We start from the raw sequence: 115,343 nt of genomic DNA on the forward strand, positions 1-115,343 counted from the left end.
TTAGGGTTTCGCCCTTTCGGCAGTCAAATTAATACGGATGCTATATTTCAACATTCGGATTTATGGCTTGAGGTCGACCGTGGCGATGCGTTATTTCCAGCTCAGGGCGTTCGATGCGGTCGCCCGCGAGGGCAGTTTCACGAAGGCTGCGAGCCTTCTGGGACTGACACAGCCCGCCATCACGACGCAGATCCGCAATCTGGAAGAGGACTGCAAACAGGCGCTTTTCGTGCGCACGAACGAGGGCGTCCACCTCACCGACGCCGCCAGGCCGCTCTTCGAATTGACCCGGCAGATGTTCTCGACGGAGGAGCAGATCGAGGACATGGTGAGCCAGGCGACGATGTTCCGCCACGGCAGCCTCAAGCTCGCCGCCGATGGGCCGCAGGTCGTCCTTGAGGTAGCGGCCGCTTTTCGCGAGCGCTACCCCGCAATCGAGCTGTCCGTGTCGTTCGGCAGCCAGCGCGAGGTCTGGGACGACCTGCTGGAATATCGCGTCGACGTGGCCGTGATCGGCAATGCCAAAAGCGACGCACGTATAGCGTCGATTCCCGTCGCGCGGCAGGACATGCGCGTGCTCGTCGCGCGGGGCCATCCCCTCGCGGCGCGCAAAAGCGTGTCGCTGGCCGATCTCGACACGTATCCCGTGCTTCGGCGTGAAGCGGGTTCCAATACCCAGCGGCTTGTCGATGACGCGGCACGCCACGCGAAGGTGTCGCTTTCGACGGCCATGAAACTGGGCAGCCGCGAGGCCGTTGTCGAAGCCGTCAGGCAAGGCCTTGGGATCGGCTTCGTGCTTGAGCGGGAGACACCCGACGGCAAGCGCACCGTCGCCATTCCAGTCGATGAACTGCGCGGCTGCAATATCGATTCGGTGGTCTGCCTTCACAGCCAGCGCAAGCGCGCCATCGTGCAGACCTTTCTCGACATTGCGGCCACATGTGCCAGCGTCTAGCGCGGTTCAGCGCTCAGGCGAGCGTAGGGCCGCGGCGGCAACGGCCGCTCCGGCAAATGCGCAGATAGCGCACACGAGGGCGACGGCGCGCATCGCGTCGATAATGGCATCGGCGTCCATGCGGGCCGCCAGCGTGGGCGCCGCGCCCTGCTCACCCGGCTCCAGCAACGGCTCGGCCTGAAGCGTGGCGTGCGGCAGGTTCAGCTCGTCGAGACGCGCCGACAACGCCGCTTGATGCGACCACACGAACACGATGCCGAGCACTGCAATGGCCAGCAGGCTCGCCACGCGCGCGACCGCGTTGTTGATGCCCGACGCGACGCCCGTACGGTCGCTTGACACCGATCCCATGACCACCGTTGTCAGCGGCGCGACCGTAATCGTCATGCCCAGCCCGAGCACGAGCAGCGCGGGGAAGAATCCGGCCCAATAACCACCGCGAATTAACGGCAGCGCCAGCAATGCAAAGCCAAGGCCCGCGACGCCCGGCCCGGCAGTCAACAACACACGCGAGCCGAATCGCGTCGTCAAGCTGCCCGTGAAGCGCGACAGCAAGCCGATAGCAACGGGCACCGGCAGCAGCGCCGCGCCCGCTTCGGTTGCGCTGTAACCGTGCGCGCGGATCAGCGTGAAAGGCAGGAAGAAGAACGCGCCGCCGAGCCCGAAATACAGCAGCAGCGTCACGAGATTGGCCGCGGTGAAATCGCGCGAGCGAAACACGTCGAGCGGCATCATGGGGTTCCTGCTGCGCGCTTCGATCGCGACGAAGCCCGCGAGCACGAGCACGCCCGCGCCTATCGGGCCATAGACGAGCGCGTGCGCAAAGCCCCGCGCCGATGCCTCGGTCAACCCGAACGTGAGCGCCGCGAGCCCCAGCGCCGCAGTGAGCGCGCCGAACCAGTCGAGTTCGTGCGGCGCGTCGAGCTTGTGGCTGTCCGGCACCGACGCGAGCGCAAGCGCAATCGTCAGCACCGCAAGCGGAACGTTGAGAAAGAAGATCGCGCGCCAGGAAAACGCATCGACGAGCCAGCCGCCCGCCACCGGCCCCACCGCCGAGGTAATCGCGCCGACACCGGCCCAGGTGCCGATTGCGCGGCCGCGCGACGCCTCGTCGAATACCGCGCCGATGATGGACAGGCTGCTGGGCACGAGCAGCGCCGCGCCGATGCCTTGCACCGCGCGTGCGGCGATCAGCGCCGACGCATTCGGCGCAAACCCGCACGCCGCCGATGCCAGCGTGAACAGCGCAATGCCTGCGATAAACACGCTGCGCCGCCCGAGCCGGTCGCCCATCGACCCGCCGACCAGCACCAGCGAGCCGAGAAACAGCAGATAGGCGTTGACGACCCACTGCATCGCCGCGACGCTCGCGCCCAGTTCGCGCTGAATGGACGGCAGCGCGACGTTGACGACGGAGCCGTCGATGAAGGCCATGCTCGAACCGAGGATCGTCGCGGCGAGCGCGAGCCGCTTGTAGCGGCATGGGCGATCGACGAGCGTGGGCTGCGCGTGAATGACGAGCTTGTCGCAAGGGCTTGCCTGCGCCGCGATGACGCGCGCGGCCCTGGGCTCGCTATCGAGAAGATCCGGGTTGGCCAAGTCCGCTCCCGTGCCAGGCGATGATGAGCAGAGTCTGTGCGCGCCCGCGAGGCAAGTCAACCCGCCGGACGGGCCCTAAATCCGGCGGGGCGCGATCAAATCAGAATCAGGCCAGAGTCAGGCTAGAATCAGGCCAAAATCAGGCCAGATTCAGTTCTTATACGCAGGCAAAAACTGCGCAAGGCGCGCGCCCATTTCCGCGCCCAGGACTTGCAGCGCGTTGAACGGGCGAATCATCACTTCGAATTCGACGATGCGCCCTTCTTCGTCGAAGCGGATCATGTCGATGCCCTTGAGCTGCTTGCCCTGCACGCTCGCGCTGAATTCGAGCACGATGTCCAGGCCATCGGCGCTGCTGAACTGGCGATGGTAAGTAAAGTCCCCGAAAATCGTGATGACCGTGCGCAGCGCCATCAGCAAGGCGGGCGCGGGGCCATACGGCTTGAAGGCCATCGGCGAGCGGAATACAGCGTCGGGATGAACGATGGATTCCAGCCTGCCGAGATCCTTGCTGTCCACCATCTCATGCCAGATTGCGAGCGACTGCGCAACCGCGGGCGGCAGGTTGAGTTCGGCCTGATTCATACGGACTCCGTAGCTAAGTTAGAGCAAGAGAATTACGCGCTCATAGCGCGGCGGCAAGCGTGGTGCCTTCGTGGATGGCGCGCTTGGCATCGAGTTCGGCCGCTTCGGCAGCGCCGCCGATCACGTAGGGCGTGAGACCCGCGGCCTGCAACTGATCGGCCAGCTCGCGCAGTGGCTCCTGCCCCGCGCACACCACCACGTTGTCCACGGCGAGGGTCTGCGGCGCTCCATCGATGCTCACATGCAGCCCAGCGTCGTCGATGCGTTGATACTCCACCGACGACGACATGCCAACGCCACGCACCTTCAACGCCGTGCGGTGAATCCAGCCGGTCGTCTTGCCGAGGTTCTCGCCGACCTTCGTGCTACGTCGTTGCAGCAGATGCACGCGTCGCGCAGCCGGGCTCACGGCGGGCTGACGCAAGCCGCCACGTTCGGCATAAGTGGTATCGACGCCCCATTCGGCGAAGAATTTCTTCGGGTCGAGGCTCGCGGATTCGCCCTCGTGCACGAGGTATTCGGCCACGTCGAAGCCAATGCCGCCCGCGCCCACGATCGCGACGTTGGCGCCGACCGGCTTGCCGTCGCGCAGCACGTCCAGATAGCCGAGCACCTTCGCGTGATGCGCGCCTTCGATGCGCAGTTCGCGCGGCAGCACGCCGGTCGCAATGACGATTTCATCGAAGCCTTCCTGCATGAGCGCTTGAGCGCTCGCGCGCGTGCCAAGGCGAAGCTCCACGCCCGTCAACTCGATCTGGCGGCGGAAGTAGCGCAGCGTTTCGTTGAACTCCTCCTTGCCGGGCACCTTTTTGGCGATGTTGAACTGCCCGCCGATCTCGCTGCCTGCTTCGAAAAGCGTCACGGCATGGCCGCGCTGCGCCGCCGTCACTGCGCACGCAAGGCCCGCCGGCCCCGCGCCCACGACCGCCACACGCTTGCGCTTCGCGGCGGGCCGGATGACGATTTCCGTCTCGTGGCAGGCACGCGGATTGACGAGGCACGACGTGACCTTGCCCGCGAACGTATGGTCGAGACAGGCCTGGTTGCAGCCGATGCAGGTGTTGATTTCATCGGCGCGATTCTCGCTGGCCTTGCGCACGAAATCGGCATCGGCGAGGAACGGCCGCGCCATCGACACCATGTCGCACACGCCATCGGCGAGCAGCTGCTCGGCAAGCTCGGGGGTATTGATGCGATTGGTGGCGACGAGCGGCACCGAGACCTTCCCCATCAGCTGTTGCGTGACCCACGCCCACGCGCCGCGCGGCACCTTGGTGGCGATGGTCGGAATGCGCGCCTCGTGCCAGCCAATGCCGGTATTGATGATGGTCGCGCCTGCCTGCTCGACGGCCTGGGCGAGCTGGACGACTTCGTCCAGCGTCGAGCCGCCTTCGACCAGATCGAGCATCGACAGGCGGTAAATGATGATGAATTCGCGGCCGACCCGCTCGCGCACGCGACGCACGATCTCCAGCGCGAAACGCACGCGGTTCTCGTAGCTGCCGCCCCAGCGGTCGGTGCGATGGTTGGTGCGCATCGCAATGAACTCGTTGATGAGGTAGCCCTCGGAACCCATGATTTCCACGCCGTCGTAGCCCGCATGCTGCGCGAGCGCCGCGCAGCGCACGAAATCGCCAATGGTCTCCTCGACTTCGTCGTCGCTCAGTTCGTGCGGCTTGAACGGATTGATCGGCGCCTGCAGCGCGCTGGGCGCAACCAGCATCGGCTGATACGAATAGCGGCCGAAGTGCAGGATCTGCATGGCGATCTTGCCGCCTTCCGCATGCACGGCGTGCGTGATGACGCGGTGCCGCTCGGCTTCTTCCTCGGTCGTCAGCATCGCGCCGCCATGCATGGGGCGGGCGCGTTCGTTCGGCGCAATGCCGCCCGTCACGATCAGGCCGACATCGCCGCGCGCGCGCTCGGCATAGAACGCGGCCATGCGCTCGAAGCCATGGGGCGCCTCCTCCAGGCCAACGTGCATCGACCCCATCAGCACGCGGTTTTTCAGGGTCGTAAAGCCGAGGTCGAGCGGGCGCAACAAGTGGGGATAGGGATGGGTCATGTTTATGCAACTGGTTGCATGAAGGTGCGCTCGATAATGCAACCAGTTGCATAGAGAGTCAAGCCAATGCGAGAATTTCGACAAGCTCCTCTACTTCTTCTTTCATTCGTCTATCAACGGGCCGATGTCACTTCCGCACGCCTTGCTCACCGCGCTGGTCGAACGATCCTGTTCGGGATCGGAACTGGCCGCCCGCTTCGATCGCTCGATCGGCTACTTCTGGCACGCAACGCATCAACAGATCTATCGCGAGCTCGCGCGCCTGGAAGAAGCGGGCCTGATCGAATCGCTGCCGGAAGCCTCCACACGCGGACGCAAACGCGCGTACCGGGTTCTACCCGCCGGGCGCAACGAGTTGAAGGCTTGGGTCGCCCAGGAGGACGAACCGGCGGCGCTGCGCGATGAATTCATGGTGCGCCTGCGCGCGGAGGCAGCGGTCGGCCCCACGCAGCTAGACGCAGAGATCCGCCGTCGCATTGGGCTGCACGAGGCGAAGCTCGCGCTCTATCGGGACATCGAGCAAAAAGACTTTCCCGCCGAGCCGCAGGATCGCGAAACCGCGCTGCATCATCTGGTGCTGCGGGCGGGGGTTCGTTATGAAGAAAACTGGCTGGAATTGCTGAATGAGGCGTTGATCGCGCTACAGAAGCCCGTTGGCGCAACGCGGTCGCGGCGCGGGAAACCAACGGGTGCTACCGCCCGGATAAAGCAGATGTGAATCCTGCTGCGGATAATGCTGCGGCTAATTGGACTGACGCGACCTGCTAAACTGACAGGTCGCCAGTCTTGACGCCATTAAGTCCCTCCATGAATAGCAGTTCAAAAAGCCGGCTCGTTTATTCCACGGACAGTGGAAGGATGTGTCCCGAATGCCAGCGCCCCATTGCCGATTGCATATGCAAGGCGACGGCCAAAGCACGGCCGGCAGGCGATGGCATGGTGCGGGTCTCCCGCGAGACCAAAGGCCGGGGTGGCAAAAGCGTCACGGTTGTCAAAGGCGTTGCGCTTGACCCCATTGCCCTTGCCATGCTGGGCAAACAGTTGCGTACCGCGTGCGGTTCGGGCGGAACGGTCAAGGACGGCACCATCGAAATTCAGGGCGACCATTGCGAACGGGTCGTCGAAGCACTCAAGCAAGCCGGCCATAGCGTCAAGCGGGCCGGCGGCTAACGCCTTCAACGCGCGGCAATAGACAGACCGCGCCAGGCGCAATCATGCACAAGAGAAACAGATGAAGAAAGGAAAGCCGAAACTCACGCGGCTCGATGCCGAACGGCTATTTGAAGGCCTGCCCGCTACGAGCGTGAAGACGTCGAGCAAGCCCGCGAACCCGTTCGATGCCTCGCCATTCGCGGCATCGCCGTCCAATGCCTCGCCGTTCCAGGAGGTCAAGCGCGCCGACGACGAATCCAGGCTCTGGAAAGACAATCTCGTCACGCTCCCGGTGGGGATCGAACTCCCCGCTGGCTACAAAACGGTAGCGGCTCTGCGCGAAGCCATCGCGCGCGCGTGGGGCATGAAATGGGTGCGCGAAGGCAACCACGAGGTGGTCGCCGAATTCCCCGAGGGATGGGCAGCCGTGCGCCCGAAGAGCGGCCCCATCGAGTTGCGCGACGCCACCGGCGTGGTGCGTGCGCTTTACGGCTGGGCCGAGGACGCCGAAGTCCGAATCCTGCCGCGCTACCTGGTCGAAGCGCAGTCGAACAGCACGAGCGGGCTGGGCAGCCTGCTCGTGCGCGATCGCGAAAGCAACCGCATTCTCGAAAGATCAGCGACGTGGTCGGCCAGAACCGGCACGAACCATCCGGACTGGCACAAGTTGTCGGTTTGGCTCGATACCCAGTTCCCGCATCATCTCGATCCGCTGCGCTACTGGAAAGACTGCGAAGAAAATCTCCAGCGCTAGGCGAGCGCGCGCCCGCCGCTTAGTCCTTGCCCTTACGCGTCTTTCAGCCAGGGCATGTCCACGGGCGACACCACCAGTTGTCGCCCCTCGCGCGCCAGTTCGAAAATGAATCCGACCAGGATCATCGAGTCTGCATAGGGAATCGGGAAGACGTGCGGATTTTCCGCGCCAACCAGCGGCCGCGCGGGCGTGGCCGCCGTCGTGGCGGCGTTCTCGCGAACGCTCTCCAGTTCGTCGGCCATGGCCTGCCCGCTGAGCTTGACGACGCGGCTACGCAGATCGCTGAACGGCTCGATGCGTGCAGCGTCTTCGTTGTACTCGGGCACTTCATAGATAAACCAGGACATTTGCTTCCCCCCTGAAAAAAGGGAGCCATTCTAACAGCGGGCCGGATGCGCGCTCCCCGGCTATTTTTTCAGCCACGCATCGATCTGTGCAATCACGTAATTCGCGATGATTTTTTGCAGATGCGTGGTCGGGTGATAAGCGTCTGCGAACATATAGATATCGTCGGCCTGCGGCGACACATAGGTCGCGCGCGAGCAGAACAGCGCACTGCCGTCATCGGCTTGATACGCCGTGGGCAGATTCGCCGGAGCGCAGGCTACGTTGGTGCCGACGCTACCATCGAAGCGAAATCCCAACTGTCGATAATCCTTTGATACGTCATCGATAAACGCGAACGCGTCGATGCGCAGCACGGCGGGCGACGACGGCAGCGCGTCGTCGAGCGCGGCATTGAATGCCTGCGCCATTCGACGCAGTACTTTGGTCGAGCCAGGCAATTGCTGATCGAGCAGATTGGCGATCGGCGCCTTGCTGATGTCCGGCACGTTCTGCACGATGATATGCGTCGCGCCGTGTTGTTGCACGTTGTGCACCAGCTCGCCCAGTTGTTGCGCCGCCTGTCTCAGCGAAGGCAACACGGCCTGCAAGGAAGCCGCCGGATCGCCGCCGTTGGCGACCATTGCCGCCCACGCTCCATAGGCGTCCTGCACGTCGTTCGCCCCGCCCTGCATCAGCACGAGTTGCTGGGCGTTGAAACGCGCATGCGCCTGCAGATAGGCGGCCACCTGCGAGGTCAGCGGCGTCTGCAACTCGCCGGTGTCGCCGGTTGCGTCACCGGGGTTGGGCGGCGCAGCGACTCGCGCGCCGCCCTGCGCGTACCCGAAGCCTTCCGGATGTATCACCGACTGCTGGCCGAATCCCCCGGTCAACGCGGGCGTGAGGCTCGACCCATAGTGGGCCGCGACGACCGCCACGGAGATCGCGCCTGGATTGGTGGTGTACGTGCCGCCGCCGAATTGCCGCGCATACGCGTAGGTGCCGACGTCCGAAAGACTGTCGCCGAACGAAACGACCTGCATGCCGCCGCGCTGCGAATCGGGCGAGTTCGTCGCTGCGTTCGAGGTAGGGGGCAAGCCGATGACACAGGCTGCCAGCGCAAGAAACGCGAAACGACGGACTGTCGGCATGGGGCGCTCCAGGAAAGTGTGGTGCCTCGAAGCATAGCGGTCTCGGGCGCTTCGCACTACTGGCGTGGCCGATTTTGCAGTGAGCATCGGCATGGATATAGCGCATTCGCATCGCCGTTCTATGCGTGCCTGAAAATGCCGATAATTCGCCCCGTCAATTCATTACCCTCACTTACCCATCCAGTCGCTCTGCGATTTTTTCGTAATATTTATCAATCCGATCCGCATTCAAATAATCCAGAAAAATGGCCATTGGGACTACCATTGTTTCTGTGTGGATATTGGCAATGCTATTATCAATGGCGTCAGAACGGAACCAATAAGCCGGACACCGGGACTCACTCGCTGCGTGGCACGGGGCTGCCTCGCACATGCACTGCCTGAATCGGTGGAGAAGCGCCCTATGGAGACCTGACTTTAAATGAATGTTGAATACAGACATTCATCAGATGAATTCGTGCCGCAAGTCTCGCAGGCGGCACGATAACCGCGCTTCCAATACAAAAGACCCGCCTTCGCCATGGCATCGAAAACCGTCGAAACCCAGAATGTCGTCTCCGTCGGCAGCAAGATCCGCTCGCTGCGCCAGCGCCAGGGCCGTACGCTCGACGACATTGCATCTGTCTCGCAGCTTTCCAAACCTTTTCTCTCGCAGGTCGAACGCGATCACGCCAGTCCCTCCATCACCTCGCTCGTGAGCATCGCCAAGGCGCTCGGCGTGCCCGTCAGCTATTTCGTCGATACGCCGACCGAAGAAGGCTGCGTGCGGCGCCAAAAGGATTTGCAGTACTTCGCTTTCGCCGATTCGACGGATCTGTTCGCGCGTCTTTCCAACCAGTCCGGCGGCCGCCAGCTCGAAGCGATTCTCGTGCGCATGCCGCCGCGCCAGCAGGCCAGTGAAGTCACCACCCATGCGGGCGAGGAATTCGTCCACGTGCTAAGCGGCGAAGTGACGATTACGCTGGAAGGCAAGCCGTTCGTGCTTGGCGCGGGCGACAGCGCGCACTACGAATCGACGGTGCCGCATAGCTGGACGAATACCCGCGACGAGGAAGCGGTGCTCGTCTGGGTCGGCACGCCGCGGCTTTTCTGAGGGCCTTCGTCGCGTGGGGCGCGACGAAACTCGATATGACTCAATGAGGCTCGATGAGGCGCAACACAGTGCGCGCTCATCTGCCCCAGGCCTATTGCGCATTTTCCTCGAATACGGGCTCGCCGCGCGCGGGCCCGCGTCTTTTGCGCGAGCGCATCGCGACGGCCTTGGGAGGCCGCAGCGCCACCGCGCAATAGAGCACAGGCGCGAACACGAGGCCCAGCACCGTCGCCGCCAGCACGCCGCCCAGCACGCCCGTGCCGATCGAATGGCGGCTCTCCGCGCCCGCGCTGTGCGAGAGCGCCAGCGGCACGACGCCCAGCACGAACGCCGCCGACGTCATCACGATCGGCCGCAGCCGTTCCGCGCACGCGGCCACGACCGCGGGCCCCGCGCGCAGGCCACGCAGGCGCCGCGCGTTCGCGGCCTGCACAATCAGGATCGCGTTCTTGGCCGTCAGCCCGACGACGGTGACGAGTCCCACCTTGAAGTAGATATCGTTGGGCAGGCCGCGCAACAGCATCGCCGCGACCGCGCCGAGTGTGCCGAGCGGCACGACCAGCAGCACCGCGGCGGGCGTGATCCAGCTCTCGTACAGCGCCGCCAGCACCATGAAAACTGCCAGCACCGACAACCCCAGCAGCAAGGGCGTATCGCGCGCGGCTTCGATCTGCTCGAAGGCCGTATCCGTCCATTCGTAGGCGACGCCCGATGGCAACGCCGCCGCGAGGCGCTCCATCTCGGCCATGGCGTCGCCCGAGCTATGGCCCGTCGATTCGCGCCCGCTTACGTCGAGCGACGGATAGCCGTTGTAGCGCGCCAGCATCACCGGGCCGCGCGTCCAGCGCGTGGTCGCCAGCGCGGATAGCGCCACGGTCGAGCCGCTGCTCGTCTGCACCGGCAGGTCGAGCAGTTGCCGGTCGGCCATGCGCGCACCGGCATCGGCGGACACGATCACGCGGCGCATGCGCCCGCCCGCCGGGAAGTCGTCCACATAGGTCGAGCCAAAGGTCGTACTCAGCAGGTCGGCGATATTGCCGAACGGCACGCCAAACGCGTAGGCCTTCGCGCGGTCGATGTCGAGCGCGACGCGCGGCGCATCCGGCAGGTCTTCCGAATGCACGCCCGTCAGCACCGGACTCTTTGCCGCCGCGTCGATCAACTGGCCGCGCGCCGCTTTCAGCGCCTCCATGCCGACGCCGCCGCGATCCTCCAGCCGGAACGTGAAGCCTTCCGCATGGCCGATGCCGGGCACCGGCGAAGGCAGCATGGCTTCCACGTCGCCGTCCAGGATCGCACTGAACTTGTCGTTGAGGCGGTCGCGCAAGGCCTGTGCGCTGATCGAGCGATGCTCCCAGTCCTTGAGGTCGATGAACGCCATGCCCACGTTCTGCCCGCTGCCCGCAAAGCTCCAGCCCACCACGCTCGTCACGTTGTCGACCGCGCTTTCATCGCGCAGGATCTTTTCCACGCGCTGCACGACCGCCAGCGTGCGGGCCTGGGTCGCGCCCGCGGGCAACTGGATCATCGCCTGAAGCTGGCCTTCGTCCTCGGCGGGCAGGAAGCCTTGCGGCATCTGCCAGTAGAGCCACGCGCCCGCGCCGATCAGCAGCACGTAGATCGCCAGCACGCGGCGGCTGCGCCGCAGCAGCTTGAGCACGAGCCCGCGATAGCCGCGCGATACACGCGCGGCGCGCGACGTGCCATGGGCCTCGATATGCTTCGGCTTCCTTAGCATGCTCGCGCACAGTGCGGGCGTGAGCGAAAGCGCCATGAACGACGAGACCAGCATCGACGCGATCATCGCCACCGCGAACTGCCGATAGATGCCGCCGACGTTGCCGGTGAAGAACGCCATCGGCACGAACACGGCGGTGAGCACCGCCGTCACGCCGACGATCGCGCCGCCAATGCGCGTCATGGCGCGCCGCGTGGCCTCGCGCGGCGCGAGCCCTTCTTCGTGCATCGCGCGGTGCACGCTCTCCACCACCACGATGGCGTCGTCCACCAGAATGCCGATCGCCAGCACGAGCCCGAACAGCGTGAACACGTTGATCGACATGCCGCCCATGTAGAGCGCAAGAAACGCCCCCATCAGCGTGACCGGAATCACCACGGTCGGCACCAGCGTCGCACGCAGGTCGCGCAGGAACAGCCACATCACGCAGAACACCAGCACGATGGCTTCGAGCAGCGTAATCACCACTTCGCGGATCGCCACGCGCACGAAATGCGCGCTATCGAACGGGATTTCCACGGCCACGCCCGGCGGCAGGTGCTTCGACAATTCGGCCAGGCGCGCATGAATCGCATCCGACGTTTCGAGCGCATTGCCGCGCGGCCCGAGCTGGATGCCCACCGTCGCGGCAGGCCGCCCGTTCAGGCGCGAGAAGAACGAATAGTCGCTGCGGCCCACCTCCACGCGCGCGATGTCGCGCATGTGCACGATCGAGCCGTCGGGCTTGGCCTTGAGCACGATATCGCCGAACTGCGCGGGCGTATCGAGCTGCCCCGTCACGTCGACCGAGGCGCTGGTCTGCTGCCCGGGCGCGAACGGCGCGTCGCCGATCGTGCCGGCCGTGACGGGCGCGTTCTGCGCCGTGATCGCGCTCGTCACGTCGCCCGCCGTGAGGCCGTATTCGCGCAGGCGCCACGGATCGACCCAGATGCGCATGGCCTCGTCCGAGTCCCACAGTTCCGCTTCGCCCACGCCGGGCGCGCGCTTGAGTTCGCGCAGCAGGTAGCGGTTCAGATAGTCGGCAAGCTGCGCGGAGTCGCGCGAGCCGTCCGTCGAGGTGAGCGCCACCAGCATCAGGAACGTATTGGACGCCTTCACGACGTTCACGCCCTGCTGTACGACCGCTTGCGGCAAACGGGCTTCGACCTGCTTGATGCGGTTCTGCACGTCGACCAGCGCGATATCGGGATTGGTCGCCGGCGCGAACGTCACGTCGATTTCCAGGTTGCCCAGGCCGTCACTCGTGGTCTCGTAATAGAGCATGCCGTCCGCGCCGTCGAGACTCTCCTCGATGATGCTCGCGACGTTGTCGTCCACGGTTTGCGCCGACGCGCCAGGATAGGACGCGACCACCACGATGCGCGGCGGCGAGAGGCGCGGGTACTGCGCGACCGGCAACTGCGTGATGGCGAACGCACCCGCCACCATGACCGCGAGCGCGATCACCCACGCGAACACCGGTCTGTCGATAAAGAAAAAAGGCACGCGCGGCGTCCTGAATCAGAGGTCTGGCGGAGAGTCCATGATCGGCTGAATGAGCGGCTGCATGAGCGGCTGAGGGTCGCTGAACGCAGGCGCGGGCGCGAGTCGCGCCATGTGGAACACGTCGTGCAATGCCCCCTCGCGGATCGCTTCGGCACGCGCACACGCCTCCACTTCGAAACCGAAGCGGCGATACAGCGCAATCGCGGGCACATTGTCCGTAAAGACCTGAAGCTCGATGCGGCGCAAGCCGAACGCGGTATCGGCGGCATCGACGAGCGCGCCGAGCAGCAGCGCCCCCACGCCTCGCCCCTGAAACGCATCGTGCACGCCAATGCCGAGCGAGGCGCAATGCGCGCGCCGCCCGTCATGCGCCATCAGCTCGGCCTGGCCGATCACGCGTCCCTCGTGCTCGGCGATCACGCGCATTCTGTCGACCGCGCTGTTGCCGAGCCACGCGCGGACACTTTCGGTGGTGCGATAGCCGTTCGACAGCGTGCCGCGCCGCACGCCCGGAAGATTCATCAGGTCGGCAATCGCCTGACTGTCGTCGAGTTCGGCGGCGCGCAGGCGCACGGTTCGCGCGAAGGCGGTGCGGGGCGCCAGGACATCGGTGCGGCGGTTCATGATGCGTCGCTCCCTGCATACGGCAGCGGCGCGCGCAGACGCGCCATCAGGTACGAGTCCACATACGCGCCATCGCGCAGCATATGGCCGCGCAACCGGCCTTCGATTTCAAAACCGCTTTTGCGGTACAGCGCAATGGCCGCGTCGTTATCGACAAACACCTTGAGCTGGAGCCGGCGCAAGCCGAGCCAGTTGTCGGCCAGGTCGAGCATTTCGTCGATAAGGCGCGTGCCCACGCCGCGCCGCCGCCAGTCGCCGTGCACGCCAACACCGATTTCCGCCACATGCGCGCGGCGCATCTTGCCAATCTCCACCTGGCCTTCGCCCACCAGCCGCTCGCCCGCCCACGCGCCGATCATCACCAGATGCGGCGGGCATTTTTCGATCCACTCGCGCGTGGACTCCAGGGTGCGAAACGGCGCCTGCGGGTCGCCGCGCGCCATCGACGGCGCGTAGATCAGCTCATGCAGCTGCGCGGCGTCGGCCGTGCGAATGCTGCGCAGCGTGAGCCCGTCTCCCGGCTCCGGAATTGCGTTGTTCGACATCGGTGCATCCTTGTTGTTGTTCGTTTTTGCTGCACTTGCTGACTGCTATTCCTGCACTCGACTTCACTCGACTTCACTCGATCGCCGCGCGGGCGCGCGCCCTCTCCTGACACGCGCCGCGCACTTTCGCGCGCTACAGCACCAGCTCGAACGACTTCACGAGTGCGCCAGGCAATTGCTGGCCACCCGTCGCGCGCTGCCCCCAGGTGGAATCGGAGAGCATCAGCTCGGGCTGCGCGCCAAGCGCTTCCAGCCGCTCGCCCAGCAAGCCATAAAGATTGTCGTCGAAGCGCATGGCGTCCACGGGCGCGACGATCTCGCCGTCCTCGACCCAGAAGGTCGCAAAGCGCGTCATGCCGGTCAGGCGGCAATTCATGCGATCCGAGAAGTTCACGTACCACAGGTTGCCGATATACAGCCCGGTGCCGATGCGCGCGAGCACGTCGTCCTGCGCAAGATCGCCGCCCGCCATCGCCAGCGAGGTGGGCATTTCCTGCGGCAGCGCGCCGTTCGGTTCGAGGCCGTATTCTCGCGCCGAACGCGCGCTCACGAGCCGTCCCACGCCACGCCCCGCATCGATCAGGGGCACGCTCGCGCGCAGATAGCCGTCGTCGTTGAACGCAGGCGCAACGCCCAGTTCGAGCGATTCCGCCAGCGACACGCGCGCATCAAACGCAACCGCGCCGGTATTGAGCTTGTAGAGCGGGCTGGTGGAGGACGCCTGTGCGCGCGCCGAAAAGCCGTTCCACGACGCCGTTCCCACCAGTTCCGCCAGCGCTGCGGGCGCGAGCCACGCGCGATAGCCACCGGGCGTGAGCACGCGCGGCGCACGCAGCAGAACCGGCAGACGCTGGGCCGCCGTGCGCACCTTGTCGACGAACACCGCGTCGTCCCAGGCGTCGCCCGCGTAGCTCGTCTTGATCGCGCGCCCGTTGGGCTGATAGAGCGACCAGCTGAAATTGAAGTTCTCGACTTCGTACCAGCCACGGCTGCCCGTAGTCGAGGCAAAGCCGCGCGAGAGTGTGCCGCCTGCATAAAAGCCCACGAAATCGAGCCCTTGAGCCGCGCGCGCGACGAGTTCCACCAGCGCCTGCGGATCGGGCAAACGACCATCGCGGCGCGTGCTGCGCGTCCAGCTACTCGTATCGAACAGCACATGCGGATCGTCGGGCGCATCGAGCAGGCTTTCGCGCAGCGACGCGAGCGCATCGGACACGTCGCTCACATCGGCATGCGCGTCACCGCCCAGGTCGAAGGTCGAGTACGCCTGACGCGCGCCGTGCACGAGCCGCAGCGTGAGACGCCCCTGCTCCACCTGGCCGCTCTGGCGCACCTTGCCCGCGTTGAAGCGGATGAAATCGGACTGCTCGCCCGCGAAGGCGCTCAGCACCGTTTCGCCGGGGCGGCACATGCGCTCGATCGCCTCGGCGAGCATGCTGAAGTGCGCGTGCCAGTCGATCGCCTCGACGCCGCGTGCTACGAGTATTTCGGCCATCAGGCACCTCCAAACACTTCGACATCGGAAAACACGCAGGCCGGCGACGCGTGGCCCACGCGGATCACCTGGGCCGGTTCGCCCTTGCCGCACATCGGCGTGCCGTAGACCTCGCGCGTCGAGGCGTCGCCCACCGCCGACAGCCCGCGCCAGAAGCTGGCCGAAATGCCGCGGTAGCCGGGCCGCTTGACGACCTGGGTGAGCTTGCCGTCTTCGATCAACTGCCCGAACTCGCAGCCGAACTGGAACTTGTTGCGATGGTCGTCGATCGACCACGAGGTATTCGTCTTCATCAGGATGCCGCGCTCGATCCCCGCGATCATCGCGTCGAGCGACTGGTCGCCCGGCTCGATGTTGAGGTTCGCCATGCGGTCGATGGGCGGGCGGTTCCAGTTGGCCGCACGCGAATTCGCCACGCCCGGCAGGCCCGCGCGCTGCTGCGAGAGCGCGCCGCCCAGCGGAAGTTCGAGCACGCCCGCGCGGATCAGGTATTGCTTGCTGGCCGCGCTGCCGTCGTCGTCGAAGGCGTAAGCGGCGGCTTCCTCGCGCAGGTCGGGGTCGAAGGTCACGTTGAGCAATTCCGAACCGTACTGGTAGCTGCCGAACATCTCGGGCTTCACGAAGCTCCAGCCCGCGAAATTGCGCTCATCGCCCAGGATGCGGTCGAGTTCGAGCGGATGGCCGATCGACTCGTGAATCTGCAACATCATCTGGTCGGGCATGAGCAGCAGGTCGCGCCGCCCGCTCGGGCAATTGGGCGCGGCGAGCAGTTGCAGCGCTTCGTCGGCGACGCGCGCGCCCGAGCCGTCGAAACCATAGCGCGCCAGGATCTCCAGGCCGCCCTGGGCGAGCGTGCCGTAGTGGCCGCCCAGCGTGCGCTCCTGGGTATCGCCGTCCGCGTGCGCGACAGCGGAAAAACCCGGCATCAGGAAGCGGAACTGCTGGTCGATGCGCACGCCGTCGCTGGTCAGGTAGAGCTGGTCGCTTTGCGTGACCTGCATGCCCGCGACGCGCTCGACGATACGCGCATCGACGTTGGCCGACGCGCATTCGTGCGTGAGCCGTTCGAGCCATTCGCGCCGCGACGGCAGCGCGCCTTGCGCATTCGGCGACACATAGCTGCCGCTTTGCGCGGGCCGCGCGATCTCGCGATGGTCGATCAGCGCGTGCGCCGCGCCCGCCTGGGCGCGTGCCGTGGCGATCTCCAGCGCGCGCTGCAAGCCGCCTGCGGACAGATCCGCCGTGGCCGCGTAACCCGCGCCCGCACCGGCCCATGCCGTGACCATCGCGCCGCGTTCGCGCACCTGGCGCGACGGCAGGGCCACATCGTTGCGCACGGTGTGATAGTCGATGCGTTCGTCGACGAATCGCACCGACCAGAAGTCGGCCGCGCTGCGCAGTCCGCGCGCGGCCAGAGTCCAGCGTTCTTCGATCATGCAATGTTCTCCTTGAGCGCAGCCGGGCGCTGCAACAGCGAGGCCGCGAGCAACGATTGCGTATAGGGGTGGGCCGGCGCATCGAGCACGGCCAGCGTGTCGCCCTGCTCGACGATGCGCCCGCCCTTCATCACGATCACGCGGTGCGCCATGGCGCGCATCACCGCCAGATCGTGCGTAATGAACAGATAACTCAGACGATACCGCTTCTGCAGGTCGGTGAGCAACGCCAGCACCTGCTTCTGGATCGACACGTCGAGCGCGCTGGTGGGCTCGTCGAGCACGATCATCTCGGGTTCGACCGCGAGCGCGCGCGCAATCGCGATGCGCTGGCGCTGGCCGCCCGAAAACTCATGCGGATAGCGGATCATCGCGTCCGCGGGCAGGCCGACCTCTTCGAGCAGCCCGCCGATGCGGCGGCGTTTCGCATCGCCCTGCATGGTCGGCTGATGCACCGTGAGTCCTTCGCCGACGATCTGCTCGATGGTCATGCGCGGCGACAGCGAGCCGAACGGATCCTGAAACACCACCTGCATGCGCCGATACAGCGCCTGGCGCGCGCGCGCGCCGCTGAGCGACGCGAGCGGCTGGCCGTCGATGCGCACTTCGCCCGCCGCCGCGCCCTGCAAGCCTAGCACTGTCGAGGCAAGCGTCGACTTGCCCGAGCCCGATTCGCCGACCACGCCCAGCGTCTCGCCACGACGCAGCGTGAGATTGGCCTCGTGTACGGCGCGAAACGCCGAGCTGCCGAATACCGACCGCCAGCCCTTGCCCGCCGTGCGATAGTCGACGGCCAGGTTCTTGACGTCGAGGATCACGGGCGCGTCCGGCGCGACCGGCTGCACCGCGCGCGACGGCTCGCTGTCGAGCAGACGCCGCGTGTACGGATGCTGCGGATCGGAAAACAGCGCATCGGTCGTATTGGTCTCCACCAGCACGCCCTTTTCCATCACCGCCACGCGCTGCGCGAAACGGCGCACGAGGTTCAGGTCGTGGGTGATGAGCAGCACGGCCATGCCGCGCGCCGCCGCTTCCTGCTCCTGCAGTTCCAGCAGCAAATCGACGATCTGCTGGCGCACGGTGACGTCGAGCGCCGTGGTCGGCTCGTCGGCGAGCAGCAGGCGCGGACGGCACGCCAGCGCCATCGCGATCATCGCGCGCTGGCGCTGGCCGCCGGAAAGCTGGTGCGGAAAGCTGTCGATGCGCCGCTCAGGCTCGGGAATGCCGGTGCGCCGCAACAGCTCGATTCCGCGCGCACGCGCCGCGTTGGGCCGCAAGCCCTCATGCAGCCGCAGGCTTTCGGCAATCTGCTTGCCGATCGTGAAGAGCGGATTGAGCGCGGTCATCGGCTCCTGAAACACCATCGCGATGTCGCCGCCGCGAATGCCGCGCATCTGCCGCTCGTTCTGCTGCAACAGATCCACGCCGTCCAGCAGCATGCGCCCGCCCAGCTGCGCATGGGCCACGAGACCCAGAATCGACAGCGCCGTCACGCTCTTGCCCGATCCCGATTCGCCCACCAGCGCGACGCGTTCGCCGCGCCCGATCGCAAGGCTCAGGTCGCGCACGGCGACCTTGTCGCCAAAGCGCACGGAAAAATCCTGAATATCCAGCAACGGTGCGCTCATCATTTTCCTCCGCCGAATGCCGAGCCGCGTGCGCGCGTGTCGAGCGCATTGCGCAACGCATCGCCCATGAACGTCAGCAGCAACAGCGTGATGACGAGTGCCGCGAACGCCGAAATCGAGATCCACCAGGCGTCGAGGTTGTTCTTGCCCTCCTGCAGCAGTTCGCCCAGGCTCGGCATCGGCGGCGGCACGCCCAGGCCCAGAAAATCGAGGCTGGTGAGCGAGAGAATCGCCGCACTCATGCGAAACGGCAGGAACGTGATGACGGGCGTGAGGCTGTTGGGCAGCACGTGACGCCACATGATCTGCCAGTTCGACAGGCCCATCGTGCGCGCCGCCTTCACGTAATCGAGCGAGCGGTTGCGCAGGAACTCGGCGCGCACGTAATCGGACAGCACGAGCCAGCCGAACATCGACAGCAGGATGAACAGCAGCCACAGCGTCGGCTCGAAGATCGACGCGAAGATGATCAGCAGATAGAGGTCAGGCATCGAACTCCATATCTCGATCAGGCGCTGGCCGATCAGGTCGGTGCGCCCGCCATAGAAGCCCTGCACCGCGCCCGTGAGCACGCCGAGCACCACGCCCGACACCGTGAGCGCGAACGCCATCAGCACCGACAGGCGGAACCCGTACAGCAGGCGCGAAAGCACGTCGCGGCCGAACTGATCGGTGCCGAGCCAGTTGCTGGACGACGGCGGCGCCGGATACGGGCGCGCCGCGAAATAGTCGATCGTGTCGTAACGGAAGTGATTGGGCGGATACACGGCGAAATTGCCGTGCGTCGTGAGGCGCGAACGGATATACGGATCGAGATAATTGGTCTGCGCCGGGAAGTCGCCGCCAAACAGCGTTTCCGGGTAGTCCTTCACGATCGGAAAATAGTAGTGCCCGTCATAGCGCACCACGAGCGGCCGGTCGTTCGAGAGCACTTCGCCAAACAGGCTGACGACGAACAGCGCCATGAAGATCACGAGGCTCCAGTAGCCGAGCCGCTGGGCGCGAAAACGCAGCCACGTCCGGCGCCACGGCGAAACCGGCTTCGCGTGCGTGATCGCGGCGGAATCAGCGGTCCAGCCGGTGGAACTGGATGCGGGGGTCGACGAGGACATAGCAGACATCGGCAATGAGTTTGGTGACGAGGGCGATCAGCGTGAAGAGAAAGAGCGAGCCGAGGACGACGGGGTAATCGCGGCGGATCACCGAGTCGTACGAAAGCTGCCCCATGCCGTCGAGCGAAAAGAGCGTTTCGATCAGGAGGTTGCCGTTCAGGAACGCGCCCACGAATGCAGCGGGCAGGCCCGTGACGAGCGGAATCGCCGCGTTGCGCAGCACGTGCTTCCACAGCACGTCGCGCTCGGGCGCGCCTTTCGCACGCGCCGTGAGCACATACTGGCGGCCAATCTCCTCCAGGAAGGTGTTCTTCGTGAGGATCGTGACGATCGCGAAGTTGCCCACCACCGAAGCCGTCACCGGCAGCACGATGTGCCACAAGTAGTCCAGCAGCTTGCCGATGGCGCTCAGGTCTTCGAAGTTATCGGAGGTCAGGCCGCGCATCGGGAACACCTGCCAGAAGGTGCCGCCGCCGAACAGCATCAGCAGCAGCACGCCCAGCACGAAGCCCGGAATCGCGTAGCCCGCCAGCACGAGCACGCTCGTTACCGTGTCGAAGCGCGACCCGTTGCGCACGGCTTTCGCAATCCCCAGCGGCACCGATATCAGGTACGTGAGAATCACCGTCCATAAGCCCAGCGTGATCGACACCGGCAGCTTGTTGCGAATCACCTGCCAGACGCTCGCGTGCTGATAATAGGACTGGCCGAGATCGAACGTCGCGTAGTCCTTGAGCATCATGAAATAGCGCGTGAGCGGCGGCTTGTCGAAGCCGAACTGCTGCTTGATCTGCTCAAGCTGCTGCGGATCCACGCCCTGGCTGCCGTGATAGCCGCCGCCGCCCGTGCCCACTTCGCCGCCGCGCGCGCCATGGCCGTGGCGCAGTTGCGTGAGCACCTGCTCGACCGGGCCGCCCGGCACGAATTGCGTCACGATGAACGTGACCGTGACGACGCCGATGAGCGTCGGCACCATCAGCAAAAGACGTCTGAGAATGTACGCGTACATGCTGCTCCTTACTGCGCGGCAACGGCCGCTTGCGTATTTTTCGTATCCTGCCCGTCGTGGACATTGCCGCGCGCGGGATCGGGTGCGCCCGGCTTGCGGTACCAGTAGTCGATCGCCCACTCTTCCGGCACGTAGGTCGTCGGCGAATTCTTTGGCCGTCCTATCGATGTCTTGAAGGCGAAGCGCTCGTTGGGCGCGTAGTACTCGGGCACGAGGAAATACTCGTTCATCAGCACGCGGTCGAGCGCATGCGTGGCCGTTTCCAGCTCAGCCAGCGTGCTGGCTTTTTGCACGGCCTCCACCAGCTTGTCGACGACCGGCATGCGCACGCCCGAATAGTTTTCCGAGCCCACCTGCGAAGCCGCCGCGCTGCCGAAGCGACGCACCAGCTCCGCGCCCGGAATGGTCGTGGGCGGATAGATATAGGTGGTCATGTCGTAATCGAAATTGTCCAGGCGCTTCTGGTACAGCGCGCTGTCGATTTCGTGCAGGTGCGCCTGGATGCCGAGCATGCCCAGCGCCTGCGTGTACGGCAGGATCAGACGATCCATGCCGGGCTCGTCGTCCATGATTTCGATGGTCATGGCCTCGCCTGCCGCGTTGCGCAGCGCGCCGTCGCGGTAGTGCCAGCCCGCCTGCGCAAGCAGGTCGCGCGCTTCGCGCAGGTTGCCGCGCAATGAGTTGGGCGGCAGCGTATTCGGCAACTGCAGCATCGGGCCGAACACTTCGGGCGGCAGGCTCGCGCGGTACGGTTCGAGCAGCGCGAGCTCCTGCGGCGAAGGCATGCCGGTCGCCGCGAACGGGCTCACGTCGAAATAGCTTTTCAGGCGCGTGTACTGACCGTAGAACATCATGCGGTTCATCCAGTCGTAGTCGAACGCCAGCGACAGCGCATGGCGCACGCGCACGTCCTGGAAGCGCGCCTTGCGGGTGTTGATGAGCATGCCCTGGAACTGCGCGGGGCTGGTCGGCAACGCTTCCTTCGTCAGCATGCCGTTGCGGAAGTTCTTGCCCACGTATTTGCGCGCCCATTGCGTCGCGCTGTATTCGACGTGCACGTCGGCATCGCCGGCCTTGAAGGCTTCGAGCTGCGTGTAGAGATCGAGATACAGATTGAAGACGATGCGCTCGAAGCGGAACATGCCGCGCCGCGTGGGCAAATCGACGGCCCAGTACTGGGGATTGCGGCGGTAGACGATCTGCTTGTCGTTCTTGCGCGACTCGATCAGGTACGCGCCGCTCGCAATCGGCGGCACGTTCGAGAGCTGGTCGAAGGGAATCGTGGTGCCGTCGGCCTTCTGCGCCCACTTGGGCGAGAAGATCGGCAGGTCGCCCGCGATCAGCGGCGCATCGCGCTCGGCGCGGCTGAATTCGAAGCGCACGGTATGGGCATCGACCACCACGGCGCGCTTGATCACCGCAAACTGCGCGTTGAAGAGCGGCGACGCCTTCGGACTCGTTAGCATATCGAACGAGTACTTGACGTCCGTCGCCGTGATGGGGTCGCCATTGGAAAAGCGCGCGCGCGGATCGATATGGAACGTCGCCGAAGCGAGATCGGGCGCGACGTCCACGCTTTGCGCGATCAGCGGATATTCAGAGGCCAGCTCGTCCCAGCTGCGCTGCATCAGCGTGTCGAACATCAGGCTCTGGATGTCCGGCGCAGGCGAGCCGCGCACGAGGAACGGATTGAGCGAATCGTAACTCTGCGCTTCGTTGAAGTTCTGGAAGCTCAGGCTGCCGTCGGCGGGGGCGCTCGGGTCGGCGTAATCGAAATGCGTGAAGTCGGGCGGATACCTGGGCGCGTCGTACTGCGCGATGGCCGTGGCCGCCTGCGCGGCGGGCACCAGCACGGGCACGAATGCCGCTGCCAGCGCGCACGCTGCAAACGCCGCGCCGCTTGCTGCCAGGGCGCGTGCACAGTTCGTGAGTCTCATCTTCGGTCTTTCTGTCCGCAGGGTTTGCGTGGCAGGCGCGCGGCGCGAGTACGACCTTCGCGCCGCGGCCTTCGGTGCGTCCTTTGTGAGGACAGGGCCGGTTGCCCGGCCCGTTCTTGCTTTCACTTCAACTCGTGCTGCGTTTAGAACTTGTACGTCGCGCCGATCTGGATATAACGGCCGATGTAGTTGTAGAGCGACTGGTCGTAACCGGTCTGGTCGATCGCACCGAGCCAGAGCGGATCGTACGGCGGCGCCTTGTTGAAGATGTTGTTGATGCCGCCGTAGATCGTCCAGTGCTTGAAGCCCGAGTACGCGACGTTCAGGTTGAACTGGCTATACGACGCCGTCGAATAGTTCAGGCCAAGCGCGTCCGAGTACGGCCCGATGTACTGCCATTCGAGCGTGCCGTTCCACTTGTGCCAGTTCCACGACAGGTCGGTCGTGCCCTTCCAGCGCGGGAACGAGCCGCCGAACGGCTGTGCGAGCGTCGAGTCGTTGCCCGCGCCGTCGACCGTGCCGGTCTCCGAGCCGATGCCGTCCATCTTGAAGTGCCACACGTAGGCCCAGTCCGCCGACAGCGTGAAGCGGCCGATCTGCGTGTTGACCGACTGGCTGAACGTCGTTTCGAAGCCCGACGTATCGAACGAACCCAGGTTCTGGTACGGCTCGACCATGTAGGCGATCGAACCATCCGGGTTGTAGACCGTCTTGGAGTTATCCACCACTGCGCCAATCGCGTGATCGACGTGGATCTTGTAGAAGTCGAAGCCGATATCGGTGCCGCGCGCCGGCGACAGCTGGAAGCCGATGTTGTAGTTCTTCGTGCGTTCCGGCTGGAGCTTCGTGTTGCCGGTCGTCACGACGGTTTCGTCCGCGCCGTTCGGGCCGACCGGCGAGATGCCGGTGCTCGTCGAGTCGGTGTTCTCGACGAAGGTCGGCGCACGGAAGCCGCGGTTGTACGAGCCGTACATCGTCAACTGCTGGATCGGCTGGAAGCGCAGCGCGAAGCGCGGCGAGAACGCACCGCCGAAGTCGCTGTAGTGGTCATAGCGACCCGACTGGCTGAACGTCAGCATCTTTTGCCAGAGCGGAATGTCGACCTGGTAATACACGGCCGCCACGTTGCGCTCGCCATCGACGGTCTGCAGGGCCGGGCTCAGCACCGAGCCATCCATCGTGTTGGCGCCCTGGTTGATGCGCTCGCTCTGGTGCGTGAACTGGCTGCCGAGACCGAGGCCCACGTCGCCGGTCGGGATGTGGAACAGGTTAGGCGTGGACAGCGTCGCGTCGACAACGTCCAGCTTCGACACCGCGATGTTGTTGGTGTCCGTGAACACGCCGTTCAGGCCATTGGGCGTCGCCGACGGATTGGCGAAATCGTAGGTGCCGTTCGCGAGCATGTTCTCCACGCCCGACACACTAAGCTGGCCGGTCGTGGTGTTGGTCACGGTGCTCTGCGAGTGGCCGTACGACAGCGCCCAGTCCCAGTCCTGCTTCGAGAGCGAGAAGTTGCCCTTGATCCCCATGGCCGCGCGATAGAAGTTCGCTTCGGTCGTATCGGAGACGGTGTTCGGCAGCCACGTGAAGAGCGTGGCGTCCGTGCCGAACGGGTTGTACGGGTTGCTCGCCGGGACGATGGCCTGCCACGCGGAGAGCGTGCCCGTCGCCGGGTTGTAGACCGTCTTGTTGCCAAGGTACGAAGCAAAGTCGTTCGTGACCGTCTTGATGTTGCTTTCCCAGAGGTCGGCCCAGGCGGTCGTGTTGTCGTTGACCTTGAAGTCGGCGTGAACCTTGGCGTTCCAGCGCTCCGTCCACGGATCGATCGAGCCGGATTCGGCGGTGTTGTGACCGCATACCGTGCCGCCCGAGGCCGCGCCCGTGCTCGTCGCGATGACGTTGCCGCTGAACGGCTGGACGGTGCCCTGGCAGGGGCTCAGCGCCTGCGCGAGACCCGTGGTCGGGTTGAGCCAGTACGACGGCGACATGACCGAGCCGCCGTAGCCCTTGTTGCTGAAGTCCTGGTTCTCGGTGGTGTCGCGATCCGCGAGCGTGAAGCCGTTCGACTTGTAGTAGCTCGCCGTCGCGGTCACGTTGAAGCGGTCGCTCGTGAGGTTGCCGAAGCCGCCAAGGATGCCGAACTTGGTCGTGCCCGCGCCGCCTTGCGTCGCGCCGCCGTAGCTGCCGTCAAGCTGCAGGCCCTGGAAATCGTGCTTCGTGATGATGTTCACGACGCCTGCGATGGCGTCCGAACCATACTGCGAAACCGCGCCCGTCTTCACCACTTCGATGCGCTCGACGGCGTTCAGGGGAATGGCGTTAAGGTCGAAGAACGTATCGGTGCCGTTCACGGCGAACGCATACGGCGCGACGCGCTGGCCGTCGATCAGCACGAGCGTGTATTTCTCGCTCAGGCCGCGCAGTGCGATGCCCGCGCCGCCCGCCGCGAAGCTGTCGTCGTTCGACTCGCCCCAGCTATTGGCCGAGTTCGCCGAGATCGTGCGCATATAGTCCGATACGCTGTTCGCGCCGGAATCCTGGATCTGCTGCGGCGTGATCGTCTGCACCTGCTGGAAGCCGGTCTTGTCGGACTGGCGGATCAGCGAGCCGGTCACCTCGAACTTCTTGAGCTGCGCGACGTTCTCGCCGTTCGACTTGGTCGACTTGGTCGCCGTAGCCGACGTTGCGCCCGATGTCGCGGCGGCGTCCGAAGCGCCCGCCGGAGCGGCCGCCGTTGCGCCGCCCGATGCGGCTGGCTGGCTCTGTGCGAACACAGGCGCCGCGATGGCCGCCGATAGTGCGAGTTCAGCCCAGATTATCCTTTTAATGGCTAGCGCCAAAACCCTCTGTTTCACGTTTTCCCCTTCTCACTCGTCAGTCACGCCCACTTGCGCCATGCGGAGCGAGGTCTTTTGAACCTCGCCATCGATTGACGACGCTGTCGCGTCGCGCCCCATTGCGTGAATCGTCCCTGGCGTGCGGTCAGGCACGCCAGGACGATCCGCTCACACACTTCAATTTAAAATTGGACTACTAACGGCTTTCACAGCGTATGCGCCATGCAATCGAAGCATCGAACATTCATGACGTCCATGACGTTCATTGCGGGCGCCTTCGTTCCACGCGGCTCCCCTGTTGCACCTTTTTGTGCCGCGTGGAGGAAGTCTTTTTTATTTCTGCACTGCTAATGTTCTTCGTTCGCTTGAGGTGCGACTTGTCTGCGCCAGCGGCCCTGCTAGATCAGCTTTGGCGTTCCCACCCACACGAATACGCTTTCCGTATCCGATGGATTGGCCCATCCATGCGGCACGGCCGATTCGAAGTGCGCGGTATCGCCGGCGCGCAGCACGAACGTGGCGTCTTCCACCGTGAGCGACACCTCGCCGCTCAATACATACATGAACTCTTCCGCCGACTGTGCGGCGACCTGGAAATGCTTCGCGCCCGCCGGGACTTTCACGAGCTGCGCTGCGAGACCGAGATTGCCGTCCGGCTTCGTCAGGTACCCGTACTGATTGTCCGAACCTTTGAAATCCGAGAACGTCATCCGCTCGGCGCGACGTACGACCTGTGCCTCGCCCTGCGTACCGACGAAGTACTGCAAGCTCACGCCCAGCGCCCGCGCAATGCCGATCAGCGCGCGCAGCGAAGGCGTAGCGTGTCCGCGTTCCACCTGCGAGAGATAAGGCTTGGAAATACCTGCCTGCGCCGCCGTTTCATCCAGGGTGAGCCTGAGCCGCTGGCGCAGGGTGCGAATACGGCGGCCAGTTATTGCTGCAACATATGCCTTGTCGTTCAGTGATGAAACCATAGCAAGACAAAATAGCGAATCAAAAATTGTTTGATTAGATAGAACAACTTTTTATTGGCGCAACACCTCCCAGTAGCGTCATTAAAGATGACGCGCCTCCCTTTCGATCCGGTTGAATGCCCCGCAGAAAACAACCAACAACAGTGAATCAGGATTTCGTGGCGATCAGCAGCCAGAGCTGCGCCAGATCTGCTGCGCCGTCGTTGCCCTTGACCGCCTTGAACGTCGTGACCGCACGCGCTTTCTGGCCCGCGAAGTAATACGCTTCGCCCAGCCGCAGGCGCGCCATGTCCGGATGATCGACGCCCTTCGCCAGCGCCGCTTCCATTGCCGCGAAGCCCGCCTGCTGCTGGCCCGCGAACACCTGGTTAAAGCCCGCGTCGAACGGTGCGACCGGATTTTGCGGATCGGGCGGCGAGCTTGCGCGCTTTGCCGCCAGCGCCTGAAGACGGCGCTCGCGATCGGCCTGTGCATCATGCCCCAGCGCGCCGCTGGAAAAGCCCTGATCGACGATCTGTTTGCCTTCGGCCGTCGACCCGGACATGATCGCGAGCTGCGTCATTTCCATGTAGTCGTCCGCGCTCGCCAGCGACCCGGCAGCGCGACGCAGACGATAGACGTCGACATCCAGTGCGGACAGGTAACCGGGCTTGCTGCGGATCGCGTGAATCAGGTCAGTCCAGTATTCAGGCTTCGAATGGAACGCCACGAGCTTTTCGAGCGCGCCGCGATACGCCGCCGCATCGTTGGCGCGCTGCGCCACGGTGCCCAGCAATTGCAGTTGCGCTTCGTCCGGTGCGTGGCCCGCGCGCGTCTGCGCATCGACGCTCGACTTGAGCAGCGTGAGCGCGCCCGCATTGTCGCCGCTGAGGTAATACGATTCGATCAGCAGCGTCTGCATCTGCGGATCGCCGCCGCCCAGCTTCTGGTAGCGCTGCGCGGCGCTGATCGCCTTGCCATATTCCTTTTGCTGGAAGTACAGGCCGGCTAGCGCGGCAGCCGTGCGCTGGCCGTCTTCGCCCTTCACCTGGCCGCTCGCGAGCAGCGTTTCGTAAGCGTGTTCCGCCGTGGCGTTGTCGCCTGCGGCGGCCGCCGTCGCGCCACGCATTTCCTCGATCGTGACGGTTTCGTAGTCGCTGCGATTGGGCACGGCAGCGGCTTGCGAGATCTTCGCGAGCGCCTCGGAATAGCGATGCGCCCGGTAAAGCGTCTGGGCGTCGTTGAGCGGCTTCGCCACTTCGGGGCGCATCGTTTGCGCCTGCGCCGCCGGAATCGCCAGCGGCGTCACGCCGAGCGCGCCCGCCAGCAGCGCCAGTCTGAATCGATGTGCAATACGCGTCACGTCATCCCTCACTGCATGTACTGTTCATTGCCGATCAAGCCGATCTTCGTCGCGCCCACGCGCTGCGCCGCCGCCATCACGGCTGCCACGTCGCGGTACGGCACGAGCCGGTTCGGGCGCAGATGGATCTCGGGCTGGTCGGCCTGCGCCGCCGCCTGGGAAAGCCGCGATTCGAGATCCGCCTCGTTGGGAACGGGCTGCCCGTTCCACGTCGTCGTGCCGTCGAAGTCAATGTCGATCTGCACGATCTGCGGCTGCGTGATCGGCGGCGGCGGATTGCCCACCGGCAGATTCATCTTGATCGAATGCATCTGGATCGGGATGGTGATGATCAGCATGATCAGCAGCACCAGCATCACGTCGATGAGCGGCGTGGTGTTGATGTCGACCATCACTTCCGGCTCGCCACCACCGCCCGAAGACACGTTCATACCCATGACTTCCCCCTGCCCCGCAAGCGGGCATATTGCTGCTTCATTGACTCAGTGAACTGCACCCGGCCGGGTGCGGGCCTGCCCTTTCACCGCCTGGCGGCTTAACCGCCGCGCGGCGGCGGCTCGGTGATGAACGACACCTTGGCGATGCCTGCACGCTCGCACGCGGTGAGCACGCGACCGATGAATTCGTAGCGCGTGCCCTGGTCGCCGCGCACGTGCACTTCCGGCTGCGGGGTCTGCTGCGAGACCGACTTCAGCCGCGCGAGCATCGTCGGCGCATCGACCAGCGCCTCGTTCCAGAAGAAGTTGCCGTCGCGGTTGATGGCGATTTCGACGCTCTTTGGCGTGGTCTGCAGCGGCTGCACCGTTTCCTTGGGCAGCTGCACGGGCACGGTATGCGTCACCACCGGAATCGTGATCAGGAAAATGATCAGCAAGACCAGCATCACGTCGACGAGCGGCGTCGTGTTGATGGCGGAGATGACTTCGTCGTCGCCGCCCTCCTGTCCCACGCTCATGGCCATGGCGTACCTCTCGCTAAGTTAGTCGGCCATCGCGACGGCGCGCGATGCGACACGCCCGTTGCGCTTGCCACCGGCGAGCAGCACCGCATGCAGCTGGGCGCCAAAGGCGCGCACGCGCTCCATCACGGCCTTGTTGCGACGCACGAGGAAGTTGTAGCCCAGCACCGCCGGCACTGCCACCGCAAGGCCGATGGCCGTCATGATGAGCGCTTCGCCAACCGGGCCCGCCACCTTGTCGATCGAGGCCTGACCGGCGATGCCGATGGCCGTCAGTGCGTGATAGATGCCCCAGACCGTGCCGAAGAGGCCGACGAACGGCGCGGTCGAGCCCACGGTGCCGAGGAAGGCCAGGCCGTCCTGGAGGCGGTTCGACACGCTGGTGATCGAGCGCTCGACCGACACGTCGATCCACGTATTGCGATCGACGGCTTCGAGCAGCGCGTCGTCGTGATGCTCGCCCGCTTCGATGGCGGTCTCGGCGATGAAGCGGAACGGCGACGATTCTTCAAGCTGCTTCGCGCCATCGGCGAGCGTCGGCGCATTCCAGATCTGCTCGTCCGCCGACTTGGCGCGGCGATTCGCACGGGCCTGTTCGATGAACTTGGTGACCATGATGTACCAGCTGCCCATCGACATGATCACGAGCAGCACCAGCACGAAACGCGCGACGAAGTCGCCGTTCTTCCACAGCGCGCCCAGGCCGTAGGGGTTGCTCACCGTCTCGGACGTAGCCGGTGCGGGCGGCGGCTGGTCGGCCGCCGTGGCTGCGGGTGCAGGCGCGGGCGCCGCCGAGGTCGTCGCCGTATCGCTGGCCGAAGCCGCGGCGCTGCTCGCGCTGGTGTCGCTGGCCTGTGCATGGGCGAGCGTGGGAAGGACTAGGGTGTCAACCGTGGCTACGGCGAACACCATGCTGGCCGCCAGTGCGGCGAAAGAACGCTTCTTCATGCCTGCTCCAGTTCATTTGTACAACTTACGAATCGTGACTGATAAATCGCCACCCGAATGCTGCCGTCCTGCGTGTGCGCCTCAAGTCAATTGAGGTTGAACGAGAACGGCACCTGCACGCGGACCGGCTGCCCCTGCGAAATGCAATTGAACTGCTTGACTGCGTTGAAGGCTGCGCGATCGAGGCTTTCGTCGTCGGCGGACTTCGCAATGCGTTCGTTCGTGACGTGGCCTTGCGGATCGACGACAAACTCGACGAGCACGTCGCCAGTCACATTGTTTTCCTGCGCTTCCTGCGGATACTTGATGCTGGAACGGATCTGGTCGGAGTTCGGGCACACCACGCCAACTTCATGGCTCACCGGCTTGGCCGGCGCGGCGGGTGCCGGCGGCGCGGGCGGCGCCGTGACGGGCGCACTCTGCACCGGCGTGGCCGCATGCGTGATGGTGGCCTGCGGCGGCGTCTGCACCGGCACCTCGGGCGGCGGCACGAACGGCGGCGGCGGCGGCGTGAACTTCGGCGGCGGCAGCTGCACCGTCGGCAACGGCGGCGGAGGCGGCGGCGTCACCGGCTTGATGATCTTCGTTTCGATGGGATGCTGGATCACCTGCACGACCTTGGTCGCAAGGCCATTGATCAGCGCGTAAATCAACACGATATGCAGCAGCAGGACAACCGCGATGCCGCCGAAGCGGCGCACCGGATTCTGCTGCTTGCGGCCGAACTCGCGCGGCCGGGCGGGCCGCACGCCGCCCGCCGGGTGTGCCGCTTGTACCGATTGCAGACTGACTTCCCCTTTCATCACCACCGTCGCTCCCTTGGGTGCGATGCACCCATTCTCTGCGGTGCCGCGCCGCGACGCCCGAGCGTGCGCGGCCCGTCACACCGGGCAATCTGTTTCGTTTGCAGTCCGAATCTAATGTCTTGCGTCCAACAGGCCAAAGCAACGGCAACCCGCGCTATTGCAGCGGCCTGATTGCAACGTTGGAGCTTCAAAAACGGCGCTCGCGCTACACGGCACAGCGCGGTGTCAATTGTGTGGCGAAGCGCACATTTCGTTTAGTGGACGGAAAGATAGCAAGTAAAAAACTTGTGAGCAAACTTTTTTTGATGCGGGAATACGACGTTTATAAAACCACTCTAATTCGCCTGAAATCCAGCTGGAACGGGCCTCCGGGCATTGACCCGGATTTATTTTAGGTGCAGCATTGGATAAATCTTACAAATAGAAAGCTGAAACTTTTCAAATTCAATTCAATTCCGCTTTATTAAACAAATTGGTGCATCGCACATTAAATGCTGCATAATGGTGCATGCGATTTAGATTAAATGCCGTTTAAATCGATGTCCAGGGATAACACCAGGATTGCCCGGATTCGCTCCCGCCATTTAATTCGCATCCCGATAAATATTAAAAGCTTGTCGTCCTCATCAAATGTGTGCAGACTGCATATGTGTGCAATGCATATATTTGGGTGCCACATGACGCAACGTACGGAAAACCTGCTTGGCGCGCTCGCCGTGCTCGTCACGGACGAGCTGTACGCGCTCGACACCGTTCCCGCCCTTTCCGGCGCCACCACCCGCGCGATGCTCAACGCCATCGGCCAGTATCCGGGCGCGTCCATCGAACTGTTGCGCGAGTCCGTCGCGCTGTCGCATCCAGCGGCGGTACGCGCGGTCGCCGGACTGGTCGAAGCGGGCCTGGTCGAGAAACTGGCCGGAGTCGACAAGCGATCCGTTTCATTGGCGCTTAGCGCTGCCGGCCGGCGGGAGGCCAAGCGCCTGCAGCGCGCACGGGACGCCATGTTGACGCGCATCGTCGGCCACCTGAGCAATAAGGAACGCGAAGTTTTCGAGGACTTGCTGATCAAGATGCTCTGGCACGAGACCCGTGACCCTGCGCATGCCATGCAGCTCTGCCGCTTTTGCGACGAGGGGCCATGTCTCCAGGCAGGCTGCCCCATCGAATGCCGCGACGAAGGTCTCCCCATGCCGTCCCGGAGCGCGCAGTGAAACCGGCAGCGGCGGTGCGCTGGCCCGCCATCGCGGCGCTCACCGCTGTATCGACGCTCGCGCAGATTGGACAGTTCGGCATTGGTTTCATCGTGCTGCCGGTCTGGCTCGCGCACCAGGGTCTCGACGCACAGCGCGCGGGCGTGTTCGCCGCGGCGCAATGGGCGGGTATGTTCGTCGGACTCCTGATGGCCCCGGCGACCGTGGTGCGAATAGGTGCGAAGTGCACCGTGACGCTTGGCCTCGCGGCCAGTGTCGTGGCGTTCCTGGCGGCAGGCTGGTTGTCATGGCCGCTCTGGATTGCCGCTGGCGTGCTGACCGGCCTGGGGATCGGTTTGCGTTGGATCGCTAATGAATCGTGGCTTTATGGTCTTGTACCCGAGCACCTCAGCGGCCGCGTGGTGGGCGTGCATGAGACGCTGATCGCGACCGCGGGCGTGATTGCCCCCGCACTGGCCGCAGCGTGCGGCGCGGACGGCTCCATCACGATGATCGCAGGCTTGTCATTCACGTGCGCGGCGGCGCTCCCGCTGTGGCTGACCGCATCGGCGCCTGCGGTGCATCCCGTCGCGCGTAAAGCGGTGATCCAGCACGATGTGCGGACGCCGACGCCGACGCTCGGCGCACGGATTTATCTCGGCATGATCGTGGTGGCCGTGGGCGGCGTGATCGACGGCGCGCTGTATGGACTCTTTCCGCTCTACGCCAGCGCGCGCGGGATGAGCGTTACGCAGGCCGCCCTGCTGCTTTCGTGCCTGGGTCTGGGCGGCATGACGCTGCAATATCCGGTCGGCTGGATGGCTGACCGGATCGGCCTGGGATTCACTGTGCTCACGTGCGCGACACTCAGTACGCTCGGGCTCATAGCCTTCGCACTCGTCCAGCCGACGACATGGGTGCTTCCGGCGTGCGGGCTGCTGGTCGGCGGCATGAATAGCGCGTTCATCACGCTGGGCATGTACGCAGCCGCGTGCAGCGAGAAAACCGCAATCGTGCGCAACATGCGGCTGGTGTCCCTGACGTTCACCGCAAGCTCGATCATCGGGCCGCTTGTCGCGAGTTCCGCAATGAGGGCGTTCGGCAACGACGCGCTGATGTGGCCTCTCGCCATTGCCAGTGCAGCGCTGGCCTTCTTTACGCTGGGCATCTGCGAAGGACGGCGTCTGCGCAGCGCTCCTGCGCCGGCGAACTGAAGCATCGCGCCGCAGCACGCAAATCATTCGCCGACGTATTTGCTACGCACTACCAACCGTCCCGCGCAGACGGCGCGATCCTGCTATCTACACCGATCAGCTCGCGCGCATTCTGGCAGCGTGACTTTGCGCAAGAAACTGCCGAATGCGCGCCAGGTGCAGGTCGCCGACTGCCGTGTGAGTGGACTTGCCCGCACCAACCTGGCGCTGGACTGGCGGCCACGCTCCCAGATAGCGGCACAGCGCGGAAACGAATGGCCGCCGCCCTCCGCTGGCGAGGCGCTGCACCGCTGCCTCGACGCGCTGCTCGCCTACGTTCGCCACCAGCCACGCCATGGCCTGACGGTCTTCGTCATTCAGAATGCGGATCGACGATTTCATGTAACCCTCCGTACTGGACGTATACACATACTGTTAATTTATACAGTATTTCGCCAATCCGCAAGGACGAATCGATTCGTGGCGTGGGCGAACGCGACCAGCTTCGCGCCCAGGCATTCAGGATTGAGCCGGAAACCGGCCAAGCTGCTGGAACAGGCCGAACCAGTCTTCCATGTGCCAGGTCGTCGTTACGCGCTGTCCGTCCAGTGCATGGAACTCATGCAGACGGAAGCTGACACGCTTGCCGGTGGGCGCAATGCCAAACAGTTCGCCCCGATGCGTGCCGGTGATTTCGGCGCGCACTGCGATCTGGCCGGGCACCTGGATCAAGTCGTGAATGACGATCTGAACGTCGGGAAAGGCCTCGCCGAAACTACGGATGATCGGCTTGATACCGTCCGGCCCAGGGCCTTGTTCCGGCCCCAGCGGTATGTCCTCCCAATCTGGCGCCAGCACACTGTCGACCAGATCGGGGGCTTTTTCGTTGAAGGCGCGGTATAGCGTTTCCACGGCCGTACGTTCGGCGCGAAGGCGCTCGCTTAATTGGGGAATGATTTGTTTCATAGGTCTACTCCGGGTGACGATCGTGATACGACGAGAGTGTGAGACCCCGAGTAAAATCCCTCCAACAAATAACCGATATAGATGATTATTTGATTCATGGATTTTCATGGCATCGACTTGAACCTGCTGGTGGCCTTCGACGCGTTGATGCGCGAGCGCAACGTGACGCGCGCTGCCGCGCAGATCGGCGTCAGCCAGCCGGCCATGAGTGCGGCGTTGTCGCGGCTGCGCACGCTGCTCGGCGACCCGCTGTTTATACGGAGTGCCAACGGACTCCTGCCGACAGCGCGCGCCCGCGACCTGGCCGATCCGATCGCGCAGGCGCTACGCCAGATCGAAACGACGCTTGTCGGCACGCGCGCATTCGCACCTGGCGAAGCGGCGCTCACGGTCAACGTGGGGTTGTCGGACTATCCGGCCTTCGTGCTGTTGCCTGCGTTGCTGGAAGCGGTTGCGCAGGAAGCGCCGGGCATGGCGATCAACGTGCAGGCCTTCAATGACCGCGACGATGCGGTGGATCTGCTCGATGCCGGCGCCATCGACGTGGCCGTCGGCGTGCCGCCCACCCACCCGGAAAGCCGGATCCTGACGCGCCCGATCCTGCGCGATGAGTTCGTCACGATTGTCGCCAGCACTCAACCTGCGGCACGACGCGGGATGAACATGGCGACGTATCTGTCCTTGTCCCACGCACTGGTGTCGCCCGAGGGGCAGCGGCATGGCCTGGTCGACCAGGCATTGGCGCAACAAGGCAAACAGCGCAAGCTCGCGCTTACGCTGCCGCAAATGTTCGCCGTTCCGGCTGTCGTTGCGCGCACAACCATGACGGCCACGCTCATGAAACGGGTCGCGCTCAATTCGCCCGCCATCGACAAACTGGCTCTGTTCCCACCGCCCATCGCCCTGCCGGAGATCGTCTTCCACCTCATCTGGCATCGACGCACCGACGGTGATTCCGCACAACAGTGGCTGCGGGCGCAAATCGAATCCGTCGCCGCTGCGCTATGACGCGCCGCCACGCGACTGGCGCGGCCATCAGCGGCATTTGACGACTTCATGGCGGGCGCGCGCCCGATGCCAGGCAACAGCCTGACTTTCGAACGCGCGATGCTGCCTGCCAGCCTTTATCGACGTGGCACGCCGTCACGCCATTCACCCCAGTGCGTCACGATATCCTGCACCAGCGGATTGCCCGCAAGGTACAGGTTGTCGATCGCGATGGCGAAACCGCCCTGGGATGCGTAGTTCAGCAGATTGTCCGCGCTCGATTGCCCTGCATACGGACGGTCGAAGTCCGATCCCGCACGCAGCACCGCGACTCGATTGAGGTCGACGCGATGCGTCGCCGCCGCGCGCGACAGCGCCTCGTAAGTGGCGTTGTCTTCCTGCTGCGTCGTGCAATAGGTGCCCTTGCCGTCGGTCAGGATCTTCGTCCATTGCCGCGCGCGTTCGCCGATGTCGGTACCCGACCACCAGGTGTCGCCCGCCAGCGTATCGCACTGGATCACGGTTGGCGGGCGGTTCGCCGGCGCATAGGTGTATTTGGCTCGCGCCGCCTGTGCCTGCGCGCCGTCGCTTAGCGTCACGTTGCGCGACAGCGCGAACGCTGCGTTCGAGAGCGCCGGATTGAGCTGAAAGACTTCGGTGCGATAGTCGAGCGGCGGCTTCTGCGTCGGCCCGGTAGTGTTGATGCCGAGATAACCGGTGTTCCAGCCGGACGGAATTTCGCGCCCGTCGATTTCCCATTGAACGCCGAAGTCGACCAGCCAGTTCGCCCAGGCAGCGGAGCCCACCGTCCCTTGCGCCGGATCGATACCGGCAATGCCCGCGACCATGAAATACGTATGCCGCAAATCGAAACGCGGCGAGAACGCCAGCGCCATGATCGACGCTGCTGCATTCGCATGCCCCATGCCGGTCGTCATTACACAGATGTCCTGACGATTGCAGTGCACAGCCGGATAGTCGGGGGACAGCCCCGCGACGGTGATGTCCTGCCACGGGCCGAGATGATCGAGCCAGACCTGGCCTTCCGGGCCGAACATCGACACGATCATCACCTTGACCTGGCGGCCATGCGATGCACCGCCCTCGCTAAAACTGTCGTCGGCGTGCGCCATGACTGGTGCAACGGCACCCGCCACGAGCAGCGACGAAATCACTGCACCAAAAACACGATCGAGCATAAGAGACCCCACCTGTCAGGTAAGAACTGCGGTTGCGAAACGTGAATCGCGTGCCGTGTTGTCGACGGAACCCGTCTATTTTTATCGGCGTGCAGCGTGGGGCCTGGGCGTGAGCCATTCAGGCGACGCCAGTATAAGCGGAGAAAAAATTCCATTGGCAAGCGGTGAACGCGCGCCAAATAGACGTGAATGGAATATCCCGTGGACGCCGGGTGTTATCTGTGAAAAAGGAGATTCTCATGCACATCGACACGGCGATCCGGCGAACCACCGTCACGACCTCGCACGGTTCCATTGCCATCCAGGAAAACGGTGCAGGCGCAACGACCGTCCTGTTCATTCACGGCAATTCGTCCTGTGGCGACGTTTTTCAACATCAACTGCGGGGATCACTCGCGCGCAGTCACAGGCTGATTGCACTCGACCTGCCTGGACACGGCCAATCGGACAATGCACTTGATCCGTCGCGTACCTATTCACGCAGCGGTTTCGCCGATGCGGCCGTGGAACTGCTTCACGAATTGGGCATCAGCGAAGCGGTGGTTGTGGGCTGGTCGCTCGGTGGGCATATCGGCATCGACATGCTGACGCGTTTTCAGGGCATGCGAGGGCTGATGATCGTGGGCGCGCCGCCGGTCGGCCGCGACACTATGCGTGAAGGTTTCATGGGTTTGCCGCAGACAGGCGCGGCTGGCCGAAAAACTCTCTCCGACGCCGACATCGACGGCTTCATGCAGGCGACATTCGGCGAGCGTCCGGCGTTCCTGCGGTATGCGATCCTGCGCTCGGATGGACGCTTTCGCGAGCATCTTTTCCAGGCAATGCGCGCCGACGATTACGCCGACGATTACACCGATCAACGCACGACCGTCAAAAACAGCGCCGTGTCGATTGCCGTGCTAAACGGCGCCGACGACCAGGTGATCAATCTCGACTACGTGGATCGCGTGGCGTACGGCAATCTCTGGGAGGGCCGTTGCCATCGCATTGCAGGATCGGGACATGCGCCGTTCTGGCAGCAAGCGCAGCGATTCGATCGCCTCCTCGCGCGCTTTCTCGATGACGTGACGCCGAAGCTCGACTAGAAGTTGACGCGCGACGACGCTTCCAGATGCGCCTCGCCCTCGGCGATCATTTCAGCGGCTATTTCCAGCACTTCCGCGAGCCGGCCAAGAATTTCGTCGTGCCACTCCATGCCGTCGTCGAGCAATGGCGGCTTCGCCAGGTGCTCGATGAGCGAGTTGGCCGTTTCGAGGAACGGCACGGCACCGTGGTAGCAACGCGCCGCCAGCATGGCCTCGTTGACGGCATCTTTGAGCGCATCCTCGTAGGCGGCGGTGTGTCCCGTCGACTGTTCGTGCAGCGCTTCGTGAAGCGCATCGATACGCGACGGCGCATGCGATTCCAGGTCGCGCGTCCTGTGTTGCAGGCTCGCGTAACGGGCGCGCAGCGCGGTTTCGCTCGGGTTCAGGTTTGACGACTCTTCCATGGATTGCAGATCGGTGATTCGCGTTGATTCGCGGTAATTCGGTGTTGGCGCGCTATCTTACTGCGGACTGCACGCCGACCGGTCGTTCTGTTTGTATCGGCGTCGCTATGCCACCGGTTCGACGCACACCCAGCGCAAGTCGACCCACACCCAACGGGGCACGCACATCAGGCCCCGATCTTACAAAGATTCGCGACGGAAGACTCCGGTAAGGCGACTGGAATGGAGTTGTCATGCCCGCTCCTCGATATCGTCTGCGCATTGGTGGCTCATTGAGGCCTTCGCGACGCCTTACTCACTGGGCATTCTCCACACGGTTGCGCACGCCGTCGCACGTCCATGACAGGAAAACTTTAAGGGGCCCAGTTTATTTTGTACGCTGTTGGAAACAGGCGGGCAATAGCGAATAGCGCCGCGTGCGGCGCAACACCCGCCACTGGGAAGGAGCCACTCATGGAACCGTCTTCAGCCCCGCAATCGAGCGCCCACGGCGGCACCATCGACGCCTCGATGGCCAAGCTCGCGCTGGCCGCCATCGGCATCGTATTCGGCGATATCGGCACCAGTCCGCTCTACACGATGAGCACCGTTTTCGACTCGGGGCACGGCCTCGTGCTCAACCGCGCCAATGTGCTGGGCGTGGTGTCGCTCATCATCTGGTCGTTGATGATCGTGGTGACGCTCAAGTACGTGACGCTCATCATGCGCGCCCACAACCACGGCGAGGGCGGCATCATGGCGCTGCTGGCGCTGGCGTCCAGTTCGGTGATGGATCGCCCGCGCCTGCGCAACGGGCTGCTGCTCGCGGGCGTGTTCGGCGCGGCGCTGTTCTATGGCGACGGCGTCATTACGCCGGCCATTTCGGTGCTCAGCGCAGTCGAGGGCCTGGAAGTGGCGGAGCCGCTCCTCAAGCCCTATGTCGTGCCGATTGCACTGGGCGTGCTGGTGGCCCTGTTCCTCGTGCAGCGGCGCGGCACGGCGGGGATCGGCGCGGTATTCGGGCCGGTGATGGTGCTGTGGTTTGGCGTGATTGCGGTGTCGGGCGTGCTCAATATCGGCCAGGCACCGGCGATCCTCGACGCATTCAACCCGTTCGTGGGCCTCGCATTCCTGATCCGCAACGGCTGGGTAGCGTTCGTTTCGCTGGGCGCGGTCGTGCTGGCGCTGACCGGCGCGGAGGCGCTGTACGCCGACATGGGCCACTTCGGCGCGCCGCCGATCCGCCTGTCGTGGTTCGCGCTGGTGCTGCCCGCGCTGGCGCTCAATTACCTCGGCCAGGGTGCGTTGCTGCTGTCCAGCCCCAAGGCGGTCGACAACCCCTTCTTCCACCTGTTCCCGTCGATGGCGTTGTTCCCGATGGTGCTGCTAGCCACGATGGCGACGGTGATCGCTTCGCAGGCCGTGATCAGCGGCGCGTTTTCGATGACGCGGCAAGCGATGCAACTGGGCTTCATGCCGCGCATGGGCATCGTGCACACTTCCGAGCGCGAAGTCGGCCAGATCTACGTACCCGCCATCAACTGGCTGCTCTTGATCGCGGTCGTGGCGGCGGTGCTGGGCTTCGGCTCGTCCACCGCGCTGGGTTCGGCGTACGGAATCGCCGTAACGGGCACCATGATGATCACCACCTTCCTCACGTTTTACGTGGTGCGCTACGCATGGCGCTATAACTGGGCGCTGTGCGTATTCGCCACTGGATTTTTCTTCGCCATCGACGTCACGTTTTTCGCGGCCAACCTGCTCAAGTTCGTCGATGGCGGCTGGTTCCCGCTGCTGCTCGGCGCCATCATGTTTATCATCATGTCCACCTGGTACCGTGGCCGCGCGCTGATGGTCGAAGAGGCTCGCGGCCATGCGGGCACGCAGCCGCTGGCGCGCTACCTCGACGGCCTGTTTGCGGGCAAGACGATCCGCGTGCCGGGCACCGCGGTGTTCCTCAACATCGACGCCAACGCCGTGCCGCACGCGCTCGTCAACAACCTGGAGCACAACCATGTGCTGCACGAACGCGCGCTGTTCGTCCATGTGAAGAACCTGGACGTGCCCTATGTGCCGCAAGACCAGCGTGTGACGATCACGCCGCTGGGCCACAACTGCCACTGCGTCGTGGTGGCCTACGGCTTCAAGGACGAGGCGAACCTGCCCCAGGCGCTGCGCGACTGCGAGCCTAAGGGCCTCGTGATCGATCCGGCGCAGGTGTCCTGGTTCCTCAGTCATGCGACCGTGGTGGCGACCGGCGGCAAAGGCATGCCGGTGTGGCGCGAACAGCTGTTCAGCGTGATGGTGCACAACATCGGCAATATCGCGGCCTATTTCAAGCTGACCGCGAACCGCGTGATCGAACTGGGTTCGCGGGTGGAGATTTAAGCTGGCATTCTCATGCGAGCCCAGCTAGCCGGTTCCTTGCGGTAGAATACTGTAGATATATACAGTACCCGTAGTGGTGCCGCCCCAATAGCAAAACGGGGGCGCACTGCCGGGCCGGCTTCCCGATCAGCTGACTCAAGCGTGACCAGTCACTCACCGCGCCGCATTGCTCACCTCGACATGGACGCCTTTTACGCGTCCGTGGAGCTTTTGCGCTATCCCGAACTGCGCGGCAAGCCCGTGGTGATCGGCGGCGGACGCAACGCCGTGCCGGAAACCCTGCCCGACGGCACACGCCGCTTTGCGCGCCTGCGCGACTATGTGGGACGCGGCGTGGTCACGACTTCGACCTATGAGGCGCGCGCCTTCGGCGTGTTCTCCGCGATGGGCATGATGAAGGCCGCGCAACTCGCGCCCGACGCCATTCTTTTGCCCACCGACTTCGACTCGTACCGGCGCTATTCGCGCCTGTTCAAGGACGCCGTCCACACCTTCACGGATCAGATCGAAGATCGCGGCATCGACGAAATCTATATCGATCTCACCCACATCGAAGGCGAATCGAGCGAGCTGGGACGCCGGATCAAGGAGGCCGTGCATCAGGCGACCGGCCTCACGTGCTCAATCGCCATCGCGCCCAACAAGCTGCTCGCGAAAATCGGCTCGGAACTGGACAAGCCGAACGGGCTCACGATCCTCACGATGGAGCATCTACAGACGCGTATCTGGCCGTTGCCCGCGAAAAAGGTCAATGGTATCGGGCCGCGCGCGAACGACCGGCTGGCGAGCATCGGCATCGGCACGATTGGCGAGTTGGCCGCAGCGGATCCCGGGCTATTGCAGGAGCATTTCGGGCGGACTTACGCCGCGTGGCTGGCGCGGATCGCGCAAGGTCTCGACGAACGCGACGTCGTCGTGTCGTCGGAGCCAAAGTCCATGAGCCGCGAAACCACCTTCGAGCGCGATATGCACGTGGTGCGCGACCGCGCCACGCTCACGCCTGCACTGACGCGTCTTTGCGAGCGCGTCACCGAGGATCTTCAGCGCAAGGGTTATCGCGGCCGCACGGTGGGCCTGAAAATCAAGTTCGCCGACTTCAAGATCGTCACGCGCGATCTCTCGCTGCCGGAGCCGGTGGCCGATGCCGCGTCCATCCGGCGCGCGGTTGGCGAGTGCCTGAAACGGGTCTCGCTGGATCGACGCATTCGCCTGATTGGCGTGCGCATCGGTTCGCTCGAAGCCGCCGGGGAGACTGCGCCGGCAAAAGTGCCGACGCAGTGCGAGCTGCCGTTCGACGGCTAGCACGCTGCCGCTCAAACCACCAGCGTGGTTTAACTCAGGCTGTCCAGCGCTTTGGCGAATTTCGCGACCGTGCCTTCGACATTGTGCAGTTTGTCCAGACCGAAAAGCCCGATACGGAAGGTCTTGAAGTCCGCCGGTTCGTCGACCTGCAAAGGCACGCCCGCCGCGATCTGCAAACCGGCATCGGCGAACTTCTTGCCCGAGCGAATGCCATCGTCGTCGGTGTAGCTGACCACGACGCCCGGCGCCTGAAAGCCTTCGGCGGCCACGCTGCGGAAGCCCTTGCCGGCTAGCAGCGCACGAATGCGCTCGCCGAGTTCGAGCTGCGCCGCTCTCACTTTTTCGAAGCCGTAGGCCTCGGTTTCCTTCATCACGTCGCGCAGCGTCGCGAGGCTGTCGGTCGGCATCGTGGCGTGATACGCGAAGCCGCCATCTTCGTAGGCTTCCATGATTTGCAGCCACTTGCGCAGGTCGCAGGCAAAGCTGGTGCTGGTCGTCGAATCGATTCTTTCGCGGGCAAGCGCGCCTAGCATCACGAGCCCGCAGCACGGCGACGCGCTCCAGCCCTTTTGCGGCGCGCTAATGAGGATGTCGACGCCAGTGGCTTCCATGTCCACCCAGATCGTGCCGGAGGCGATGCAATCGAGCACGAACATGCCGCCGACGGCGTGCACGGCGTCCGCGACCGCGCGCAGATACGCATCGGGCAACATCATGCCGGACGCGGTTTCGACGTGCGGTGCAAACACCAGGTCGGGTTTGTTTTGCTGGATCGCCGCGACGACTTCTTCGACGGGCGGCGGCGCATAGGCCGCCTGCCTGCCTTCTTCGACCGGACGCGCCTTCAGCACGATCGATTCGGACGGGATGCTGCCCATGTCGAATATCTGCGTCCAGCGAAAGCTGAACCAGCCATTGCGGATCACCAGGCACTTCTTGCCGGTCGCGAACTGGCGCGCCACGGCTTCCATGCCGAACGTCCCGCTGCCCGGCACGATGGCGACGGCCTTCGCGTTGTACACCTTCTTCAGCGATGCGGACAGGTCGCGCATGACGCCCTGAAAGCGCTGCGACATGTGATTGATCGAGCGGTCGGTGTAGACCACTGAATATTCGAGGAGCCCATCGGGATCGACATTGGGAAGTAAACCTGGCACGCTCGCCTCCAATACGGATTGAATGTTGTGAGCCGCAGTACAGACCGGCCTTTTTTGCAGCGACGAAAACCGATTCTAACGAAAGGCCGCCTGCACGTGGCAATGATGCGTTGCAGCAGCCGGATTAGCCGCGACCTAGCCGTGACGCGCGGGCGGCTGCGGATTATTGGCCGGGTTCGTATCGAAGCGGCTCACGCTCTCGACGCCTGTGCCACCCTCGCCTGCCAGCGCCAGAAGGCGCGCGTACAGCCAGTCGGCGGGTTCGCGGTCGTAGACCTCCTGGCCGCTCACATACACCGTAAATGACTTCAGATACTTCGCTTTTTTCGCGGGATTCTCGATCGTATCTTTAGTCCACTGATAAAGCGGATAGTGCTGCGGGCCTGCGCGTTCCGCCTCTTGCACATAGTCGGCGAAAGCATGGTACTGGCACTTCAGCGAAGCGTCGCGCTCACGCAGAATCTCGTCGATCATGTCGCTTTGCGCACACTTTTCACGCGAACGCAATGCGTCAGCCAGTTCGGGCGTGACCGTCATGCGAACCTGGAATTGCCATGTTTCTGCCATCGTTGTCTCCTGAGCCAACCCGCAGCATAGCCTTTCAGGGCGGCAAAGCCATGATTTGCGGCGAGCTTGTGCCAGCACGCGCGAGGACGATAGAATCTTCCCCGCCGAAAATAGAGTGGCAGGTTGGTATCTCCTGCGCCCACTTGCTGGGTTCTTACTACGCCGCGGCGTCAACCTTACTTTGAACAAGTCGAGGGGGCGCGCTGTGGACAAGACGCTGCGCCCTCTCACGATGAGGAGTCTGTACCGATGCGCAGCCATACCCAGGAACCCGCCCCCGCAGAAGGCACGCTATTCAGCGAATCGACCTTCGATCGCGACGATCTCGTGCGCCTGCTTCGCGAATGCGGCGACACGCCGACCTTCGAGCAATGTGATTTCAGCGGTGAAGATCTTTCGCATCTCGACTTTCGGGGCGCGCGATTCACGCGCTGCAATTTCGGGCAAGCCGTGCTGGAGCACAGCGAACTCGCCAGGACGCGCTGGCTGGCGTGCAAAGGCGCCGGAGCGCGGTTTCGCTATGCCAACGCGAGCGACGCGCGCTTCTGCCAGAGCGACCTGAACAATACCGACTGGACTGGATCGAAACTCGCTTCGGCGACATTCACCGGCGTGAAACTGACGGGCGCGCGTTTTGTCGACGCGCGCACGCTCGGGCTGGTCTTTCACGATTCCCTGCTGGTCGGCGCAGACCTGCGCGGACTCTCGTTTCGCAAACAGACGCTCGAAGGACTGAACTTCTCCGATGCGGATCTATCCGACTGCGACTTTCGCGATGCGGTTTTCGAAGGCGGCAGCCTGAGAAATGCATTGCTGCGAAACAGCAAATTCGATGGCGCCGATCTACGCTCGGTAGACCTAAGTGGTTTGCGGCTGGCCGACGTGCTGCAGCATCTCAAAGGCACGATTCTGTCCGTCGATCAGGCCGTGATGCTGGTGGGCGATTGCGGCGTGCGGGTGATGTAAGCCGTCGGCTTGCGTCAGCTTATGGCGCCGTTTATGGCGCCTTGCTCGCACCGTCGGCGGTAAGTGTCAGTGTATGCACTGCCGGGCCTGGCAGAAACGGAGTCGCGTCGCCGTGCACCCATGCTTCGTGGCCTGCAATAAAGTACGGCGACAACGGATTGCCGGACTGCCCGCCCGGCATTTCGAAGATCCCGTCCTTTTCACGTCCCGGCGAGACGACGAAACGCTCGGACGCACCAAAGGCGGGCAACTGCACGCGCGGCATATTGATGTCGCCTGGCAACGGGTCAGGCGGCGTGCTGAGCCAGCCACGCACCCACGGCAGCCACGTCGGCACCATCCGCGCAAACGGATGCGCGATGGCCGAGCGATTGCGCTCGCCCCAGCGCGCATCGGCGAGCTTCGTGCCAGGCGGCAGCTGCGCGATCGAGTGGTCGATGCGCTCCAGCATGAACGCCTGCCAGTCCTTGAAGCCGTTGGGTATCCATGCGTGATGATCGGCAAGCGTCTCCATCGTCGCGCCATTGCGCGTGTTCGCCGCGCGATAGCCAAGTTCAGGCGCAAGCGCGCCCAGTTCCTTGTCGAGCGGGCCGAACCACGCATCGTATAGCGAGAAATAGAACGCGCGCAGCAGCCGGTAACCAACGGCATCCACATCGGCGCGGCCATTCCAGCTCTCCACCAGCCGACGAAATTCCGCGCGCTCGGGATGGCCCTCCAATGCGCGCGGATCGAGTGCGTCGAGCGCGACCCGCCGCCAGTACTCGATCCAGAAAGCGCGGTCGTCCGTCTGCACCGCCAGCATGTCGTGAGCGCTTGCGTGCGGCAGCGCGAGCAGATCGTTGCGGATCTGCGTCGCACGCGCGCCGAGATCGGTACCCGCGTCGCCAATGCGCGCGACATCGGCCAGCGGCAGCGTGCGGTTATTCGCAGTCCAGAGGCGGCCCGCTGCTGGATCGACGCGCACTGGATAGTCGCCGCTCGACCGATACCCTTGCCAGCCGGTATACGTGTCCGAACTAAACGGCATTGCGGCGAGCGCCGTCCCGGCCGCGCCTGCATCCGCGAAGCGCGGCAGCGGCCCGGCAAGCGTCCAGCCGATATGGCCCTGCGCATCGGCCACCGTGAAGTTCTGCGTGGGCACGCCGAAGGTCGAAGCGGCGTGCAAGGCATCCGCGACATGGGTGATGGCTTCGAGCTTCGCGAGATTCAGGTTGACCGCCTGCGGATCCTGCGCGACCCAATGCAACGCATAGGCACGCGTACCCACGTCAAGCTGCGGCCCCCAGCGCGTCTGCATCACCGGCAGATCGACGCTCGCACCGCCTTTGACGCCAAGACGCTCATGGAGCACCTGCGCCTTCTCCCACGCGCCGCCAGGCACACGGTAACGCGATGGATCAGCGGGATCGCGCTGCAATTCGATCAGGTCGACGAAGCGTCCATAGCTGTTCGTGAACGCCCACGCGATATGGCCATTGCTGCCCGCCACCACCAGCGGCGTTCCCGGCAAGCTGACGCCCGTGATGCGGCGCATGCTGCCATCGGGGGCGGGATAGACCATGGAGATCCGGTACCAGATATTCGGCAACGACAGGCCAAGGTGCATGTCGCTCGCGACCAGCGCACCACCATCCGTGGCGTGCGCGCCATCGACAGCAAAGCTGTTGCTGCCGATCATCCCCCCAACCGCACTAACCGCGCCCACGCTGCCGACGAAACCCGGCACGCTGGCCAGCCATCGCGAGGCTTGCGGCTCGCTGTCCGCAGCCCGATGCAGCGTTTGCAGCCACGGTGGCGATGCGGGCACGGCGAGCGACGATGCCGCTAACGCGTCCTCGGCATCGAGCGGTGCATCCCAATGACTCGTCGCGGGCAACAGGAATGCGAGCAGGTCGGCGGGCAAGCGCTCGCGCAACGCCGCGCGCGACAGCACATGCCTAACCTGGTCGTACTGAAGATCGAAGTACATCGCATATACGGCAAGCAACGTGTCCTCGGCGCGCCATGACACTGGTTGCGTACGCAACAGCCAGTACTCGAACGGCCGCGCACGCAGCGAGCGCAGGCCATCATTGACGCCTGCCGTGTAGCGCTCGATCAGTTGCCGCTGATCCGCGGGCAACGCGGCCAGCGCAGCCTGGGCGTGGGCGCGAAAGCGCAAAGGCCGGTCGCGCCGATCCAAAGGCAGCGCGGCTGGCCCGATGAGCGCGCTCATTTCGCCAGCAGCCACGCGACGCAGCAGATCCATCTGGAAGTAGCGATCCTGTGCGTGCAGAAACCCGCTCGCATACGCGACGTCGTCACGCGTGCGCCCCTGCACCGTCGGCACGCCGAACGCGTCGCGTTCGATCGTCACCGCTGCCGATAGCGGCGCCGCCCGCGTGCCATCCAGTTGCGGCAGGCTCGCGCGCAAAGTCAGCCAGGCGGCGAGCACGCCAGCAGCCACAACGACGATGACAACCCCTGGCAGAACGCGCCGCCAGGCGCGCCGCCGCTTGCGAGGAAAAGGCCCAGCAGGATCTTGATGGAATGTGCGCGACACGGTTCACGGATGGCAGGACGAGGTGGACTGGCGGCGTGGCCCTTCGCTTGCCCTTCGGCCCAGCGCGCAACCGCATCATGCCATGCAGCGTGTTGAACTATCGTGTCACATGCCGCGACGCCATCATGCGCTCAAGTCTCTGCCATCAGCGCGCGCACAGCCGCACGCGCCTCGCGACCGAGCGCCTCCATATCGAGTCCCGGAATCGCATCGTCGGCCACGACGCGGCTGCCCGCGGCAAACAGCGCTTTCAAAGCAGGCCGGCCGCCGCTCGCCACCGGGCCGATGGCCGGATCGTGCAAACCAAAGTAACGCGGATCGTCGAGCCGGTAGATCGCCAGGTCGGCGGGCGCGCCAGGCGCGATGCGTCCCAGCTCGTTCAAGCCCAGCACGTCCGCGCCACCCGCGGTGCCCCAGTGGATCACGTCCTCCACGCTCGCCGCGTGCGCCCCGCCCTCGAAGGTGCCACCCGCATAGGCGGGTCGCGCCGCCATGCCCGCACGCGCGCGCTGGGCGAGCCACGTCATGTGCACTTCGGAGATCATGTCGGCAGCTTCGTTGGAAGCCGCGCCATCCACGCCTATCGACACCGGCACGCCCGCCGCGGCAAGATCGTTCAGTGGACAGATGCCGCTGCCCAGGCGTCCGTTGCTTTGCGGACAGTGCGCCACGCCCGTGCGCGTCTGGCCGAGCAGCGCGATTTCGTCGGCGTCGAGCTTGACGAGATGCGCGAACCAGACGTCGCTGCCGAGCCAGTCATGTTCGCCGCAGAACGCAACAGGCGAGCAGCCATGCATCGTTTGCGCGCTGTCCTGGTACGACACGGTCTCCGACAGGTGGCTATGCAGACGCAAGCCGAGCCGCCGCGCAAACGCCGCGCTCTCGCGCATCTGCGCTGGCGAGATCGAATAGAGCACGGTGGTCGGCGCCATCGCGACACGCTGCATCGCGCGCGGCGACGGATCGTGATAGCGCGCGGCCAGGCGTTCGATATCGGCGAGATAGTCGTCGAAGGATTCAGGGCGCAACGCCGTAGGCAATTCGGCTTCCAGTTGGCGCGTGCGCGTCGCGCCGCCACGCAGCAGCACGAAACGCAGGCCCAATCGTTCGGCCTCCTCAAAGAGAATGGCGGAGCTGTCGAACGGCATCTGCGGGTAATAAAGATAATTGTGATCCGCGACCGTGGCGCAGCCCGAGCGCGCCAGCTCGATCAAGCCGATGCGCGCCGCCAGACGAAAGCGCGCTTCGTCGAATCCCGCGCGAAAGCGATACGGTGTGGCGGCAAGCCACGGCGTGAGGCTCGCGTCGAGACCCGCGCGATCACCCTTGAGCAGCGACTGGAACAGATGATGATGCGTGTTCACCCATGCCGGGTAGATCACGCAATCGGTTGCGTCCACAACCTGTTCGCCTGGCAGCGGCGCGAGTGCGCCGATCGCTTCGATACTGTCGCCGCGCAGGCGGATATCTGGGCCTTCGAGCCGCGTCGCTTCGCCCGCGCGCGGGTTGCCGCCCGTCATGATCGCGGCCGCGTTGCGGATCAGCGTGGAAGCGTTGTTCGATGCTGTCGATGTAGTCGATGTCATAGGCTGTGCCTCGCCATAAAGGGATATACGCGCGTCACAGTTCGCTCTCGTGCCAGCCGCGCAGGCAGACACGCGACAGCCACACCGTGAGGCCAAACAGCACCACGCCCGTCACGGTGATGAGCAGGAGCGCCGCAAAAAGCCGTGGAATATTGAGCTGGAAGCCCGCTTGCAGGATCTGGTACGCAAGCCCTGCGCCGCTGCCACCCGTGCCCGCCACAAACTCGGCCACCACCGCGCCGATCAGCGACAGTCCGCTGGAGATCCGCAGGCCGCCGAAAAAATACGGCAGCGCGCTCGGGATGCGCAAACGCACCAGCGTATCCCAGCGCGATGCGCGATGGATGCGAAAGAGATTGATGAGTCCGGGATTCACGCTGCGCAATCCTAGCGCCGTATTGGAAATGACCGGAAACAGCGCGACGAGCATGGCGCACACCACCAGCGCCATCGTCGTGTCTTTCACCCAGATGATGATGAGCGGCGCAATGGCGACGACGGGCGTGACCTGCAACAGAATCGCATACGGGAAGAGACTCGCCTCCAGCAACGGACTCTGCACGAACAGCACCGCAATCGCAACGCCCAGCACGGTCGCCACCGCGAAAGCCAGCAAGGTGATCTTGAGCGTCGCGAGCAGGCTCGCAAACAGCAGCGGCCAGTCGATCACGAGCTGCTGCACGATCGCCAGCGGCGAAGGCACGAGATACGCGGGCACCGCGCCGAGCGTGCACCACGCCTGCCACACCACGAGCATCACCAGCCCGACGCACCACGGCGCCAATGCACGCGCAACACCGGGGCGACGCAGCAACGGCACGCGCGTGGGCTTAGCGGTGACTTCAACCTTGCTTGCGCCATCGATACTCATTGATTGCCCGCTCATGATTGCACCTCGCTGTGCGCCGGACTATCGGCGATGTTATGGGCTTCGAAATCCGATGCGCTATGTGCCTGCGAAATCAGCTTCGACAGCGCAACGCTATGCTCGACGAACGGCGCGCTGATACGCCACGCGTCGTCGCGCGCCGCTGGCCCTGCAATCGGCACGTCGGCGATCACCCGGCCTGGCCGCGCCTGCATCACGACCACGCGGCTCGACAGGAACACAGCCTCGTGAATGCTGTGCGTCACGAACACCACGGTCATGGCGCGCCGCTGCCACAGCGCGCGCAAATCGCTGTCCAGACGATTGCGCGTGAATTCGTCGAGTGCGCCAAAGGGTTCATCGAGCAGCAGCAGATCCGGCTCGGTCACGAGCGCGCGAGCCAGCGACGCACGCATCTGCATGCCGCCGGACAATTCGCGCGGCCGCGCGCCGCCGAACTTGCCCAGCCCCACGCCTTCGAGCGCCTCGCGCGAACGCGCGCCCGCTTCGCGGCGCGGCACGCCCGCGAGATCGAGCGGCAGCCGCACATTCTCGGCGACGGTGGCCCACGGCATCAGCGTGGCTTCCTGGAATACGAAGGAAAGCCGCCGCCCCGGCGACCCCACGCCTGCGAACGGGCCGCCCCACCAGCGCAGGTGGCCGTGCGTCGGCGCTTCTATGCCCGCGAACATCTTGAGCAACGTGCTCTTGCCGCAACCCGAAGGCCCGAGCAGCGAGACGAACTCGCCCGCCTCGATATCGAGCCGCACATCGTCGAGCGCAACAGTGCCGTTCGGATAGCGCTTGTCCACGCGCTGCACGGCCAGCAGAGGAATCGACATAGTCACTCCTGAGGTTCGATGCGGAACACTTCGCGTTCGCCATGCGCTTCGAGCAATTGCAGCAGCATGCGACGCATCAGCAGGCCGGGTTGATCGGATTCCATGTGACATTCCTGCTGACGCCGCACGTCGATGCACGCGTCGTAATCGGTCGCCTCCAGGATGTCACGGTCTTCGTCCGTGATCGGGCGATCCCAGTCGATCAACTCCTGCGTCGAGCACGCCTGCTCGGTATCGTTGCGATAGAGCCATTGCGACAGCATGATCGAGCGGTCGTCGATCGGCGTCGCGCAGTTGTAGATGATGTGATGAATGCCGCTTGCCGGATACACGCAACCAAAGCGCCGCGCAAACGGCATGAACCAGCGATTGAGCAGATGGCGCTCGGTGATTTCCTCGGTCGTGCCGGTGATGCGATGGCTCGCGACGGGATTGCGCACGGGCACGTGCGTCTGCGCCTCGAATCCCCATTCGTGCGGCCGGAACTCGTATTTCGACGGCTTCGGACTGTCGAACAAGCCAAAATTCGCCTTGTGCACGAAGCTGAAATGCGAGTTGTCGAAGGAGTTCTCCATCATGCGCAGCGGGCTCGTTTCCCAGCGCTCATAGAACTGCAGGATGCGCCGATAACCGGGAGCCGTTTCTTCGGGAAACTCGGGAATCGGCTGAAGCGGTTCGTCTAGCGCGACCCACGCATAGCCGTAGCGTTCTTCGCAACGATACGCGTCGACCACGGCGCGTGACGGAATCGCCGTGCCGTTGCTTTGCGGAATCTTCACGCAACGTCCGCTGCAGTCGTATGTCCAGCCGTGATAGCCGCAGGCGATATTGCCGTCCGCGTCGACAAAGCCCTTCGAGAGTTTCGCCGTGCGATGGCAGCAGCGATCGCGCAGCGCATGCGGTTTGCCGTCGGCGCCGCGCCAGAGCACGATCGGCACACCCAGCAGCGTGAATGGCTGGGGCCCCGCGTCGAGCTGCGACACCGGCATGATGGCGTACCAGAAGCGGCGCAGTACCTTCTGTTGCGTAACAAGCATCCTGTTTCTCCTCTTGCGAATTCATTCACGCGCGACGCTCAGGGCATGACCTTGAGGTTGTCGACGAATTTAAGTGTGTAGGCGCTGCGATAGTCGGTGTCGGACTTGAGCAGCCCGGCTTGCACCATGTAGTCGTAAGTGCGTTTCCAGCGCGCGTCGGTCATCGCGCCGATGCCGAGCGTGGACGCATCGCCGCCCGTGATGAGGCGCAGTTTCTTCATTTGCGCCACGCCGTAAGCCAGTTGCGCGTCGCTCATCTGCGGGTTGTCTTTCTTGATGAGCGCGTTAGCCGGAGCGGGATCGTTGAGATAGCTCTTCCAGCCTTCCATCGACGCCTTCACGAACCGCGACACGAGATCGGGCTTGTTTTGCAGGGTGTTGCGCATCGTCACGATGGTGGTGTTGTACGGCGGATAGCCCGCATCGGCGAACAGGAAGAAGTGCGTCTTCATGTGCGCCTGATCGGCCTGGAATGTTTCGGAGGTGGGATAGGCCTGCATGGCGACATCGCGATCCGCAAAGAACGGTTGCAGGTTGAAGGTATAGGGACGCGCCTGCGCGTCGTTGTAGCCGTACTTCGCCCGCAGCCAGGGCCACCAGCTCGTGCGGCCCGAACCGGCGACGAGAATCGTCTTGCCCTTGAGGTCGGCAAGCGTTTTCACATCGTCGTGCGTCAGCATGCCTTGCGGATCGAACTGAAACGATGCGGCCACGGTCGTCACGGGAATCTTCGACTCCACCGCGGAGAGCACCTGAAAGTCGTAACCGAGAATGAAATCGGCCTGGCCGCCCGCCAGCAGTTGCAGCCCATTGACCTGCGGGCCGCCCATGCGGATCGTCACATCGAGACCGTACTTCTTGTAGATCCCGGTAGCGACGGCCTGATAGAAACCGCCATGTTCGGCCTGCGCGTACCAGCTCGTTAGCAGCGTGACGTGATCGTCGGCGCGGGCGAGGCCCGGCAACGCCGCAACAAGGATCGTTGCGCACGCACTGAAAGAACGCGCGAGCCGAAGCCAGCGCGAAACGCGAAGCAGATTGCTCATGGAGAGACTCCGGGTGCTGTGGGGAATGACTGGACGAAGAATGACTGGACGAAGCCGGGCCGCGATGCGCAAGGGCACCGCTTCGATGTCGACAACGGGGGAATTCGTGTGGGGCCACTGCATCGCTCGCTCCTTGTTGGCGGAACCGGACGGTTCCGTTCAAACGCCGATCGACGATCGACGTGGGCGCACGATGCGCCCCAAGAGCAATGCCCCACGTTACCGGCTGCCTCAATGGCCGTGCCGGTCGCTAGCCGCTTCTACTCTGTGCCCTGCTTTAAGCGAGCTTCGTGCCAGTTGTGCGCGAAGCCCGTCTTTTGCGGTGTTTTTGCAGTACCGCCCGTGCTTTGCGGCAACGCGTTCACGCCGCTTGCTTCCACGTCCGCACCGCGACGCGGCAACCTCGCACCACGAGCGTGCGCGCATGCCCTCTTAAAGCAACGCCCGGGACAACGACCACGCGTGCACGGAGGAACATGCAACTATGGCAACTTCGCGACCCACAGCGCGAGTTGCGCTTCGCCATCTTTATCGAGCTTGCCTTTGAGTTGGCCATACCAGTTCGCGACGGACTCGGCCGACTGGCTGCCACGCAGGATCGTCAGGCTCTTTTCGAGGAACATGCCGAACGGCGGCACGCCGCGCATATAGAGGAACGTGGCATCGGTAATGCTCAACTGCGCATAGACATCGCGCATCCACGTGACATGCGGCAGCGCCTCGGCCAGATAACCGCCCTGAACCAGTGCCGACAGGAAATTCGTGCGCGCCGAAACATCGGATTGCTCGCGCGTCTCGTGATTGATCTGCGCGAACTTGATTAACCACGCTTCGCCTCGTTCGACTTCGCCGCACATCACCGACGTGCTGGCAAGCTGCAATGCGTTATGCGCCGACGGCTCCTGCTCGAACAGCGCGAGCCAGTATTTGAACGCCTCGGGATATCGGTCTGACTGCGAGCAGCTCAACGCGCACAACCGGTTCGCATCCGCAAAGCGATCCGTATAAGGCGTGGCAGCCGCGATCGCCTTGTCGTACTGACCGGCCTTGAATGCCGCCAATGCGTGCTTGAGTTCAGGCGCGATTTCGTCACCCGCCTCTTGCCGGGACGACGCATTCGTTGCCGATGCTGGCCCGGCTGCGCCGCTTTTTTCATCCCCGGTGCGCGATTTTCGGAACAGGCGGCTAAGCAGGCTCATCGTTGTCCTTGTCGTGTTGTGATGCTTCTGGCGGGCACACTATAGCCGAAAGATGCGGCGAGTTTAAATCGCTATCCATCGCGCATTTTCTGGCCTGTTCCAGCGTATTCCCCTTCGACATCGCCTTCCAGTTCGACGACAATCGCGGCAGAAATGCGCTGCCCATGCCGTGTCAATTTAGAGCCATAGGCAAGCATTCGCGCGGTTCAAAGAACAACTATCAGGAGTGTCAAGCCATGACGCTACAACAGGAACTGGACGACTTCTATCGACGCTGTGGTTTTGCGCCTTCAAAAGGCCCTCATCCACGCACTGTGCCGGTATTCACGGGCTGCCTGCTCGTGCCGATGCCCAATATCGAAACGCGGCATCGCTACCTCAAGTATCACGACATGCATCACATGATCACGGGCTTTAGCGTGGGCCGCATTGGCGAAGGCGAAGTCAGTGCGTGGGAACTGGGCACGGGTTCCATGCTCGCGTCGCCGCTGCTCGGCATCATGAACCTGATTGCCTTGTCCACCGGATGGGTCTTGCAGCCTCGCAGAATGTGGCGTGCATTTTCACTGGGGTGCCGCAGCCGCAATCTCTACAGCCCCAGGACGCGCCAAGCCATCGATACCGCGCAATGGGCCAATGTGGCCGCATTGCGCGCCGATTTCCTGGGCGCCAGGGACGGTCGCGGGCCTGGCTTATTGCGACGCGTGGAGTTCGCGGCTTATATCGCAGTGGCGATGATCATTCATGCAATCATCGCCGTGCCCGCCGTCATCTTGCGGATAGGCAGCGAAATGGCGACCGGCAAGCCCTTCATCGAGGCCATCAAACCCACCAAGCCAGAGCGTATTTTCTAGCAGCGTGGCGACACGCACGCACAATTCGCCATTGCCCGCCACCGCAATTTCGTCACGAGCTTATTGCGGAAAGTGAATTTATGCGCCGATTTCCTTGCCATACAATGCACTCAACTGTTTTTGTTTCAGACAGTTATCCACGCTTTATAGCCCCGCTCATGTAGCGGGGCTTTTTTCATTGCGCGCATTCGTCGCACTTTGCCTTATTTTCAGGCACTTTCCGCCTCGTCATCACGATCCGCGCCGCTGCAATTGCAGATCCGTCCGGCCGCGAACGGCCTCATGTCTTGCACGACATTCTTAAATCTTCCCGGCATGTAATAGATCCGGTTCGCGCGTGCAATTCAGGCCGCCAAGTCATTGATTCAATAAAATTAATTGCGCACACAACATACTGATCGGCAGCGAACCGATTATCAACGGGTGTCACAATTTTGCTACGGATTATTTATTGGGTCTTGCGCAGGGGGCGATGCGCAATATAGCCTTCGGGCCTTGAATCAAAAGCAGTTCCACAACAAAACGGAGTTACAGATGAAATCACGCGCCCTTACTCTCGCAGCGTTTGCCGCGTTCGGCATCGCTGGTGCAGCACACGCACAATCGAGCGTCACGCTCTATGGTGTCATCGATACGTCGCTCACCTACGTCAACCACTCGGCCGCGAACAAGAGCCTCTGGGCGCTCGGCAACAGCAGCAACGGCAACCTGGCCGGCACGCGCTGGGGCGTGAAGGGTTCGGAAGACCTGGGCGGCGGCCTCAAGGCAATCTTCCAGCTCGAAAATGGTTTCAACCCGTCCACGGGTGGCACGAGCTCGGGCGTGATGTTCGGCCGCCAGGCATTCGTCGGCCTCGCAAGCGACCAGTACGGCACGCTGACGCTGGGCCGCCAGTATGACCCGCTGGTCGACCTGATCCAGGGCATCACCGCCGACAACTACTTCGGCTCGGTGTTCGCAACGGCTGGCGACGTCGACAACTACGACAACAGCTTCCGCGTGAACAGCGCAGTCAAGTACACCTCGCCGGTCTACCGCGGCCTGCAGACCGAAGTCATGTACTCGTTCGGCGGCGTCGCTGGCTCGACGGGCGCGAAGCAGTCGTACTCGGCAGCACTCGCCTACAACAACGGCCCGCTGGCTGTTGCCGCTGGCTACTACTACGCCGCCAACAGCGCTGGCGACCGCGACGGCTGGTCGAGCACCTCGGACGGCACGTTCGACGGCCCGATCAACAACGGCTACGCAACGGCTCACTCGCTGCAGATCGCACGCGTGGCAGCACAGTACACGGCTGGCTCGTTCATCTTCGGCCTTGGCTACAGCAACGCACAATACGCGGCTGACGCAAACTCGGCATTCGACAACAAGCAGAAGTACAACACCGGACAAGGCTTCCTGGCATACCAGGCAACCCCGGCACTGCTGGTCGGCGCTGGCTACAGCTACACGCACGCAAGCGGCGATACGTCGGCGAACTACCACCAGTTCTCGCTGGGCGGCGACTACAACCTGTCCAAGCGCACCGATGTCTACGTGACGGCGGCTTACCAGCACGCAAGCGGCACGACGCGTGACGCGGACACGGGTGCAGTGACCTCGGCGCAAGCGTCGATCGGCTCGTATGGCTACGCCGGCACGGGCTCGCAGACCCTCGTGAACCTGGGCCTGCGTCACCGCTTCTAAGCACCGCCTCGAACGTGCGGCCGGTGCAATCCGGCTGCAACGTGCAAAAACGCCCGCAACGCTTTCGTGTTGCGGGCGTTTTTACATCCTCCGTCAGGGTCTTTTCGTGACGCGTGCGACTGCGTGAAATGAATTGCGTCCCTATTTCGTGGCGCGCACAACGAATTTATTCGGCGAATTCTTTCGGCGACTTTTTTCATCGTTTGCGGCATGCGTGGCACAACACATGCGCTATAGAGCGCACCCTTTGCCACTTCATGGGAGAACGATGATGAAGACGATCAAGCATGTTGCCGCCGTCGCAGCGCTCCTTGCCGTTCCGCTCACGGCTCTAGCGCAGGCCCAGACGCCGATCGTGGAGCCCGGTCTCGCGGGCAACGATGCTTTGACGCGCGCACAGGTCAAGCAGGATCAGACGCGTCTGGAGCACTCCGGCTACGACACGTCGGTGGGCGATCAGGCCTCGTATCCGCGTCAGGTTCAAGCCGCCGAGGCACGTGTGGGCCGTGAACAGGTGCGCGAAGTTTCAAGCGGCGAATACACGCCACAAGCGGCGCCGCAAGCAGGCAGCGGCTACGGCGGCGTGATGCAGGGTTCTAACGCATCGGGCGGGCCCGCTCGACCGGCGCAACCCGCGCATACTGGCGCGCCGGGCATGAAGCCGATCTATTTCGGCAATTAAGTGCGCTCGACGTGTAAGCATTTACGCCTGTGCGGGACGCGTTCAGGCACGCGTTAAAGCGCAACGCGCGGCGTCGATTCATTCGCATGCCGCGCCTTTTTATCGAGGGTGCCAACCTTGAATCGCGCCCCAGACACCCGCGGCGCAAACAATCGCGCCTACGACGATCACCAGCCACAAATAGAGCCCACGCGGACGAAGCGGCTTCGGCAACACGGTCACGCTGAGCACGACGAGCATCACCACGACGAACGGCAGCATCAACGCGTTCACGACCTGCGCCGCCACGTTCAAGGAAACGAGATCCGGCGAGACCCACACGAAACAGGCGCTTCCCGCGACGGATAGCGCATAGGCCGCGTAAAACCACGGCGCACGCGCAGGCCCCGCTTCCAGCGTAGCCTTGTAGCCGAACACCTCCCCCAGGCCCCACGCCAGCGCAAGCGAACTCACGATGGCCGCCACCAGCGCCGCGCCGAGCACCCCCGCGCCAAACAGCAGCCGACCCGCGAAAGGGCCCAGCTCGACGACCAGCGCATTGCCGATTTCGCCGATGCTGCCCAGCGAATGCGACTGTCCATGCGCCGATAACGTCGCTGCAGCCGCGACCAGCACCGCGCCAGTCAGGCATTGCGTGAGCACGGCGCCCACCGCCGTTTCGACCCGCGCCGATGCCAGGTTCCTCGCGCCAGGCGTATCGGCGACTGCCGCCTGCTGATAGAAAACCATCCACGGGTTGAACGTTGCGCCAATCAGCGCAGCAGCCAGATAAGCAAACTCGCGGCTGCCGAACGGCAAATGCGTCATGGCCTCGGTCACGCCGTGCAATTGCGAACGGGCGCTCCACGCAACGGCAAAAAACGCGAGATCGAAGACACCGATGGCGATGGCAATCCGGTCGACGCGCCTGTGCGAACCCGTCAGAACAATGCCGCACAGCACCGCGACGGCAAGCGGCAGCGAGACCGCGCGCGAGACGCCAAACATTTCCCCGACACCGGCCACGCCGGTCAATTCGGTCACGAGCGAGCCGAGCACGGCCACGATCAGCCCCGCTGCCGCGAGGCCCGCACAGACCGGCCCGAGACGTGCACGCACCAGTTCACCAAAACCACGGCCCGTGAACAGGCCCAGCCGCACGGTCAGTTCCTGCACCATGTAGAGCAGCGGCACGAGCGCCAGCAGCACGGGCAGCAGACGCAGCCCCGTTTGAGCGCCTGCCTGCGCGGCGGTCACCACGTTGCCGGCATCGCAGTCCGCCAGCATCACGAGCAGTCCTGGCCCCCAGGAGGCGAGCCGGGAGAAGCCAGGAAGCCATATCGCATTGCGGAGGGAGAAGCGCGCCATGCTGTTTGAAAGGATCGGAGGGGTGGCGTACCTGAGGCACGCGTCGCGCGATTGTAGCGTGAGCTTAGCGGCACGCCGCCGCAGCGGGTTCGCGAATTGCTCCTGCGGATTGCGCAAGACTGGTTGCCGTAGCGCCCGCGTATTTTCCCGACGACGCGGCATACCGGCAACGCCCTCCAATCAACCGATAACGCCATGCAAGCCACACTCGCGCTAGAGGCATTGAGCTTCTTCATGGCTGACGTGCAGGCAGGCATTGGCCCGTTTATCGGCGTGTTTCTGCTCGGACGCGGCTGGCGCGCCGACGAGATCGGCTCGGTCATGACGCTTGCCGGGCTCGCGGCGATGATCGCCACGCCGCTAGCCGGCGCGCTCGTGGACTCGACACGCTCCAAACGCACGCTGATCGTGGCGGCCACGCTTGTCGCGACACTGGCAACGCTGGCCCTCGTGTACGCGCGCAGTTACGCGGCCATCGCAAGTTCCCAGATCGTGGCGGCCGTGAGCGCATCGGTGCTGCTGCCCGCGCTTGCGGGCGTCACGCTCGGCATGGTGCGCTCGGGCGGATTCGACGTGCAGTTCGGGCGCAACCAGGTGGCCAATCACGCGGGCAACGTCGCGGGCGCTGCGCTCGCCGGATGGTTCGGCTGGCGCTATGGGTTCAACGCCGTCTTTGTGCTCGTGGCGCTCTTTGCCGTGTTTGCAATCGTGAGCGTGCTGCTCATACCTGCACAGGCAATCGACTATGCCAGCGCGCGCGGCATGGACAGCGATCGAAACGAGCGCCGCGAAACGTCGCTGCGCTCGCTCGCGAGGAACCGCCCGCTCGTCGTTCTCGGCGCTGCGCTGGCGCTCTTTCATCTCGGCAATGCCGCCATGCTGCCGCTTTATGGCATGGGCGTCGTGGCGGCGCATCGCGGCAACGCAAGCGCCTTTACCGCGCAGACCATCGTGATCGCGCAGTGCGTGATGATTGGCGCGGCGTGGCTGACGCCACGGCTTGTCCGCACGCAGGGTTACTGGGGAGTGCTGATGGTTTCATGGTGTTCGTTGCCAGTACGCGGCGCTCTGGCAGCGCTCTTCATGGACGGCGCCGGGGTCTGGCCGGTGCAGATCCTGGACGGCATCGGCGCGGGGCTGCAGAGCGTCGCCGTGCCGGCGCTCGTCGTGCGGCTCATGGAAGGCACAGGGCGCGTGAATGTTTCGCAAGGCGCTGTCGCCACCGCCCAGGGCGTCGGGGCCGCGCTCAGTCCCTTGCTGGGAGGCACGCTCGCGCAGCAGTTCGGCTACGCGGGCGCCTTTCTCGCGCTGGGGGCGGTCTCCGTTGGCTCACTGGCGCTATGGCTCTGTTTCGCCAATACGCTGCGGCCTGCGTGCGCGGCGTCTTCCGAGTCTTCCGCATCTTCCGTGTGAATTGCCCTGAGCGCGTCAGCCTCGCCACCGATCAAGCCTGCACAAGCGGCGCGCATCGATCTGCAATCGCAAGGTGCAACGGCTGATCGGGCCGCAGCGTCACGGCAAGCACCGGACGCGGCGGCGCTGCGTTCTCCGGCACGGACAACGTGAAGCGCTGCAACAGCATGGCGGCGATAACCGTCATCTCGGTCATCGCCAGATTTTGTCCCAGGCACACGCGCGGCCCCGCGCCAAAAGGGGTGTACGCGCCGCGTGGCAATTCTGGCGCGTCAGGCGCGAAACGCTCGGGCCGGAACACGTCGGGTTCAGGAAACCATCGCGCGTCGCGGTGCATCAGATGCACGGGGATCATGAACAGCGTGCGCGCCGGAAAATGCCATTCGCCCAGTCGAATGGCGCGCGTAGCGCGCCGGCTAAAGAGCACCGGCGCGACGGGATAGAGCCTCAGCGTCTCCTTGATCGTCTGCACCAGATAGCCGAGTTCCGGCAACGTGTCGACCGTCGGTGCGCGGCCTTGCAGCACACGCTGCACTTCCTCTCCCGCGACGCGTTGCGCCTGCGGATTCGAAGCCATGCACCAGGCCCACCACACCAGCGTCGCCGCCGTGGTTTCGTGTCCCGCCAGGAAAATCGTCATGCACTCGTCGCGCACGCCCTGGAGCGACAAGGCCGATCCATCATCGCGAGATTGCAGCAGGTGCGTCAGCAGATCGTCAGGCCACGCCTCGCGATTGAGATTCAAGCGGCTTTGCAAATGCCGCTCGATCAGTTCCTTCAGAGTCCTTAGCGCTTGCCGTTTCCTGCGTTTCCAGGGCATCCAGTCAGGCAGGCTGGCCGGCCAGTAGAACTCCGCATTGGCCGCGCTGCTGATCACGCGGATCGCTTCCTCGGCAAGGCGCACGTCCTCGCCGATATGGCTTGAAAACACCATTTGCAGAATCACGTCCATGGTCAGCATCGTGAGTGCGCTCTCGATGGGCCACTTCGCATCGGCTTGAGGCCAACGCGCAAACGCCTGCGTGGCTGCCGTGACGATCGCTGGTGTAAAGCCTTGCACGGCTTTCGACGAGAAACCCGGAACCAGCGCATGACGGCGAGTGCGCCAGGCGTCCCCTTCGGTCGTCAGAACGCTTTGACCATGCACCTGCGAAAATACGCTGACGGCGCGCTCCCAGCGGATCAATCCATCATGATGGGAAACAAGTAGCTCGCGCACCCGTTGCGGATCGGCGACGACGACATCATGCTCGGGCCAGATACGCAGATGCACGATGTCGCCATACGCCTTTTGCCAGGCCGCCAATGTACCGGGCAAATCGCGCGACATCGCGCCAAGCAGGCGCCATCCCGTGATGCCAGCAGGCGGCCCGGGCGGCCACGTACCGGCCGCCGCAGCCGGTGCAACCTGCGGCGGCGCATTGCGATGAAACGGACATTGATGCTCGGAAGGCCTGGTCATGGTGTCGACGGGGTGGTTATCCTGATCGCGATTCTGTACCCGACGCGCCGCGTTTTCTTGAACGCAAACGACATCGACAGCCTCAGCCGCCCTGTCTATACTGCGCGCTCATGAACCTGGAACCGCGCCTTTCGCCCTGCCCCGATCCGCTGATGCGTGCGCCGCTGGCATCGCTCGGCCACCGGCGTCCGTACGCGCGGCTCCATCTCGCGCCACCGGGTCTGCAAGGCGCCGTTGTCGCCGTGCTTTGCCGCGACACCCGCGGCTTCGCCTTAAGCGACGCGCAACGCCTGACGCATTTTCCCGCCTCGCCGATGGTGAGCCTCACGTGGTTTCAGGACGTCGATGCGGGACGCATCGAGCAGACCGACGAGGGCCCCGAATGGCGGCCATTCAATTCTGCAGTCCTGATATCCGGCACGCATTCCCATCCCACCACATGCTGGGCGCCAACCAGCGGCCGCGCCGGGATGGTGTGCTTCGATGCACACGCAGCACAGGCGCTGTTCCAGATCGACCTGGGCGCCATCCAGGATGTGATCGTCGATGCGCGCGAGCTGCTCGACAGCACGTGGCATGCGCTATTCGATGCGCTGGCCGCCTCGGACAGCGACGCGTCAGCGCTAGCCGCGCTACAGCAACATCTCACGCCGCGCTGGCGTGCGCTGAGCGGCGCCAGCACGATACTGCCGTCGCTGCGCGAAGCGGGCCGCTATTGGGTCAAGCGGCTCGCGTGGCAGGCTCACGAATGGGGGCGCTCGCATAGTCCGCGTCACGTCGAGCGGCGTATCAAGGCTTATAGCGGGCGCTCGATGCGCGAATGGCAAGCGCTCGTCAAGACCGAGAGCCTGTTTTTCAACGCACGCGCGCAATACGAAGCCGGCGAAGCGCTGGACTGGGCCGCGATTGCACACGACGAGGGCTTTGCAGACCAGGCGCATCTGAGCCGCGCCGTCAAGCGCCGCACGGGGTTTTCTCCCAACGAGTTCGCGCGGCGCTTCGCCGAAGACGAATCGTTCTGGGTCTATCGATTGTGGGTCTAGCCAGCGGGCGATGCAGGCCGGGCAGACTTACCGCTTCTGAAGAATGAAATTTGCCGCTGCGTAGCGCGCATTGCAGTTCCAGATTTCCTGGCCATCGCGGTAGAACGTCGCCCAGCCGTCCTTCACCGTGACGTCGGCTTTGGGGAACACCTCGCCGTGCCCATGCGCGGCTGCGGAGAGCGGGTTGTTCTCGCGGCAGGTTGCCAGGTACTCGCCGTTCTCCGGCACGTCGATCTTTGCCTCGTCCATCCTGTATTGCCGATTTGCTGTGGGTTCAAGGGCGCAAGTCTATCACCCGCCGTGTCGCCCCTCCTGCGCCCGTCCTGAGTGACCTGTCGTCGCTGCGACGCGATTGTGTGCGCCTCGATCTTTCAATGCAAAAGATGGAATCGACTTCCCGCACAAAAAGGCAATTGAAATAAAAACGAAATCCATTTTATATATTTCATTAAATTAATAACAGAACATTCATGGAATTTCGCGCCACTACATTCCCTTCTTTATACCGCATCATCAATCATTTAATTCCACGGCGTACAGCGCGCAATCACGCCGCCATGCTGTTACGACTGTAAATTCCCCGCTGTTTCCAGCGTCGCCAAGACTTTCATTCTCCCGTCGCAACAAGGCCTAAGATAGCCTCAATTCCCCACATTTATCGCAACAATTACGCGAATTACCCCATCAAATATTCGGAATTATTTATAAAAGTTTCACAATGGAATGGTTCAATGCGGCCACTTTGACGGCGCCATCAAAGAGCATCAATTGCATTGACTGCAATTCACCCACCGCTTGCTTTCAACCATCAAGACGAAGCGCCAATTAAAAACTGGAGCGCGCTGTATGCACCCAAGAAAAACCCTGCTATCCATTTCGTTCGCGGCGGCAGTCGTCGCGATCGCCGCGTGCGGCAGCAACAACAACTCGACGCCCACGTCGACGACCGCGGCTGTTTCCGCTCAGGACGCCCTCAAGACGGCCACGCCGATCAAGCACCTCGTGGTGATCTTTGGCGAGAACGAGTCCTTCGACCACTACTTCGGCACCTATCCGAACGCCCAGAACCCCGAAGGCGAACCGACGTTTACGGCGGCGGCCGGCACGCCCACCGTCAACGGCCTCACGTCGGCGCTGCTGACGGCCAACCCGACGGTCTCCAACACGAAGAACCCGAGCGGCACGAACATCAACCCGTTCCGCCTCGACCGTTCGCAGGCCGCCACGGAAAGCCAGAACCACAACTACACGCCGGAGCAGCTTGCAGCAGACGGCGGCGCGATGGATCTGTTTCCGCTGAACACCGGCAACAACGCGGTCGGCTCGGCCAACACGTTCGGCGAGCCGGGCCTCGTGATGGGCTACTACGACGGCAACACCGTCACGGCGCTGTGGAACTACGCGCAGCACTTCGCAATGAGCGACAACGCCTACACCGACACGTACGGCCCCTCTACGCCAGGTGCGATCTCGGTGATCTCGGGCCAGCACAACGGCGCCGTGGTGACGAAGAGCGGCGCGGTGGTCACGGGCAGCGCGACGTCGAGCCCGTCGACCGACGTGGTGTATGACCTGCAAGGCGGCTGGACGCTGACCGGCGACCTCGACCCGACCGGCGACGCCTGCACGGTCGCGGCCGGCTCGACCACGACGGCGGCGATGACGTCGAAGAACATCGGCGACCTGCTCAATTCGGGCGGCGTCACGTGGGGCGGCTTCATGGGCGGCTTCAACCTGCAGACCGTGAACGCGAACGGCACGACGGGCTGCAACCGCTCGACGTATTCGTCGGTGCTGGGCGCGAGCGAAAGCGACTACGTGCAGCATCACGCGTGGTTCCAGTACTACGCGAGCACGCAGAACCTCGCGCATACGCGCCCGTCCTCGGTCGCGGCGATCGGCTATACCGATCCGCTCGACAACACGGCCACGCCGGTGCATCACCAGTACGACGTCAACGACTTCTTCACGGCGGTCAAGGCGGGCAACTTCCCGTCGGTCAGCTTCCTGAAGGCGCCTGCCGTCGCCGATGCCCACCCCGGCAATTCCGATCCGCTGGACGAGCAGTCGTTCGTCACGAGCGTGGTGAACTTCCTGCAGCAGCAGCCGGACTGGAAGGACACCGCCGTCATCGTGACCTATGACGATTCCGACGGCTGGTACGACCATCAGTACATCGCGCCGACCACGTCTTCGTTCGATGCCACCACGGCTGAAACGACGGGCCAGACCACCAAGACCGCCGTCACGGGCGCCGACCAGCTCAACGGTGCGGGCGTCTGTAACGCCACGGGCGCGGTGCAAGGCGTGGGCGTCAATGGCGGCGCGGTGAATGGCCGTTGCGGCCCCGGCACGCGCATTCCGTTCCTCGTGATCTCGCCGTATGCGAAGCCGAACTTCGTCGATGGCACCACCGTGGTCACGCAGTCCTCGGTTGTGCGCTTCATCGAAGACAACTGGCTGGGCGGCGCACGCATCGGCCAGGGCTCGAACGACGCGAACGCGGGCAGCATCATGAACCTGTTCAACTTCGCGACCACGACGCCGAATGCGACGCTCTATCTCGACTCGAACAAGGGCACGCAACTCTCGTCCACGCCGGCAGCCATTACGGGGCCGTCGCTTTAAGCGCAACACCTGACCATCGATGAGCGTCTTCGCGTCATTGCACCCTTGACCGGAGATGCTCCTTTGCGCATCGGTTCGGCCCGCGCCGGGCCGATGCATTTTTCTCCGCGATGAATAGCCCCTTGTTTACGGGACTTTCGCGGACATTGCTCCGCAACCGTCTATGTCAACGCAACCGTACCGCACGTCGCCACCCGCCGATTCCACCGCGTCTAAAGCGCCATCGCGCCGCCGCCCACGCCTGCTGGCAGGCTGCGCGGCCGCGCTGTTCGCCGTCGCCGGGTTGACGGGCTATGCGCTCGCGTATCCCGAGCGCATGCCCGCAGCGCTCGGCGACGCCGTCGAAAATCTCACCGGCGCGAACCCGCATCCTGTGCAACTGGTGCTGCCGCCGCAAGCACCTTTGAGCGCCGTCGCGAAGCTCGGCAAGCAGATCTTCTACGACGAATCGCTGTCGGCTTCGGGCAAGCAGTCGTGCGCGTCATGCCATAGCGCGTCGCGCGCCTATGGGCCGCCGAACGATCTCGACGTGCAACTGGGCGGCCCGCAGCTGGATCGTCAGAGCTATCGCCCGCCCCCTTCGCTTGCGTATCTGTACCGGCAGGCGCCGTTCAGCATCGGCCCCGACGCCGCCGATGCCGCCGCGCCGCCCGACTTCAATGCGCTCGCGCAAGCCGCGATGGGCACGCAGCGCGCCGACAAGGTGGCAGGCACGACGCCCGCGACGGTCGCGATGGTGCCGGTGGGCGGCCTGTTCTGGGATGGCCGTGCGGACTCGTATCAGCGCCAGGCGCTGGGCCCGTTGCTCAATCCGACTGAAATGGCCAATCCCGATGCCGCGACCGTCGCGAACAAACTCGCGCATGCATCGTATGCGGACGCCTTCCGCAAGCTGTTCGGCCCGCGCATCTTCGACAATCCGACCATGCTGACCGCCGAAGCCATGTTCGCAGTCGGCCGCTATGAATTCGAAGAACCGGACTTCCACGCATTCACGAGCAAATACGATTACTGGCTGCAAGGCAAGGCGCGCCTCACGCATGCAGAACTGCGCGGGCTGCGTCTATTCAACGATTCGAAAAAGGCCAATTGCGCGGGTTGCCATTTGAGCCAGCCGACTTCCGACGGCCTGCCACCGCTGTTCACGGACACGCAATACGAAGCGCTGGGCGTGCCGCGCAATCCGCGCCTGGAAGCCAACCGCGACCCGAAATTTTTCGACCTTGGCCTGTGCGGGCCGATTCGTCAGGACCTGGCGCAGCAAAAGCAGTATTGCGGCATGTTCCTCACGCCGACGCTGCGCAACAGCGCGACTCGCCACGTGTATTTCCACAATGGCGTCTATCACGACCTGAAGCAGGTGATGGACTTTTATAACCTGCGCAATACCGATCCGGACAAGATCTATCCGCGCGATGCGGCTGGCAAGGTGCAGGTGTACAACGACATTCCGCAAGCCTTGCAGGCCAACGTCGATTACGCCGATGCGCCATTCGACCGCAAGCCCACCGACCGGCCCGCGATGTCGGATCAGGACATTCAGGACATCATAGCGTTCATCGGCACGCTCACGGACGGCTACAAGCCGCATTGATCGCACCAATGAAAAATGCCGCCGGGCGCGCTGCCCGGCGGCATCGGCACTGCAAACTTACTGAATGCCGTGACGCGTCTTGTAGTCGAGCGCGTAGGCGATCTTGCCTGGCTTCGACGCCGTGATCGGCTTGACCAGGTCGCCGAAATTGCCCTTGGTATAGGCCTTGCCTGCATTGACCTGCGCAAGGCGGCCAAGTTGCGCCCCGGTGAGGCCGGAGATTTCGCCATCGGTCGAAGCAACCATTTTCACCGATGCATTCCAGACTGCGTTCAGGTAACCCGTGTCGGCGGTCGCGGGATCGGGATCGGTCGTGCCCGCCTTCGTCAGCGTATAACCCGTGAGCGGGAAGGTCGTGCGCAGCCAGTCGGCCCAGTAAAACTCCAGGAAGTCGGTCGAAGGCGTCGGCTTGCTGTAACCGATATCGCGCGTGAAATAGACCAGCGAGCGATAGACGTCGTTCTGCATGCCGAGCTTGAGGCCCAGCCCCGTCGGCAATTGATCGGGCGTGATCGTCGCGCCGTTCGCGTCCTTCAGGCGCGTATAGCCGCGGCTTTGCATTTCCGCCCAGAACGTGCTGCCCGAATACGCGCTGAGGTTGTCCTTGACCACGACGTGGACGTGCACGCTCGGGCCGCCGTTGGGCACTTCGTAATACGTCGACGAACCGTGATGGCCGTCGGTCAGGTACAGCGTGTCGCCGTTCGGGCCGATGACGACCGGATTGAGCACCGTCGTATCGCGCTGGCTCGTGTCCGTGACCGTGCAGGTGTAGGACGTGGCGTCGGTCAGCGTCGACGTGGACGTCGAGCCGTTGCTCGCCAGGCCCGTCAGCCCTTCGTCCGCGCAGAAGTCGTCGAACTCCTTGGTCATATCGGCTTCGTAGCGGCCGAGCTTGTAATAGATCTGGTCGTAGCCCAGCGCGGCCTGGGTCGGGCGCAGGTCGCCGAGCGTCACGTCGATCACCTGGCCCGCCGCCGCGGCCTGCCATTTTCCGGGCGTGGTGGCCGCAGGTTGCGAAGCGGTGTCGGGCGTGGTGGCGGTGGCCGTGTCCGAAGCAGCACCCGAAGTGGCTGCGTCCGAAGTGGGCGTCTTGGCGGTAGAGGCAGGGTCGCCGCCACAAGCGCTCAGCGCAGTAAAGGCCGTGAGGGAAACAAGCGAGAGGAGCGAAGCCGCGAACGCGCGCTTGCTGGAATTTATTGTCATGAAAAGCCCGGCATCTGAAAGAATCGTAATCAACTCGCAGTGTGCCGGGTGAAAATGAAAGTTATGTGAAAGCATCAATGCGGGCGCAACGATCCAGGCGCGCGCAATCGATTGCGCCAACTTGTTGCGTCAGCAACGGGATTCGGGCGCCACGTCAGTGCATACGCGCACCACGTCGAAGAATCCATACACCGGCGCAGTGAATCGCGTCGCTCCCATTCAAGCGCGTGCATCACATTGCCGTTACGCAGTAGTAGTGCACGCACTAAAAAGCGACGCTGATATTGGCGACGTCGATTTACAGTTCAGAATGCGGCGTAAACTCTGGTGTCATCCTGGCGCATGCGATGAAGCACAATCCGTTTATTCGACTGCTCGGGCGCTTGCGCGTAGGCCGCAAGCTGCTCCTGATCTATCTGCTCGACCTGAGCGCGGTCGTCTATATCAGCAGCATCCTGATTCACGAAAAATATATATCGATCGATTTCTCGCAGAAGGAAATCATCGGCAATAGCTATCTGGCGACGGTGCGCGAGACGCTTGTCGACGTCGCCATGCGCGGCGCAGGCGGCCAGTTCGACACGCAACATATTGCGCAAACGAATGCCGCGCTCTCTCGCGCCGAACAGCAATACGGCGCGAACATGCAAAGCGACGAGTTGAATGCGCGCCTGCGCCATGCGCTGGACGCCCTCGCCCATGCGCCGCGCGCCGCCGGATCGCGCGCCGTGAGCGACGCGCTCGCAGCCTGCCGCGACCTGATTACGCGCGTGGGCAACCAGTCGAACCTGATTCTCGATCCCGACCTCGACAGCTATTACTCGATGTCGCTGTCGATCCTGCGCTATCCCGCCCTGCTCGACGCGGTGGACGGCATCGGCTTCCGCCTGCACGAAGGCAGCCGCGATGCGCAGAAACAGCGCGAACTGAGCACCCGTTACCTCGTGCTCGAAGGCCAGCTCGACGGCGTGGCGCAGGGGCTGCGCTCCGATTTCGCCGAAGCGGGTGCAGCCAACGAAGACGTCAAGCTCGCGCTCGCCGCGCCCATCGCGCAGTTGCTTGCGGCCATCGAAACCTATCGCGGCGCGGCGCGCGCGGCGGTCGACGCAACGACAAACGGCGGCGCGAGCGACGCCACGCGCGCGGCGGCGGACGCGGCCCAGCAGGCGCTGGTGGCCCGCGTGGGCGATGCGTGGCGCGCAACCGGCGCGGAGCTCGACAAGCTGCTCCAGGCGCGCGTGAGCGGCCTGTTCTCGCGCATGTGGCTGCATCTGGGCACGGCGCTGTTCCTGCTGTGCGGCATTCTCTCGATGGTGTATCTGGTCGCGCAGCAGATCTCGCGGCCGCTGCGCCATCTCGCGCGCGTGATGGACACCGTGCGTCGCACGGGCGATCACCGCCAGCGCGCGACGTGGCATAGCCAGGACGAGATCGGCCAACTGGTCACCGGCTTCAACGACATGCTCAAGCAGCTCGATCACGAGCGCGACGTGCAAAAGGAACTCGCGGCCACGGCGCGCGCATCGGAAGCGCAGCACGCGCTCGTGGAAGCGACGCCGGTGCCGATGATGGTCACCGCCGTGCCGGGTCATGAAGTGCTGCACGCCAACCATCCCGCGCTTTACTGGCTCAACGGCTGCACGTCCGATCCGTGGGCGTACGGGCTCGATTCCGCGGTGCGGGCGCGCTTTTTCCAGCAGCTTTCCGATCGCGGCGCCATCGACGAATTCGAAGTGCGCTGGATGGCGAGCGAGGAACCGACGTGGGCCATGCTCTCCGCGCGCCGCCTCACCTTCCAGGGCCGCGACGCCGTGCTCACCGCCTTCACGCCGATCAACCAGATCAAGCTGATGGAGCAGCGCCTGGAACTGTGGGCGAAGGTATTCGAAGCCTCATCGGAAGCGATCCTGATCCTGGACAGCGAACGCCGCCTGCTGACCGCCAACGCCTCGTTCTATCGCGCAACGGGTTATCGCGCGGGCACGATCAGCGGCAAGCTGCCGCAATTCATCGTCGCGAGCGGCAACGGCGAACCGTTGATGGCGCAACTGACTGCGCTGGTGGATATCGCGAGTGTCTGGAACGGCGAAGCCGTAGTGCGTCGGCGCGCGGGCGGCGACTACCCCGCGTGGCTCATGATCAGCGCCGTGCGCGACAAGCGCGGCAGCGTTTCGCACTATATCTGCACGCTGATCGACATTACCGACCGCAAGAAAAGCGAAGCGCGCATCCAGTTTCTCGCCGAGCACGACGTGCTCACCGAGTTGCCCAACCGCGCGCTCTTCACGAAACGCGTGGGCAGCGCCATCGACCAGGCGCGGCTCACGCGCGGCCGCGTCGCGGTGCTGTTCATCGATCTCGACCGCTTCAAGGACATCAACGACAGCTTCGGCCATCATGCCGGCGACGGTCTGTTGCGCTCGGTGTCGCGGCGTCTCTTGCAATCGGTGCGCGCGGGCGATACGGTCAGCCGCCTGGGCGGCGACGAATTCACGGTGCTGCTTGGCGATGCGGGCGAAGCCGCAGACGTGGCGCGCCTCATCGACGAACGCCTGTTGCCGCTGATGCGCGAGCCGCACATGATCGGCGGCGTGACCTTGCAGGTGGCGTGCAGCATCGGCATCGCGCTTTATCCCGACGACGGCGACGATATCGAAGCCCTGATGCAGAACGCCGACGCCGCCATGTACCGCGCGAAATCGGCCGGGCGCAATCTCGTCAAGTTCTTTTCGCGCGAAATGGCGGAAAGCACGCGTCTTCGCCTGGAGCTGGAAACGCATCTGCGCACCGCCATCGAGCGCGACGAGCTATGGCTCGCGTATCAGCCCTGCGTGCATGCCACAACGGGCGAGCTGATGAGCGTGGAAGCGCTGCTGCGCTGGCAGCACCCGCATCTTGGCCCGGTGTCGCCCGCGGACTTCATTCCGATCGCCGAGGAAACGCGGCTGATCGTGCCCATCGGCGCATGGGTGATCGACGAAGCGTGCCGCCAGATCGCGCGCTGGCGCGCGGCGGGACTGCCGGAGATCCGCGTGTCGATCAATCTTTCGGTGGTGCAGTTGCGCGACGATGCGCGGCTCGTGAACCGGCTGCGCGACAGCCTCGCGGCGCATCGCGTGGAAGCGGGCAGTCTCGAACTCGAAATCACGGAAACGGTGCTGATGGAGAGCGTCGACCGCTACCTGGGCGTGGTCAACGAAATTCGCGCGCTAGGCGTGAAGCTGTCGCTCGACGATTTCGGCACCGGTTATTCGAGCTTGAGCTACCTGCATCGCTTCCCGCTCGACCGGCTCAAGATCGATCGCGCCTTCGTGAACGGCAGGCTCGAAGCAAGCGCCGATCTCGCGGTGATCCGCGCGATTGTCGAGCTTGGCCATGAACTGGGCTTGCGCGTGGTGGCCGAAGGCGTCGAGCAGGCGCACGAGGCGCAGGCGCTGCGGCGCCTCGGCTGTGACGAGTTGCAGGGGTTTTTCTACGCGAGGCCGCTGCGGCACGAGGCGCTCGCCGAATGGCTGCAGGCGCGCGCCGATACGTGCATGGACGAAGCCGTCTAGTCGTTCGAAGCGCCGAAACAGCGGCCGCACGAACGCGCCTGGCCAAGGCGCAGCCGCCCGGCGCTCACGGTCACTTCATTGCCGCATTCGCAGCGGCAGACCCAGAGGCCGTCACCGGCATAGCGCCCGGTGGTGAGCTGGCCGAACACCTCGCCGCCCTTGAGCGACGGCGAGCCGGGGCGCGAGCGCCAGACGCGGCGCTGCTCGCGGCAGCCGCAATCGCGCGTCTGCCCGCTCTCGACTTCGGCGAGCGTGGCGCTCAGGTGCGCCCCACAGCAGCACTTCCACAGCCACACGTTAGCGCCGCGATATTGCAGCGCAACGAGATCGCCGAAGGCGCGACCGGTAATGTCGCGACTCGGCGGAAAGGGCCATGCCGGGGGCAAAGGGGGACGGATACGCTGGTTCACGAAAGATAAATGGGGTTCGGCGTCGTACTCTCAAGCGTAACCCTTCTCCGGACTTTCGTGGAGACGCGGCTACGCTCAGTGGGGACAGAGCCAATCCGCCAATCATAATTCGTGAATGCGATTCAAGGCGAGCGGTAAGACAAACGGTTACGGGTGCGCGGGATGAGACGGCGCTATTTGATCTCCCGGTTGTGCGTGCTCGCGGCTTCGATTTCCGCCGTATTCCACTTGCCGCGTCGCATCGCTTCGGCCAGCATCCCCAGCGTAATGGGCACGAGCGGAGCATCACGAAACTTCTTCGAGAATATCCCGGCGACAGCACGAATGACGTCGAGTGACTCTGGGCCGAAGTATCGATCGTATGGAAAGCCGTCCGGAGCGTCGATGTTGAACTTCTCTGCCCAGCTATCGATGAATTCAATGGCATCCATGCCGGTCAGGCGTAAATCTTCTTCGATGCGTGATTCTGGCTTTAGCTCAAGACGACCGAAAAGCGGACGTCCTAGTTCTTCTCGCGCGAAAGCCTCAAGCGCTTGCCAAATTGGGTCTGCCATATCAGAGAATGCGGTGTAACGCCTCACGGGCACGCACCGCATTCTACAAGCTCGTGTCGTCAGCCGTTCCTGGTGCCTTTGGCCGCCTTATAGTTCTCGCCGGCAAAAATCAGAACACCCCTATAAATAGGGGCGTTCTGGTCGCTAGCCGCCCTTCTTACTCCGAACGATCATCCTCATCATCGCCACCCGAAGCATCGAGCCCCGGCAGCGTCTGCGTACCTTCACGCTGCACGGCCGCGAGCTTATGCGGGTCGAGGCCGAGCGCCTTCAGGATCGTGGGCGCCACCTGCATATTGGTCACCGGCGCATTGACGACGCCCTTCTTCAGATGCGGATTCGACACCACCAGCAGCGTATTCGTATCGTCGGTAGCGAGGCCGCCATGCTCGGCCAGCTTTGCCGCGCTCTTGCTGTAGATCGTGCCCGGCACCGGCTGGACGATGATATCGGGCACGCGGCCGCCAGCAGGATTGCCCCAGATCGCCTTCAACGCGGCGTCGTGATAAAGCGTCTGCGTATGCGTCGAATTATTGCCCGCCTGGTCCGCGCCCAGGATCGATACCGCCTTCGGCGCATCGCTGTGGTTCTTCAGCCAGATGAGCGACACATCGTCGGCCGTTTCCTGCGCGACCGGCACGCCGCCGTTGGTCAGCAGATCGGCGACATCGCTCACGTCAGCCGTTGCATACGCATTCTTCGAGCCGCTGAGCATGTGCAGCTTCTTCACGTCGATCGGCGACTGGCCATGCTTGGCGCCGACGATCACGAGCGTCGAGCGCAGCAGATGATTCGCCTTGAGCGCGTCGTACATCTGCCCGAGCGCGCCATCGACATAGTCGAGCGACTGCGTCACCGGCAGCGTCGGCGACGCAGCGGCGTCGAGGTAACCGCCGCGCGTCGAAGACGATCCTTCCATCGCCACCGTGACCTTCTGCGCGACGCTCACCGCCTGGAAGTTCATGCCGAAGATCGCGGGCACGCCCACCTGCTTCGCGCCGGTCTGGTCGAGTCCGTTGATCCAGTTCAGCACGACCTTGACCTTGAAGCCGTCATACGTGCGCGTATACGTCGGGTCGGATGTCCAGTCGTCGCCTGCGGGTGCGCTCGGGTAGCCGTTGGTTTGCAGCGACGTCGAATTGATTTCGGGTGCGTAGAGTTCGTCCAGGCCCAGCCCCGACGGCCCGTTGAGGATCTCGTAGGCGGGGTGCTTGTCCGACCACGCCGTGCGCAGGCCGGCCTGGTGAGCGACCTCGAAGACCGTGTTGGTGCCGTTCTGCAAATACAGGTGCGGCCAGATCTTTTCGCAGCCCGCCGACGTCTTGCGCAGCGGCAGGTTCGCCGGGTTGATGTGTGGATTGCGCGGGTCGTAAGCCGCGCCAGCGGGCGGCGATCCGCCGTCGAGCTTCGAGAGATCCCAGTCGAGCGCCTCGAAGTTGGTCACTTCGGTGCCGGGCGTGCCGCTGCAATTGCTGCCCGGCGGATAAAGCGTCGCGTCGTAGGTGTCGTCGTAGAAGACGCCGTGACTTAGCGGCGTGCCGCCGGTGACGAGCGCCAGCATGCCGGGAAACGAATCCGAAGGTTTAGACGTGGAAGCATGCGTGTATTCGACGCCATGCCGTGCGAGCTTCGCGAAGGTGGATTGCGGGTGCGACCTGACGTAGTTTTCCAGGTCGGCTTCATGCATCCCGTCCACGCTGATCAGCAGGACATGCGCATAGCGCGCGTGATGGTCGCCGTCCTGATCCTGTGCCGCTGCGCCCATGCTCGTGAATGCCAGCACGCTCGCACTGAAGATTGCCGTGAGTCCAAACCACTTTTCTATCTCTTTCATTCTTCACCTCTTGATATGAATTATGAATTGGGCGCAAAAGCGCCCTGAGATAGATAAGTCGGCAATAAGAAATTCCCGTGAAGGGTTACTTTCGTTTCTCTTCCTGATGTGCGCGCGAGGCCTGATAGACAGGCGTTCCAGCCGATGTAACAGTTTGTATCGATTCAGGGATGACGGTTATAAAACGTGTTTAAACCTTGAATTCAAATAACAATGCCTATCATTTAAAAAGTCGATTTAAATACGTCACAAAACACTTAGTGTTCCGGCTTGTGCTGTTCGCCGGCAATCGGCATGACGGACTTGTTCTGCGTGCGGCGCGCAAGCGCGAGTGCAATGCCGCCCAGAATCGCAACGGACGCCGCCACGATCCGCATCGAAATGTCCTCCGACAAAAACAACGCCCCGCCAAATGCGGCAACAGGCGGCACCGACAGTTGCACTGTCGCGGCGCGCATCGCGGACAGCCCCTTGAGCGCCGCATACCAGATCACATAGCCGATGCCCGACGTCACCGCGCCCGATGCAACCGCCAGCGCAATGCCGCCAGGCGCGGCGTGAAAACGGCCATGCAGCAGCAGGCTCTGGAGAAGGCTCAGTAGCAGCGCCATCGGCGCGGCGCGCAGGAAGTTGGCCGCCGTCGCCGCCAGCGGATTCGCGACGCCGCGTCCACGCAACGAGTACACGCCCCACGCAATACCCGCTGCGCTCATCAGTGCGGCGCCCAATGGCGTCGGCGCGGTGACGCCGGGAGAAACCAGGTAGAGCAGCCCCGCGAGTGCGAGCGCCAGGCCAAGCCATGCAAGCGGCGCGAACTGCTCGCCCGCGCGCAGGCCCGCCGCGAACATCGTCAACTGAACCGCGCCGAACAGGATCAGCGCGCCGGTGGCCGCGCTCACGCTCAGATACGCGAACGAGAAAAACGCGACATAGGCAAAGAGCATCGTCGCCGCGAGCCAGTCGGCTTTTGCGTGCTGCGCGCGACGGGTGCCCACGCGTGCAAGCACGCCCAGCATCACCGCGCCTGAGACGAGACGGATGCTGGCAAAGCTCGCCGCATCGATGCTGGCGTGCTGCAAGGCCAGGCGGCACAGCAGCGAGTTGGATGCGAACGCCACCATCGCGGCGCTGGTCAGCAGGGCGGTGCGTGTGGCGGGCTGAACGTGTTCCATATACGTGCAATGGTCGGCCAACTACTTAGGAATGCGTGACAACAAGCAGCGCCGACCAGGCCAGCAATGCGCCGCCAAGCGGCGCACTCAGCCGCTGGCCCCACGAGATGTTTTTCTCGACCGCCATCACGCAGGCGAGCACCAGCATCCAGCCCAGGCTCCCCGCGCCGACCATGAACATCAGCAGCATCAGCGCCCAGCAGCAGCCGACGCAAAAGAGCCCATGACGCAGGCCCAGAACGAACGCTTCGCGAGACGGCGCGCGCCCGCGCCAATGGCCAATCACGAAACTCAGCGGCGTGCGGCATTGCTCCAGGCATCGATGCTTGAGCTTGCTGAACTGGAACGCGCCCGCCCCCGCCAGCGTGACTGCGCCGATCAACCAGCCGTAGCCGATCATCATTGGCACTCGCGCGACGCCGTCCAGCAGCAGCGTATGCAATCCATGCGCGAGCAGGCCAAACGCGCTCCACACCGCCACGTAGCCAAGGAAAAGCAGCCATAGCACGCGCATCCTGTCGGGCCGCCCCGCGACAATGCGCTCGACCACGCTGAACAGCGACAGCGTGGTCGGCAGCATCATCGCCATGATCATGAGCGTCCACGACAGCGCGTACAGCACGGCCTGCAAGACCGCCGAGCCGCCGGGAATCGCGCGGCACAGCCCCGCACCGGGCCCAGCCGAAAGCGCATCGCCGTGATCCAGATAGCGCCCGTAGGGACTGCGCGCCCAGAGCCACAACGTCATCCACGCGAGCAGCACCAGCGCGCCGAGCACGGGCACGAAGATGCGTCGATGACGCGCGGCGCCGGACATGTCCGACTCGGGCGCGGCAGGTCAGGCGTCGAAGCGGAACGTGCTTTGCAGTGCGTTGTGATCCTTCAGGCTCACATCGATACCCAGCGCCTTGTTCATCGCGCGATACAACGGCGCCTTGCCGACGAATACCGGCGCACCCGGCACCGTGGAAAACACCGTATCGGTCAAGGTCGTGGTCGCACCACTGGGCCCCGTGTAGGGCACCAGGTCGGCGTGATAATCCTGGCCAATCTTGAGCGTGCCCTTGCCGCCATCGACATCGAATTGAATCGGCGCGCGCTCGACCGACACGACCGTGCCGATCAACTTCGCGAGATCGGCGACCGGGCCGCCCGCCTGCCCCGTGTACACCTTGAGTAGCGCCGCTTCCTGTTCGTCGGTGGCGTTCTCGTTGAGGTAGATCGCCACCGACCAGTCACCCGCCAGCACGTTGCCGGGAATATTGCACACCGCGGCGATCGTGCAGCCCGCGACGTCGACGCCGTCGATCGCCCCCTGGTCGAAGTGCCACGAGACAATCGACTGGCAGGTGCCGAAATCGGGGTCTTCGCCGATCCAGCAAGGACACAGCACGCGGCAGTTGCAAACCTCCAGCAGACGGCCTTCAAGGTGATAGCTCATCATTGCCTCCGTTAGGAACGGTCGATCAGGGGCGGCCACCGCGGCCAGTCGGCACGCGGTAACTCGGGGTGGCACCTGGTAGCGATTAAATGGCGAGAAGAAGAAGGAAAGCGGCGTGCGCGGAACTGACCGGACGAATCCATGCGGCTCGCTGGATGCGAAACGTGCATCGGGAGCGTATCGACTTGTATTGTAGAAAGCCCCAAAGGGTATGCAAGGCGCATTGCGTGTGCCCGGACTGGGCGCGGCATTCATGCGTTTTTCCAATTGAGTCAACGCTAAAGAATCGGCCCGCGCACTTCCGGACACGCTGGATCCCCTCTCACAATCCATAGTGGTATTCCATATACCAAAACCGCCTGTTCACGCCAATAATTTTGGTATACCGTATTATTCTGACAATCTCCCTGCGCTGACGCGCCCGGCATTTCCACGATTTCGACGTGACCATGAAGATGCAGAACCTTTCGATCGGTAAGAAATTAGCCACGGCGTTCAGCGTCGTCATTGCGGTTTTTCTCGTGAGTTCAGCGGTGTGCGGGTACGGCCTGAACGCCATCGACCAGAAGCAGCAGCAAAACGCCGTGTCCGTGCAGGCGCAACTGCTCGTCAAGGACGCGAGCGCCGATTACCTCAACATCATCTGGTCGGTGCTGGCCTACAACCTGGACGGCCAGCCCGGCCACCTGAAATGGAAGGTCGATCACATCGACGACTTCCGCAAGCGCATGGCGGCCATCAAGGCGCTCGACGCGAGCGACACCGCCCGCAACCAGCTTGTCGACAGCGCCGTCGCGCAGTACGACACGTGGGAAGCCAAAGTCGTCGATCCGCTGCTGTCGATGCGCACGCACGTCAACGAGGGCAGCGCCACGCTCGCGCAGCTGAGCGACCTGACGGAGGGCTTTGGCAGCTTTCTGGGCACCGGCGACATGATTTCCGCCGTCGATGCGCTCGACAAGGCCGAGCGCGCGCGCATCGAGACGCGTACCGCCGAACTCGCATCGCTGCGCCATACGATCTATGTGAGCGTCGCGTTCGCGGCAGCGCTGGCCGTGCTGTGCGCGGCGCTCGCGGGCCGCTGGCTCGTAGGTGCGATCCGCGACCCGCTCGCGCGCGCCGTCGAGACCGCGCAGGCCATCGCCGCCGGGCGGCTGGACAGCCGCATCGAGCGCGACCGCACCGATGAAACCGGGCGCCTGCTCGCCGCCATGGACGCGATGCAGATGTCGTTGCAAACGATCGTCGGGTCGGTGACGACGGGCGTGGAGGCAGTCAAGGTCGGCGCGGCCCAGATCGCGGCAGGCAATACCGATCTTTCGTCGCGCACCGAACAGCAGGCCGCCGCGCTCGAAGAGACTTCGGCGACCACGCACGAGCTCACCGAGGCTGTCCGCCAGAACGCCGATAACGCGCGCCACGCCTGCGAGGTGATCGTGCGCGCGATGGACGCCGTGAATGCGGGCAACACGATGTCGGCGCAAATGATCGAAACGATGAACGAAGCGTCGGGCAGCGCGGAAAAGATCGCGTCCATCACGGCGATCATCGAAGGCATTGCGTTCCAGACCAATATTCTCGCGCTCAACGCTGCGGTCGAGGCAGCGCGCGCGGGCACCGAAGGGCGCGGCTTTGCCGTGGTCGCGTCGGAAGTGCGCTCGCTTGCGCAACGCTCCTCGACGGCGGCGAAAGAGATCAAGGAACTGATCGAGCATTCGACGGCGTCGATCACGGGCGGCGTGACGCGCGCGCACGATGTGGGCGCGACGATGGTGTCCCTGCGCGCCGATATTGCCACGGCGAAACAGGTGTTCGAGACCATCGCGCACGCGTCCGGCGAACAAAGCCGCGGCCTCGAACAGGTCAACCAGGCGATCTCGCAGATGGATCAGGTCACGCAGCAGAATGCGGCGCTCGTGGAAGAGGCCGCCGCGGCCGCCCATGCGCTAGACGAACAGGCGATGCGTCTGCAAGGTGCGGTCGCGGTGTTTTCGGCCTGAGGCGCTGTCAGGCTTTATCAGCCTTTATCAGACCTTTTCCAGCGCCTGTCTGCCCGCTTCCAGATAGGCGCTCATTTCCGCTTGCGGCACCATGCCGCCGCCCGTCGCCCAGATGACGTGCGTGGCGTTACGCATCGCTTGATCGTCAAGCTGCATGCGCGCGCGATAGCCCTGCTGCTCTTTCACCACGCGCGCGAAGCCCGGCGCACCGGCCAGCGCTGACGGCTCAAGGCGGATGTCCTGGGTCTGCGCCATCAGCGCGAGCAGCGCGTATAGTTCGGCATCCTCAACGGTGTAATAGCCGTCGATCATGCGCTGCATCGCACGACCGACGAAGCCGGACGGACGCCCCACTGCAAGGCCGTCGGCCGCCGTCACGTTGTCGATGCCGAAATCCTGCACCGCGAGCTTTTCGTGCAGCCCCGTCAGCACGCCCATCAGCATGCACGGCGAGTGCGTCGGCTCCGCGAAAATGCAATGCACCGCGTCGCCGAAGGCAAGCTTCAAGCCGAACGCCACGCCGCCCGGGCCGCCGCCCACGCCGCACGGCAGGTACACGAACAACGGATGCTGCGCGTCCACGCGCACGTTCGCGGCGTCGAGCTGGCGCTTCAGGCGCTCGCCCGCCACCGCATAGCCAAGGAACAGCGTCGTCGAATTTTCGTCGTCGACGAAATGGCACATCGGATCGCTTTCGGCAAGACGTCGGCCGCTTTCGATCGCTTCGCCATAATCGCCCGCGTATTCCACCACCGTCACGCCGTGCGCGCGCAGGCGGTCTTTCTTCCATTGGCGCGCATCGGCGGACATATGCACGGTCGTCGTGAAGCCCAGCGTCGCGCTCGCAATGCCGATCGACATGCCCAGATTGCCCGTCGATCCCACCGCGATGCTGTGCTCGCGAAAGAGCGCACGGCAGGCGTCGGTAGCCAGCACACGATAATCGTCGCCGTCTTTGAGCAAGCCGTGACGCAACGCCAGTTGCTCGGCGTGAAAGAGCACTTCATAAATGCCGCCGCGCGCCTTGATTGAACCGGAAATCGGCAGGTGACTGTCCTGCTTCAACAACAAACGCTGCGGCGTCTGCACGTCATACCGCTCGCTCACCGCCTGCGCGAAGGCGGGCACCTCAGTCAGCGGCGATTCGATCATGCCGCCCGCTTCGCGCACGTCGGCAAACGCCTGCGCGAGCAGCGGCGCGAAGCGTTGCAGGCGCGCGCTGGCATCGGCGATATGCGAGGCGTCCAGCGGAATGTCGTGGCGCGCTTGCGCCAGCGGCGCGACGGCCGGGTTGAACCATTCGACCGGTTCGAGCGCCATGAGAGGACGCATCAGCGGATAGTCGCGAAGCCACGATTCAAGCGGCGTGCCGTAAATAGATTCGATCATGTTTCAGTTACACAGCAGAAGCAGCAACATCAGGAGACGACACCGCATCCAGTACAGGGGGATGCGTGACGATGGACTTCAGGTTCACGTCCGATGCGCGCAATTTCGCGGCATCGGGAATCGGGCGGCGCGTTTCGTCCGAGGTGTCGAACAGCGTCTCGAATGCGCGCGCCATGTCGAGCAGCGCAAGATCGCCGCGGAATGCGCCAATCATCTGCAGACCGAACGGCATGCCGCGATGGTCGACGCCGCACGGCAGCGACAAGGCCGGATTCGTCGCGAGCGTCACGACATAGGTGAGCGACAGCCAGCGATAGTAGTTTTCCAGCGCGACGCCATTCACCGATTTCAAATACGGCTGCGTCCACGGGAACGGCGACACCGGCGTCGTGGGCGACAGAATCACGTCGTAGCGCTCGAACAGCGTCTGGAAGCGGCGGAACAGACGCGTCTGGTCGCCATGCGCGCGCACGCAATCGGCGAGACCCAGGTTAATCCCCATTTCGTAATTCGCGCGCGGATTCGGCCCGAGCAGATCGGGATCCGTTTCATAGGCTTTTTGCAGGCCCGCGACGAAGGCCTCGGCACGCAGCACGTCGAAGCACTCATGCGCGCCCGCGAAGTCCACTTCGATCGGCTCGCACACGGCCACCTGGCTGCGCAGACAATCGATCTTGCGACGGAACACGGCGCGAATGTCGTCATCGACTTCACAGACGCCGAAGTCTTCGGTGTAACCGATGCGCAGTTTCGACAGATCCGTGGGCACGCGGCCTTCCATCGTGGCGTTCATCGCGAACGGATAGCCGAGCGGATCGCTGCCCGACAGGCCGACCGTTGCCGCGAGTTGCAGCCAGGTGTCTTCGACCGTGCGGCCCATTGGCCCCACCACCGCAATCGGCGTCCAGCCGAGCGGCTTGCGCTCGCTGGGCACGAGCCCAGGCGAGGTACGCAATCCCACTACCCCGCATTTCGCTGCGGGAATGCGCAGCGAGCCGCCCGTGTCGGAGCCGCTCGCAAGCGGCACCATGTCGAGCGCAAGCGCGGCGGCCGAACCACCCGACGAACCGCCCGCGTTCAGCCGCGGATCGAACGGATTGCCCGTCGCGCCCCAGACGGGATTGAAGCTGTTCGCGCCCGCGCCCATTTCCGGCACGTTGGTCTTGCCGACGACAATCGCGCCCGCCGCGCGCAGGCGGCGCACCAGCGTGTTGTCCTGCGCCGGCACGTTCGCGCGATAAAGCGGCGAGCCATAGGTCGTCAAGAGACCGGCGGTTTCTTCGAGGTCTTTTATGCCGATGGGCAGGCCGTGCAGCACGCCCAGCGCTTCGCCGCGTGCGAGCGCGGCATCGGCGGCGTGCGCTTCTGTTCGCGCGCGCTCGAAGCTTGTCGCCGTGATGGCATTGACATAAGGATTGAGCGCTTCGATTCGCGCGATGCAGGCATCGAGCAATTCGACAGCGGAGATTTCGCGCGCCTGCAACAGCGCGCGCAATGCAACGGCGCTATGACGGGTGAGTTCGTGTCGGTCGTTCATCGGGCGATCCTTTAAACAGTCTTGCAGCAGTGCGCTCAATGTAGACGACGAGAAAAGCAGCGGCTAGTGACGAATATCGAAAGCTGAATTCACTTTTGGTCACCGCGCGCGGCGCACGCGAGTTCGGCGCCCAGACGTTCGATGAACGATTGCAGCAGCGGCGGCAAGGCGCGCCGTGCGAGCGTCTGGATTTCGACGGCACGCTCGCTGGTCGTCAGCTCCGGCACCGGCAGTGCAACCAGCTCGCCGGACGCCAGGCGCGGGCGCACGAACAGCTCGCCGCTGAACGTGACCGCGTCGCTCGCGAGCGTGAATCCAAGCAGCGTTTCAAGCGTCGCGCTGCTCAGCACGCTCTTGCACGCGACGCCTTCGCGGCTGCAATAAATGTCGATCAGCTTGTGCAGCGTCGAATGGACGCCCGGCAACGCCAGCGGATAGGCCAGCAGTTCGCGGAACGACACCTGCGCGGAGCGCGCCAGCGGATGCGAGGAAGCCACGATGGCGAAGATCGGCGATGGCGCGGAGAACGCCGTATGGATGTCTTTTTCCGGCCCGAAACTGAACGTGAGGCCAATGTCACATTCGGCTTCGCGCACGCGCTGCGTGACGCCCGCGGCCGTATCGACAACGACTTCAAACGATGCGGGCGCAACGTTCCGGCGAAAGTCCGCCATCGCGCGCGGCAGGAAAGTGGCCGCGAAGCCCTCGGTGCAGGCGATACGGATGGTGCGTTCGGCTTCGCCGCGCAGCGCGTCGATTTCCAGCGAGATCTGCTCGGCGTCGAGCTGCGAGCGGCGCGCATAGGCGGCGAGCATTTCGCCCGCCTTGCTCGGCACCATGCCGCGCGATTGCCGCACGAATAAAGGCGTGCCCAGTTCGCTTTCGAGCCGCGCGATCTGGCGGCTCACGGCGGAAGGCACCACGTTCAGGCGACTGGCGGCATCGGCGACGGAACCGGTGTTGACCACTTCAAGGAAGTAGCGGACAGCGGCTTCCTGAAGAATACGGGCGCTCATGATGGATCGATGTGAAGACGCGGAGTGCTCCATCATAGCGCCTGTTTATCCCGTCGAGCGCTCAGGCCCCCCCGGCCGCGCCCAGGCGCGCATCGGCTTCTGGCACGAGGCGGATCGACAGGCTGGTGATGAGTGCGAACACCGTGGCCACGATCAGGAAGCCAAACACGGCGTCATAATTGCCGGTCACCGAAACCAGCAGGCCGATGACCGCGGGCGCAACGAACCCCGCCACCTGCCCGCCGAAGTTGACCATGCCCGCGCCCGTGCCGATCAGCGTCTGCGGCAGGAACCTGGCCGGCAGCGCGAATACGCCTGCAAACACGAACGATTTGAAGAAGTAGACGATCGACTGATAGGCGATCACGCCGGTCACCGTTTGCGCCGTGTACATCTCGTAGAGGAAGAAACCCGAGATCGCACAGCACGCCGCCATCAGCCATTTCTCGCGGCCCTCGAACCAGCGTGTGAGGATCCAGCCGCCCAGCGCGGTCGAAATGCTCGCCGCCACGAACGGCAGCGGCGTGAGCATGCCAACGGCCTTGAGATCGAGGTGGCGCTCGGTGAGCAGGTATGCAGGCATCCACGCGTCGAGCCCCTTGTTGACGATGCCCATGCCGAACCACGTCAGCAGGATCTTCCACATCAGCGGCATCTTGAGGAGCGCGCGCGTGGCGGCCCCGTCGATACGCGCGCTGCGGCCCGTCGAATCGCGCTTCTGGTGCGTGTCCTTCACTGCGAACAGATAGAACAGCGCGAACACGAGACCGGCGCAGCCCGCCACGACAAACGCGTGCCGCCAGCCCAGCAGCAGGATCAGCGGCGCAATGGCGAGCGGCGCGACGAAGCTGCCGACGTAATTCGACGACATCAGCAGCGCGGACATCTTGGGGCGGTCGGCGCGCGCTACGGATTCGGTGACGCCCTTGACTGCCGCGCCGGGATAGCCGCCCTCGCCCAGCCCGAAGATAAAGCGAATCGCGATCAGCGACGCGAGCGACCAGGCGAGGCCCGTCATCAGCGTGAACAACGACCAGAACGCCACCGAAATCACGATGACCTTCTTGCTGCCCCAGCGATCGGCGATCCAGCCGCCGGGGATCTGCATCGCCGCGTAGCTGATATAGAACGTGCTCATGACGACGCCGAGCGCCGCCGAGCCCACGTGAAATTCCTTGCCGATGGCCACGAGCGACAACGCAATCGCCGAGCGATCGATGTACGAAATGCAGTAGCCGAGATAGAGCAGCGCGAATACCGCGAAGCTGGCGCGCCTGCTTTTATTGGGGTCGATCATGCTGAGCACCTGCCGATAGAGAAGTGATCGGGCCCGCGTCGGTTGTACCGAGCGCTCCCACTGCGACTAGTCGGATTGATCCTAAGTAGCCACAAAAGGGGCGACAAGTGACATATTCCGATGGCTGCGTTCGCGAAAAGTCATCGTTTCAGCGGTGCCACGCGGATTCGTTCGCGGCGAGTGCCTCGACATAAGCACCGGTATCGCCGACAATTTCAGCGCATTCCTCACACAGAATGCAGGATCCATAGAACAATCGAGGGCAGTTTCCATGCCGAAAGAGACACGGCAAATTTATGCCGCCACCTGGTTGGTCACGCTCGTGCTTTTTGTGATTGACCTCGTCTGGATGCGCGGCTCCAGACTGCACATCCAGACCGACAGCGCCATCCTGAGTGTGCGGACGATTGCCGTTATCGTGGCGATCACCGGTGTGTTCTGGGCCGTGTCGCGCAGACCGTTCAAGTTACCCGCCAGAAAACGGCTTTATGAGAACGTTGCGCAAGTCTTTATGTGGATCGCGGTTCTGGCGGTATTCACGCATGTCGGCATCGTCTTTCAGTATCTTTGCGTGACGACCGGCTTTCCACTGATCAGCGATGCGTTGATATCGGCTGACTCCGCGCCCGGCTTTCACTGGCTGGATACGTACCGCTGGGTGGGCGCACACCACTGGATTCGTGTCGCGCTCGAATTCGCCTATGCGTCCGGCAGTGTTCAGCTCTTCGCCGTTCCCATTGTTCTCGCCTTGACCGCGAATTCACGAGACTATGCGGAATTCGTCGTGCAGTTCATCGTAGCGACTACCCTGGTGGTCTTGATCGCCCTTGTCGCCCCGGCCGAAAGCGCATTCATCAAATTCGGCATTCGCGACCCGGGCACGGTCTCGACGGTTTCCGACTTTATGCTGCTACGCAATGGCAGCACCCGTGAACTGGTCTTTTCGTCGGCTCAGGGGCTGGTCTCGTTTCCCTCGCTTCATGCAATTCTGGCCCTGTGCCTGGCTTACGCCCTGCGCCATGTACGCGCCCTCTTCCTGGCAGGGATTGCGCTGAATGCCCTGATGATTCTTTCGACGCCAACGCAAGGCGGTCACTATCTTTCCGATGTGCTCTCGGGGCTGGCCGTCGGGATGGCCATCATCTATGGCGTGCGCAGAGTCTTCGCCGAAGCTAAGCGAAGCAAAGCGCTGCACCAGGACGTCGATCTGCTTACGCCATTGAATCCCGATTGATCCGATCGGTTCGCCGCTCTGTGGAGTTTGAGACTGCCGCAAAGCGCGCATGTTGATCGATAATCGTGAGCCGTCCATCCTTCGCCCGATAACGCCAGATAACGCAACCACTCGACCATGAAATCGCCCCTGCTCAAACTGATCGCGCTGGCCCTCGCCGCCAGCACCACGCTCGCCGCCCATGCTCACGCCGAGGAACTCCACGTTATGACCTCCGGCGGCTTCACGGCGGCTTACAGGCAGTTGGGGCCGAAGTTCGCCGCCGCGACCGGCAACACACTCGATACGACGCTCGGGCCGTCAATGGGCAAGTCGCCCGAAGCCATTCCTCAGCGGCTTGCGCGCGGCGAACCGGCGGATGTGGTCATCATGGTCGGCTATGCGCTCGACGACCTGATCCGCGACGGCAAGGTGCGTGCGGACTCGCGCGTCGAACTCGCGGATTCGCGCATCGGCATGGTGGTGCGTGACGGCGCGCCGAAGCCGGATATCGCATCGATCGATGGGCTCAAGCAAACCTTGCTCCATGCGAAGTCGATTGCGTATTCGGATAGCGCAAGCGGTGTCTATATCGAACGCGAGCTGTTCAAGCGGCTGGGCGTAGAGGAACAGGTCGCGCCTAAAGCGAAGATGGTGCCGCGCATTCCCGTTGCCTCCGTCGTGGCGAACGGCGAGTATGAAATCGGCTTTCAGCAGGTCAGCGAGTTGCTGCCGGTGAAGGGCGCTACGTTCGTCGGCAAGATTCCCGAGTCGGTGCAATCGGTCACGCGCTACGCCGCGGGCATTCCCGTGGGCGCGCAGCATCCCGAAGAAGCCAAAGCGTTGCTGAACTACCTGGCTTCTCCGGGCGCTCAAGCCGAAGTGCAGGCGACCGGGCTTGATTCGGTGCCGGCGCGCTGAGTACGCTAAGTGCATTAAGCCCAGGTGCGCCGGGGTAACACACCTCAGCGCGATTTTGCAGCCGGCTCCTGCAATTCCAGCGCGAGATCGAATTCGACCTCATCGCAATTCGGCTGCGAGCCGCCGCGATCGATCACGAGAAAGTCGCTCACGCGATCGAACGCCAGCAAAGGGTGATGCCAGACGCCCTTTGCATAATTGACGCCTTGGGTGCCGTCCACCCAGAACGCGCGCAGGCGCGCCGGGTCGAACTCGCCCGCTGGCGCCACCACCACCGCATAGCGTGTGTGCCCAAGCGGCACGAAGGCCTGGCTGCCGTGCGGGTGCCGCTCCATCATCGCAACCGCCACCGGCCACGTGCGTGGCTGCGCGCGAAACACGTTGACGAGCGGGCGGCCGCCCGCCTCGCACACGTCGATGGACGCGAGGTCGTGAAAGCGCTCGGTCGTGCCGCCGTTGATCGGAAAGTGGCGCGCACCGTCAAGCTCGATTACGTCGCCAAAAGGTGCGAACGCCTCGCGCGTGAGCGCCTCCAGCGGCAGGACAACGGGCGTGAGCGTGGTATCCATCGCCGTTCTCCGTTTACGCGAGTTCGCCCCACAGACGCAGACGCGACACGCCGCCGTCCGGATAGATATTGAAGCGCACATGCGTGACCGGCCCCAGCGCCGCGAGGCCGCTTTCGAAGATGTGCTGCTTGTCCATCTCCAGCTTCTGCTCGCCAAGCAGCACCGGCCAGAACATCGCCTGCGTGACGAGCGAATCGTCGGTGCCGCCCGTCACGGTCGCGGCTTGCAGCGAGCAGCGGTCGGGATAATTGCCCTTGAAGTGCGCCGTATCCACTTCGATCTTGTGGATGATGCCGGGACGCGCGAGCGCCACGATGGCCCAGTCGTTGCCCGGCTCGCGGCGGCGGCGCGTTTCCCAGCCGTCGCCCATGTTCACGCCGCGCCCCGGCATCAGCAGCGTCGACGCCATGCCGAAGTGCTGGTTGTTCGCGGCCACCAGGTAAGCACCGTTTTCGACTGCCGCGAGATCGACGAGACTACCCTTCTCCACGCGGCTCCAGTCACGTTTGGGCTGGCCGTAGACGCGCAGGCGCGCGAGGCCGCCATCGGGAAAGAGGTTGACGCGCAGGTGGGTGAACGCACGCGTGTCGCTCACTTCGATGTAGTGATGCTGGTTGCCTTGCAAGGTCGTTGCGGGGACAACCGTTTGCCAGTCGGCGTTTTCGGGCGGCGTGTCGTCGCTCGCGGTGTCGGCGTAGCACGCTTCAATCGAGGCCGCAGGCGGGAAGTTGCCGGTGAAGTGGCTCGTGTCGAGATCGACGCCGTAGATCACACCAGGGCGCGCAAGGCGCACGATGCAGTAGTCGTGGCCCGTCGTGCGCTTGCGGCGCGTTTCCCAGCCGTCCATCCACTTGCCGTGGTCGTCGTATTTGCCCGGGATAAAGACCGCGGCCTGCGGTTCCAGCATGCGTTCCTTGGGCGCGAAGAATTCATCGCTTGCGAGCAGCGCACGCGCGCCCAGGCGCGAATCTGCCAGGTTCATATAGCGGCGCGTGAAGGCCGGAGCGTTGGGATCGATCGTCGGAATAGCCATGATGTTCCAGTGTGAGATGGATGTTCAGGGGTTCGAATCAAGCGTGCGCGGGACTGCCGCCAAGCACGCCGTCATGTGCTGCGGCTTCTGCTTCGCCGCCCGGCACGTAGAGATAGCCTTCGTCGAAATTCAGCACGTGCGTGGCGCGCGCCCTGTCGATATCGCGTTCCCACACCGCAACCACCACCGTCGCGACGCAGTTGCCGATCAGGTTCGTCACGGCACGCGCGATGCCGACGAACCAGTCCACCGGCAGGATCAGCACGAGGCCCAGCACGGGAATCGCAGGAATGGCGGAAAGCGTCGCGGCCAGGATCACGATGGCCGAGCCAGGAATGCCGTGCGCGCCCTTCGACGTCACCAGCGAAACCAGCACGACCACGATCAGGTCATGCACCGAAAGCGGCGTGTTGGTCGCCTGCGCAATGAAGATCACGGCCAGCGTCAGGTAGATCGAGAAGCCGTCCAGGTTGAACGAATAGCCGGTCGGAATCACGAGGCCGACGGTCGAATCCTTCACGCCCATGAATTCGAGCTTGCGCATCACCTGCGGCAGCACGGCGTCCGACGATGCGGTGCCCAGCACGATCGACAGTTCCTCGCGCAGATAGCGGATCAGCTTGAAGACGTTGAATCCCGCAAGGCGCATCACCACGCCCAGCACCACCGCGACAAACACGATGCAGCTTGCGTAGAACACGATCACGAGCAGGCCAAGCTGCTTGAGCGACGCCACGCCATAAGTGCCGGTCGTGAAGGCGATCGCACCCAGCACGCCGAACGGCGCGAGCTTGATGATGAAGCCCATGACGCGGAAGAACACCTGCGCGAGTTCGTCGATGATGCTGTTCACGCGCTGCGCCTTCGGGCCGAGCAGGGACAGCGCGCTGCCGAACAGCACGGAAAACACGAGGATCTGCAGGATGTCGCCCTTCGCGAACGCGTCGAACGCGGTATCGGGAATGATCTTCAGCAGGAAGGCGGCGGTGTCCTTGAGGCTCTTGGCGTTCTCGGTGTAGGTCGCCAGCGACGCCGCATCGAGCGAATGCAGGTTCACGTTCATGCCCGCGCCAGGACGCGTGACATAGGCGAGCACCGCGCCGATCACGAGCGCGACGGTCGTCATCGCCTCGAAGTAAATCACCGACTTGAGCCCCACCCGGCCCACTTTCTTGAGGTCGCCCGCGTGCGCCATGCCGCTCACGACTACGCAAAACACGATCGGCCCGATCACCATCTTGATGAGCTTGAGAAAGCCGTCGCCTAGCGGGCGCAGCGACTGGGCGAAATGGGGAAATATCGCCCCGACGGCAATGCCTAAGACCAGCGCAATGACGACCCGGCCAAACAGCGAATTGAAGAACTTCGTCACGACTTTCTCCTTTGTCGATGGGATCTGCGCCCAGGCGCTTCATCCCGTCCCAAGCAAAGCCGGCGAGGGGCGGCTAACTGTTCGGACTGGTCTGACCAGTGTTGTTATAGCGGATAGTAGGAAGCCGATATAGTGGAGTCAAGGCGCCAAAAAACCGTGTTTACCCTTGTCGGGTCAGGCGGGAGGGTGCAAATGGGGCATGCAACAGCTTCTGGCGGACTACAATACCGGTCAGACCACGCGAGCGCCCCGCCATCCGATGAAGAACGTTCCGCACACCGTCACCGACGCCGCCATCGCCACGATCCGCGCCCGGATCGAAGACGGCCTGTATCCGGTCGGCAGCCTGCTGCCGGCCCAGCGCCAGCTTTCCGAGGAACTGGAGATCAGCCGCGCGTCGTTGCGCGAGGCGTTATCGACGCTGGAAGCGCTCGGCATGTTGACGATCCGCGCGGGCAAAGGCGTGTATGTGACGAGCGCCCAGGCCGCCAGTGCGCATCCGTGGCGCTTCGCCGACCAGACCTCGCTGCCCGACACGTACCAGATGCGCTTCGCGCTCGAAGGCTTTGCGGCGCGCATGGCGGCGCTTGCCATCGGCGATGCCGATATCGCGTGGTTCGAAGCGAATGTCGAGGCGCTGCACACGGCGCTCAGCAATGACGAGCTGGACGAAGCCTCACAGCTCGACTTCGATTTCCACATGCGGATTGTGAATCTCGCGGGCAATGCCGCGATCGAGTCGATCCTGCGCAGCAGCGCGGACATCATGAAGGAGAGCCAGCGCATGCCGTTTTATCGGCGCGAGCTGGTGTTGTCGACCTATCGGGAACACAGCGCCATCGTGGCGGCGCTCAAGACCCGCGATCCGGCGATCGCGGGTGAAGCGATCGAGGCGCATATCACGGCCGCCGCGCAGCGCGCGGGCGTGCATTTCCCCGTGCCCGCGCGTGCGGCCGTCGATCAGGAATGAGCCTTTAACAGGCGCTATCCTTAGCTGCCTGCGCCGCCCACGGTGCGCTGGCTTTTCCACTGCCCCTGCTGCACTTCGAACAGCGTATAAGGCGGCTTGACCAGGTCGCCATGCGGGTCGAAAGCAATCGCACCGGTCACGCCCGTCACCGTGACCTTCGGCAGGCTGGCGACGATCTTCGCGCGATCGAGCGAGTTCGCATTCTGCACGGCCTTGACCATCGCCAGCGCCGCGTCATAGGCGAACGGCGCATAGAGTTCGACGTCCTGATTGAATCGCGCCTTGTAGCGCTTCGCGAATGCCTGCGCCGAAGGCAGCTTGTCCAGCGCCGGGCCCGGCTCCAGGTCGCGCGTGCCCTCGCCCGCTGTGCCTGCCACCTGCAGGAACGCGTTGCTCTTGAGCGCGCCCGCACCAAAGAGCCGCGCCTGCAAGCCCAGCGAGCGCATCTGCTTGACGAGCAGCGCGCCTTGCTCGTCAAGGCCGCCGAAGAAAATCATGTCGACGTTCTTCTCCTTGAGCGAAGTGAGAATTGCGCGGAAATCGACGGCCTTGTCGTTGGTGAATTCGCGATCGACGATATTGCCGCCCGCTTCTTTCGCGCCTTTCTGGAACGCGTCGGCCAGCCCCTGACCGAAGGCGGTGCGATCGTCGATGATGCCGATGCGCTTCGCCTTCAACTGCTCGACCGCGAAGCGCCCCGCGATCACGCCGCCTATGCCGTCGTTGCCCATGGTGCGGAACACGTTGACGAAGCCCTGCTGCGTGAGCGCGGGATTGGTCGACCCGGGCGTGATCATCGCCACGTTCGCGTTGTGATAGACCGCCGACGCCGGGATGCTGCACCCCGAGTTGTAGTGGCCGATCACGCCCACGACGCCGTCATCGACGAGCTTCTGCGCGACCTGGATCGCCACGCGCGGATCGCCCTGATCGTCCTGCACGTCGAGCACATACTTGACCGGCTTGCCGTCGATCACGGGATGTTTCGCGTTTTCCTCGTCGAGCGCGAGTTGCGCACCATATTGCAAGTCCTTGCCGACCCGCGCCACCGGGCCGGTCAGCGGCCCGGCAAAGCCGATCTTGACGACTTCGGGCTCGGCGCCGTAGGACGGCACGCTCGCATAAAGCGCGCTGAGCGCCAGCGCGATGAGCAGGTTGCGGCGGTTCATGATGTTCGTCCTCTTCGGAAGACTACAGCGGTGGTTGAACGCGCCGTCAAAAGCGGCGCGGGTTATAAGGCGAAAGATCGAGCGGCGCGGTGCGGCCCGCCACGAGGTCGGCGACCACGCTGCCGGTGACGCCGCCCAGCGTCACACCCAAATGCTGATGGCCGAATGCGTAGAGCACATGCGGCGAGTTGCGCGACGTGCCGATCACCGGCAGGCCGTCAGGCAGGCTCGGGCGAAAGCCGAGCCAGTCGCTGTCCGGCTGCGGCAGTGCGGGCAGCGCCTCGCGCGCCGAGCGTGTGATCAGGTCGAGCAGGCCGTGGTTCCTGGGCGCGTCGAAGCCGCCCAGTTCGACCGTGCCCGCCGCGCGTATGCCGCCCGTCATCGGCGTCATGTAGAAGCCGCGTTCGGCCCAGCCGCAGGGGCGTGAAATCAGGTTCGACGTGTCGGGAAAGCGCACGTGATAGCCGCGTTCGGTATCGAGCGGCACCGCGTCGCCGCATTGGCGCGCAAGCGATCCCGAATGCGCGCCCGCGCAGACAACCGCGAATTGCGCATCGGTTGCGCCGCCCGCTTTGTCCACGAGGCGCACGCCGTTGCGCCCGGTTTCGAGCCGCTTGATGGCCGCCGGCACATGCGTGAGGCCACGACGCACGAGCGACGCGTGCAACGCTTGCAGGAAGCCGCGCGGATCGCTCAGATACCAGCTGCCGTCGAACAGCGTGCCGCGCGCGAAGATCGGCGCGAGCGCGGGTTCGAGCGCGCGGATCGCATCGCCTTCGAGCGTCTGGAAACGCACGCCAAGCGAGGCGCGCAGCGCGAGCGACGCTTTGGCTGCCTCGAACGACGCGGCGCTCGAATACAGATAGAGGCATTCGCGCTCACGCACGAAGGCATGCATCGCCGCATCGTCCAGCATCTCGCGATAGCCGTCGAAGGCGCGCGAAAGCAAGGCCGCCAGCGCCTGGGCGCTGGCCTCGTAGCGCCGTTGCGTCGCGCTCAGCAGGAAGCGCGCAAGCCAGGGCGCAAGCGTCGGCACATAACCCCAGCGGATGCGCAGCGGGCTCGTCGACGAAAAGAGGAAGTGCGGCAACTGGCGGAACACATCCGGATTGTTCACCGGGATGCACGCGTAGTTCGCGAACGTGCCCGCGTTGCCGTACGAGGCGCCCTCGCCCGGCCCCAGCGGATCGTGCAGCGTGACCTCGTGGCCGTCGCGCATGAGCCAGTACGCGCACGACAGCCCGACAAATCCCGCACCGATGACAGCGACTTCAGCCATTATTTTTTCCAGTTTGCAGCGGGTTCGCCGAATGGGCCGCGCTGCATGCCGCGCGCGTTGTCCACGGTTTCAGGTGCGCGCTGCTTGCGACTGCGCGCGATCCAGTACGCCATCGACACCACGGCGAGGCTGCCCAGGCTGGCGAGCAACTGGCTCGCGAGCGACCGGTCGAAGCCCATTGCGATCAGCACACCCGCAATCGCCGCGACGACCACCCACGACAGCCACGGAAAGCACCACATGCGCAGCGTGAGACGCTCGGGCGCTTGCGCCTCCAGGCGGCGGCGCAACACGATCTGCGCCAGCGCAATCGACAGATAGACGAACAGCATGATCGCGCCGGACGCGTTCACGAGATAGAGGAACACTCCCTGCGGCGACGCGATGGCCGCCACGATCGCGACATAGCCCACCACGCTGCTCGCCAGCACGGCAAGACGCGGCACGCGGCCAGGCGACAGCGTGAGCAGGCTGCGCGGCGCGTCGCCGCGCTCGGCAAGGCGGAACATGATGCGCGACGACACGTACAGCCCCGAATTGAGCGCCGACAGCACGGCCACGAGCACGACCGCGTTCATCATGTCGGCGGCGCCGGGAATGTGCATGGTTTCGAGCGCCGCGACGAACGGCGAATAACCGACCTTGATATGCGCCCACGGCACGATGCAGGCGATCACGAACATCGATCCGACATAGAACGTAATCACGCGCAGGATCACCGAACGCGTCATCGACGCGACGTTGCGGCCGGGATCGTCGGATTCGGCTGCGGCGATGGTCGCGATTTCCGCGCCGCCCACGGCAAAGATCACGGTGGGCACGCCCGCGAAAATCGACATCGCGCCGAACGGCATGAAGCCGCGGTCGCCCACGAGATTCGCGGCGGCGTGGTGCCAGCCGCCAAAGCCGCCTAACCAGCTCACGCCCACCACGATAAACACGATGATGGCCGCGACCTTGATCGACGCGAACCAGTACTCGAACTCGCCGTAGGACTTCACGGACAGCAGATTGATGGCCGTCATGATCGACAGCAGTACGAGGCCGATCAGCCACACGGGCGCCGGAATCCAGCGTTGCAGGATGGCCGCGCCCGCGACGGCCTCGACCGCCACGACGATCACCCAGAAGTACCAGTACAGCCAGCCGTTCGTGAAACCGGCCCAGTTACCCAGACCCAGGCGCGTGAATTCCGTGAACGAGCCGACGCCCGGATGCGACAGCGCCATTTCGCCCAGCATGCGCATGACGAACAGCACGACGATGCCGGCCAGCAGGTAGCTCAGGCACGCGGCCGGGCCCATTGCGCTGATGGTCGCGCTGCTGCCGACGAACAAGCCCGCGCCGATGATGCCGCCCAGCGAAATCATGGTGACGTGCCGCTTGCGCAGCGCATTGCCAAGATGGGCGGAAGGGGGATGGGATGGGTGATTTGCCACGGACAACTCCTCAGGTACAGTGCGTGTTGCGCCGGCATGCCGACCGAACAAAACCGTGGCTTCATACTCACACAATAAATTTTTGTGTGCAAATAAAATGTCTTTGTGTGGACACCAGGATTTGCCCTGGCGAGCGGCACTCGCCATCCGGAAAGTCTCATAAAAATCCTTGCCAAACAGCAGGATATCGAGTTACACATGAGGCAGAGAAGGAGTGAGCGGCCAGACGAAGAGATGCATGACCGACGAATGGCCGATTTTTTGTATGGAGTTATTAACTGAATGAAGCGCGAAGATAACCAGACAAAAAGCGATGAGCAACTCCAGACAAAAGGTCGGCAAGCCACCTATCTAGAGGTCTCGCGCAAGCTGGAGGAGCAGGTGCGCAACGGCCGCTACCCGCCGGGCAGCCGTCTGCCGCCGCAGCGCGACCTGGCGACCGAGCTGGGCATCAATGTCTCGACGGTCTCGCGCGCCTACAAGGAGTTGCAGGCGCGCGGGCTGATCGTCGCGAGCACGAAGCGCGGCTCGATCGTGACCGGCGGCGCCATGCCCGCGATCCAGGCGCCCGCCCAGCGCAGCGCCGCCGACGAGCCGCAGGCCAGCGGCGTGATCGATCTCACGGTGAACCGCCCCGCTACCGGCGAATTCCTCACGCAACTCGCGCGCACGATGGCGAACATCGCGCGCGATCCGCGCTTTGCGCAAACCCAGGAATATCAGCCGCCGCAAGGCCCCGACTGGGCGCGCGCGGCGGGTGCGCAATGGATCGCCGCGCCGGGCTTCGCGCCCGCGCCGGACAACCTCGTCGTGACGAGCGGCGCGCAGCATGGGCTCTATGCAGTGCTAAGCAGCCTGATGGGCCACGAGGGTGTAATTCTCTCGGATCAACTCACCTATTACGGTCTCAAGGCGCTCGCGCCGGTGTTCCAGTTCGAACTGGTCGGCATTCCCAGCGATGACGATGGCCTGCTGCCCGATCACCTGGAGGACGCGTGCCGCCGCATGCGTGTGAAAGCGATTTTCACGGTGCCGAATTTGCAGAACCCGAGCGTGGTCACAATGAGTCTTGAGCGGCGCGCCGCGCTGGTGGACATTGCGCGCCGCCATCACATCGCGATCATCGAAGACGACGTGTACGGGCCGCTGTTGCGCAAGCGTCTGCCGACCATCGCGAGCCTGTGTCCGGAGCTGACGTTCCACATTGCCTCGACGTCGAAAATTCTCGCGCCCGGCCTGCGTATCGGCTATCTGCTCACGCCGCCGCATGGCGCGGCGCTCGCGGCGGAAGCCGTGCGCACGACGGCATGGATGCCCGCGCCGCTTTCCACGCTGATCGTCACGCGCTGGATCGAGGACGGCACGGCGCAGACGATCCTGGAGGCGCAGCGCGAGGAATTGCAGGCGCGCCAGGCCCTCGCGCGCGAGCTGCTGCCGCCAGACCTGCTCAAGAGCGATCCCGCCTGCATGTTTGTGTGGCTGCGTGTGCCGGAGCCGTGGCGCTCCGATGACTTCGCCGCGAACGCGCTTGCGCGCGGCGTGAATACGATGCCGGCTTCGGCGTTTGCGGTGGATCGCTCGACCACCGAGCACGGCGTGCGCATCAACCTCGCCTGCGCGTCATCGCGCGAGCAGCTTGCGCGCGCGTTGCAGGTGCTCGCGCGCACGTTGCGCGACCGGCCGCGCGCGTTGTTTGGAACGATCTAGAAGGAAGAAAGGAAGCGAGGAAAGCGCCGCGCCGTCACGCACTATGCGTGACGCTCGACCAAAGCCGCCCGGTGGCCGGCTCGACCAGCGTGAGCTTGCCGCCGAGGCTGCACGCGCCCGTGTCGATGTACATATGCGCGCCGATCTGGCGAACTTCGCGCATCGTCGTGTGCCCGCAGTAGGTAATCGACAGGTCTTGCTGCGAAGGCGACACGCTAAACGCCAGGTCGCGTCCCCACAGCATGCGCCGACGCACGGCGGCCTCAAAGTGACCTGCGGCCAGTTGTTCGTCGTTGCCGCGAAATTCGGCGTGCAGGACGTTGAAGCGCGTGTCGCCTTCGCCCACGATGCGCACGAGCGGCAACGCAGTGAGCTTCGCCGCATAATCCGCGAGTTTTGCATCGGAAACCGATCGCGCCCAGTCGCCGCCCAGTTCGTACCAGCGATGACGCGGCAAGCGCCCATCGACGACGGCGCACAACGCTTCTTCGTGATTGCCCAGCACCGGATAAAACCAGTCGTGCTCCAGCAAGTCCAGCGCGCGTTCGCTCTGCTCGCCGCGATCGACCAGGTCGCCGACCGAAAACAGGCGATCGCGCTGCGGATCGAAGCCGACTTCAACCAGCAGCCGGTCGAATGCCGTCATGCAGCCATGAATGTCGCCGACCACGAAATCGCGGCCCTGCGCATTCGCAGCGTGACGCACCACCCCGGATTCTGCTGAATCCGGATACGCCGAAGCTTCGCGCGGCGCTCCCTGCTGGAGGGCGAGCATCCCGCGAAATCCCAGGCGTTTGAGTAGTGGTTGCTGATGACTGTTCGGGCCCATTCTCGTCTCTCGTCGACAATCGGCCCATCATATTTCAGGCGGCGGGGGAAAATGAGGGCGAACTTGTTATATATGTAACCAGTGGTAAGGACATGCAAGCATTTGGCTTACGGCCACCATGCGTCTACATTTCCAGGCTGGCGCTGCATCGTTGAACGACAATTAACATCAACAACGCAGCGCCATCGCCAGTTTTATCGCCCTCTTTTTAATTGCCTGATTCCACGCCGATTTCGCGTTCGGCAAGGCTCAACTGCTGCTCGCGTTCGCGCGACGATTGAGCGATCGGCGGGCCCGCAAAGCGATTGCGCACTCCACCCACGTACCAGATCGCAAGCAGCACGACCAGCAGGCCGCCAATCAGGTACAGCACTTTTTCGTTCGGCGGCTGAATGCCGACATAAGCGAGAATCAACGCGCCGACCACGGCGGCAATCGCAAACGGCTTCGACAGCTTGCCCAGCTGGAACGGCCCTTTCTCCGTCCACGTGCGACCTTCCGCGCGAATGCCCGCGGCGATCGGCATCGCGTACGAGACGAACAGGAACACTGCACTGCCCGCGCTGAGCACGGTGAAGGCGTCGCCGTAAAGCGTCGCGGCAATGGCGAGCACCGCCGACGTCCAGATCGCCGCGCCCGGCGTGCGATGCGCCGGATTGACCTTGCGAAGCCACTTCGATCCCGGCAGGCCGCCGTCACGTGCGAATGCAAACATCATGCGCGAGGTGGAAGTGACCGCCGCCAGTCCGCATGCGTAGTTGATAAAGAACATCAGCAATTCGATGGCGATGCGCAGCGGCGTCGGAATCGGCGCGAGGATCGCTTCGAAAAAGCCCGTGCCCTGCTTGACCGCAGCGCCCAGATCCGGCATCACCAGCACGAACGCACACACCATGACGTAACCAAACGTCGTCGACCAGAACACCGAACCGACAATGCCGCGCGGCACGTTGCGCGCAGCCTGATGCGTTTCTTCCGAGGTGTGCGCCGAGGCATCGAAGCCGGTGATCGTATAAGCGGTCAACAGCAGGCCGGAGAGGAACGCCATCGCCATCGTCTGCTTGGGCCACGCGCCGCCGTCGGTGCCGGTGAAGTTAGTGAACGTATAAAGACGCGAAAGATCGATCTTCACCGGCGAATAGGCGAGCAAGGACACCACCAGCACGACCGTCACGACGAAAATCAGGTAGCCGGACAGATCCGTGATCTTGCTCGTGATGCGAATGCCGCGATGGTTCAGGAAGGCCTGCGACGCGGTAATCAGCGTGAGAAAGATCGTCTGATCCCACCAGCCGAGCGACTCGGGCTTGACGCCGAACATCGGCGCAATCAGCGTGCGAAAGAACGGATCGTAGGTGCCGTAATTGATCGCCGCGACGACGAACACCAGGCCCAGCAGGTTCAGCCATGCGGTGAGCCAGCCCCACGTCTTGCCGCCCAGAATCGAGCCCCAGTGATAGAGACCGCCCGCGGTCGGATAGGACGAGGCAATCTGCGCCATCGCCGCCGCGACCACCAGCGCGAACAGCGAACCGAGCGGCCATCCCAGCCCGATCGATGCACCGCCTGCCGCCGAAAAACCCATCTGGAACGACGTAATGCCGCCGGACAGGATGCAGATCAGCGAGAACGAAACCGCGAAATTGGAGAATGCGCCCATGCGGCGCGAAAGCTCCTGCGCGTAGCCCATCTTGTGCAGCAACGAGACATCATGATCGGCATGGCCGGCCTGTTCGGCCGCTGGTTCGAGTGTATTCGCGTCCATATGACGTTCCTTCAAGCGAGGTGGTTGAAGCGTCGAACTCGTCATCCTTGTTCAGGATTCCGTATCACGCAGCCGTAAAGCAGTTGTCGACAAATAGATGGGCTCCGTTGATGAAGCTTGCGTCGTCGCTGGCGAGGAACAGGGCTGCCTGGGCGACCTCTTCCGGTTTGCACAGGCGCCCTTGCTGAAGCGACAGCGCGGCTTCGCTGGCGTCGAAGCCGTACTTCGCAAGCGCACTGATTTCGCGCTGCCCGTGCGGCGTGTTGATGAAGCCCGGGCACACGGCGTTGCAGCGTATGCCGCGGTCGCGATACTCCACGGCAATGGCGCGCGCGAACATCGCGCACGCGCCCTTGGTCGTGCAATAGAGCACTTCCAGCGGCGTGGCGGCCACCGAGGAAATCGACGCCGTGCACACGATCGAGCCCTGTCCCGCCGCGAGCATATGGGGCAAGACCGCGCGCGTCATCATGAACATGCTCTTTACGTTGACGTTCATGAGCCAGTCGTACTCCTCGTCGCTGGTCTCCAGGAACGGCTTCACGACGATGCTGCCCGCGTGATTGAACAAGGTGTCGATACGGCCAAAGCGCTCGACGACACCCGCCACCGCATCCTCCACGGCCGAGCGCTGCGCGACGTCCGCGACGAACAGTTCCGCCACGCCGCCTTCGGCGCGGATGCGCGCGACGACTTCCTCGCCCGCACCGCGGTTGATGTCGACAACGGCGACCTGCGCGCCTTCGCGCGCGAACAGGAGCGACGCCGCGCCGCCCGCGCCCGTTGCGCCGCCCGATACGATCGCGACCTTGCCTTCCAGCTTTCTTGCCCTTTCCGTCATGCCTGGCTCCTCTACGCGTTCACGGTATGCACAAGTTAGGTGCGCCAAAAAAGGGCAACTATCCAAATTTGGCAAAAAAATAAAATTGCCGTAAAAATCAGGAATCGCGCAGATCGACAGCCGTCTTGTTGCGATGCACGAACGAGAGGCGCACTGCCCGATCGCGGTTGTCCACGGAGACTCAATGGAAGCGCGCCACTGGCCAGACGAGGCCATACAGTTTCGAAGCTGCCGCAGCGTCGACGAACAGGCGGCGCTGCTCGACACATGGAACCAGAGCTATTGCCAGCTTTCGCGTGGCCCCTTTGACGGCTCGGTGACGTCGTTCATGGCGGGCGCCGTGAAAGTGCTGGTCGAGAAGCTCAATCGCACCGTCCATCAGCGCGGCCACGTCGACACGCGCAAGTTCGCCGTGGGCATTCCGTTTCATCTTGAGGGGCACTCGCTGCTCTCGGGCCAGGCGAGCCATCTTGAGGCCTTGCACGTTTTCTCCGGCAAGGACGGATTCGAATTTCTCTCGCCCGATCAGCACGTCTTCGTCAACCTGGAAATCGAGCCTGCCGCCGTGGCGGACGCGACGGCGCGCGCCCAGCTCGAATCGATCATCGCGCGCATCGGTGCGAAATCGGGCGTCGTGAACATCGACCCGACGCGGCTGGAACCCTTTCGGGAGGTGCTGAGAGTCTTGCTCGACAGCGTAGCGGGCGCGCCGCGCGTGCTCGCGAACCGCGATAGCGTCGCGTCCTTCGAGAAGTCCATCGTGTATGGGCTGGGCGAGGCGCTCGAACAATTCCCGCATGGCGCGCAGCACGAGCGCGGCGAGGCACGCATCGCGCGCAACTGGCAATTGGTGCGCAGCGTGCGCGATATCGTCGAAGGCTCGCCCGATTGCCCGCTGTCCGTCGCCGAGCTATGTGTGCGTATGCACGCAAGTCGCCGCACCTTGCAATACGCTTTCGAGGAGACCACCGGCATCAGCCCTCTGGCGTATATGCGCGCGGTGCGGCTCGCGGGCGTGCGCAAGGATCTCGTGCACGCCGCTTCCGTCACCGAGGTCGCGACGCGCTGGGGCTTCTGGCATTTCGGCAACTTCGCCTGCGAATATCGCGAGCAATTTGGCGAGCTGCCTAGCGAAACGTGGCGCAGGCATCGAAGCGAGACGTCGTGACGTTTGGCTTCCGCTGCGGTGAATCCCTGCTGTGGATCCCTGCTGTGGATCCCCATTGACACGGATATTGGCGCAGGTACCATGAAATCGCCGCTATAAAAGCGCTGTCTTTATCGGAGTGTTGCGCAGCGCGACCCAGTCGGCATTCCACAATCAGTCGCCCCAGATCATGAAATTTCGTGGCCCCTTGATACAGTACGATCGAGGACATGGCGGGTTTCTCGCCATGCGCAGCGCCATTTCTTCGGCCTCGTGCACTTCTGCCAGGCCCTGCTGTTATTTCTCGATCGATACCGTCCTCTCGATTCGCTCCGTGCGCCGCCACAACTCGGCCATGTCGTGCGATTTCATCGGCGTTCGCAAGGATGAAATCGCCTCCTTGCTGCCCAAGCCCTAGCCTGCTTCTTCCCCTTCCGATTCACAACGTGCTGCGTATCGCCGGCCTTTAACCGGTACGCGGCGGCCCGCTCTCGTCCGTTGCGCCCGCATGCTTTCGCGCGCAACACGACGACAGCGGCGAACCGGTACGCCTCGTCTGTTGCAACAGACGCCGGGCGCGGGAACGCACATGCCGTCCCCGCTCAAACTCCACAGGAAGCAGGATGAAACTTCGCCAGAGCATTCACCACGTCGCGGCCTTTTCAGTCGTTTCAGCCATCATGGCGCAGACCGCTTTTGCACAAGACGACCAGCTCAACGTCTATAACTGGTCGGATTACATTGCCCACGACACCATCCCCACGTTCGAGAAGCAGACCGGCATCAAGGTGCGCTACGACAGCTACGATAGCGACGACACCTTGCAGGCCAAGCTGCTTTCGGGCAGTTCCGGTTACGACGTGGTCGTGCCGTCCTCGGCGTATATGGCGCGGCAGATCGAAGCGGGCGTCTATCGCAAGCTCGACAAGTCGCAGTTGCCGAATCTCGCGAACCTCGATCCTCACCTCATGAAACTGGTGAGCGACGCCGACCCCGGCAATCAATACGGTGTGCCATGGGCATGGGGCACGGACGGCATTGCCTATAACACGCAGGAGGTCAAGAAGGCGCTTGGCGGCGCGCTGCCGCCCGATTCGTGGGCGCTGGTGTTCGACCCGGACAATCTCGCGAAGCTCAAGAGTTGCGGCGTGTCGTTTCTCGATTCGGCGTCCGATGTATTTCCCGCCGTGCTGCAATACCTGCACCGCAATCCCAACAGCACGAATCCCGCCGACTATATGGCCGCCTACGACGTCCTGAAGAAAGTGCGGCCCTATATCACGCAGTTCAATTCGTCGGGTTACATCAACGATCTCGCGAACAACGACATGTGCGTGGCGGTCGCATACTCGGGCGACGCGGGCATTGCGCGACGCCGTGCCCTGGAAGCGAAACGCAGCTACCAGATCGGGTTCGTGAACCCACAGGAAGGCGGTCTCGTGTGGTTCGACATGATGGCCATTCCAAAAGACGCGCCGCATCCGGAAGCCGCGCTCAAATGGATCAATTACATCGAAGACCCGAAGACGAGCGCGGCCATTACCAACGAAGTGTTCTATCCAACCGCGAACCGTGCGTCGATGCCGCTCGTGCAGGCGTCGATCGCGAAAGACCCGGTCACCTTTCCCGCCGACGAGGTGCTCGACAAGATGACGGTCATGCGTCCGCAACCGCCTGCCATCATGCGCCTGCAAAATCGCTTGTGGGCGCAACTTAAATCGGGCACCTGATCCACGAGTCGCGCTTCGTTCCTGCCGGACGCCCAGGCCATCACGTGGCGCTCGGCGGAATGAGGCGCGCCTTCGTCAAGCTGTACGCGATGCCGGCGAAAATCTGGTTCAGGCTTTGCGTACTGCTCGCGTTCGTGCAGGTATCCGAATAGAAATCGGCCTGGTTGCTCGCTATCGACTGCATGGTGCCACAGGCCGTCAGCGTGTCGGCGCCGTCGGCGCATGACGGCGCGCTTGCGCCTTCGCCGCCCAGGTAGGCCACGGTGTAGATGGTCGTGCCGCTGCTTTTGGCCGTCGCCGCCGTATTGATCGCGGCCTGGCATTCGCTGCCATACACGTACTTCGATCCGCCCGATTGGCCGAAGACGTTGCCAAGTTGCGTCGTGCTGGCCGTCGCGATGCCGTCGCTCAGCAGCACGATCGCGTTCTTGCCCGCCGGATTCTGGCTCTGCGAAAAACTCGTGAGCGCCGCGTTGGCCGAGGCGATCGCCTGCGCGTAGAAGGTGCCCAGGCCACCCGGCGCGCTGATGCCGCCGCACTTGCTGCTCGCTCCGCCCAATGCCTGTACGACACCCGAACTCGTGCTCAACACTCCGCCACTGAGATAGCCGCCACCCAGTGGCGAAATCTGATAGGTGGCATTCGATCCGGAAGCGCCCACGGCCGAATAGCCGTTCTGGCCGGTGGAGACCACGCCCGGTTCAGTCGACGAGCATGAAAAGCTATAGCCGGACGACGAAGGACTGATCGGCGGAAACACCATCAAGCCGACGTTGTCTCCCGCAAGCGACAGTCCGGTCAGCAGCTGCAATGCGCCTGCCTCGGCGCAGGCGAGGCGGGTGAGCGCCACGCCGCTCGAATTCTTGCAGTTGCTGTCGGTCGTCGTCGCCATCGACCGTGTCGTGTCCAGCACGATCATGACGTTGTACGGCGTGGCACCAAAGCCCGCGCCCGCTTTCGACGTCGCGGAAATCGTCTTTGCATTGATGCCGAAGATGCGCGCGAAGAACAGCGGAACGCTCGCCTGCTGCGTGACCTGGATGCCGTTATAGGTCGATACCGCCTGCGATGCCGGCAGCGGTACGCTGGCTGTGCTCAGCGCAAGGCCCTGAACCGTCGTGCTCGTGACCGTCACGCCGTTGGGCAGCGTATTGATGCCCTGCCCGGCCGCGTAGGCCTTCGCGTCCGCGAATGCCGTCGCCGATGCGCTCTTCCACAGATCCATCGCTCCCGCCATGGCAGCGGCGTCGGTGCCCGCCTGCAAGCGGCGCTGACTGAATGCGATGTAACCAATGTCGATCGATAGCGCGGCAAAGCCCAGCAACACGATCAATGACAGCGCAACCATCACTGATACGGCGCCGCGCTGCCTGGCGCGTCGCGAACGGCGACCTGAATATCTGCTCATGATGTCCCCCGACATGGATTACTTATGGTTCACTGCACGCGCGCGACAGCGGTCGTCGTCAGCGTGGACGGCATGGCCGCAATGCCGAATATCGCGCCGCGCAACAGCGGCGTGAATGCGTATGCGACCGTGACCGCGGCTGCCTGCCCTGTCCCGTTGGTCAACGCCGTCGCGCATGACGTATCGCTGTTGCACTGCGTGCCGTTGACGGACGTCGTGAGCGTGAGGTTCTGCGACTTGAGCCACGACGATGACGACGTCATCTGCGTCTGTGTCGAACTGTAGGGCGTGGCCGCGCCGCGCTGGAACGCGAAATTCTGTGCAGCCGCCGACGCCGCGCTGGCCACCATCACGGAATACCCAAGCAACCAGCCTAACTGGGCGATGCCAAGCGCAATGGTGATCAGCACCGGGGCGGCAAGGGCCAGTTCGACAGCCACGATGCCTTTTTCGCGTTTGCGTTGCATGACACTCCCCCGCTTGTAACTGGCCCGGTGGTTCATTGCACGGCCACCGATGCGTTCGCGCTCATGGTCGACGGCATGAGCGAGCCAAGACCCAAAAGCGAGCCGCGGAACGGTGCCGCGAATTGATAGCTGATCGATACGCTCGCCAACGTTCCCGCCGCCGGCGGCTGGCTGAGCGTGCCCAGCGCCGTCGCGCAGGTGGCGTCCCCCGTTTTCCCGCTACAGGTCGTCGTCGCGCCCGACGACACGACGGCGATGGTCACGCTCTGCGCGCCGGACAGGCTGCCCGTCGCGGACTGTACCGCGCCCGAGGTATCCGTATAGGGCGTCGCAAAGCCCCGCTCCGACGCCAACAGCCGCGCCCCCGCCGAAGCCGCACTATTCAGTACGACGTAGTTGCTCATCCACCAGCCCACCTGGACGATGGAAAACATCATGAATAGCAGCACGGGCAACCCCAGGGCAAATTCCACGATTGCCGTTCCTCGTTGACGTTTCGCATTCATTTCGTGCTCCCCGGTGTCAACCGCCTGCGCCCACGCTCGGCAGCAACGAGCGATAAATGTTGATGCACGCCGGCCCCGCGAGCACCACCATCAGCGCCGGGAAGACGCAGAACAGCAGCGGCATCATCAGTTTCAGCGAGATCTTCGCGGCCTGCTCCTCGGCCCGCATGCGCCGGCGCGTGCGCAGCGTATCGGAGAGCACGCGCAGCGACGCGCCAATGCCCGTGCCGAACCGGTCTGCCTGGATCAGCAGGGTGCTGAATGCTTCGATATCCTCGACGCCCGTGCGAAGCGAAAAATTGCGCAACGCCGTGGCCTTAGCGAATCCCGAACGCAACTCCAGCAGCATCAGTTCGAGTTCGCTCGCGACCAGCGGACTGCCTAGCTGGATCTCCTTCGCGACTCTCATCAGCGCGGCGTCGAGCCCAAGACCGGCTTCGACGCAGACCGTCAGCAGGTCGAGCGCGTCTGGAAAATCCTCGAAAATCGTACGTTGCCGGGTTGCGACGCGTCGCGCCAATACGAGGTTCGGCAAATAGAAGCCGAACGATGCGAGCGCAACGAGAATCATCCAGAAGACCGTGGTGCTGGTCTCGATCCTGGTGCCGATGAGCCACACGAGCGCGGGCAGCGGAAACAGGAGCGCGAGCGCGGTCTTGGCGGCGAAGAAAATCGCCACGGCATGCGGCGTGCGCCAGCCCGCATTGACGAGTTTCAGGCGCACGACCGAGCCCTCCCAACCCTCCTTCGGGAGCGCCAGCTTCGAGATGGGCTGCGAGATTTCGGCAATCGTTTCAAGCCACTTGTTCCCTTCCTCGCCTGCGGCCTGAGCGTTCTCAGCGGACGGATTCAGCGGCGAACCAAACTGTTCGATGCGGCGGCGTCCGTGTTTCGACGAAAACATCTGCATCGACGCCAGCACGACGAGAAAGACCACGGCGAACACGCCGGTAATCATCGCAATCTGGGTCATATTCAAGGCTTGCATGTTGTCTCCCTGCCTGTCCGGTTCTTCCGTTTCATCCGGTTCGCCATGCCTTCACACGCGCAACGCCACGACGCGCGACATCCATATCACGCCCACGACGATGCCCGAGAGCGCCATGCCGATCATCTTCAGGCCCACCGGATCCTGCCAGAGCACCTGCATGAAGTCGGGATTCAGGAACATCATCGCCGTGCCGACGAGGAACGGCATCAGGCCGAGTATCCACGCGGAGAGACGGCCTTCGGCGGAAAGCACCCGCACCTTGTCGAACAGCTTGAAACGCTCGCGGATCAGCACGGTGATGCCGTCGAGCACTTCCGCGAGATTGCCGCCGGTCTCGCGCTGGATCAGCACGGCGATCACGAAATAGCGCAGATCGCGAATCGGCACGCGCGTGGCGAGGTTCGCCAGCGCCTCGTTCAGCGAGACGCCGTAGTTGATCTCGTCGAAGGTGGCGCGAAATTCGCCGCCCATCGGTTCGGCAAACTCGGTGCCGACCATATCGATCGCGACGCTGAAGGCGTGCCCCGAGCGCAGCGAACGCGCGAGCATGTCACACGCTTCGGGCAACTGGCGTTCGAGACTACGCAGTCGCTTCGCGCGCTTGCGGCGCACGTAAAGCAGCGGCAACGCCCCGGAAAGCAGCGAAAACAGCGCAACCACCGGCAACGGTGCAGGCGAAAGCATCGCAAACGCGAACGTGAACGGCGGGACGACGGCACAGGTCATGAGCAGGCGCGCCACCGACCACCGCATGCCGGCCTGCTGCAGGAAGCGGTCGATACCCTGCACGCGCGGCAGCATCATCAATGCACGTTCGAGTGGTGTCGCGTCGCTGAGCAAACGCTGCTTCAGGATCGACAGTCGCTCGCTGCTGACGTGACCGCCCGCCGAAATCGTGCGAATGCGCGACTCGACGCGACGCGCGACGGGGCCGTGGTTGCTGTTCCACCAGATATACGCGCCCTCCATCGCCAATACCACGGCGACGAACAGCAGGATGGCGGTCGCATAGAAGATCGGACTCATGCTGGTCTCCGGTCACAAAGCGATATTGGATACACGCGGTCGAAAACGCCCATGACGTTCACGCAGCTTCGAAGCGCCGTGCCGGATCGTAAGTCGTATCCGGCAGATGGATGCCGAATCCCTCCAACCGCTCGCTAAATCGCGGGCGCACGCCCGTGGCATGAAACGCGCCGCGCACATTGCCGTTCGCACCGACGCCGCTGCGCTTGAACGTAAAGATCTCCTGCATATTGATCATGTCGCCTTCCATGCCGGTCAGCTCCGAAATGCTGACGATCTTGCGCCGTCCGTCGGTCAGGCGCGCGACCTGCACCACCACCGTAATCGCCGAGGCGATCTGCTGGCGCATCGTCTTGGGCGGCAGCGCAAGCCCCCCCATGCCGATCATGTTTTCGAGGCGAGTGAGTGCGTCGCGCGGCGTATTCGCGTGAATGGTGGCGAGCGATCCTTCGTGGCCCGTGTTCATCGCATTGAGCATGTCGAGCGCTTCGGCGCCGCGCACTTCGCCCAGGATGATGCGATCGGGCCGCATACGCAGCGCGTTTTTCACAAGCGTGCGCTGGGTGATCTCGCCGCGCCCTTCGATATTCTCGGGACGCGTTTCGAGTCGAAGCACATGCGGCTGACGCAATTGCAGTTCCGCAGCGTCTTCGATGGTGACGATCCGTTCGTCGGCGGGAATGGAACCCGAGAGCAGGTTCAGCAAGGTCGTCTTGCCGCTGCCCGTGCCGCCCGAAACCAGGATGTTGATCTTCGCGCGCGAGAGCGCGTCGAGCACTTCCGCCATCGGCGGCGTGAGCGTCTGCAGGGCGATCATGTCGGACACCTGCAACGGCTTGCCCCCAAAACGCCGGATCGAAATCAACGGGCCATCGACGGCCGCCGGCGGAATGATGGCATTCAGGCGCGAGCCGTCGGGCAAGCGCGCATCGACCATCGGGCTCGATTCGTCGATACGACGGCCGACGCGCGAGACGATTTTTTCGATCACCTTCATCAGGTGCGCATCGTCGTAGAAAGTCACGTCGCTCAATTCGAGCCGCCCTCTACGTTCGATATAAACCTGGCTGCCCGTGTTGACGAGAATGTCCGAAATCGTCGGATCGCGCAGCAACACTTCGAGCGGGCCAAAGCCGAACATTTCGTCGTAGACGTCGGTGACCAGTTGGCGCCGCTCAAGATCGTTAGCCGGCACCTTTAGATCCTCCAGGATACGCGCGATGAGCGCGGCGATTTCCTGGCGCACCTGTTCGGCAGGCAGCCGCGAGAGACGCTCCAGTTCGACGCGATCGAGCACGGCCTGATGAATGTCGCGCTTGAGCTTCTGATAGGCGGCGCGCAGCAGGCTGGCCGATCCGCTCGACGATTCGTTCGACGATCCGGCGCGCTCGGCTTGCGGCGCGCGCTGGGCATGCAGATGGTCACGAAGCGACATGGTGGGCTCCTGCCTGAACGACATCACCGCGCAAACGCGCGAATAGCGACCTGGATCGGGTTTGCTCGCGCCGCGGAGCGTCGGCATTGCCCGCGATCTGCGCTGCGATTTCCTGCACGGCGCGCGCGACATGGCCATTACCGGCCCTGGCGATCGGCATGCCCTGATTCACTGCCGCCAGCACGGCGCGTGGGTCATCCGGAATCACGTGATTCGGCCGCATGCCCAGCACCTGTTCGAGCGCGGCGCGCGTGCGCTCGTCGTGGCGCGTATAGCGGTTCAGCAGCAGGCGCATCTGGGTGGGCGCGTAGCCGAGCGAGACCAGGATCTCCTGCAGCCTGCGCGCGGCGCGCACGCCCGGCATCGTGGCCTGCAACACAAGCTGGATCTGCGTGCTGCGATCGAGTGCGAGGATCGACAGCGGGTTGAGGGTCTGGCCGACATCGACGATCACGAAGTCGTAGCGCGGCACGGCAAGGCCAAGGATCCATTCGAGCCGCTCGGCCTGGATATCCGCCGCTTTCACCGGATCGCCCGCGCCCGCGAGAATGTCGAAGCTGTCGCTCACATGCACGACGCAGGCGCCAAAAAACGCGCCGTCCATGCGTTCGACTTCGGCGCACATTTGCGGCAGCGTGGACGGAGGCGTTTCGTCGGTGACGAGAAACGCGGCATCGCCGAACAGCTGGCACAGGTCGACCAGCAGCACGCGCTTGCCGCGCTGATTCGACAGCGCATGCGCGACGTTGCTCGCGATAAAGCTCGTGCCCACGCCGCCCTTGCACGATACGAACGAGACCACCTGGGTCTCGCGCGCATTGCGCTGGCTGTGCTGCGTTTGCGCGCGCAGCAACGCCTCTTCCAGCGAGTGGCGTTCGAGCGGCCAGCTCAGCACGTCGCGAAATCCCGCGCGCATCGCTGCGATCAAGGTGTGCTGAGATGCGTCAGGTGCGACCAGGATGCAGGTCAGGTGCTTGTGCTCGCGGCACAGGCGCCCCGTGGCATCGAGCGAACCGGCGTCGATCGAACCCGCATCGACGATTAGCATATCGAACAAATCCAGGCTGTCGCCGCGCTCAAGCAACACCGAGGCGTCGCCGCACACGCGCGTCGTCCGGTAGTTGCCGCATTCGCCGACCAGATTCATGATCTGCGCAAGCCTGGCGGGATCTGTCGAGAGAGTGAGAATGTCGATCATGGCGTGTACCTTTGTTCAGATGCTTCGTGCGTCGGCGACTCGATGAGCGCGCTGCGGACTGCGGACTACTGACTGCTGGCGCCGGTCGTGCCGCTGCCCACACCAATCGTATAAGGGTTCGAGGAAACCGGTGGCGCGGAGAACGACTTGTCGTATTGCGTCATCGCCGAGACCGCCGACTGGCCGTCGACGCCCTGCGTGGACGGGTTGTGTTCGGCCGCATGCGGATCCATGACCTGCGCCTGCTTGACGGCACGCACCGCCTCGCCGAAGTGCGCGTCCCAGACCGGCGTGCTCGTCATGCAGCCGCCCAGCAGCGTGCAGAGCGCCGTCAGTGGTGCCAGTGGCGTCAATGAGCGAGCGATGCGAAGGCATTCGAGTTTCATGAGATTCTCCTTTTTCATCACTGCTTGACGGGGTTGCCGGCTTGCGCCGCGGCGTCGGGCGACGTGGCTGCCACGTTGGCGGGCGCGCCGATCGCGGTGGTCGACTGCGTGCTTGCTGCGGGTGCTGCAGGCGTTGCGGGGGCAGCCGGTGCAGCAGGCACTGCCGGTGCGCTGGCTGCGCCGGCAGCGGCCGCTGCACGCGACACGCCGCCACGTCCTTCCATGTTTCCGGTCGCGTAGACATCGACTTCGCTCGGCTGCACGAAGCTATCCGTCGGCAGCGGCGGATTCGAGTTGGGCAGCGGCTTGACGAGATGAGGCGTGATGACGAACACGAGTTCGGTGCGGTCTTGCTGGAACGACGTGCTGCGCAACAGCGCGCCCAGCACCGGCACCTCGCCGAGTCCCGGCACCGCTTTCAGCGAGCCGGTCACGTTGTTCTTGATGAGGCCGCCAATCGCAAACGACTCGCCGTCGTTCATCTGCACGGTCGTGGATGCGCGGCGCGTCGTGATGAGCGGGAGGATCGATACGTTGCCCGCGTTGGCCGCGCTCAGCGTGACGCCCGTCGAAGAAAGCTCGGAGACTTCAGGCGCGACGCGCAGATTGATCCTGCCGTTGCCGAGCACGGTCGGCGTGAACTTCAGGCCGATGCCGAACTCCTCCTGCTGCAGGATGATGCTGCTCGTCGTGCCGCCAACGCTTTGGGGCACCGGGATGAAGACTTCGCCGCCCGCGAGGAACGTGGCCTCCTGGCCGCTGATGGTGACCAGGTTCGGTTCGGCGAGAATCTTCACGAGGCTATCGGTTTTTTGCGCATCGACCGCAACAGCGAGCGGCTTGTTGTTCGCCTTGCTGAAACCCATCGCGCTCGACACGCCCGCCAGCAGGTTGCTCACGAGCGCACCCGTCCACGAACCAAAGCCACCCTGAATGTTGACCGCTGCGCCGAGCTGGTCGATCAGCGTTTTGTCGACTTCCGCGACTTTCACTTCGAGCATGACCTGCTGGGGCGAATCGACGCTCAGCATGTTGATCACGCCGCCCGAATTCTTGCCATCGCCGACACCGGTATGCGCGCTATAGACCTTTGCAATCTCGACGATCTGCTGCGCGGCCTGTGCGGTCGAGACGCGGCCCGAGAGCACGAGATTGTCGCCTGCCGTGGACACGTGGACATCGCGCTCGTTGGGCAGCAGCTGCGTGAGCGACGCCATCAGGCCGCCGGAATCGACATTGACCACCACGTCGATGATCCGGCACGAGCCGCCGCGTCCCTGCACGATCATATTGGTCGTGCCCACCGACTGGCCCACGAGATAGAGCGTGCGCGGCGACAACATGGTTGCCTGCGCAACGGCCGGGTTGCCGAGCGTGCGGTTGAGCACGGGCTCGTCGAGCGGCACGAGCGTCGACTTGCCGAGCGGCACGACCACCGTGTTTTCGCCACGGATCGGCCCGGTGCAGTTCGGGCCGCGCAGTGGGCCCGTGGACGCGGCCGAAGGCGCCGTCGGGTTGGCGGGAACCGGCGTCATGCTGATGGTCATCTGCATGGGGCCGTGCCCGAGCGGCGCGGCTGCGGTGGAGGCTTTCGTGGCTTGTTCGTTCTCGCCACCGTCAGTTGCCAGAGCAGGCTGGGCGATCAACAGCCCGGCGCTGACCCAGGCGGCCACAGCCGTGGCAAGCGGCGTACGACGCAGGCCCAAGCGCCGCGATGGTTGTTGCAGTGCTGAATTCATGACGAAAAGCCCCCGTTTCAAGTCTGTTTTTCGTGGTGTCTGTCGTGGTGCTTCTTACGCGCCCGGTCGCGCGCGCGCACCTCTTTAACCTGTTGATGCAGCCGTTATCAGAAACACTCTTGCGTGCTGGTGACGCCGGAGATGACACCGATGCAATCGCGTTTCGGCGCGCGGTGTTCCGCATAGCGAACGCGCGTGGGTTTCACAGGCGCCGGAGCGGGCGCGGGCGCCGCCGTACCCAGCAACGTGTCCTTGGTCGCGCCGTCGGTGCTCAGGCGCTTTTCGTCGATCTGGTTGCGCAACACGAGCGACAGGGTGCCCACGCTGCGCGCGAGATCGAGCTTCTCGGCCTGTTGCGGCGTCACTTCCAGCGTGACGGCATTCACCACCTTGGGCGCGGTGTCTTCGCGGCTCACCTGCTGCGCAATCGCCAGCACAAGAATCTTCTCCAGCACCGTTTTGGAAATGCTCGATTGATCGGTGTGGCCCGGCTCCTGGGTATTGACGATCACGTCGACGTAATTGCCCGGCAAGGCGAAGCCCGCCACCCCCACCACGTCATTGACGCGCACCGTGATGGCCCGGTTGCCATCGGCAATGACCGCCGACAGACCGCCCTTCGTGCCGGCGGGAGCAAGCTTCGCTTCGATCAGCGGCTCGCCCTTCGCCACGCTCGAACGCACGACGCGTCCTTGCAGCAGCTTCGCGTCCTTGAAGACGCCAGCAGGCAGGCTGTCGGCGGGCCAGCTGACCGTATGAACCATGTTGGGTTCGATTGGCTCGCCGAGGCTGATGTCCTGCGTGGCCACCGCCACGGACGTGACGCCGCTCGTCGAGGTCTGCACGAGCCAGCGTGACGCCGACAGTGCGGCCGCCAGGCCCGCCACCAGGGCAACGACAAGCATCATCAATGCGCGACTGTTTTTCATGGCAAAGCTCCTCATTAACGGCGGTATGGAGGCCGCCTCGCCGGCTAGACTGCGGCGAACAGCACGCCGATCGTTGCGCTCGCAATGGCCACGCCGTAGGGCAAGGTGCCTAGCGACGCAGGCTGAGCGTGCGTGGTCGCGACGCCGATCCCCACTGCGTCAGGCAGCAGCCACGCGCAGCTCCTGCGGATCAGCCGTATCAAATCCCGGGTCTTGCCCCGCTTCACGATCACCGCGATAGACCACACGCCGCCGACCAGAAGCGTCACAAGTACGATATGTAGTGCGAAGGCAGGCCCGACCCACGCGCCGATTGTCGTCATCAGCTTGACGTCGCCGGCAGCCATCCCGCGCACCAGATAAAACGGCAACAACAACGCGAAGCCCGCAAGCGCACCCTCGATCCAGATTGCGCCTCCCCGTTGCGGGCCCCACAACCACACTTGCGCGAGCAGCGCGGCGATCAGGCCGGTCAATACAATGCGGTTCGGAATACGCCGCGCTACGAGATCCGTGCTGGCCGTCACGATGGCCAGCACGACCACACACAGCGGAACAGGTTGCGGTGGAAGATGTTCGGCAAACATGGCGTCCCTCGTTGTGTATCGGGTCGACTGGAGTCTCTTGAGGAGCAGACGAATCGCAGACGGCGATTCGTCTGCCACCTCGCGGTTCAGATCGAGGCGCCGATATTGGTGAAAATCGTCGAGAGCGTCGTCCCGAGCGTCTTGACCGTACCGACGATGGCGAGAGCGATCAGCGAACCGAGCAGTGCGTATTCGATGGCGCTGATGCCGTCTTCGTCACGGATGAACTGGCTTGCCTTGGCGATGATGTTCTTCATGATTAACTCCATTAGGATGACTACATAAATCCCTTCGCCGGAATTGGCGTTGGGGTGAACGACATTAAGACTCGACTGGAAAGCCTGGCGAGCAGGCCTAACGCAACTGGATGGTCACGCTCCGGCTAGCGGTCGAACGGATCGCGCTTGCCGGCACGGCGCACACCGCAACAGCGGGCATTAGCAACAGCGTGCCGCCGATGGATGCGTGAAGGTGAAGGTTCCGCCGTGCGGCCAGCGTCCAGCGTGCTGGCACGCAACGGCAGGAAAAGATGAAACCGATACAGCTTGTAATGGCCCCGTAGCTCATTTTTATTACCCCGATTACCCCGTTTTACCTCGCTTTGTTCTTATCCGGTCTATGCCGGTGCTGTGCGTCAAGCCTGCGATCTGTTTCTTCTACGACATCGCCGACTTGCGTAACTAGTCCTAGGCAAGGTACGGGCCAGCTCCCCGACAAGCCCGAAAACATTGGGTTCAAGCCGAATCGGCAAGATTTTCCTGCCTATAGCCAGCAATCGAAAATGTTACTGATCTGATACATCAGCTTTATGCCGGTCTGGACACGACCGGGCGGCTACAGCCTTGTGCCAAAAGGGCTTTGGCGTCTCTTGTCGGGAGTTTCCCTGGGCTGTCGCGGTGCTGCTTTGTGCAGCCTTCCAGGCCACCCTGGCGAACAACGAACCGTGGTTGATACAACACTGAAACATCGCCCTGCTTTTCAACCGACAAATAGGCCGAATCTGGCCACGATCCGGCAGCGATCCGCCTGCCGCCCGAACTGCTGGAATATGCCGGCTTGAAACGCCCGCCGATTTCTACGCATAATCAATCGAGAGAACGTGCATGCGGAATGAATAATCAAAGCGCAATGCGGACAAATGAAGCGGATCGCAACATCTGATCGCCAATTCGCGTATGCACGGACGGTGATGAAATAGCAGCACTACACAAGTCTCACGACCGGATGACACGTTGCTCCGGATCGGCGGACCTTTCGGGGGCAGGGCCATGGAATTACCCATTTATTCGGCGCGCGGTGCCAGCAATCGGGTGCAGGGCTGGCTGACGCGTGAGCGTTTCATCCTGTACAGCGTCACGATGTGCATTCTCTACGCCCTCTTCCTGGGGCTGTGGGCGCGCGTCACGCATGGCTTTGTCGGAACCGACACGGCCAAACCGGCGGGCGACTTCGCTGTCTTCTGGAGCGCATCGCACGTCATGCTGCACGGCACGGCGCAGCAGGTCTACAACTTCAACACTTTCTCCGTGGCGGAACGAGCCCTGTCAGGCATGTTTCCGAAGAACTCGTTCCTGCCGTGGCTTTATCCGCCGACCTTCCTCGTACTGGTCACGCCGCTGGCGCTCCTGCCTTTCCTGCTCTCGTATGCGCTCTTTATCGGCGCGAGCCTGTTTGCGTATGTCAAAGGCGCGCTCGCGGTCTCGCGCCTGGCGCAGTGGAGCGGCAGCGCCCGCATGGCCGTTCTGTTGCTCGTGACGTCGCCTTGCGTGTTCGTCGCCGCGCTGTTCGGACAGAATTCGCTGCTCACGGCCTCGCTTGCCGTCTTCGCGGTGCGCTGGGTCGAGCGCTATCCGGTGCGCGCCGGCATCTGCATCGGACTGCTATGCATCAAGCCGCAAATGGCCGTGGTCTTCCCGTTTGTGCTGATCGCCACGCGCGCCTGGCGTACCTTCGCGAGCGCCGCGGTCACTGTCCTCGTCTGTGCGGGCGTGAGCATCGCCGTTTGCGGCACGCATACGATCAAGCTTTCGTTTCTCGCCGCGGATCTCGCACGCAGCCTCCTGCTGGAGCACGGGCCGAACTTCTGGCTCGCCTCGCCGACGACGTTTGCCGCGCTGCGCCTGGGTGATGCGCCGCTGCCCGTTGCCTATCTGATCCAGGGAGCCGTCGCCACGCTGGCCGTCGCATCGGCCTGTCAGGTGTGGAGCAGGACGCGCGACGCCGGTGCGCGGGCCGCGACACTCGCGCTGGCCACGCTGATCGCCAATCCTTATGTATGGCACTACGAACTGGCCTGGCTCGGCCTCACGCTCGCGTGGCTGCTGGCGACGGGACTGCGCTCGGGATGGCTGCGCGGCGAACAGACGGTCATCGTCCTCGCATGGCTGTTGCCGCTGTTCGAACTGTTCAATCGCTATCTGGAAATGCCGCAGATCGGCCCTATCGTGCTGTTGATTACGCTGTTGGTCGTGCTGCGCCGGGTGCGCGAGCCGGAGGCCGCACAGGCGGCACAGGCAACACGGACGGCACGCGCACTCGCGTGAACGAGTCAGGAAAAGCTATCTAGAAGCTGGAAGCACGGTTGCAAGAATCGAACGACGCGGCCCGACGCCGCGCAAGCTGAACCGGGGGAATCATGAACACACGTAACAGCAAGCCGCTGGTCTCGATGGTGGTGCCGTTCTACAACGAAGGCGAAGCCGTCGAGCGCTTTTTCGAAAAGCTCGTGCCGGTGCTGGAAGACGTCGCGTCGATACGGTTCGAGATCGTCTGCATCAACGACGGCAGCAGCGACGCAACGCTCGATAAGCTCGTCCACGCTAGCGCACAGGACGCGCGTATCCGCGTAATCGATCTCACGCGCAACTTCGGCAAGGAGGCCGCGTTGACGGCAGGGATCGACGAGGCCTTCGGCGACGCCGTGATTCCGATTGACGCCGATCTCCAGGATCCGCCCAGCCTGATTCCGGTGATGATCGAACACTGGCGCGCAGGCGCCGATGTCGTGGCCGCGCGGCGCGCCAACCGCGACTGCGATACGTGGACGAAGCGCACCGCCGCCGGGCTCTACTACCGCGTGCACAACGCCCTCTCCGAAGTGAAACTGCCCGAGAACGTCGGCGATTTCCGCCTGATGGATCGCGAAGTCGTCAACGCCCTGCGGCGGCTGCCAGAGCGCCGGCGCTTCATGAAGGGGCTGTTCGCGTGGCTGGGCTATCGGACGGTGATCGTCGACTACGAGCGCGAAGCGCGCAGTGCCGGGCATTCAAAATTCTCCGGGTGGCGGCTGTGGAATTTCGCACTGGAGGGCATCACCGGCTTCAGCACGGTGCCGCTGCGCATCTGGACTTATATTGGTTTGTCCATCGCGGCGGGCGCCTTTCTTTATGGCGGCTTTATCGTGGCGCGCACCATGCTGTTCGGCAATCCTGTGCCGGGCTATGCGTCGCTGCTCAGCGTGCTGCTTTTCATGGGCGGCATCGAGCTAATCGGCATCGGCGTGGTCGGCGA

At 63.7% G+C, this 115,343-nt stretch carries 98 protein-coding genes (1 of these 98 running past the window's edge); 29 read left to right on the plus strand and 69 right to left on the minus strand.

Annotated elements, in window-relative coordinates; genetic code table 11:
* Positions 1-67 precede the first annotated feature (67 nt).
* Positions 68-955, plus strand: coding sequence for a LysR family transcriptional regulator (locus BBA01S_RS17140; RefSeq protein WP_167336020.1), 888 nt, complete (start codon positions 68-70; stop codon positions 953-955).
* Between the two features lie 6 nt (positions 956-961).
* On the opposite strand, the gene BBA01S_RS17145 is transcribed toward BBA01S_RS17140, so the two are convergent.
* The 3 genes from BBA01S_RS17145 to BBA01S_RS17155 form a co-directional block, all read right to left on the minus strand.
* On the minus strand, positions 962-2,554 hold the full coding sequence (locus BBA01S_RS17145; protein WP_027817536.1) for an MFS transporter: 1,593 nt from the start codon (positions 2,552-2,554) through the stop codon (positions 962-964).
* 150 nt (positions 2,555-2,704) lie between these two features.
* On the minus strand, positions 2,705-3,139 hold the full coding sequence (locus BBA01S_RS17150) for a nuclear transport factor 2 family protein (protein ID WP_027817537.1): 435 nt from the start codon (positions 3,137-3,139) through the stop codon (positions 2,705-2,707).
* 40 nt (positions 3,140-3,179) lie between these two features.
* A complete protein-coding gene (locus BBA01S_RS17155; protein ID WP_027817538.1) occupies positions 3,180-5,204 on the minus strand; it encodes an NADPH-dependent 2,4-dienoyl-CoA reductase in 2,025 nt (674 codons plus the stop codon).
* 124 nt (positions 5,205-5,328) lie between these two features.
* Here BBA01S_RS17155 and BBA01S_RS17160 point away from each other — a divergent pair, with 124 nt between their 5' ends.
* From BBA01S_RS17160 to BBA01S_RS17170, 3 genes are all read left to right on the plus strand, one after another.
* Complete coding sequence (locus tag BBA01S_RS17160; RefSeq protein ID WP_027817539.1) at positions 5,329-5,922, plus strand: PadR family transcriptional regulator; 594 nt, start codon at positions 5,329-5,331, stop codon at positions 5,920-5,922.
* Between the two features lie 89 nt (positions 5,923-6,011).
* A complete protein-coding gene (locus tag BBA01S_RS17165; protein WP_027817540.1) occupies positions 6,012-6,374 on the plus strand; it encodes a translation initiation factor Sui1 in 363 nt (120 codons plus the stop codon).
* Positions 6,375-6,435: 61 nt separating this feature from the next.
* Positions 6,436-7,110, plus strand: coding sequence for a hypothetical protein (locus BBA01S_RS17170; RefSeq protein WP_027817541.1), 675 nt, complete (start codon positions 6,436-6,438; stop codon positions 7,108-7,110).
* A 32-nt stretch (positions 7,111-7,142) separates the two neighbouring features.
* Here BBA01S_RS17170 and BBA01S_RS17175 read toward each other — a convergent pair whose 3' ends face one another.
* Positions 7,143-7,457: a hypothetical protein gene (locus BBA01S_RS17175; protein ID WP_027817542.1), complete on the minus strand. Its 315-nt coding sequence runs from the start codon at positions 7,455-7,457 to the stop codon at positions 7,143-7,145.
* Between the two features lie 60 nt (positions 7,458-7,517).
* Positions 7,518-8,585 (minus strand): SGNH/GDSL hydrolase family protein, encoded by a 1,068-nt coding sequence (locus BBA01S_RS17180; RefSeq protein ID WP_027817543.1) that lies wholly within the window; start codon positions 8,583-8,585, stop codon positions 7,518-7,520.
* A gap of 520 nt (positions 8,586-9,105) precedes the next feature.
* Here BBA01S_RS17180 and BBA01S_RS17185 point away from each other — a divergent pair.
* A complete protein-coding gene (locus BBA01S_RS17185; RefSeq protein WP_027817544.1) occupies positions 9,106-9,678 on the plus strand; it encodes a cupin domain-containing protein in 573 nt (190 codons plus the stop codon).
* Between the two features lie 91 nt (positions 9,679-9,769).
* Here BBA01S_RS17185 and BBA01S_RS41540 read toward each other — a convergent pair whose 3' ends face one another.
* From BBA01S_RS41540 to BBA01S_RS17270, 16 genes are all read right to left on the minus strand, one after another.
* A complete protein-coding gene (locus BBA01S_RS41540) occupies positions 9,770-12,901 on the minus strand; it encodes a multidrug efflux RND transporter permease subunit (protein ID WP_042297430.1) in 3,132 nt (1,043 codons plus the stop codon).
* Between the two features lie 15 nt (positions 12,902-12,916).
* Entirely contained in the window at positions 12,917-13,525 is a 609-nt protein-coding gene (locus BBA01S_RS41545; RefSeq protein WP_042297432.1) for a GNAT family N-acetyltransferase, read from the minus strand.
* The gene (locus tag BBA01S_RS17200) at positions 13,522-14,070 is read right to left on the minus strand and encodes a GNAT family N-acetyltransferase (protein WP_042297433.1); all 549 of its coding nucleotides are present in this window, start codon (positions 14,068-14,070) and stop codon (positions 13,522-13,524) included. Before BBA01S_RS17200 ends, BBA01S_RS41545 begins: the two co-directional genes overlap by 4 nt.
* A 133-nt stretch (positions 14,071-14,203) precedes the next feature.
* Positions 14,204-15,565: a TldD/PmbA family protein gene (locus BBA01S_RS17205; RefSeq protein ID WP_042297434.1), complete on the minus strand. Its 1,362-nt coding sequence runs from the start codon at positions 15,563-15,565 to the stop codon at positions 14,204-14,206.
* Positions 15,565-17,001 (minus strand): TldD/PmbA family protein, encoded by a 1,437-nt coding sequence (locus BBA01S_RS17210; protein WP_027817547.1) that lies wholly within the window; start codon positions 16,999-17,001, stop codon positions 15,565-15,567. Before BBA01S_RS17210 ends, BBA01S_RS17205 begins: the two co-directional genes overlap by 1 nt.
* Complete coding sequence (locus BBA01S_RS17215; protein ID WP_027817548.1) at positions 16,998-18,629, minus strand: ABC transporter ATP-binding protein; 1,632 nt, start codon at positions 18,627-18,629, stop codon at positions 16,998-17,000. Before BBA01S_RS17215 ends, BBA01S_RS17210 begins: the two co-directional genes overlap by 4 nt.
* Entirely contained in the window at positions 18,629-19,741 is a 1,113-nt protein-coding gene (locus BBA01S_RS17220) for an ABC transporter permease (protein WP_027817549.1), read from the minus strand. Before BBA01S_RS17220 ends, BBA01S_RS17215 begins: the two co-directional genes overlap by 1 nt.
* Positions 19,695-20,750, minus strand: coding sequence for a microcin C ABC transporter permease YejB (locus BBA01S_RS17225; protein WP_027817550.1), 1,056 nt, complete (start codon positions 20,748-20,750; stop codon positions 19,695-19,697). Before BBA01S_RS17225 ends, BBA01S_RS17220 begins: the two co-directional genes overlap by 47 nt.
* Positions 20,751-20,758: 8 nt before the next feature.
* A complete protein-coding gene (locus tag BBA01S_RS41550) occupies positions 20,759-22,687 on the minus strand; it encodes an extracellular solute-binding protein (protein ID WP_084162232.1) in 1,929 nt (642 codons plus the stop codon).
* 143 nt (positions 22,688-22,830) lie between these two features.
* Positions 22,831-25,542 carry a TonB-dependent receptor gene (locus BBA01S_RS17235; RefSeq protein ID WP_027817551.1) on the minus strand — a complete coding sequence of 904 codons (2,712 nt, stop codon included), beginning with the start codon at positions 25,540-25,542 and terminating at the stop codon, positions 22,831-22,833.
* A gap of 380 nt (positions 25,543-25,922) precedes the next feature.
* A complete protein-coding gene (locus tag BBA01S_RS17245) occupies positions 25,923-26,498 on the minus strand; it encodes a helix-turn-helix domain-containing protein (RefSeq protein ID WP_027817552.1) in 576 nt (191 codons plus the stop codon).
* A 148-nt stretch (positions 26,499-26,646) separates the two neighbouring features.
* Positions 26,647-27,840, minus strand: coding sequence for a tetratricopeptide repeat protein (locus tag BBA01S_RS17250; protein ID WP_407668320.1), 1,194 nt, complete (start codon positions 27,838-27,840; stop codon positions 26,647-26,649).
* An 8-nt stretch (positions 27,841-27,848) separates the two neighbouring features.
* A complete protein-coding gene (locus BBA01S_RS17255; RefSeq protein ID WP_027817554.1) occupies positions 27,849-28,277 on the minus strand; it encodes an ExbD/TolR family protein in 429 nt (142 codons plus the stop codon).
* A gap of 98 nt (positions 28,278-28,375) precedes the next feature.
* Positions 28,376-28,801: an ExbD/TolR family protein gene (locus BBA01S_RS17260; protein WP_027817555.1), complete on the minus strand. Its 426-nt coding sequence runs from the start codon at positions 28,799-28,801 to the stop codon at positions 28,376-28,378.
* An 18-nt stretch (positions 28,802-28,819) separates the two neighbouring features.
* Positions 28,820-29,746 (minus strand): MotA/TolQ/ExbB proton channel family protein, encoded by a 927-nt coding sequence (locus BBA01S_RS17265; protein WP_027817556.1) that lies wholly within the window; start codon positions 29,744-29,746, stop codon positions 28,820-28,822.
* Between the two features lie 86 nt (positions 29,747-29,832).
* Positions 29,833-30,549: an energy transducer TonB gene (locus tag BBA01S_RS17270; protein ID WP_027817557.1), complete on the minus strand. Its 717-nt coding sequence runs from the start codon at positions 30,547-30,549 to the stop codon at positions 29,833-29,835.
* 680 nt (positions 30,550-31,229) lie between these two features.
* On the opposite strand from BBA01S_RS17270, the gene BBA01S_RS17275 reads away from it, so the two are divergent.
* Positions 31,230-31,763 carry a MarR family winged helix-turn-helix transcriptional regulator gene (locus tag BBA01S_RS17275; protein ID WP_027817558.1) on the plus strand — a complete coding sequence of 178 codons (534 nt, stop codon included), beginning with the start codon at positions 31,230-31,232 and terminating at the stop codon, positions 31,761-31,763.
* Complete coding sequence (locus BBA01S_RS17280; protein WP_027817559.1) at positions 31,760-32,956, plus strand: MFS transporter; 1,197 nt, start codon at positions 31,760-31,762, stop codon at positions 32,954-32,956. Before BBA01S_RS17275 ends, BBA01S_RS17280 begins: the two co-directional genes overlap by 4 nt.
* Before the next feature lie 96 nt (positions 32,957-33,052).
* Here the strand turns inward: BBA01S_RS17280 and BBA01S_RS17285 are convergent, their stop codons facing one another.
* Together BBA01S_RS17285 and BBA01S_RS17290 are read right to left on the minus strand one after the other, a co-directional pair.
* Positions 33,053-33,337, minus strand: coding sequence for a hypothetical protein (locus BBA01S_RS17285; RefSeq protein ID WP_027817560.1), 285 nt, complete (start codon positions 33,335-33,337; stop codon positions 33,053-33,055).
* Between the two features lie 117 nt (positions 33,338-33,454).
* Entirely contained in the window at positions 33,455-33,901 is a 447-nt protein-coding gene (locus BBA01S_RS17290) for an ester cyclase (protein WP_027817561.1), read from the minus strand.
* Between the two features lie 96 nt (positions 33,902-33,997).
* Here BBA01S_RS17290 and BBA01S_RS17295 point away from each other — a divergent pair, with 96 nt between their 5' ends.
* Positions 33,998-34,909: a LysR family transcriptional regulator gene (locus BBA01S_RS17295; protein ID WP_027817562.1), complete on the plus strand. Its 912-nt coding sequence runs from the start codon at positions 33,998-34,000 to the stop codon at positions 34,907-34,909.
* Positions 34,910-35,025: 116 nt separating this feature from the next.
* On the opposite strand, the gene BBA01S_RS17300 is transcribed toward BBA01S_RS17295, so the two are convergent.
* Complete coding sequence (locus tag BBA01S_RS17300) at positions 35,026-36,087, minus strand: purine-nucleoside phosphorylase (protein ID WP_027817563.1); 1,062 nt, start codon at positions 36,085-36,087, stop codon at positions 35,026-35,028.
* A 164-nt stretch (positions 36,088-36,251) separates the two neighbouring features.
* Between BBA01S_RS17300 and BBA01S_RS17305 the strand changes: the two genes are divergently transcribed.
* Complete coding sequence (locus BBA01S_RS17305; RefSeq protein ID WP_218004245.1) at positions 36,252-37,172, plus strand: alpha/beta fold hydrolase; 921 nt, start codon at positions 36,252-36,254, stop codon at positions 37,170-37,172.
* On the opposite strand, the gene BBA01S_RS45185 is transcribed toward BBA01S_RS17305, so the two are convergent.
* Positions 37,169-37,576 carry a hypothetical protein gene (locus tag BBA01S_RS45185; RefSeq protein WP_052391768.1) on the minus strand — a complete coding sequence of 136 codons (408 nt, stop codon included), beginning with the start codon at positions 37,574-37,576 and terminating at the stop codon, positions 37,169-37,171. The two genes, BBA01S_RS17305 and BBA01S_RS45185, sit on opposite strands and share 4 nt — an antisense overlap.
* A 453-nt stretch (positions 37,577-38,029) precedes the next feature.
* On the opposite strand from BBA01S_RS45185, the gene BBA01S_RS17315 reads away from it, so the two are divergent.
* Together BBA01S_RS17315 and dinB are read left to right on the plus strand one after the other, a co-directional pair.
* Complete coding sequence (locus tag BBA01S_RS17315) at positions 38,030-39,943, plus strand: potassium transporter Kup (RefSeq protein WP_027817565.1); 1,914 nt, start codon at positions 38,030-38,032, stop codon at positions 39,941-39,943.
* Positions 39,944-40,084: 141 nt separating this feature from the next.
* Positions 40,085-41,245, plus strand: a complete 1,161-nt coding sequence (dinB, locus tag BBA01S_RS17320; RefSeq protein WP_027817566.1) for a DNA polymerase IV — start codon at positions 40,085-40,087, stop codon at positions 41,243-41,245.
* Positions 41,246-41,274: 29 nt separating this feature from the next.
* Here the strand turns inward: dinB and BBA01S_RS17325 are convergent, their stop codons facing one another.
* Both BBA01S_RS17325 and BBA01S_RS17330 read right to left on the minus strand, forming a co-directional pair.
* Positions 41,275-42,402, minus strand: a complete 1,128-nt coding sequence (locus BBA01S_RS17325; RefSeq protein ID WP_027817567.1) for an aminotransferase class V-fold PLP-dependent enzyme — start codon at positions 42,400-42,402, stop codon at positions 41,275-41,277.
* A gap of 135 nt (positions 42,403-42,537) precedes the next feature.
* Positions 42,538-42,969, minus strand: a complete 432-nt coding sequence (locus tag BBA01S_RS17330; protein WP_027817568.1) for a hypothetical protein — start codon at positions 42,967-42,969, stop codon at positions 42,538-42,540.
* Between the two features lie 249 nt (positions 42,970-43,218).
* Between BBA01S_RS17330 and BBA01S_RS17335 the strand changes: the two genes are divergently transcribed.
* Positions 43,219-43,935 (plus strand): pentapeptide repeat-containing protein, encoded by a 717-nt coding sequence (locus BBA01S_RS17335; protein WP_027817569.1) that lies wholly within the window; start codon positions 43,219-43,221, stop codon positions 43,933-43,935.
* 31 nt (positions 43,936-43,966) lie between these two features.
* Here the strand turns inward: BBA01S_RS17335 and BBA01S_RS17340 are convergent, their stop codons facing one another.
* The 7 genes from BBA01S_RS17340 to BBA01S_RS17370 all read right to left on the minus strand — a co-directional run bounded on the left by BBA01S_RS17340 (position 43,967) and on the right by BBA01S_RS17370 (position 53,058).
* On the minus strand, positions 43,967-46,372 hold the full coding sequence (locus BBA01S_RS17340) for a penicillin acylase family protein (protein ID WP_322787826.1): 2,406 nt from the start codon (positions 46,370-46,372) through the stop codon (positions 43,967-43,969).
* Positions 46,373-46,611: 239 nt separating this feature from the next.
* Complete coding sequence (locus tag BBA01S_RS17345) at positions 46,612-48,066, minus strand: amidohydrolase family protein (RefSeq protein ID WP_042297441.1); 1,455 nt, start codon at positions 48,064-48,066, stop codon at positions 46,612-46,614.
* A 34-nt stretch (positions 48,067-48,100) separates the two neighbouring features.
* Positions 48,101-48,937, minus strand: a complete 837-nt coding sequence (locus BBA01S_RS17350) for an ABC transporter permease (protein ID WP_042297442.1) — start codon at positions 48,935-48,937, stop codon at positions 48,101-48,103.
* Between the two features lie 11 nt (positions 48,938-48,948).
* Positions 48,949-49,776: an ABC transporter ATP-binding protein gene (locus BBA01S_RS41560; RefSeq protein ID WP_052391769.1), complete on the minus strand. Its 828-nt coding sequence runs from the start codon at positions 49,774-49,776 to the stop codon at positions 48,949-48,951.
* Positions 49,777-49,778: 2 nt separating this feature from the next.
* A complete protein-coding gene (locus BBA01S_RS17360) occupies positions 49,779-50,813 on the minus strand; it encodes an aromatic ring-hydroxylating oxygenase subunit alpha (RefSeq protein WP_027817573.1) in 1,035 nt (344 codons plus the stop codon).
* A gap of 38 nt (positions 50,814-50,851) precedes the next feature.
* Positions 50,852-51,859 (minus strand): ABC transporter substrate-binding protein, encoded by a 1,008-nt coding sequence (locus BBA01S_RS41565; protein ID WP_084162236.1) that lies wholly within the window; start codon positions 51,857-51,859, stop codon positions 50,852-50,854.
* 482 nt (positions 51,860-52,341) lie between these two features.
* Positions 52,342-53,058 (minus strand): tetratricopeptide repeat protein, encoded by a 717-nt coding sequence (locus BBA01S_RS17370; protein ID WP_027817574.1) that lies wholly within the window; start codon positions 53,056-53,058, stop codon positions 52,342-52,344.
* 2 nt (positions 53,059-53,060) lie between these two features.
* Between BBA01S_RS17370 and BBA01S_RS17375 the strand changes: the two genes are divergently transcribed.
* The 3 genes from BBA01S_RS17375 to BBA01S_RS41570 all read left to right on the plus strand — a co-directional run bounded on the left by BBA01S_RS17375 (position 53,061) and on the right by BBA01S_RS41570 (position 56,280).
* The gene (locus BBA01S_RS17375) at positions 53,061-53,912 is read left to right on the plus strand and encodes a hypothetical protein (RefSeq protein ID WP_218004246.1); all 852 of its coding nucleotides are present in this window, start codon (positions 53,061-53,063) and stop codon (positions 53,910-53,912) included.
* 534 nt (positions 53,913-54,446) lie between these two features.
* Positions 54,447-55,598: a porin gene (locus BBA01S_RS17380; RefSeq protein ID WP_027817576.1), complete on the plus strand. Its 1,152-nt coding sequence runs from the start codon at positions 54,447-54,449 to the stop codon at positions 55,596-55,598.
* A 268-nt stretch (positions 55,599-55,866) separates the two neighbouring features.
* On the plus strand, positions 55,867-56,280 hold the full coding sequence (locus BBA01S_RS41570; RefSeq protein WP_245641511.1) for a DUF4148 domain-containing protein: 414 nt from the start codon (positions 55,867-55,869) through the stop codon (positions 56,278-56,280).
* Positions 56,281-56,379: 99 nt separating this feature from the next.
* Here the strand turns inward: BBA01S_RS41570 and BBA01S_RS17390 are convergent, their stop codons facing one another.
* Positions 56,380-57,546, minus strand: coding sequence for an NRAMP family divalent metal transporter (locus BBA01S_RS17390; RefSeq protein ID WP_245641524.1), 1,167 nt, complete (start codon positions 57,544-57,546; stop codon positions 56,380-56,382).
* A gap of 276 nt (positions 57,547-57,822) precedes the next feature.
* On the opposite strand from BBA01S_RS17390, the gene BBA01S_RS17395 reads away from it, so the two are divergent.
* Positions 57,823-59,040 (plus strand): MFS transporter, encoded by a 1,218-nt coding sequence (locus BBA01S_RS17395; RefSeq protein WP_027817578.1) that lies wholly within the window; start codon positions 57,823-57,825, stop codon positions 59,038-59,040.
* A gap of 31 nt (positions 59,041-59,071) precedes the next feature.
* Here BBA01S_RS17395 and BBA01S_RS17400 read toward each other — a convergent pair whose 3' ends face one another.
* Entirely contained in the window at positions 59,072-60,502 is a 1,431-nt protein-coding gene (locus BBA01S_RS17400; protein ID WP_042297448.1) for a cytochrome P450, read from the minus strand.
* 110 nt (positions 60,503-60,612) lie between these two features.
* Here BBA01S_RS17400 and BBA01S_RS17410 point away from each other — a divergent pair, with 110 nt between their 5' ends.
* Entirely contained in the window at positions 60,613-61,545 is a 933-nt protein-coding gene (locus BBA01S_RS17410; protein WP_027817580.1) for an AraC family transcriptional regulator, read from the plus strand.
* A gap of 27 nt (positions 61,546-61,572) precedes the next feature.
* Here BBA01S_RS17410 and BBA01S_RS17415 read toward each other — a convergent pair whose 3' ends face one another.
* The gene (locus BBA01S_RS17415; protein ID WP_027817581.1) at positions 61,573-61,794 is read right to left on the minus strand and encodes a hypothetical protein; all 222 of its coding nucleotides are present in this window, start codon (positions 61,792-61,794) and stop codon (positions 61,573-61,575) included.
* Positions 61,795-62,391: 597 nt separating this feature from the next.
* Here BBA01S_RS17415 and BBA01S_RS17420 point away from each other — a divergent pair.
* Together BBA01S_RS17420 and BBA01S_RS17425 are read left to right on the plus strand one after the other, a co-directional pair.
* Complete coding sequence (locus BBA01S_RS17420; RefSeq protein ID WP_042297450.1) at positions 62,392-64,173, plus strand: phospholipase C; 1,782 nt, start codon at positions 62,392-62,394, stop codon at positions 64,171-64,173.
* Positions 64,174-64,336: 163 nt separating this feature from the next.
* Positions 64,337-65,767: a cytochrome-c peroxidase gene (locus BBA01S_RS17425; protein WP_084162238.1), complete on the plus strand. Its 1,431-nt coding sequence runs from the start codon at positions 64,337-64,339 to the stop codon at positions 65,765-65,767.
* A 57-nt stretch (positions 65,768-65,824) separates the two neighbouring features.
* On the opposite strand, the gene BBA01S_RS17430 is transcribed toward BBA01S_RS17425, so the two are convergent.
* Positions 65,825-66,973: a ParB/Srx family N-terminal domain-containing protein gene (locus BBA01S_RS17430; RefSeq protein WP_027817584.1), complete on the minus strand. Its 1,149-nt coding sequence runs from the start codon at positions 66,971-66,973 to the stop codon at positions 65,825-65,827.
* Positions 66,974-67,320: 347 nt separating this feature from the next.
* Here BBA01S_RS17430 and BBA01S_RS17435 point away from each other — a divergent pair, with 347 nt between their 5' ends.
* Complete coding sequence (locus tag BBA01S_RS17435; protein WP_027817585.1) at positions 67,321-70,527, plus strand: EAL domain-containing protein; 3,207 nt, start codon at positions 67,321-67,323, stop codon at positions 70,525-70,527.
* Here the strand turns inward: BBA01S_RS17435 and BBA01S_RS17440 are convergent.
* The 6 genes from BBA01S_RS17440 to BBA01S_RS17465 all read right to left on the minus strand — a co-directional run bounded on the left by BBA01S_RS17440 (position 70,524) and on the right by BBA01S_RS17465 (position 75,938).
* Positions 70,524-70,937 (minus strand): hypothetical protein, encoded by a 414-nt coding sequence (locus BBA01S_RS17440; protein ID WP_156965973.1) that lies wholly within the window; start codon positions 70,935-70,937, stop codon positions 70,524-70,526. The genes BBA01S_RS17435 and BBA01S_RS17440 overlap by 4 nt on opposite strands.
* Positions 70,938-71,110: 173 nt before the next feature.
* On the minus strand, positions 71,111-71,491 hold the full coding sequence (locus tag BBA01S_RS17445; RefSeq protein ID WP_027817587.1) for a DUF1493 family protein: 381 nt from the start codon (positions 71,489-71,491) through the stop codon (positions 71,111-71,113).
* Positions 71,492-71,648: 157 nt separating this feature from the next.
* The gene (locus BBA01S_RS41575) at positions 71,649-73,325 is read right to left on the minus strand and encodes an alkaline phosphatase family protein (protein WP_052391770.1); all 1,677 of its coding nucleotides are present in this window, start codon (positions 73,323-73,325) and stop codon (positions 71,649-71,651) included.
* A gap of 257 nt (positions 73,326-73,582) precedes the next feature.
* Positions 73,583-74,497 (minus strand): DMT family transporter, encoded by a 915-nt coding sequence (locus BBA01S_RS17455; RefSeq protein WP_027817588.1) that lies wholly within the window; start codon positions 74,495-74,497, stop codon positions 73,583-73,585.
* A gap of 25 nt (positions 74,498-74,522) precedes the next feature.
* Positions 74,523-75,314 carry a DUF2182 domain-containing protein gene (locus tag BBA01S_RS17460; RefSeq protein ID WP_027817589.1) on the minus strand — a complete coding sequence of 264 codons (792 nt, stop codon included), beginning with the start codon at positions 75,312-75,314 and terminating at the stop codon, positions 74,523-74,525.
* A 21-nt stretch (positions 75,315-75,335) separates the two neighbouring features.
* Complete coding sequence (locus BBA01S_RS17465) at positions 75,336-75,938, minus strand: DUF1326 domain-containing protein (protein ID WP_027817590.1); 603 nt, start codon at positions 75,936-75,938, stop codon at positions 75,336-75,338.
* A 449-nt stretch (positions 75,939-76,387) separates the two neighbouring features.
* Between BBA01S_RS17465 and BBA01S_RS17470 the strand changes: the two genes are divergently transcribed.
* Positions 76,388-77,938, plus strand: a complete 1,551-nt coding sequence (locus BBA01S_RS17470) for a methyl-accepting chemotaxis protein (RefSeq protein WP_052391771.1) — start codon at positions 76,388-76,390, stop codon at positions 77,936-77,938.
* 27 nt (positions 77,939-77,965) lie between these two features.
* Here BBA01S_RS17470 and dsdA read toward each other — a convergent pair whose 3' ends face one another.
* The 4 genes from dsdA to BBA01S_RS17490 all read right to left on the minus strand — a co-directional run bounded on the left by dsdA (position 77,966) and on the right by BBA01S_RS17490 (position 83,177).
* Positions 77,966-79,327: a D-serine ammonia-lyase gene (dsdA, locus tag BBA01S_RS17475; protein WP_027817592.1), complete on the minus strand. Its 1,362-nt coding sequence runs from the start codon at positions 79,325-79,327 to the stop codon at positions 77,966-77,968.
* A 7-nt stretch (positions 79,328-79,334) separates the two neighbouring features.
* On the minus strand, positions 79,335-80,864 hold the full coding sequence (locus BBA01S_RS17480) for an amidase (protein WP_027817593.1): 1,530 nt from the start codon (positions 80,862-80,864) through the stop codon (positions 79,335-79,337).
* A gap of 89 nt (positions 80,865-80,953) precedes the next feature.
* Positions 80,954-81,880 carry a LysR family transcriptional regulator gene (locus BBA01S_RS17485; protein WP_245641512.1) on the minus strand — a complete coding sequence of 309 codons (927 nt, stop codon included), beginning with the start codon at positions 81,878-81,880 and terminating at the stop codon, positions 80,954-80,956.
* Positions 81,881-81,941: 61 nt separating this feature from the next.
* Positions 81,942-83,177, minus strand: coding sequence for an MFS transporter (locus tag BBA01S_RS17490; RefSeq protein ID WP_027817595.1), 1,236 nt, complete (start codon positions 83,175-83,177; stop codon positions 81,942-81,944).
* Positions 83,178-83,448: 271 nt separating this feature from the next.
* On the opposite strand from BBA01S_RS17490, the gene BBA01S_RS41580 reads away from it, so the two are divergent.
* Positions 83,449-84,411 (plus strand): phosphatase PAP2 family protein, encoded by a 963-nt coding sequence (locus BBA01S_RS41580; protein WP_084162240.1) that lies wholly within the window; start codon positions 83,449-83,451, stop codon positions 84,409-84,411.
* 117 nt (positions 84,412-84,528) lie between these two features.
* Entirely contained in the window at positions 84,529-85,311 is a 783-nt protein-coding gene (locus BBA01S_RS17500; RefSeq protein WP_027817596.1) for a substrate-binding domain-containing protein, read from the plus strand.
* Positions 85,312-85,355: 44 nt separating this feature from the next.
* Here BBA01S_RS17500 and BBA01S_RS17505 read toward each other — a convergent pair whose 3' ends face one another.
* From BBA01S_RS17505 to BBA01S_RS17515, 3 genes are read right to left on the minus strand one after another with little or no spacing between them, the layout of a single operon-like run.
* Entirely contained in the window at positions 85,356-85,880 is a 525-nt protein-coding gene (locus tag BBA01S_RS17505; protein WP_027817597.1) for an ureidoglycolate lyase, read from the minus strand.
* Positions 85,881-85,893: 13 nt separating this feature from the next.
* Positions 85,894-86,913 carry an allantoicase gene (alc, locus tag BBA01S_RS17510; protein WP_027817598.1) on the minus strand — a complete coding sequence of 340 codons (1,020 nt, stop codon included), beginning with the start codon at positions 86,911-86,913 and terminating at the stop codon, positions 85,894-85,896.
* 37 nt (positions 86,914-86,950) lie between these two features.
* Complete coding sequence (locus BBA01S_RS17515) at positions 86,951-88,285, minus strand: C4-dicarboxylate transporter DctA (RefSeq protein ID WP_027817599.1); 1,335 nt, start codon at positions 88,283-88,285, stop codon at positions 86,951-86,953.
* A gap of 259 nt (positions 88,286-88,544) precedes the next feature.
* Here BBA01S_RS17515 and BBA01S_RS17520 point away from each other — a divergent pair, with 259 nt between their 5' ends.
* On the plus strand, positions 88,545-89,255 hold the full coding sequence (locus tag BBA01S_RS17520; RefSeq protein ID WP_027817600.1) for a FadR/GntR family transcriptional regulator: 711 nt from the start codon (positions 88,545-88,547) through the stop codon (positions 89,253-89,255).
* A gap of 20 nt (positions 89,256-89,275) precedes the next feature.
* Here the strand turns inward: BBA01S_RS17520 and BBA01S_RS17525 are convergent, their stop codons facing one another.
* From BBA01S_RS17525 to BBA01S_RS41585, 3 genes are read right to left on the minus strand one after another with little or no spacing between them, the layout of a single operon-like run.
* Positions 89,276-90,424, minus strand: a complete 1,149-nt coding sequence (locus BBA01S_RS17525) for a branched-chain amino acid ABC transporter substrate-binding protein (protein WP_027817601.1) — start codon at positions 90,422-90,424, stop codon at positions 89,276-89,278.
* Positions 90,425-90,470: 46 nt separating this feature from the next.
* Entirely contained in the window at positions 90,471-91,703 is a 1,233-nt protein-coding gene (locus tag BBA01S_RS17530; RefSeq protein WP_027817602.1) for an NAD(P)/FAD-dependent oxidoreductase, read from the minus strand.
* Positions 91,703-93,193 (minus strand): amino acid permease, encoded by a 1,491-nt coding sequence (locus BBA01S_RS41585; RefSeq protein WP_407668321.1) that lies wholly within the window; start codon positions 93,191-93,193, stop codon positions 91,703-91,705. Before BBA01S_RS41585 ends, BBA01S_RS17530 begins: the two co-directional genes overlap by 1 nt.
* Before the next feature lie 231 nt (positions 93,194-93,424).
* On the opposite strand from BBA01S_RS41585, the gene BBA01S_RS17540 reads away from it, so the two are divergent.
* On the plus strand, positions 93,425-94,849 hold the full coding sequence (locus BBA01S_RS17540; RefSeq protein ID WP_027817603.1) for an aminotransferase-like domain-containing protein: 1,425 nt from the start codon (positions 93,425-93,427) through the stop codon (positions 94,847-94,849).
* A gap of 34 nt (positions 94,850-94,883) precedes the next feature.
* Here BBA01S_RS17540 and BBA01S_RS17545 read toward each other — a convergent pair whose 3' ends face one another.
* From BBA01S_RS17545 to BBA01S_RS17555, 3 genes are all read right to left on the minus strand, one after another.
* Positions 94,884-95,624, minus strand: coding sequence for a metallophosphoesterase (locus tag BBA01S_RS17545; protein WP_042297452.1), 741 nt, complete (start codon positions 95,622-95,624; stop codon positions 94,884-94,886).
* A gap of 262 nt (positions 95,625-95,886) precedes the next feature.
* On the minus strand, positions 95,887-97,443 hold the full coding sequence (locus tag BBA01S_RS41590; RefSeq protein WP_042297453.1) for an amino acid permease: 1,557 nt from the start codon (positions 97,441-97,443) through the stop codon (positions 95,887-95,889).
* Positions 97,444-97,507: 64 nt separating this feature from the next.
* Entirely contained in the window at positions 97,508-98,284 is a 777-nt protein-coding gene (locus BBA01S_RS17555; protein ID WP_027817605.1) for an SDR family NAD(P)-dependent oxidoreductase, read from the minus strand.
* 184 nt (positions 98,285-98,468) lie between these two features.
* On the opposite strand from BBA01S_RS17555, the gene BBA01S_RS48455 reads away from it, so the two are divergent.
* Positions 98,469-99,452: a helix-turn-helix domain-containing protein gene (locus tag BBA01S_RS48455; protein WP_042297454.1), complete on the plus strand. Its 984-nt coding sequence runs from the start codon at positions 98,469-98,471 to the stop codon at positions 99,450-99,452.
* A 602-nt stretch (positions 99,453-100,054) separates the two neighbouring features.
* A complete protein-coding gene (locus BBA01S_RS17570) occupies positions 100,055-101,161 on the plus strand; it encodes a polyamine ABC transporter substrate-binding protein (RefSeq protein ID WP_027817608.1) in 1,107 nt (368 codons plus the stop codon).
* Positions 101,162-101,201: 40 nt separating this feature from the next.
* Here the strand turns inward: BBA01S_RS17570 and BBA01S_RS17575 are convergent, their stop codons facing one another.
* From BBA01S_RS17575 to BBA01S_RS45490, 12 genes are all read right to left on the minus strand, one after another.
* Positions 101,202-102,569, minus strand: a complete 1,368-nt coding sequence (locus tag BBA01S_RS17575) for a vWA domain-containing protein (RefSeq protein ID WP_167336021.1) — start codon at positions 102,567-102,569, stop codon at positions 101,202-101,204.
* A 29-nt stretch (positions 102,570-102,598) separates the two neighbouring features.
* On the minus strand, positions 102,599-103,036 hold the full coding sequence (locus BBA01S_RS17580) for a TadE family protein (protein WP_027817610.1): 438 nt from the start codon (positions 103,034-103,036) through the stop codon (positions 102,599-102,601).
* 32 nt (positions 103,037-103,068) lie between these two features.
* Positions 103,069-103,509: a TadE/TadG family type IV pilus assembly protein gene (locus BBA01S_RS17585; RefSeq protein WP_042297455.1), complete on the minus strand. Its 441-nt coding sequence runs from the start codon at positions 103,507-103,509 to the stop codon at positions 103,069-103,071.
* A gap of 49 nt (positions 103,510-103,558) precedes the next feature.
* The gene (locus BBA01S_RS17590) at positions 103,559-104,530 is read right to left on the minus strand and encodes a type II secretion system F family protein (protein ID WP_027817612.1); all 972 of its coding nucleotides are present in this window, start codon (positions 104,528-104,530) and stop codon (positions 103,559-103,561) included.
* Between the two features lie 51 nt (positions 104,531-104,581).
* Positions 104,582-105,559 (minus strand): type II secretion system F family protein, encoded by a 978-nt coding sequence (locus tag BBA01S_RS17595; protein ID WP_027817613.1) that lies wholly within the window; start codon positions 105,557-105,559, stop codon positions 104,582-104,584.
* Between the two features lie 58 nt (positions 105,560-105,617).
* Complete coding sequence (locus BBA01S_RS17600; protein ID WP_027817614.1) at positions 105,618-106,994, minus strand: CpaF family protein; 1,377 nt, start codon at positions 106,992-106,994, stop codon at positions 105,618-105,620.
* Positions 106,981-108,192 (minus strand): AAA family ATPase, encoded by a 1,212-nt coding sequence (locus BBA01S_RS41595; RefSeq protein WP_042297456.1) that lies wholly within the window; start codon positions 108,190-108,192, stop codon positions 106,981-106,983. The genes BBA01S_RS17600 and BBA01S_RS41595 overlap by 14 nt, the downstream gene beginning before the upstream one ends.
* Before the next feature lie 65 nt (positions 108,193-108,257).
* Positions 108,258-108,578 (minus strand): hypothetical protein, encoded by a 321-nt coding sequence (locus BBA01S_RS48110; protein ID WP_027817765.1) that lies wholly within the window; start codon positions 108,576-108,578, stop codon positions 108,258-108,260.
* 17 nt (positions 108,579-108,595) lie between these two features.
* The gene (locus tag BBA01S_RS41600; protein WP_245641514.1) at positions 108,596-110,317 is read right to left on the minus strand and encodes a type II and III secretion system protein family protein; all 1,722 of its coding nucleotides are present in this window, start codon (positions 110,315-110,317) and stop codon (positions 108,596-108,598) included.
* Between the two features lie 107 nt (positions 110,318-110,424).
* Positions 110,425-111,246 (minus strand): Flp pilus assembly protein CpaB, encoded by an 822-nt coding sequence (gene cpaB, locus BBA01S_RS17620; protein ID WP_027817615.1) that lies wholly within the window; start codon positions 111,244-111,246, stop codon positions 110,425-110,427.
* Positions 111,247-111,290: 44 nt separating this feature from the next.
* A complete protein-coding gene (locus BBA01S_RS17625; protein WP_027817616.1) occupies positions 111,291-111,833 on the minus strand; it encodes an A24 family peptidase in 543 nt (180 codons plus the stop codon).
* An 86-nt stretch (positions 111,834-111,919) separates the two neighbouring features.
* On the minus strand, positions 111,920-112,090 hold the full coding sequence (locus tag BBA01S_RS45490; RefSeq protein ID WP_062863698.1) for a Flp family type IVb pilin: 171 nt from the start codon (positions 112,088-112,090) through the stop codon (positions 111,920-111,922).
* 1,011 nt (positions 112,091-113,101) lie between these two features.
* Between BBA01S_RS45490 and BBA01S_RS17635 the strand changes: the two genes are divergently transcribed.
* Together BBA01S_RS17635 and BBA01S_RS17640 are read left to right on the plus strand one after the other, a co-directional pair.
* The gene (locus BBA01S_RS17635) at positions 113,102-114,376 is read left to right on the plus strand and encodes a glycosyltransferase family 87 protein (protein ID WP_027817617.1); all 1,275 of its coding nucleotides are present in this window, start codon (positions 113,102-113,104) and stop codon (positions 114,374-114,376) included.
* Positions 114,377-114,468: 92 nt separating this feature from the next.
* Positions 114,469-115,343, plus strand: partial view of a glycosyltransferase family 2 protein gene (locus tag BBA01S_RS17640; protein ID WP_027817618.1) — the 5' portion only. It continues 187 nt past the right edge of the window; the window shows 875 of its 1,062 coding nt (coding positions 1-875); it begins with the start codon at positions 114,469-114,471; the stop codon falls past the right edge of the window.

Origin of the sequence: Paraburkholderia bannensis NBRC 103871 (assembly GCF_000685015.1) — a bacterium.
GTDB classification, from domain to species: Bacteria; Pseudomonadota; Gammaproteobacteria; order Burkholderiales; family Burkholderiaceae; genus Paraburkholderia; species Paraburkholderia bannensis.

Bases quoted from the DNA above. Each gene is read 5' to 3' on its own strand.
- BBA01S_RS17545 (WP_042297452.1), bottom strand. From the start codon at position 95,624: ATGCTCGCCCTCCAGCAGGGAGCGCCGCGCGAAGCTTCGGCGTATCCG.
- BBA01S_RS17400 (WP_042297448.1), bottom strand. From the start codon at position 60,502: ATGACCAGGCCTTCCGAGCATCAATGTCCGTTTCATCGCAATGCGCCG.
- BBA01S_RS17205 (WP_042297434.1), bottom strand. From the start codon at position 15,565: ATGGCCGAAATACTCGTAGCACGCGGCGTCGAGGCGATCGACTGGCAC.
- BBA01S_RS17165 (WP_027817540.1), top strand. From the start codon at position 6,012: ATGAATAGCAGTTCAAAAAGCCGGCTCGTTTATTCCACGGACAGTGGA.
- BBA01S_RS17255 (WP_027817554.1), bottom strand. From the start codon at position 28,277: ATGGGTATGAACGTGTCTTCGGGCGGTGGTGGCGAGCCGGAAGTGATG.
- BBA01S_RS17445 (WP_027817587.1), bottom strand. From the start codon at position 71,491: ATGGCAGACCCAATTTGGCAAGCGCTTGAGGCTTTCGCGCGAGAAGAA.
- BBA01S_RS17460 (WP_027817589.1), bottom strand. From the start codon at position 75,314: ATGTCCGGCGCCGCGCGTCATCGACGCATCTTCGTGCCCGTGCTCGGC.
- BBA01S_RS41550 (WP_084162232.1), bottom strand. From the start codon at position 22,687: ATGAGACTCACGAACTGTGCACGCGCCCTGGCAGCAAGCGGCGCGGCG.
- BBA01S_RS17175 (WP_027817542.1), bottom strand. From the start codon at position 7,457: ATGTCCTGGTTTATCTATGAAGTGCCCGAGTACAACGAAGACGCTGCA.
- BBA01S_RS17430 (WP_027817584.1), bottom strand. From the start codon at position 66,973: ATGACAATAAATTCCAGCAAGCGCGCGTTCGCGGCTTCGCTCCTCTCG.
- BBA01S_RS17290 (WP_027817561.1), bottom strand. From the start codon at position 33,901: ATGAAACAAATCATTCCCCAATTAAGCGAGCGCCTTCGCGCCGAACGT.
- BBA01S_RS17455 (WP_027817588.1), bottom strand. From the start codon at position 74,497: ATGGAACACGTTCAGCCCGCCACACGCACCGCCCTGCTGACCAGCGCC.
- dsdA (WP_027817592.1), bottom strand. From the start codon at position 79,327: ATGATCGAATCTATTTACGGCACGCCGCTTGAATCGTGGCTTCGCGAC.
- BBA01S_RS17435 (WP_027817585.1), top strand. From the start codon at position 67,321: ATGAAGCACAATCCGTTTATTCGACTGCTCGGGCGCTTGCGCGTAGGC.
- BBA01S_RS17210 (WP_027817547.1), bottom strand. From the start codon at position 17,001: ATGATCGAAGAACGCTGGACTCTGGCCGCGCGCGGACTGCGCAGCGCG.
- BBA01S_RS17520 (WP_027817600.1), top strand. From the start codon at position 88,545: ATGAAGAACGTTCCGCACACCGTCACCGACGCCGCCATCGCCACGATC.
- BBA01S_RS17500 (WP_027817596.1), top strand. From the start codon at position 84,529: ATGAAATCGCCCCTGCTCAAACTGATCGCGCTGGCCCTCGCCGCCAGC.
- BBA01S_RS41575 (WP_052391770.1), bottom strand. From the start codon at position 73,325: ATGAAAGAGATAGAAAAGTGGTTTGGACTCACGGCAATCTTCAGTGCG.
- BBA01S_RS17390 (WP_245641524.1), bottom strand. From the start codon at position 57,546: ATGCTGGCGGACTGCGATGCCGGCAACGTGGTGACCGCCGCGCAGGCA.
- BBA01S_RS17470 (WP_052391771.1), top strand. From the start codon at position 76,388: ATGAAGATGCAGAACCTTTCGATCGGTAAGAAATTAGCCACGGCGTTC.
- BBA01S_RS17485 (WP_245641512.1), bottom strand. From the start codon at position 81,880: ATGAGCGCCCGTATTCTTCAGGAAGCCGCTGTCCGCTACTTCCTTGAA.
- BBA01S_RS45185 (WP_052391768.1), bottom strand. From the start codon at position 37,576: ATGGAAGAGTCGTCAAACCTGAACCCGAGCGAAACCGCGCTGCGCGCC.
- BBA01S_RS17420 (WP_042297450.1), top strand. From the start codon at position 62,392: ATGCACCCAAGAAAAACCCTGCTATCCATTTCGTTCGCGGCGGCAGTC.
- BBA01S_RS17220 (WP_027817549.1), bottom strand. From the start codon at position 19,741: ATGTCCTCGTCGACCCCCGCATCCAGTTCCACCGGCTGGACCGCTGAT.
- BBA01S_RS17185 (WP_027817544.1), top strand. From the start codon at position 9,106: ATGGCATCGAAAACCGTCGAAACCCAGAATGTCGTCTCCGTCGGCAGC.
- BBA01S_RS41600 (WP_245641514.1), bottom strand. From the start codon at position 110,317: ATGAATTCAGCACTGCAACAACCATCGCGGCGCTTGGGCCTGCGTCGT.
- BBA01S_RS17465 (WP_027817590.1), bottom strand. From the start codon at position 75,938: ATGAGCTATCACCTTGAAGGCCGTCTGCTGGAGGTTTGCAACTGCCGC.
- BBA01S_RS45490 (WP_062863698.1), bottom strand. From the start codon at position 112,090: ATGAAGAACATCATCGCCAAGGCAAGCCAGTTCATCCGTGACGAAGAC.
- BBA01S_RS17270 (WP_027817557.1), bottom strand. From the start codon at position 30,549: ATGAAAGGGGAAGTCAGTCTGCAATCGGTACAAGCGGCACACCCGGCG.
- BBA01S_RS41580 (WP_084162240.1), top strand. From the start codon at position 83,449: ATGCCGAAAGAGACACGGCAAATTTATGCCGCCACCTGGTTGGTCACG.
- BBA01S_RS17275 (WP_027817558.1), top strand. From the start codon at position 31,230: ATGACGCAACGTACGGAAAACCTGCTTGGCGCGCTCGCCGTGCTCGTC.
- BBA01S_RS17170 (WP_027817541.1), top strand. From the start codon at position 6,436: ATGAAGAAAGGAAAGCCGAAACTCACGCGGCTCGATGCCGAACGGCTA.
- BBA01S_RS17580 (WP_027817610.1), bottom strand. From the start codon at position 103,036: ATGCAACGCAAACGCGAAAAAGGCATCGTGGCTGTCGAACTGGCCCTT.
- BBA01S_RS17490 (WP_027817595.1), bottom strand. From the start codon at position 83,177: ATGATCGACCCCAATAAAAGCAGGCGCGCCAGCTTCGCGGTATTCGCG.
- BBA01S_RS17415 (WP_027817581.1), bottom strand. From the start codon at position 61,794: ATGGACGAGGCAAAGATCGACGTGCCGGAGAACGGCGAGTACCTGGCA.
- BBA01S_RS17480 (WP_027817593.1), bottom strand. From the start codon at position 80,864: ATGAACGACCGACACGAACTCACCCGTCATAGCGCCGTTGCATTGCGC.
- BBA01S_RS17245 (WP_027817552.1), bottom strand. From the start codon at position 26,498: ATGGTTTCATCACTGAACGACAAGGCATATGTTGCAGCAATAACTGGC.
- BBA01S_RS17215 (WP_027817548.1), bottom strand. From the start codon at position 18,629: ATGAGCGCACCGTTGCTGGATATTCAGGATTTTTCCGTGCGCTTTGGC.
- BBA01S_RS17530 (WP_027817602.1), bottom strand. From the start codon at position 91,703: ATGGCTGAAGTCGCTGTCATCGGTGCGGGATTTGTCGGGCTGTCGTGC.
- BBA01S_RS41560 (WP_052391769.1), bottom strand. From the start codon at position 49,776: ATGTCGATTCCTCTGCTGGCCGTGCAGCGCGTGGACAAGCGCTATCCG.
- BBA01S_RS17540 (WP_027817603.1), top strand. From the start codon at position 93,425: ATGAAGCGCGAAGATAACCAGACAAAAAGCGATGAGCAACTCCAGACA.
- BBA01S_RS17635 (WP_027817617.1), top strand. From the start codon at position 113,102: ATGGAATTACCCATTTATTCGGCGCGCGGTGCCAGCAATCGGGTGCAG.
- BBA01S_RS41590 (WP_042297453.1), bottom strand. From the start codon at position 97,443: ATGGACGCGAATACACTCGAACCAGCGGCCGAACAGGCCGGCCATGCC.
- BBA01S_RS17525 (WP_027817601.1), bottom strand. From the start codon at position 90,424: ATGAACCGCCGCAACCTGCTCATCGCGCTGGCGCTCAGCGCGCTTTAT.
- BBA01S_RS17505 (WP_027817597.1), bottom strand. From the start codon at position 85,880: ATGGATACCACGCTCACGCCCGTTGTCCTGCCGCTGGAGGCGCTCACG.
- BBA01S_RS17625 (WP_027817616.1), bottom strand. From the start codon at position 111,833: ATGTTTGCCGAACATCTTCCACCGCAACCTGTTCCGCTGTGTGTGGTC.
- BBA01S_RS17160 (WP_027817539.1), top strand. From the start codon at position 5,329: ATGTCACTTCCGCACGCCTTGCTCACCGCGCTGGTCGAACGATCCTGT.
- BBA01S_RS48455 (WP_042297454.1), top strand. From the start codon at position 98,469: ATGGAAGCGCGCCACTGGCCAGACGAGGCCATACAGTTTCGAAGCTGC.
- BBA01S_RS17300 (WP_027817563.1), bottom strand. From the start codon at position 36,087: ATGCTCGATCGTGTTTTTGGTGCAGTGATTTCGTCGCTGCTCGTGGCG.
- BBA01S_RS17425 (WP_084162238.1), top strand. From the start codon at position 64,337: ATGTCAACGCAACCGTACCGCACGTCGCCACCCGCCGATTCCACCGCG.
- BBA01S_RS17150 (WP_027817537.1), bottom strand. From the start codon at position 3,139: ATGAATCAGGCCGAACTCAACCTGCCGCCCGCGGTTGCGCAGTCGCTC.
- BBA01S_RS17345 (WP_042297441.1), bottom strand. From the start codon at position 48,066: ATGACATCGACTACATCGACAGCATCGAACAACGCTTCCACGCTGATC.
- BBA01S_RS17600 (WP_027817614.1), bottom strand. From the start codon at position 106,994: ATGTCGCTTCGTGACCATCTGCATGCCCAGCGCGCGCCGCAAGCCGAG.
- BBA01S_RS17570 (WP_027817608.1), top strand. From the start codon at position 100,055: ATGAAACTTCGCCAGAGCATTCACCACGTCGCGGCCTTTTCAGTCGTT.
- BBA01S_RS17380 (WP_027817576.1), top strand. From the start codon at position 54,447: ATGAAATCACGCGCCCTTACTCTCGCAGCGTTTGCCGCGTTCGGCATC.
- alc (WP_027817598.1), bottom strand. From the start codon at position 86,913: ATGGCTATTCCGACGATCGATCCCAACGCTCCGGCCTTCACGCGCCGC.
- BBA01S_RS17285 (WP_027817560.1), bottom strand. From the start codon at position 33,337: ATGAAATCGTCGATCCGCATTCTGAATGACGAAGACCGTCAGGCCATG.
- BBA01S_RS17335 (WP_027817569.1), top strand. From the start codon at position 43,219: ATGCGCAGCCATACCCAGGAACCCGCCCCCGCAGAAGGCACGCTATTC.
- BBA01S_RS41595 (WP_042297456.1), bottom strand. From the start codon at position 108,192: ATGATCGACATTCTCACTCTCTCGACAGATCCCGCCAGGCTTGCGCAG.
- BBA01S_RS17370 (WP_027817574.1), bottom strand. From the start codon at position 53,058: ATGAGCCTGCTTAGCCGCCTGTTCCGAAAATCGCGCACCGGGGATGAA.
- BBA01S_RS17595 (WP_027817613.1), bottom strand. From the start codon at position 105,559: ATGAGTCCGATCTTCTATGCGACCGCCATCCTGCTGTTCGTCGCCGTG.
- BBA01S_RS41545 (WP_042297432.1), bottom strand. From the start codon at position 13,525: ATGAACCGCCGCACCGATGTCCTGGCGCCCCGCACCGCCTTCGCGCGA.
- BBA01S_RS17350 (WP_042297442.1), bottom strand. From the start codon at position 48,937: ATGAGTATCGATGGCGCAAGCAAGGTTGAAGTCACCGCTAAGCCCACG.
- BBA01S_RS17180 (WP_027817543.1), bottom strand. From the start codon at position 8,585: ATGCCGACAGTCCGTCGTTTCGCGTTTCTTGCGCTGGCAGCCTGTGTC.
- BBA01S_RS48110 (WP_027817765.1), bottom strand. From the start codon at position 108,578: ATGAAACTCGAATGCCTTCGCATCGCTCGCTCATTGACGCCACTGGCA.
- BBA01S_RS17330 (WP_027817568.1), bottom strand. From the start codon at position 42,969: ATGGCAGAAACATGGCAATTCCAGGTTCGCATGACGGTCACGCCCGAA.
- BBA01S_RS17260 (WP_027817555.1), bottom strand. From the start codon at position 28,801: ATGGCCATGAGCGTGGGACAGGAGGGCGGCGACGACGAAGTCATCTCC.
- BBA01S_RS17200 (WP_042297433.1), bottom strand. From the start codon at position 14,070: ATGTCGAACAACGCAATTCCGGAGCCGGGAGACGGGCTCACGCTGCGC.
- BBA01S_RS17225 (WP_027817550.1), bottom strand. From the start codon at position 20,750: ATGTACGCGTACATTCTCAGACGTCTTTTGCTGATGGTGCCGACGCTC.
- BBA01S_RS17395 (WP_027817578.1), top strand. From the start codon at position 57,823: ATGCAAGCCACACTCGCGCTAGAGGCATTGAGCTTCTTCATGGCTGAC.
- BBA01S_RS17590 (WP_027817612.1), bottom strand. From the start codon at position 104,530: ATGCAAGCCTTGAATATGACCCAGATTGCGATGATTACCGGCGTGTTC.
- BBA01S_RS17410 (WP_027817580.1), top strand. From the start codon at position 60,613: ATGAACCTGGAACCGCGCCTTTCGCCCTGCCCCGATCCGCTGATGCGT.
- BBA01S_RS17360 (WP_027817573.1), bottom strand. From the start codon at position 50,813: ATGCTTGTTACGCAACAGAAGGTACTGCGCCGCTTCTGGTACGCCATC.
- BBA01S_RS41565 (WP_084162236.1), bottom strand. From the start codon at position 51,859: ATGAGCAATCTGCTTCGCGTTTCGCGCTGGCTTCGGCTCGCGCGTTCT.
- BBA01S_RS41570 (WP_245641511.1), top strand. From the start codon at position 55,867: ATGATGAAGACGATCAAGCATGTTGCCGCCGTCGCAGCGCTCCTTGCC.
- BBA01S_RS17555 (WP_027817605.1), bottom strand. From the start codon at position 98,284: ATGACGGAAAGGGCAAGAAAGCTGGAAGGCAAGGTCGCGATCGTATCG.
- BBA01S_RS17575 (WP_167336021.1), bottom strand. From the start codon at position 102,569: ATGAGCAGATATTCAGGTCGCCGTTCGCGACGCGCCAGGCAGCGCGGC.
- BBA01S_RS17295 (WP_027817562.1), top strand. From the start codon at position 33,998: ATGGATTTTCATGGCATCGACTTGAACCTGCTGGTGGCCTTCGACGCG.
- BBA01S_RS17265 (WP_027817556.1), bottom strand. From the start codon at position 29,746: ATGAAGAAGCGTTCTTTCGCCGCACTGGCGGCCAGCATGGTGTTCGCC.
- cpaB (WP_027817615.1), bottom strand. From the start codon at position 111,246: ATGAAAAACAGTCGCGCATTGATGATGCTTGTCGTTGCCCTGGTGGCG.
- BBA01S_RS17155 (WP_027817538.1), bottom strand. From the start codon at position 5,204: ATGACCCATCCCTATCCCCACTTGTTGCGCCCGCTCGACCTCGGCTTT.
- BBA01S_RS17315 (WP_027817565.1), top strand. From the start codon at position 38,030: ATGGAACCGTCTTCAGCCCCGCAATCGAGCGCCCACGGCGGCACCATC.